The organism is Fibrobacter sp. UBA3718 (assembly GCF_002371935.1).
Taxonomy (GTDB): Bacteria; Fibrobacterota; Fibrobacteria; order Fibrobacterales; family Fibrobacteraceae; genus Fibrobacter.
Window position 1 is genome coordinate 1 of sequence record NZ_DFHR01000004.1, and the last position, 115,343, is coordinate 115,343.

Below are 115,343 nucleotides of genomic sequence, written 5' to 3' on the forward strand. Positions count from 1 at the left end.
GTCCAACTTTTTGGGTTCAGCTCAACTGAGTCGGGGTTTTCTTGTCAAACCTTATTTTATTGGTAAATCAACACCGTAATAAGGGATATTTTCGTGTAATTCTAAAATCTGTTGTAAATCACCATCTGAGGTTTTGCAAATGCGATTATGATAGTCCATTCGAATTGCAATATTTTCTATTTCCTGACGACGTTTCTTAGACAGTTTTAGAAATTCTAAATCTTGGTCAATTCCAAGATAGCGGCGATTTAACAAATTTGCAGCAATCCCTGTTGTAGAGCTTCCACAAAAAGGATCAAGAATCCATGCATTTTCTTTTGTAGAAGCTTGAATAATTCTAGCAAGAAGCGGAAGAGGTTTCTGCGTTGGATGTTTACCACATGTTTTTTCCCAACGGCCAATAGCAGGCATCTGCCAGACATCCCGCATTTGAGTTCCGCCATTAATTCGTTTCATCAATTCATAATTGTAATAATGAGGAACTTTTTTATTTTTTCGAGCCCATAGAATAAATTCTGTAGAATGCGTGAAAAATTTACAGCTTAGATTTGGCGGAGGGTTTGTCTTAGCCCAAGTGATGCAATTAAGAATCCTAAAGTTCAATTCATTCAGCATTTGAGCAACGGAAAAAATATTATGATATGTTCCAGAAATCCAAATAGTCCCGTTATCTTTTAATTTTTCTCGGCATACCGAAAGCCATCTGCGGTTAAAATCATTATCTTTTTCAAAACCCTGAGACCTGTCCCAATCACCTTTATTTACAGAAACTTGTTTTCCACTTTGAACAGAGAATCCTCCATTAGAAAGAAAATAGGGAGGATCTGCAAAAATCATATCAAATTGAAAATCCAACACTGAAAGAATTTCAATACAATCGCCCTTGACTAAATTAAAATCATGATATTTTGATTTAAAAAACGCACTTAACATTGTTAACGACTCAAAGGCATAGAAGCTTTTATCACTTTCATGTAATCAGCATTTCCATCAATATAGTCTTTCAGCAGATGCAAAATATCTCTAAACATATAAGCGTTTTCATTCTGTTTTTCACATAAAGAAAACAGCTCTATTACCAAAGCTATATAATCCATAGGCAAAGTGCGAAAAACATTTAGATTGCCATAGGTATTCATAATATGCAACGGAGTTCGGGGGATATAGGAGTCTCTTTCTTGAACAGTTGCAAATGGGGAACAATTATCATAAAACCTAATATAATAGTCGAGAATAGCTTTTACTTCTTGAGGATAATGATGCGATTTAATCATTAAATCGACAACCCAATAGGTATGAATTGGAGGCTCAGGCCTTTCATTTTTTCCTTTCCTTAAAATTTTAACAACAAAATCTAAATCAGGATGAGAGCCTCGATTTCCTTGAAACATTCCAACAACTATGCCATTTGAAAGCACAAATGTTTTAAAAGCTTTCTTAGCAGGCTTTAATTGATATAAAGAGTCGTCATGAAAATATTTTTCGTTATATACTTCGTCTAAATTATCACTCATAACAAATCCCATTATAAAAACTATTTAAATTTACAAACTTTATAAAATAATTCGCTAGCAATATCAGCTGTTCGCGAATCAATATCTTCATCCATCCAATCAGACTTATTTTGGGCTTCTTTGCAAAATTCTTTAACAGTTATAAAATTTGATTTTGCATAAGCCTTTATTTTTACTGGCAACGGTTTATTACCTATATCAGAATTTAATTGAACATCTAAAGGCAGTAAATTTCCCAACCATCCTTCTTTTTCACACGGAGAGCTTTGTGAATGAATATGTTCAAGAGATGATATAAGAATATCAAGTTCCTTTGTTTTTATTTTAAAACGTTCTAACTTTGCAAAGATATATTGGATTAAAGGCTTATCTTTCGTTTCGTCATCCGTAAACCTTAATTTGCAAATATTATCTCTAAAAGTCTCGTATGGAGGGATTTTTTCTTTCATCTCTTTAATGAAATTCTTTAGAATACGAGGGATATCGTTTTTTGTCGCACCTTGTAATTGCAACGAATATTTCGAATATTTAATTTCCAATCCAGACGGTCTAGAAGAGCAAATTGCAGAAAAGACAAAATGGAAATTCTCCAGGAAAAGAAGCGTATCCGTAAGAGTTTTTATGGTTATCATCTTTTTCTGATAAAGACCTATGAGCGAAAGTATTAAAGTTCTTACCTGCGTTACATGGAATATAGCAAAAGCAGAAAGAGCATAATAAATCGGCACAGTTTCAGCTCTTTTCCAATCTTCTAATTTAGGCGTAATTATTTTTTTATATATATCAGACGCTTTAACCAAATTATCTAAAAATTGATTGTAATCTTGCTCTGCAATTCTTTCTATAAAGTCTTGGTACAATTTTTTCTTATTTGTAAAATGATAATTTGCCAACCAGAAATGACGATAAAAAGTTTCTACATCTTCATCTGTTCCAACATTCTCCTTAATTTTTTTCCATTTCTCCGAAGCTTTATCTATAGGAGCATCTTCTGTCAACTCTTTAAAAAGAATATTCTTTATTAATTCAACGGCGTTTAACGGCTGTCCCTTTGCATTTAAAACTTCAAATATCATATAAGCATCGTTTATAGATTTCACAGCAACATAAACAACAACGCAACTTAACAACTGATCTCGAACCGCTTTAAGAGCATCTAGATAATCAAATTTTTGTTCAAATTTGTCCTTAAATTCTTTTAAGAGTACTTTCTGAGACAAATTCTGAAAAAAATAATCATAAGCACCAAGCAATCTTTTCTCTTCCGTTGATTTGGGTGTATATGAAGTATTTTTTTCTTGACTTTGAATTCTCATTTGGAAAAAAGGCTTCGGGCTTTCAGTTCGTAAAAGCGTTATTTTTTTCCCATCATCATCACTGGTAACAATATACTCATAGATTTTATTCGCAAGTCCTTCTTCTTTTGCATTTTTGAAGGTGTCATATAAAGCAGACAACAAGATAGTTATTGCGGTTAACCGCTGTTGTCCATCAACAACATATCTTTCTTTTTCTGATTGATTCTGAACATCGTCAATTAAAACTACATTTCCCAAAAAATATTCAGACGGACTTAACTTTCCGTCTTTCACTTCTATGTATGAAATAATATCTTCCCAAAAAGTAGAAAGCGCATCATCTTTTTCCCAAACAAATTCTCTCTGAAACCTAGGAACAACTATTTCTTTTTTTGTAGAGAAAATTTCTCTTATCGTCTGACTTCTCGCTGTAAATTCCATACCATCCTACCTAAAAATTTCCTTCATAATTTCATTTTCCATGTCACTAATACAGTAAACGTGCTCTAACACATCAAACGTTTCTTCCAAATTATTCCTAGCAGAAGCCCAACCGAAGCCATCCGTAAACCACACGAATTCAAAATCAGGAATAGTTTTGGCTTCATTTGCTATGGTTTTGTAGCTTCTTGCAGTTTCATTCAGTTTTGACCCACCACTGCCATAGAAATTTGTTTCAATGGCATAAATTTTCTTTTCCGTTTTGACCACATAATCAAAGCGTTTTTCCATTTTCCCTTGGTTGGAAATTGCAGAAAGATCGACATTCCACTTTTTTGCAATATCCGAAATATACATTTCCTTGAAATAGTTTTTGTCTTTTACAAAGCCCGCTTTTTTAATATACAATTCAACCAAGTCTTCCATCAAATGTCCACCACGATTTTTACGTCCATTTGAATCAAGCCCAGTTTCTACACCAGTCACATAATCAACAAGATTGCTTATTAGATGATTCTGCATAAGGTCAAACAATCCTGACTTATCCATAAACCTCGAATAAACAGGAATATCATGCATCATCCCATTAAAAGCATATACGAACATTCCGTTCTCATCGCTTATTGATATTTCAGTACTTCTAACAGCCAATAGAACGGGAATACACTTTACAACACTTGGATACTTCGCAAGAATAGACTCAAATTCTTGTTTGATGTTCTTAGAACCTATAAGCGAATTCAAAATATTCAGCTCTATTTTTATAGCATCAACATTGCTGAATATTTTAGGAAAATCGGCATAATAAGAGAATGTCGCTATACTGGGCCTAAAGGTTCTAAACCAATCAATAAAATTTCTTTTAGCCATAGAAACACCTAAAATACTGCGGCAACGTTGCTTATTAAAAGTTCATTTATTGCACCGCGTTTTTTTGCATTTGAATTAATCATTCTTGATGCAGAAACACGTTTAATTGAGAACTTTTTATACAATTTATCAAAGAAATTGTCTTCTTCACAAACATTTTTGGGATCAGAATTACTGGTGACAACAACAGCCTTTCTATCAGAAATTTCTTCAATAAATTTGGCTAATTCGACTTGTTCTTTATCCCCAAAGCCATTTTCATTGTATGAAGTGAAAGCTGCCGTTTCAGTAAGTGGACGATATGGCGGGTCTATATAAACAAACGTTTTTGAATCAATGAAATCCTTGCATTGGGCATAGTTGCCAACAGTCATTTTTACATTTTGTAACAATTCTGAGCAGGCTTCCAAATTCTCAATATCACAAAGAAGAGGTTTCTTTGCATTGTTGAAAGGCACATTAAACAGGCCTTTTGAGTTTACGCGAAAAAGTCCATTGAAACAGGTTTTATTCAAGAAAATGAAAAGGGCGGCTTTCTCCAGATTTTCTTTCTTATTTCCATTCACCTTTAACGAATTGAATCGTTCTCTTTTTTCCAAATAAAGGCTTTTATTTTCTTCAAGAGAAGACTTCCAATACCTTTCTTGCAAGTCTGCAAGAATATCCGTCAAATTACCACAATTCGTCTTTATCTGAAAGTATGTGTTTATAAGTTCGCCATTGATGTCATTGATGAGAACCTCTTTCGGATTCAGACGAGATAGGACATCAAAAAGAACTGCACCACCACCTACAAAAGGCTCGCAATACTTTTCAATTTGAGCAGGATAATACCTGCGAATTTCGTCCAAGAGTTGCGTTTTGCCGCCAACCCACTTGATGAAAGGTTTTGCAGTAATCATAATCTAAAAATACATAAATAAAATGGCACAAAATGACAAAATGGGAAAAACCTTCAAAAAAACATTAGGGCGGGTGGGCGGGGCAAGCCCGGGCGTTGCGGGTGCGGCGACTGAGCACCCGCTAGAGAGGGTGGAGAGCAACGGAGTGCGAACCAGGGGGAGACTTCCCCCTCCTATAAATAAAGCAGTTCGCCCGAAGGTGTATATCGCCTGCGGTATTTCCGGCCAGATTCAGCACCTCGCCGGCATGCAGGATTCAGGAATCATCATCTCCGTGAACTCCGACCCCGACGCCCCGATCAACGCTATCGCTGACTACGTGATCAACGGCACCGTCGAAGAAGTCATCCCGAAGATGATCAAGTATTACAAGGCAAACAACAAGTAGGCGTTATGGCGAATTTTTACACAGACCATCCAGAGATTAAGTTCAACCTTGAAAGCTCTCCTTTGATGCAGCGCATCGTGGAGCTCAAGGAAAACGGCTACGCCGACAAGGACAGCTTTGACTACGCGCCGGAAGACTACGCCGACGCGATAGACAGCTACAACCGCGTGCTTGAAGTCGCGGGCGACATCACCGCGAACACCGTCTTCCCGAACTCCGAAGACGTGGACGCCGAAGGCCCCCACTGCGAAGACGGCCGCGTGCGTTACGCAAGCAAGACCTACGAGAACCTGGAAGCCACCCGCAAGGCCGGCCTCAATGGCGTGACCATGCCGCGCCGCTTCGGCGGTCTCAACTTCCCGATTACCGCCTACACGGCCATCAACGAAATGATTGCCTCTGCAGACGCCGGTTTCGAGAACATCTGGTCCCTCCAGGACTGCATTGAAACGCTCTATGAATTCGGCGACGAGGACCAGCGTTCCCGCTTTATCCCGCGCGTGTGCGCCGGCGAAACGATGTCGATGGACTTGACCGAACCCGATGCCGGTTCCGACCTGCAGCGCGTGATGCTCAAGGCCACCTACAGCGAAGAAGACAAGTGCTGGTACCTGAACGGCGTGAAGCGCTTCATCACGAACGGTGACTCCGACATCCACCTGGTGCTCGCCCGCTCCGAAGAAGGCACCCACGACGGCCGCGGCCTTTCGATGTTCATCTACGACAAGCGCGACGGTGGCGTGAACGTGCGCCGCATCGAGAACAAGCTCGGCATCCACGGAAGCCCGACTTGCGAACTTGTCTATAAGAACGCGAAGGCGGAACTCTGTGGCCGCCGCAAGTTCGGCCTCATCAAGTACGTGATGGCACTCATGAACGGTGCACGTCTCGGCATTGCCGCACAGTCCGTGGGCATCAGCCAGATGGCCTACAACGAAGCTCTCGCCTATGCCAAGGACCGCAAGCAGTTCGGTCAGGCCATCGTGAACTTCCCGGCCGTGTACGAGATGATTTCCAACATCAAGGCTCGCCTCGACGCAGGCCGTGCACTCCTGTACCAGACAGCCCGCTATGTAGATATCTACAAGGGTCTCGAGGACATCGAGCGCACCCGCAAGCTCACCGACGAGGAGAAGGCAGAACTCAAGCTCTACCAGAAACTCGCCAGTGCCTGCACCCCGCTTGCGAAGGGCATGAACTCCGAATACGCGAACCTGAACGCCTACGACAGCATTCAGGTTCACGGCGGTTCGGGCTACATGCTCGAATACGCTTGCCAGCGTCTCTACCGCGATGCTCGTATCACCTCCATTTACGAAGGTACGACACAGCTCCAGACCGTTGCCGCCCTCCCGCACATCAACACCGGCACCTTCAGCCAGATGCTCGAGGAACTGGAAGCGGGCGAAGTGGCCGCCGAATACGAGAGCCTCAAGGCCCGCGCGAAGGCCATGGACGCGAAGTTCAACGAGGCAATCGAAGTTGTGAAGGCCGCGAACAACAACGAGTTCACCGACCTCTGCAGCCGTCACTTGTACGAACTCGCCGCCAACTGCGTGATGAGCCAGCTCATGCTCCGCGACGCCACCAAGGCCCCTGAACTGTTCGAAAAGAGCATGAAGGTGTACCTGAACCTCGCCGAAGCCGAAGTCGCCAAGCACTACAACTTCGTGAAGAGCGTGAACGTGGAAGCAATGGAGAGCTACAGGAAGTAATTGAAGGTTGTCTTCCCCGCGCAAGCGGGGACCTCCCTTTACAAAAGAACCTCGATGCAAATGCATCGGGGTCTTTTTGTTTTGTGTAAGTTCATTTACTAAAATTAATGTCTAGAACCAACAAGTCCTTCACTTCTAGAAACTGTAATACCTTGATACTTATGTTCATCCAACCAGTCACTAATAGATGCAACATACTTTTTTGAAAATGTTGGTCCTAAAATAATTTCACTAAATGGATTCGGCATTTCAAGATAATATCGTGGAACACCCCTATCATCAACTTTAAAAGTTTCTTTTACAACATTTATTTTCTCTTGATTTATATTTTCCGTTTCAGTAAGGTTTCGACACACAGAAGTTCTTTTTGAGATTGATTTAGTTAAGGCATTTATTGACCGTACCATACGCCATTCTTTTTCAGGCTCCCATGTTTTAGCCTTTATCACCCAAAAGGGTGTTTTTGTAGTCAAAATTCGAGATCCACTCATTTGGCGATAAGGAGATCCATCGTCATCAAGATCATTCTGACAATTAACAAATTCGGATTCTTCCTTCACAATATTTCTAAAATCAGGAAGAAACTGTCCTACAGAATCGACATTAAAATAGCATACCTGATTTATGAACGGAGTTCCCTCACATGATGAATAAGTTTTTGTATCAAGACGAAGCGCAATGCCATTTTCCTTTGCATAATCAGCTTGCCAAAAATACATTGAATCTCTTAATTCAGATAAAGAAAACGAATACTGCCTGCCATATTTTTCTTGAAGCAGATACTTATAGCAGTCCCCATTTAAAAATTCATCTATTGATTTCCTGCAATACTCTTGTTCGTCACCTTTTTTGAACTGGCCTATAATTTCATCTTTATGCTCTTCTAAAAATTTGTAGAAATATATGCCTTCATCAATATCATTTAGAAAATGCATATCAGTAAACCGAATGCAAACATTTTTTCCATGTTTATCATTAAAAATATCTTTAAGACAATTAATCCTTGTATAGTGATAAAGATAACGAGGCAATCTTTCGTTTTGATTTATTTCAACATTGTCATGATTAATTTCTTTCATAAAGCATCTTCCTACAAACATTTACTACCAAACAAGGTCATTCTTTATACAGCGAACAACTGCATCATGCCTATAAGTGCAATTAGCCGAATAATTAGTCGGATGGCATTCGAATTCTCGATTCGCAAACATTCCATTGCTTACATAAAAAGAGCCCTCTGAATCATATGTCGAAGTCCAAAATGCAAGAGCACCTTGCGTTAATAAGTATTTTTGTGAGACTGCTCGTCTTACTTCTGTCGTATCAGGAAGACGCCATCCTTGAGGACAAATGCCTCCCGTATTATTCGAATACTTTCCATCGCCATAGACATCCTTTTCAGAATAACAAGGCCCATAATACCCACTCTCACCAATACTTTCATTATGATCCAAAGTAGAAATGCAAGCACTATCAGATGTTTTACGTGGACACCCGTACGAAATTCTACAAGAATGGTCTACACCTGAATCAAATTCCAAATTGTCAAACATCCACAACTTATTATCAACAAGGCCCATTGCATAAGTGTTTCCATCACGATTATCTATGAAGGTTTTATAAGCAAGCCCGTCTTCCCTTATAGTAACACCATCTCCATCTTGAATTTGACGCCAAGAATATCTTTGTTCACAATAAAATTCTTGATTTGTCGAATTTACATACGCCGTCATACTCAAACCGTTACACAAACAACTTGACTCATTAGAAAAAGCTATATTAGGCACTAACAAATAGCAATTTGCGGACATTTTCATGCCACCACTGAAATAATAGCCAGCCAAAAAATCTTCATAAGTATCAAAGGTATAAGTATACTTTTTATAAGTCACCTTTTCTATCGAAGATGAACTTACAATTGGTTCGCTCCATGAATCTGACGCATTCGAATTCATAATTCCATCTTGAGAAGCGTTTCCAGAATTCATATCATCATTAGAAGCATTGCTACCAGAATCCCCGCCACATGCGGCATAGATTAGAGCCAGAGTGAGTGCGGCAAGATTGTCAATTTTGCACCAAGCCATTGGGGCCTCCGTTGTTATAAACTTTTCGGAGTTCGCACCCGTTCTGCAAAAGAACTTCGCCAAATTTTGTAAGGGCACAAAAAAGGCGCGAGTCGTTGCATTTACCAAAGTGAGGCTAGGGAAAGCCTATAACCGATAAACGCAAACGACCCACGCCCCGAAAGGGCTGTTGCTTATACAGCAAACCGAGGCATACCGAAAAACGGCATACCTGCGTGAGCGTTCGCCTTGTCCTCGGTTATTGAAATTTTCCCTATTTCACTTTGAGAACAAGAGCTAACTCTTTTTCGCTTTAAAAATAACTTAAAAGCGAGCATTTCGCTCAAAAAGTTTACAATTTAGCCGTTTTTTCTGCCCAAATCGAGCAGAAAACGCGCTTTTGTAAGAAAAGTGGGATTATTCCAAGTTGGAAATGGAGCTGGCTTTTCTTGCTTTTGGAAGACGAAAAAGGTATATTTACACTGATAAGGACAATACAACCCAATGGAAATAGAAATACAAATAGACTCCCTTACGAATTGCCTTGTATGCCGAGAAACTGGGGAACAACTCGATACCGAATTCCGGCTGGTCTTGAAAACTATTTCTAAAAAAGATGCCGTTGCCCTACAGCGAAAAGGATGGAAATTCGACTGGAGCATTCCCCATCAACACGACTACGAGGTTTACGAGTTACTATTAAAGGATGACCCACAAGTGCAGGGAATGATTGCATTAAAACACATCCGCGACCAATTTTACACCCATGTCGAAATTGTAGAAGCGGCCCCTGAAAATATCGGGCATTTAGGAAAATATAAGGGTGTAGGAGCACATCTCTTTGCTATAGCCTGCAAATTAAGTTGGGATGTTGGCAACGAGGGCTATGTCCAATTTACCGCCAAAACGAATCTTGTAGAACATTATCGTGAAACTCTGGGTGCCAAAAACATTGATTCTCAAAAAATGTTCATTGATAGTTACGGCGCATTAAAACTAATCAAAACCTATTTTCCCGAGGAGGCATAACATGATTGTTGCAGAACTTGAACCAGTTGTTGCATCGCGCAAAAGCGATATGCTACGAGAAAAATTCGATCGTTTCGGAGAAGATTTTCCCGACGGTCGTTTGACAGAACAATCTTCGACCGAGCGACATTTCCGGTTACATGAAGCGATTGCCTATTCAAGCAGTTTGGGCCGTCCGCTTACGGATCAGGAAATGAAACAATTCGAGATTTAGTCATCGGCATTATATTTTCCAAAAGACCTCAGCAAAGAGGTCTTTTGCATTTGTGTGGGAGAGCCAGGCGTTGCGGCCTTTGGACACTTGGCCTTTAGGCCTTAGTGTACATGGTCACCTTTAGGTGGTTAGGCGTCTGAGCCCCGCAGAGAGGGTGCGCGGAAGACCTGGCCGGGGCGGGTTTTGGTTGGGTTCCCGAAGGGAACGACTAAAAGGGCGGGGCCGGGGCTGGAGCGAGGGGGACACTTCCCCCTTTATAATAAAGAAGCGCATGATGTTCAAGGCCACCTACAGCGAAGCTGACAAGTGCTGGTCTGTGAGCCTAAAGCGGCTCATCTTAATGAGCCGTGTAGGCGAGAGTGAGGCGTAAGCCGAACGGTCGTATCAGAACGGCGTGAAGCGCTTCATCACCAACGGTGATAGCGACATCCACCTGGTGCTCGCCCGCTCCGAAGAAGGCACCCACGACGGCCGCGGCCTTTCGATGTTCATCTACGACAAGCGCGACGGTGGCGTGAACGTGCGCCGCATCGAGAACAAGCTCGGTATTCACGGAAGCCCGACTTGCGAACTTGTCTACAAGAACGCGAAGGCTGAACTCTGTGGCCGCCGCAAGTTCGGCCTCATCAAGTACGTGATGGCCCTCATGAACGGTGCACGCCTCGGCATTGCCGCTCAGTCCGTGGGCATCAGCCAGATGGCCTACAACGAAGCTCTCGCCTATGCCAAGGACCGCAAGCAGTTCGGCCAGGCCATCGTGAACTTCCCGGCCGTCTACGAAATGATTTCCAACATCAAGGCTCGCCTCGACGCAGGCCGCGCACTCCTGTACCAGACAGCCCGCTATGTAGATATCTACAAGGGCCTCGAGGACATCGAGCGCACCCGCAAGCTCACCGACGAGGAGAAGGCTGAACTCAAGCTGTACCAGAAGCTCGCCTCTGCTTGCACGCCGCTTGCGAAGGGCATGAACTCCGAATACGCCAACCTGAACGCCTACGACAGCATCCAGGTTCACGGCGGTTCCGGCTACATGCTCGAATACGCCTGCCAGCGCCTCTACCGCGACGCTCGTATCACTTCGATTTACGAAGGTACGACGCAGCTGCAGACCGTGGCCGCCCTCCCGCACATCAACACCGGCACCTACAGCCAGATGCTCGAGGAACTGGAAGCGGGCGAAGTGGCCGCCGAATACGAGAGCCTCAAGGCCCGCGCGAAGGCCATGGACGCGAAGTTCAACGAAGCCATCGAAGTCGTGAAGGCAGCGAACAACAACGAGTTCACCGACCTCTGCAGCCGTCACTTGTACGAACTCGCCGCCAACTGCGTGATGAGCCAGCTCATGCTCCGCGACGCCACCAAGGCACCGGAACTGTTCGAAAAGAGCATGAAGGTGTACTTGAACCTCGCCGAAGCCGAAGTCGCCAAGCACTACAACTTCGTGAAGAGCGTGGATGTGGAAGCGATGGAGAGCTACAGGAAGGCGTAAGCCTTAGGATGTCATTCTGGAGGCTCGCAGAGCCGATAGAATCCATAAAACTTAAAGACCTCGGCAATTCAATGCCGGGGTCTTTGCTTGTTTATGGGCGTTTTCCCACTGGCGTGGGTCGGGCTATATTTTATGGGTTGCCCGGTTCACTCCGTTCCCGCCCAACCTCATAAAACGGAGCCTCGCTTCCAAGGAATGCAATACAAGACTCCCGCGAGTCTCCGCCCCAAGGGTCACTATCCCTAACGCGAAGATGCTATTCCGAAAGAATTTCGTCAACCATCGATCTCAAACGTTTCGCATCCGCCAAATGAGGCATTCCGTAATTCCACCATATAGGTAGCCACTTAATCTTTGGATTGCAAAATTCCATCGCCTTTTTCAGACTCAATTCATCCTCTTTAGGAAACCGTACTCCAGGTATAACGCCACAAAGTGAATCCGATATAGAAAACGAAACCAATTTATCAGGATTCTTCAAACTTTTATCTATAAGAAGCAACCGAAATTCTTGTTCATCTCTAAAGTCTTGGCATTTTTGAAATAAAAAGTCAATCTTTTCCGAAGTTAAAAGCGACTTGCAATTCTGCGCTAAGGATTCCTGTAAGGGATAAAGATTGTTTGTGTAAGTCACTTCTTTACAATAGGTTTCACACGAATCGAAAGCTTTTTCAAACGACTTCACCAATTTTTCTTTGTCAAATATTAAGCATACACCCTTGTGATTGTCGGCATATTGAGCCCACATCCTAGAACGAGCCCACCCCTTGGATAAATTGTTATAGCAGTTTTCTTGGGAATCCTTCGGCGGATTATAAAAAGACATATCCATAGCAAAAGAAGCAAACCGAATCGAACGTTCTTTTTCATCCACGGCATTTATATAGTCGCCAACGATTATAGCAAGTTCTTCATTTGAAGGGTTGCCATGAATCACCCGTCCGTCATCACGATGATCTTCAAATTCTAAAGGGTCATTCTTGTTCACAAGCGGACCCAAACGCATTTGTTGGCTCAATAAAGTCCCCAACGCAGCAGAATATGCCGTATAATGAAACAGGAACTGGTTCTCTTTTTCAGGTACATTGCGTTCTAGGAGGATATCAGAAGGATATTGCATTTACGATTTATTCTTTTTCAGGATAAGTCACTAAATATGTTTGGATCAATTCACAGATATTGTTAAATATATCTTCTTTAGAATTTGTATTCTCAACAATACTGTCATAGAAAAAATCTAGACCTCCAAGCATTATTTGAGTAAATCGTTCTTCATCGGGCCCAGCAGCTTCAGTCCCTCTTATTCTAAAAGCCTTGTTTATTCTCTCTTTTAGCGAAACACTTCCTTTCTTGTCATTCAACATAACAAGTTCATAGAAATATTCTATTTCGCGACCATATCGGATCATTTGTTCCGGGTCAATTTTTGCGGGTTCTATTTTTGAATCATTATCAACATTCGCGCTCAGGTTTTGCCAAAGACCTAGAACAATACTGATGTAAAACACATCAATATTTCTGCATGACAACAACTCTGTAAGTTTACGTACTTTCTCGGCATGCAAGCCCTTTATTTGGTACAATTGATTAAACAAAGCCATTTTTATCCTCCTCAACTTTTGTACATTGGAATGATTTATCCATAGGAACCAGCTTGTAACTCCGTCCAATCTTCGAGAACATTCTTTCTCTTGCTATTTCACCATCAACATCCTTAATAAACACGATAATTTGCTCAGACACCTTAGGTAAAACATCACAAAGAGATATTATTCTTTCTTTGTCTAAAACAGAAAACGGAGCATCAAGAACTAGAGGATATGATTCCAACTGCATTTCAGCATTTTCCTCTCTATTCTGCTTAATTACATCAAGAAGCCCAGAAAGGAAAGCAAATATTACAGAGAGGCCCTGACCTGTTGAAAGCTCTTTTTTGGATGTGGTAGTGATATTATATTCATCATCTATGCTAATCGTAAAATCGGCGTCATATATTTTCTTAAAGGCATTCTGCACAGCATTTACAAGATTTTGTTTCTTTTCTTGTTCATCCTTACTAAGTTCCTCTTCAAAGTCCTTTACAAGTTTGTCCGTTATCTTTTTCCATTCAAGAACTTTTCGTCCTTCTTCACTTGTTTCAAGCAAGTTTTCTCTTTCTCGTTTTAATCTATCTGATTCTGATTTTATATTGTATATCAATCTTTGATAATTTGTGATTTTCTCTTTCGAGTCCTCCAAATCTTTCGTAGACAATTTCAAATTTCTTTCAATCTCAGAAGTATCCTCGGCTTTTGCAAGTCGTTCATCAAGAACTTTTATTTCCTCCTCAAGGCCATCTATTGATTCGAGATAATCAATAACTCTTTCTTTCCTAGCTTTCAAATTATTCCAGAGATCCTCACCAAAACGCTTTTTATCTTGTGTTTCTCGCCTTACTGTAGATATAAGCGTTCCTAGCGATTCGGGGGGAACTATGTGTCGCCATTTTTCTAGTAAACCAAAACTCGCCTCATTTTTATTTATACAAGTTCCACAAATACATTTCCCCCTTTTTTCAATCCAATCTATAAGGTCTGCATGCAATTTATCGGGAATATCATCGGATTCTATATCCGAAGCTTCCTTTAAATAATCCAGCATCGCATCCATGGCATGTCTTGCAAAAAAATAGGGCGATGATTTGACAAAATCTAAGATTCCAGACTTGTATTCTTGTTCTATATGATTTTTCTGTTTCGTACGTTCATTTTCTTTATCCTCTCTATTTTTTGCAATATCTTTTGAGGATTCAATATTTTTCAACTTGCTCTTATATTCTGCAATTTTTTCTAAATGATAATCACGACTATCTTCTTCCTCTTTCATCTGGCTTTCAAAAGTTTCCAGGTTCTTTACATTGGAACTAATTTTTGAGTTTAACTGATTTAACTTTTCGTTAAAATTTCCAGATATGCCGGAAACACTGTATTCTTTTGAAATAGATTTCAAATGTCTTATGGCATTCTTATAATAGTCGAGGTCCAGCAACGTATTTACGGCTTCTCCGAAAGCACGTGATTTACCCTTCTTTATATCATCCGACATGGCTTCTATTTTTTCGCCGCTCAAGAAAAAATATTCAGACAATTCTTCTGGAATTATTTCATTAACAAATTCTTGTTTGTTCGACACCTCTTTTTGCACACCATTTTCAATATAATACACATGAAATTGCAGAGACAATTCACCAAACTTATCATTCTTTTTTCTATACGTAGAGGTTCGTGTTATTACGTAATCCTTGCCACCATGAGATATCTCTAAAGAAACCGTAGCAGGGCAAGACTGCCCATCCTTCAAAGAATCAATCTTCTTCTGCGATAATATATCTTCTGGCTTTTTAAAATCTGACTTGCCATACAAGCACCACCGAAATGATTGGCAAAGAGTTGTTTTTCCAAAACCAGTACCACCCAAAACAAATGTTATGTTTTTCTCTGGTTCAACAGAGAATATGATTTCATTTTCACCATCATACTGACGGAAATTTTTCAAGACAATCTTTTTTATAAGCATGATTTTTCCTCAAGTTTAACGGAGTTTTGAATCAGTCGTTTGATTTTTGATTCCATTTCTTTAGGTTTGCTAGTTTTATTATGTTTGTTTTCATGTTCCCACTCGGCAATTGTATCAAACAGTTTTTTGTATTCTTCAGAATTCATAGAGAACATCCTCCGCATTCATTTGTTTGGTTATTTGAAATTTCCTTTTTATTTCGTCAATTAGAGACAATGTTTTCGATTTGTTTAAGGCAAGTGATCCGAACTCCGTCATTCTCGTAACCTCGTTACGTATCAATGTTGAATACATCTCATTTTCTGAAGGATCCATTGCACCTGCAACAATCAAATCATACGGCAAAGTTATAAAGTCGTAAATAGTCGCCTTTACCTTATCTTTGTGTCTCCTTAAAACACGACCTCGTCTTTGAACATATTCTTTTGGATTTGTAGAACTAGCCAATATAAAAGCTGTTTCGACCATAGGTATATTAACACCTTCGTCCAGACATCTAATTGCGACAATCGCTTGCAAAATTTTTTCTTCAAAACGCGTTATTATCGATGAACGTTCTTCCGAACTTTCTTCTGCGGTAAACTTTGCAATGCGCATATCAAATTTTTCATAAAGATTCATCGTTATCGCTTCAATCTGCCTAACATCATCTTGATTTTCCGAGTCAAATCCATGAACATCTTCGCTATATTTTGTAGCACCACAGTAAATCAGAATTTTATTTTCATTCTTATATGGTTCAATTCTCTTTATAAGTTCTGTAAGTTTATTTTTTGCACCAGCAATTAACCTAGAACGAGCAATAGCCAGCTTTTTTCCATATTCAGACAAACATTTTTCATGCGTTTTTGGAGATATTCGAATCTCTCCCGCCATCTGCTTTGTGAGTTCCGCATACGACTCCCGCTCTTTTGAATCCAACGAAACAACAACCGGAATATAATCATAGGGAACTAAATATCCAGCATCTATAGCCTCTTTCAACCCATACTCTATACACTTTTCTCCAAAATAGGAATGAAGGAATTTCGTGCCAAATTCGTCCATATGACGGTCTATTGTCGCAGACAGCGCCAATTTATACATGAAATTCATTCTTTCAAGATACTTTATAGCATCTTGCGCACCTAAATTATGAGCTTCATCAGCAATTAAAAGAATCGGTTTTCTATTTTTTGCCAAAACTCCTTGAACGAAATCACTTTTAAATGTGGCAATTGTGGACACCAAGCAAAAGAAGCCCCGCTCGTTATCACAAAAATTTCTTTTATCAACAGCCCTTTTTAATCTTTCTTTCCAATCTTTTTGTGGTGAAGATCCAAACGCAACAATTGGTTTTATATTGAATTTCTCTATATCTTCAAGCCATTGCGTGACAAGATGAATGTACGGACAAAGAATAACAACGCTCAAATTACCACTATCGCGCTTTCGCAAACTATCAAGAGAGAAAAGAGCCGTAAGTGTCTTACCCGTTCCTGTTGCCATATCATAAATACCGCAACACCCTTTCGCCATCCAGCTATTGATAGCTTTCTTCTGATATTCACGAAGCATTTGAACAGAAATAGTTTTTTCTTCGTCAGTTCTATAGCCAGGACTAGACTCATGGACGCTTGACGGAACAGAATCCACAAAAGCTTTATCCCAATTAGGTGCGCTAAAATCTATATTTTGCCTTCTATATTTCTCTAAGATTTTATTCGTTACCGAAGGAAAGTCTACAACGGTCAGTTTTTGTTCAGTATTATTCCAAATATTTTCAAAAGCGTTTATTTTTGATTGAGCCCGTTCTCTATCTTCCGATTTCCAGTCACAGTAAACATTAACAGACTCATAATTATATCGCATAGCTGTTCTTGATTCGTTCATGCTTCCGTCAAATGCAATTTTTCGGCCATCAAAATCTTCAAATACACCTAACTTTTCATGATATATTCCAACTTCATTCCCGGAATCAATGAAAGCTATTTTCAACGACAGGAATCCATTGGCAATTAAATTCGCCAAAAGATTCAGTCTTGCGTTTCTAAAATAATCCGTTTCTTCAACATCTAATTCCCCAAGTAATCTGCGCTCTATTATTTCAGAACGTTTTTCATAGCCAGCACGAATAGCATCAATATCTTCATCACTTAACTTAGGAGAAGCAACAATTTGTATTTGGCCCTTATTTTTGACAAGTTCGGCTATTCCCTTAGTTATTTCAACTAATGATGTCGAAGAAAAAAAACCTACAGATCGCTTATAAATTTTAGCACAGGAAAGAGCCGGAATAAACAATTCCTTTACAACATCATTCTTCGGAGAACGATATTCATTACGAATTGTTAATGTTGTCAAAGAATTCATTTCGTAGATTTATTTAATTCCATTTTTTAGAGACATTTCTAATCCATCAAGGGTTGTCTTCAATTTTGAATACAATCCTTCATATCGTTTGTCTAGAAATTCCTTTAAAGTCGTTGTTCCAATAACGCAATCTAGATTTGGTAAAATTCCTCTTACATTCTCATCGTTAGAATATTTTGAGTAATCCATATCAAGAATTAATTTGTTGTCATATTGCGTTATGAGCAGCATGTTTAACGGAGAATTAAACGGATTATCTGCTTTTGTTCGAAGTTCTTTAGTGGTTTGGCTAATTTTTTTCTTCGGATCTGAACCTAACGGATTTATGTGATGTATTTCCAATTTTCCTTCATAGAAAACATTTATATCATCATTGTCGGATTTATTATTCTTTTTATCTACAAAGAAACTTTTATATCCAAATCCCCTACTTAAATAATATTGGCAAATATAATCAGTCATGCTCTTTGACGGATATTTTTCCGTTTCTGCAGCTCGACACATCGTAAGAGTTTCCTTATCCGAGTAGAATTTCTTATTCAATACATCAGTTCTAAATTCTTTCAGATAGGCAAATTCACTTACAGGCGATGAGGATGCAATGTAAGACTCAAATTTTTCAATAGAACTAAGAATGTCTATTTTTTGATTTGATGGATACATCCACGCAAAAATGCTTATCCAATACCAGTACTCAAACAAATCGTGCATCTTCTTGTTTTTAAAGAGAGATTCATCCGCGAAAAAATATGCAATAACAGTAAGCTGCGCCTTATAATTAATGGCATCAAATTCCCGAATACCACATCTCGTCTGAAAAAAGAATAATGCTCTGGCTATAGCAACACATGTAGATTTATAATTCTTCATGACATCTTCAGCCGAAATTTTCAGAATTTCCGTTTCTTTTGTCACTAACGGCGTGAAGTACTTGTCTGTTTTCTCTCCTTTTATAGCTTTTGCCGAGAATTTTTTTCCTTTGTTCTTGTGCGTTAAAAGAGCCAAAACATCCAAGAAGACGCTTGTAAACATTTTCTTCATTTCCCCCTTTGATGTTATTACATTTGCAATATCAAAAGGATTGTATGACACCTGATTCTGAATAAGCGTTTGCATTTCAGACGAAAGCACATTCTTATCAAATTCAAAATTCGTATTTAGAGAATCAAGAAGTTGTTCGTAAAAATTTTTATCATCTTTCGTTCCGACTGTTGCAATAATCAAATCAAGAATGCTTAATTTTACTCCACCTTGGTTTAAATTGCTATAGATATCAATAGCTCGAGCCTTGTCGGAATTCTCCACCTTAATTTCTTCAAGTCCAATTTCACTCAAGCATTCTGTGAAATAAGCGGACAATGCATTTGTCCACATATTCTTAGCAATATCCTTCTTTTTTCCTTTATGGTGATTTGCAATTTGGTCCATTATACTTGCCCGGAATTCTGCAATTAAGCCCTCATGTCCATTAATAAATTGGAGCGGGAAACGGTAGAAGTTAGCTCCAGTTTCATCAGGATTAGGGGAAGTACAATATTTATAAATATCTTCGAAAATTTTTTTGTTTGTTATTTCAAATGCTTTCTGTTTCTTTTCTACATTCTCTGATATTTCAAACACATATTTTGAATCAATGACAGCATTGATTTCAGAACTTGAAAAGAATCTTTCTTTAAATGAAAGATTTCTCACACCAAAAATATCTTCACTATTTTCATTATCTTTTGCAGGAAATTTCACAAAATAAAGACATAATAAATCATTTGACGCAATGTCTTTTTCAGCATTAAAAAAGTTTTCAAAATAATATGTTGAGAATCCCGCAAGCAAACTTGTAAATCGCTGTTGTCCATCGATTAAATAATCAACTTTTTTCTTAGTTTTTTTGAGAATTCTGCTTCGTGGTCTTGCTCCAATTTGTTTGCAGTTAAACTTATCATCTTGTGATTCTAGGCTAAGAATGCTGCCAACCGGTATTTTTGCAAGAATACTTGCATACAATCGTTTCATACGATCCTGTTCCCATACAAACCCTCGTTGGAAATCCGGCAGAACCAAATCATTAGTTTTAATTCTTTTTAGGATATCTTTGAAATTCATAATTACATTCTCCTAGATTATAAATTTTCTTTCAAAAATGACATGGTCTTTTTCAACAAAATAAAGTCTTCATCTCTCGTTAAAGCGCTACAACTAAATCTCACAGTTCCCGAAGGGAACGTTCCTAACGTTTTATGGGCAAGCGGAGCACACTGTAGTCCACTTCGAATAGCAATATTCTTCTCGGCAAACACACTTGCCGCAGTATCACTTGGCAATCCGTCAATTACGCAGGAAACTATGCCCACATATTGATTACTTTCATTATCACCAACGATTTTTACAAAATGATAAGAACGAAGGATTTTCAGCAATTCTTTTCGTTTTAATTGTTCATGCTCCCATAAATAATCCATTCTCTCATCTAATATCCAACCCAAAGAAGCATGCAATCCAGCAATTCCGGCAATGTTAAGGGTCCCCATCTCATATCGTTGAGGTATGTCATTAGGCATATCCTGATTGGCGCTTTCAAAACCGGTACCCCCAAATAAAACTGGGATCAAATCAAAATCAGGCTTCATCGCAAACCCGCTAATTCCTGTTGGCCCATAAAGCGTTTTATGTCCGGCAAATACGGCAAAATCGATTGTTTCCAAACCGACATTAATATCAACTAGGCCCGCAGTTTGCGCCATATCTATAACGGTAACGGCGTTGCATTTTTTCGCCATTGAGCAAAGCTTTTCTACTGGAGAAATAAGACCTATCACATTGCTTGCATGGCTCACCACCATCAAATCGGGAGAATCTTTGGCAAATTGCGCCAGGATTTTTTCAAAATCGTAGGTTAGATTCTCCTTGATGGAAAGGAGTCTCACATTAATTTTCCCTATTTTCTCATAATGGTGAAGAATCCTTGTCACTGCATTATGTTCAAATGGAGATATATACACATTTGCTCCTGCAGTCATTTTGCCATCAAGAACGCCCTGCAAAATCATATTCAAGGCAATCGTAGCCGAAGGCGTGAATACGATTTGTTTATTTTCGCAATGCAGCAGTTTTTTGAGACGATTTCTGGTTTCAGAAACCATCTTGCCAGCGCCTATCGAAAGTTTGTGGTTTCCACGTCCAGCATTTCCACCACATTCCCTATAGAATGAGTTCATGTATTCATAAACGCATTCTGGCTTAGGGAAAGTTGTTGCAGCATTGTCGAAATAAGCCATCAGTTGTTCTCTCCACACATTTTTTGAAGGATGTCCACAACAACCTGTCTTTTTTCCGCTGCAGTCATTGCTTGTCCCATTGTATTAAGGGCATCTTCCATTTTATTGAAGAGCAACCGTGAACGAGGCGACAGATCGACTTTATTAAACGTCTTTGTAGATTCACGGCCTTTTTCGTCGGTAAACGAAAGCCTATAGCTATTATCGCAATTCCGTTTATCAGAATCTTTATAATTTTCTGCGGTAGTTTTGCATTCCTTCAACTTCACTTTAAAGGAATCGATTGTGTTATAATTCCAATCAGCAATTCTCAATCCAGTCAAAATTCCAGCAAGGCCTTCAATAAATTTTGTTTCGTCTGCCACGTTTTGATAGAAAAGATTCAGCATCCTATCAGTTATACCATCATCAAATACATTGTCAGAAGCATTCTTATCAAGTCTCTTAGTCCATTCTTTGCATATAGAAGGCACTGAGGCTTTCTTTACTTGCTGATTAGCGAAAACAATTCTTGTTGTATCTAAAAGTGACTGCTTTAGTCTAATTACTGAATCATCGATGTCCTTTTTGGCGTCAGATAACTTCGTAAGGACATTTTTCCCACATGAGGGTTTTCCCGTAAACACCATCGGAATTCGTTCAAAAAGGAGCTCTTCACTACTTACATTTTGCGTAAATAAATTCAGAAAATCGACAAGAGTTTGGTTAGTCTTTTGGGAATTTGCCTTTGAATAAATTTCTTTCGTGTACTTAGGCAAATCGAGATACCAACGATTCATTGCAGACGCCAATCCATCAATTTCAAGCGATTTCATCTCGTAAGGGGTAAGCCACCAACCAAATAAAGTTTTCATATCATGGATATACCTTTCTTTAGTTGCATCCCAAGATATGTATGTCAGAGTATATGAATCAGGATTTTTATTTATCTGGTTCAAGGTCTGCGCAGAAATTTCTACAGAACCATTTTCATTATGAATAGAAATAGACTTTTTATGGCAATGCAAAAACGCAGCAATGAATATCGGAATTACTCCTTTTCTCATGCCGATTTTTCCACCAGGAGATGTCAATTTTCGATACAATGCGCCAAAAGAAACTTTATTTTTCTCCGCAGCATTATTGACAAACCCTTGTAACGCATCAATAATGGGCTTTACAACGGCGACATCATCCTTTTTCTGGAAATCAAAATTTAGTCGTACATCATTCTTTTCATTAATCAACAGCCCCGTATTTACCAAAACACTACGCATAATGAACACGTCAGGGCCCGTCCCGGTCAAACCAAGATTGTATTCTAGTTCATTTCTTAGTAAAGCAGAAATAACCTTATCTCGGGCGTTTTCCATTACTGTTGTTGGAGAACTTTTGTTGATCGCCTCATTCTTGATAATTGGAGCCTTTGAATAAATATTTTCACAGATTTCAGAAAGTTTTTCAGAAAGTTCCGATTTTCTACCAATACAGGTGTCTTCTCCACAATAAATATATGACGAAGCATTTCTCTCAGCTCTGATATAATCGGCAATAAATCCGTACAACACTTCGCTCAAATCATCTATCACGACTTGATATTCATCTTCTAGAGCACTGTCGCCATGAGATTTCTCGCGCAGAGCATAAACCGCACTATATTTTTTTACGGTACTTTCGATTTCGTTATACTGCGTGGGAACAACAAATAAAATTTGTCTCTGAGCAGCAGAAACTTGCTCGACCAAAGCGCGAATCTTTTTTATTGAATTTTTTCCACTTAATACGACTGCAATAACTTGACCATCAGAGCTACTCTCGGCATATTTGCTTTGCCAGTCCGCATCTTCTATGAATTCTTTATCAGAAACAAATATGAAATCAAACCATCGAGTCATCTCATATTTGTCATTATACCTCGAAGGATATAAATACGCACTTGTATTAAACTCGTTTAAAATATCACACAAGTCAAATTTACTGCGCTGACGTTCAATTTCATCATTTATTGTTTTATCAATATCAACACCAGAGGATTCTTTCAATTTTAAATAAGAATTACTCTGCCGCAAATAGACGACGAATTCTTTTTCTACAAGATTGTCAATAGCTAAAAGAATATCTTCTTCTGTGTATTCATTTTTGTAAATGCGGAATATTTCTTCTTTAACCGGCTTGATCTTTTCAAACTGTTGCAGGATATAAAGCAAGCACAATGTTTTTATGATTTTACATTCAAGAACCTTTTTCTTCCCAATTTTATCCAGAGCGCGACTTGCCAATAAATAGACATCGCGAATTTCATTATTGTAGATTTCCTTCTTGAAAAGTTGTTCAAAATAATCAAACAACAAATCAGGAGTTACCAACTTAAAATCAGAATCGTTATATCCATTTAAAAATGCAGAAAGTGTCGAATGTCCTTGCGCAGACAAGAAAGTAAAAAGAGTTCTTTCATTTTGAGCGATTTGCTCTGAAAGTCGCGGAAGAATAAAAACGCTGACCGGATGAAGCGGATAGCAATCTAGTAGAAGTTTTTGCACTTCATCGGGTTTCATTTCATTAAACAATGGGTGCTTACTATATAACGCAAACAAGTCGTCAAATTTTTTGTTTTGACTTTTCTTAAAGCGATTCCAATCAGCGGGTTTCTTCTTAATGACTGATGATATTATCTCATATACTTGTGTAAAATTATTATTCAGCAAAACATGCTCAAATCGTTCCGAGATACCTCGCCACCCATCTGTTTTCTGTTTCGGAAGTTGGTCAATATAATTTGCGATCTCTTTATGCGAAATAAGCATAAGGTGCATCTGCGTATCGCCACTTCTTGAGCACTTTTCTGCAAAATCTTGCAACATCTTCGTGTCGCTAACACTTGCTGTAGATATGTTGGCTTCAAGATACTTGCTAAACTCGTCGTACACAACATAAAGACCGGTCCATTTTGAAGTCCTTTTTAGCGCTTTAGCAACACTTTCGTATAGGTCAACAACATCAAAACCTACAAAAGGATTAAAAATACTTCCGGCTGTCAATTCAGGATAAATCTGCTCAAATTGCCGGTACGCATTCACGTCGAAATCCTGTAGTTTTTCAATGAATGCTTTGGTAGTTCCGTTTATTCCTTTTGCAAATGCTTTAAATGTTTGAGGATAATCTTTTTCCCATTTTTGAATCGTTTTTATTGCCGCCGCATAATTGGTTTCCGGCATAACATCCATCAGGTTATTATCACTCAAGGTTTTCTGCAAGGAGAATATAAAGGCCTGATGCAAACTCGTGCTATTGCCAGAAATAACAACAGGTAACAACTTGACCTTTCCGCTATAATAATTTTTCAGCAGCGCAGATAGGCGATTATTTTCTTGGAGTTTTTCATTTAAATGAATGAATAAGTCACGATTCTTTTTCATTAACAAAGACAGAATCGTAAGTACAATATGACTTTTGCCTTTTCCGTAAGCACCAATTAGAATTCTAGCTCGATTAGTTGCACAATTCTGAGTGCTTTCAAGGATATCTTCTAACAAAGACAACGACGATCTTGTTGGGATAAAATTCCCCAATTTCTCTGTATTATGCAAATCATATTCAATATTTACAGAATACTGGAAACCACTTGCAGTTTGAATCATCTTGCTCATAACATTAAGCCCTTTCATTTGCAATGGATTCGTAATACTTTTGAACGCAATCAATGTATTGTAGTTCTGGATGCTTAACCCTTACAACATCCAACCCTGCCGTTCTAATAATCTTCGCTTCGCCCAGTTTTTCAATATTTCGTAAAACTTCAAGCAATGTTATAGAATCAAGATTAAAAGCCTTTCCAATACTTTCTGAAGTCAACAACAAGTCCTTCAGTAGAATTTCCTCTGTCCCGCAGTGTTTCTTCTGAATTAGAGCAAGAGTAATCCAAGGGTTAAAAGATGAAGCGCTCAGAATATTCTTTCTATATATTCCATCTCTTTTATTCAGAATTTCAACAAGGTTCATCTCACCAAACGGACAATCGATATTACTTTCAGCAGAAACCTTTGCAGGATTCAATTTATAACGGGGAACATACGTTCCTACAATGCAGTTAAAATCATCTTCCAGAGTTCTCGTGGTTCCAGATTCTTTTTCATCTTCACCAATATTCATTGAGATGTAGCTTCGAATAAAATTCAGAAAATCTTCTTGTGTAAACTCACTCATCAAGAATTCATTGAAAAACACATACCAACTGGTGGCAAGTTCTTTATTCGTAGCAAGTTCATAGTGAAGCAACAAAAGCGTTCCCAATTCCTCAATATAACGATCGTTTCTACGAATTAAATTTCCCAAATCCGTAAATTTCTGCACTCTCTTTGTTGCCACATTTTCGTATGTGATGCCAACAGCCTGTAACCAGTAACGAAGAGATTTAACCATGTTGCTACCAATTCCAAGCACATCCATCGGATTGTTTTCTTTATCTATAAAAACACGACCCTCAGTCTGCTCTACATATTTGATTCCCTTAGAAAGCCAGCCTTTACGGATAAAAAAAGTTTCATGAGCTCTAAACTTCATCTAACGAACCTCTTTCGTTTTCAAATACTTCCCCATCAAACATCCCATTGCTAAAACAGATTGGTTTACACACATTTTGCAATGGACGCATTTATTTTCATCAATGTGATATCCATCAGCAGTTATGCTAATCGCACCTGCCTTGCACACGCTTTCGCACTTCAAACATTTTCTGCAACCATTAAACTTCCGAATCTGATAAGCAATTTTTCTTTGCAAATCGTCATGATCCGCAACATTCATTGTTCTTATCTTTACAGCATGTTCAAAACCATCAACGGTAAATGGTTGGAGAGAAATGATTGGAACATTTGTACGGACATCAAGTACAAGAACTTCATGAAGAAGTTTTCTACCTAATTCACGATTAATCTTTCCGAACGGCACAAACATATTCACGAGTTCGTCATCAAACGGACGTACTAATCTGTAATTTTTCGCATGGTCTTCAGCGGTGCAATTCGTGAACTTAATTTTGACATCGTCTGCAGCGGCCAAACCGTTTCCACCTTGGCGTGCTTTCCATGCTCCCGAATCCACATATTCTTCTGGATCGGGCTTTCCGATTTTTTCCGCAAAATGGATTAAGAAGTCTCGCCATTTCTTAGAATTTTCAGGCATGTAGATTCTACTCAAAAATTGAGCACGCTGATTGTTATTCGGACAACACCAGCAACCTACGCGATCGTATCCTAAACGATACGCATCGTTAAAATCAACATTCTCCGCCAAAAGATAAAGCCATATATCGATATCTTTCCAGTCAATGATTGGAGAGGCCACTGTTTGCTTTTGAATTTTAACGGATTCCTTGCCGCTTTCAACACGATTGTACTTGCTTCGGCTAGCGCTTTCTGCACGACGAATCCCGTAGAAGGTCAATATTTGCTGATTCCTATACAGCGAATTCAGCACACGTGTAATCGGTCCTGTTTTGAACATGGAACAACACCAACGCATAATTCGTGCCGGAGGCCCAATGTCTTCGCAAACATCCATAAAATTTTGATCTTCATTGATAGAAGTTTCAAAAATTGCAAACGGATGGTCCTTCTTAAATCTCTTTGCGTATTCAACCGTTTGCGGAAATTCCAATGTCGTGTTTCCGAAAATATGAACAAGACTCGGATTGCCAAGCGCTTTCGTCACAATATCCGCTGTAACAGTAGAATCCTTACCACCAGAGAACGACAAAACAATATTTTCTTCGGGAAAATTGGAAGCTTCTCGCTTGATAAACGAGTGCGCTTCGCTAATCAAAGCATTTAGGCGATTTTTGTTAGCAGCAATAAATTTGCTTGTGAAGTCTTCAAAACACGCTTGAACTTTCTTAGATTTATTGTCTTTTTCATTTTCCTTAATCAATGCGGAAAGGACATCGCAATCTTCCGTTCGGAAAGTTTTCGAAGGAATAGATTTCATCTTTCCATCGATATAATAGCGACTGTCTAAAGCCCACACAGAGCACTCCGAATACTTCAAAGGTTGATTGTGAGCTAATAGGAGTTCCAACAGCAGTCTTTCCTCTGGAAAGACCGGACGCAAATCTGTTGATAGGAATGTTGTTGCTGAATGACAAAGCGGACATACGCTTTTGCCATTAACGCCATTAATCTGCTCTGGAGGCGTGATTATAGGAACACGACAGGATTGACACCAAAAAACCTGCGCAGATAGAAAACCGGAACTTTCATGCAGTTCCTCATTATCAATACGCAATGATGACTTTTTCTTCGTCAATCAAACCTCTGCCAGCACGCTCTTGTACTGACAGTTGGCAGCGCATTTTCATGAAATAGAAAAGGGGCGCAGGTCCACCTGTCTTAGTCCGAGGCTACCGCTAAGTGCCCAACAAAGAGACAGGCGAAACGACCCACGCCCCAAAATCTTCTCCCAATTCGGGAAAAGCATCGCCAAAGGCGAATAAAAGGGCAATGCACCATAAACCCGCATTGCTACAGGTATGATACAATGGAACACGCCGCAAAACGGCATGTCCGCGTGAGCGTTGCCTTGTTCCTCTTTGTTTGAAGTATTAGCGGTATTTCGAACTAGAGAACAAGAGCAAAACTCTATTTGCTTGAAAAATACATAATAATTTTGACAGTGGAGTGCCACGACCCGAAATCGGGAGCCGCTTTAGCAAAAATCACCCAAAAAACCGCGTTTTTCAGCATTTTCTTCCGATTGTCATAATCTGACATTTGCGGTATGTATATTTGTAAGGGCGAGGTTCTATGCTGACGACATTCCTTATAGTATTGGGAATTTTGGCCCTGTTCGGGGCTGGCGACGCAGGGGATGCATGCGCCATCACGCTGCTGCTGAAGATCGTTCCATTCCTGATTATCGTGGGGATTGTGGCGTCGCTCGCGTTCTGCGGAGGGTAAAAAGGAACTTTTCAGCCCTTTTTATCAAAAAATGTTATTAAAAAGGGCTATATTGCACTACCTTTTTAGCAACATTTTGGTTATATTTATGAATATGAGATACCTGACCCTAGACAAGGCCCTCGAAGCATGGCGTAAAATCCAGCCTATTTCCGACGACGACAAGGCAAGGCTTGCCCGCCGTTTTTCGGTGGATTTCAACTACAACAGCAACCACATCGAGGGCAACACGCTCACCTACGGGCAAACCGAAATTCTTCTGCTCTTCGGGAAGGTCATTGGCGAAGCAAACGTAAGAAGCATACAAGAGATGGTCGCAAGCGAAGTGTCTCTCAAGATGATGGAGGCGGAATCCCGCATCAAGGAATCGCCGCTCACTCAAAACTTTATTCGAGGTCTGCACCGAACTCTTTTGCGCGAGGATTATTCTGTGCACCGCACCCTGCCCGACGGGATGCAAATCGGATACACGGTTCACGCAGGGCAGTACAAGACGCGCCCGAACAGCGTCATCACTCGCTACGGCGACAGGTTCGAATATGCGTCACCAGAAGAGACTCCCGCCCTGATGACCGATCTTGTTGATTGGTACAACGAGGCTGAAAAAGAGGGAAAGCTCTCGCCTATAGAATTGGCGGCGCTGTTCCATTACCGTTATATTCGAATCCACCCGTTCGAAGACGGAAACGGACGTATTGCACGATTGCTGGTGAACTATATCTTGGCAAAGCACAACATTCCGATGATCGTCATTCGGAGCCGCAAAAAAACGGAATATCTGGAAGCATTGCACTCAACAGATTTGGCTGTCGGAGTCACACCAAGTGACGGAGCAAGGGCATCGATTCAAGCCATCAGCCCTTTCCTTCGGTACTTTCGCAACCTGGTGGCGCAGGAGGTTTATGCGGATGTTTTATTCGTGACCAAGCGCGGAGAAAATCTCTGGTGGTACGACGGCGAATGCATCGAGTTCCGTACGCCGAACTACGGAAAAATCTTGAACATGATGCAAAGCGAACCTGTGCTGACACTGGCCGACATACAACGTAAACTTGGTTTGCAGCCAACCTCTGTCAAAAAACTGGTGCAGAGCCTTATAGACAAACACTATGTCGAAAAAGGGAAAGACGAAGGTTCCTGGCACGTATTTATTGTGCCGTCATGCTAAAAAAAGCTATATTAATTCTCACTGGGCTGGTCGAAAGACCCAGGTCCATCTTTGGCGAGGAAGTTCCTCGCTTTTTTTGTACAGTATCACTTGCTTTTTCAACCATTTTACCGTGCATCAAGTTTAAAACGCAAGTAGCGAGTGAGCAGAAACTGCGAAACGAGACCTTAGACCTCGCCGCATAGTTTTCTCCGAACTTGCAACATTTTCCTCCGAACTCACGATTCTTTGGTGACAAAAGCCCGGGCGTTGCGGGCGCGGCGACTGAGCGCCCGTTAGAAGGGGTAGCGGAAGACCCGACCAGGGTGGGATATAACAAAAGATCCCCGACCAAGTCGGGGATGACATTTGGGGCGGGGTCGGGGCTGGAGCGAGGGGGAATCCTCCCCCTTTATTATTTAACCACAATATTCACGAGCTTGCCGGGCACGACGATGGACTTCACGACGGTCTTGCCGTTCATAAATTCCTTGACGCGATCGTTGTCCATGGCGAGCTTTTCGAGGGCGGCCTTGTCCATGTCCTTCGCGACAGATGCCTTCGCGCGGACCTTGCCGTTCACCTGGAACACGACTTCCACGGTGTTTTCCACGGCCTTGGAGTGGTCGGCTTCCGGCCAGGCGACGTTCGTGAGCGATTCGTTGTGGCCGAGGATGCTCCACATTTCTTCGGCGATATGCGGGGCAAACGGGTGCAGCAACTTGACGAACGTTTCGCACGGTTCGCGGTAGCGCTTGTCCATCTTCATCATTTCGTTGTTGAAGATCATCAGCTGGCTAATCGCGGTGTTGAAGCTCATGTTCTCGATGTCGTTCGTCACCTTGATGACGGTCTGGTGCATCACCTTCTCGATAGCTTCCGGAGCAGTTTCGTCAACGTAGACCGGAGCGGCATCGTCGTCGCCCACCACAGAGCGCCAGGCGCGGCCGAGGAAGCGGTTCATGCCTTCAATGCCCTTGGTCTGCCAAGGCTTCACGGCATCAAGCGGGCCCATGAACATTTCGTACAAGCGAAGGCTATCGGCACCGTAGTCGCGAACAACGTCATCGGGGTTCACGACGTTCTTGAGGGACTTACTCATCTTCGCCACAATCTGCTTGAGCTCGATGTCGGTTCCCTTCTTGAAGAACTTGCCGTTCTTTTCTTCCACTTCGTCGGTCGGGACCTTGGAACCAGCGGCATCTTCGTAGGCGAAGGCAAGAATCATGCCCTGGTTGAAGAGCTTCTGGAACGGTTCGTCGGTAGAGACGAGGCCGAGATCGAACAAAACCTTGTGCCAAAAACGGCTGTAGAGCAAGTGGAGCACGGCGTGTTCGGCACCACCCACATAGAGGTCAACCGGCATCCAATACTTTTCAAGTTCCTTTGCAACAAATGCGTCGCCGTTGCAAGCGTCAATGTAGCGGAGGTAATACCAACAAGAGCCAGCCCACTGCGGCATGGTGTTCGTCTCGCGGATACCCTTGCGGCCGTTCTTGTCGGTCACCTGAAGCCATTCGGTGGCGTTTGCGAGCGGAGACTGTCCGCCGTCACCCGGCTTGTAGTCCTTGAGTTCCGGCAACAGCACCGGCAGTTCGGCATCATCGACGGTAGAGATTTCACCGTCTTCCCAGTGGATAATCGGGAACGGTTCACCCCAGTAGCGCTGGCGGCTGAAGAGCCAGTCGCGGAGCTTGTAGTTCACGGTGGCCTTGCCGATCTTGTTGGCTTCGAGCCATTCGATGACCTTCGCGATGCCCTGCTTCTTGTTGAGGCCGTTCAGGCAAAGCGTGTCGTTCTGGCTGTTGATGTAGGTGCCGTCGGCAGCCCAGCAGGCTTCACCGGCGAGAACCTTCGGGCGAACGTCTTCGGGGCAGCTTGCATCGGGTTCCATGATGCAGATAACCGGCAGGTTAAACTTCTTCGCGAAATCGAAGTCGCGGGTATCGTGGGCGGGCACGGCCATGATGGCGCCGGTGCCGTAGCCGGTCAAAACGTAGTCGGCGACCCACACCGGAATCTTGGTGCCGGTGAGCGGGTTCACGGCATAGCTACCGGTAAACACGCCGGTCTTTTCCTTGGCGAGTTCGGTACGGTCGAGGTCGCTCTTCAAAGCGGCGGCGTGCACATATTCTTCCACGGCGGCCTTCTGTTCGGCAGTCGTGAGTTCCGGCACCATAGCGTGTTCCGGGGCAACGACCATGTAAGTTGCACCAAACAGCGTATCGCAACGGGTCGTGTAAACGCGGAGCTTCTTTTCAGTCGGCTTGCCGTTAGCATCGGCGATTGCAAAATCAACTTCGGCACCATAGCTCTTGCCAATCCAGTTCTTCTGCATGTCCTTCACGCCCTGCGGCCAGTCGAGTTTGTCGAGGCCCTTCAAGAGGCGGTCGCCATAATGCGGGATGCGCATGAGCCACTGCTTGAGGTTACGGCGTTCAACTTCCTTGGTGCCGCACTTTTCGTGAGAACCGTCGTTCAAAACTTCTTCGTTTGCGCAAACAATCTTGCAGTGCTTGCACCACCACACCTGAGCGTCGGCGTAGTAAGCGAGGCGCTTGCCGTCGCGGTACTTGCGGACTTCGTCCTTACCCTTGGCTTCAACATCGGCCGGGATCGGGAGTTCTTCGATGGGGCGGCCCTTCTGCTGGTCTTCATCGAACCAGGTGCCATAAAGGCGCTTGAAAATCCACTGCGTCCACTTGTAATACTTCGGGTCGGTGGTGTTGACTTCCTTGTTCCAGTCGTAGCTCAAGCCAAGGCGCTTGATTTGGCGGCGGAAATTGTCGCAGTTCTTCTTGGTCGTAATAGCCGGATGCGTACCGGTCTGAATGGCGTACTGTTCCGCGGGGAGGCCGAATGCGTCCCAACCCATCGGGTGGAGCACATTGAAACCACGGCTGCGCTTGTAGCGGCAAATGATATCCGTTGCAGTGTAACCTTCCGGGTGGCCCACATGGAGGCCTGCACCACTCGGGTACGGGAACATATCCAAGCAGTAATACTTCGGCTTGGACTTGTCTTCGCCAGTCTTAAACGTCTGATGTTCTTCCCAGTAGGCCTGCCACTTGGTTTCGATCTCTTGCGGATTATACTTTGCCATGATTTATGTCCTTAATTTTTTCAGCGGGAAATCTAGAAAAAAAACAATCTTTTACAACAGAGAATTTTCAGGAAGCCCTTTCATACCGGCACCTATTTTTTTAAATTTGGGGCCATGAAGTTGTTCAGGGCATCCATCGTCATCGTTTTTCTGGGATTTTTCTGTTCCTTTGCCGCCGCTCAGGAATATGAAGCCGAGGTCGATTCCGCGTGGATTGCCTCGCAGAATGGTGGCAGCACCGAAATGAACGACGGGAATGACGAACAGGCGCCTTCCTGCATAGGAGACGGATGCGATGAAGCGGTCAGCGAGGCTCCCGTTACAAACGACAACACAGAACCCAGCGCAGAACCCGAGCCTCAGCAGCCAAAGGCCGTCGCCCAAAATGACGACGAGGAAGAAGACTGCACCCCCGCCGATTCCCTGCTTCCCGAATGCAAGGACAACACCACCACAAGCGACGATGACGACGAGGACGACGACACCTACGACCGCTACATCAACGAGAATTCCGACATCTCCCGCGCAAGCCGCGAAGGCTTCACCAAGGCTATCGAACTGGGATTCCGCCTCGGAGCGGGCATCAACAAGTCCTTCGGGCACAACGCCGAAGACTGGAACCTGGGTATCGAGGTGACCGGCGGCCTGATTGCGCAGATGAACATCGGCAACGGCGGTCTATCCTCCGTCGTAGAACTGGATTTCAGCTACCGCCGCTACAACTACGAAGCCGAATTCGTCTACGACGACTACAGCGAAAGCGACGAAGCCACCATCAGCATCGCACTCTTCGAAATACCCGTCATCCTGCGCTACGCCATCAACGAGGGCAACTTCTTCGTGGGGCTCGGCTTCGACCTCGGGCTCAAGCTCACCGACGTCTCCACGTTCAAGCAAACAATCGATACCAAGAAGGGCATCGAGGAAGAGGATCCCCACGACAACACGCTTCCCGCCGCCCTTCTCGAACTTGGCGGTATCGTGGACCTGGGCTACTTCATCGCAAGAAACGTCGCCGTCGACGTGAGGTTCCTGCAGAACTTCACGAACCTCCTGAACGAAGACGTCATCGCCGAAACGAGCATGCTGAAGACCACGCTTTACGGCCTGCACGTGACCGTCGGCGTCTCCTTCCTCCTCTAGCAAAACTTGAAACAAAAAGCCCCAAAAAGGAGCCATTTTCATGGTTTCTACGGGCCTTTCCTAGTAAAAAAAAGTTTGCCAGAGTCTTTTTCGCGAAAACATTTTTATTTTACACGAAAGATTTATCAGGTTAACCTAGGTTCAACTTCGTATTTATTATTATTCTAGCATGCAATCGAAAGTCCTCCCCTTCCTGGTTTCCGCCCTGCTGCTCTCTTCGGCATCTGCATTTGCAGTCGATTTCGACGAATTCGACGACTCCTCCGAATCAACATCCAGCAGCGGTTCCGGAAACGAGACCTACGACGGTTCCACTGCAAGCGAATTCGCGGGCGACGAAGATTACGCCGCCGAATATGCGCAATACCGCAAGGAGAAGACTTCCAAGGCCGAAATCAACCGCCAGCGTACCGAAGGCTTTGCGCGCGCCATCCTGTTGGGTGTCCGCGGAAGCGCCGGCATCAACACGTTCTTCGGCGGCGAGACCGAAGGCTGGACTATCGGCTACCAGGGTGCAGCAGGCCTCATGGTCCAGATGCCGCTCGGGGTCAAGAACCTGAGCATGGTGCCCGAACTCGTATTCAACTACCGGCATTACAAATACGCTATCGACACCGATTTCGGCGACAACGACGCAAGTCTCGACATCATGCTCTTCGAAATCCCGCTCATCGTGCGCTACACCTTTGTCGACTACAACATTTTCGTCGGCCTCGGCCTGAACCTCGGCCTTGCGCTCACCTCCTCTTCCGAATTCAACCAGAACATGGATTCGGGCGATGACACCAGGCGCGATAACACCATCAAGACCAACAGCTTTGAAATTGGCGGGACCGCAGATTTCGGATACATGCTTACGCGCTGGGTCCACCTCAACCTCCGCGTGACGCAAGGATTCACGAACCTTCTCAACGCAACCATCAACGCCGAGCGCACGTTCGAAAACTCAAACTTCCTCACGTTCTACGTGACCGCGGGCGCAAGCTTCATGTTCTAGCGGCTGACCTGCCGTTTCAGCGCCGCACGGCGCAGCTTCACGATTTCACGTTCGATCAGGAACTTTTCCACCGGGAAGAAGCTTTCGTGATCCTTGATGGCATCGACGTAGATGGCGTTCGCAAGTTCAGACTCTCCCGCAAGCATCGCGATGAGCAGCGCATTGCGCAGGAAGAACTCGTCCATCGCCTTCATCTCGTACTTCTCGTAGAAGTCCGCAACGAGGCGGGCCGCAGTCTGGTAATCCTTGGTGCGGGCGCATTCCATGATGTTGAACTCGTCGACAAACGATGACGGGAAGGCACCCTCGTTCACGAGCGTGCGGACCTTCACGTAGACCTCGTTCGTATCGCGGGCTTCCAGCGGGACCCCGCGGATCCACTCGATATAGTCGACACGGAACTTGACCCACAGGGGTGAAGATTCCGCAGCGGCCGGCAGTGCAGGCATGGCCGAGAGCGTCGAAACGGAATCGGGCTCGCTGTGCGTAAATCCCCTCGCGGAATCGAGCTTCGCCTGCACGTCGTCGAGGTAGGCGTTCAGCGCGAGCTGCTTGTAAGGGTCAACCGCATTCTGCATCATCTGCTTCACGCGGGCGGGGCGGCGCAGCGCGTTCTCCGCGGAATCGAGGTATTCGGGCCAGCACACTTCGCAGCTATCGAATACCTGCACGATATGCGCCTGCGAATGTACGAAGCGGGCTTCCTCCGCCTTGTTGTCGACCATCGGGGTGAATATGCTGTTCGGGGCCACACCGTCCATGAGCGACTGCACCATCTTGGAAGTGAACAGGAAGTTCTGTTCGCCGAAGAATTCCGGGTCGCGGTGGATGCGCTCGAATTCCTTCACGAGCGTGGAGTCGGTGCTGAAGCGCGAAATCGCCTTCTGGTAAACGGGCTCGTCGCTTGCGATAATGATGATATCGGGTTCCTCCGGCGCCTTGTACAGGCTCACGTACGGAAACGCGACATCGAGCGCCTTCAAGATGTTCAGGAACAGCTGGTCGTTGAACTCGTAGGTCTGTATCCACTGCACCCACAGGCCACCCGGCTTGATGTAACGGCGCATCTTGGTGTAGAACTCGTGACTGAAGAGGCTTGCCACGCCGGAGACCCACGGGTTGGAGGGCACGCTGATCATGAGGTCATACTTGCGGCGGTTCGTGAGGAAGAACGTCTGCGCATCGTCGATGTAGATATGGATGCGCGGGTCATCATAACCGCGGGAGTTCCACGGGTAGAATCCCTTCGCGAGGTCCATCATCTCCTGCTCGATTTCCACGCAGTCGAAATCCTTCAGGAGCGGGTCGGCAAGCAGGTAGTGTGCGCCCATGCCGCTTCCGAAGCCGACCATCGCGGCATCGTAGGGCTTATCCTTCACGGCCATGGGCATGAACGCGGTCGCGGCCTGAGTCAGTTCGTCACCCTCGATGGGGCGCGAGCGGTCCTTGCCGAGGCTCGCATCCGCCTTGCCGTTCGTCTTGATGTAGTAGTGCACGTTGGATTCGTGGAAACTGATGGTCGCCGTCTTGCCGTCGCGTACGATAATCTTCTCGTCCGGATGGAGGTTCTTGTAGGCACGGAACGCGCCCGAGGTAATCAGGTGCGGGTCGAAATTCACGAAGATGGAGGGCAGCACCATGAAGGCGCAAATCACGTAGAACGCGACGCTGTAGCGGAAGCGCTTGCGATAAACGACAAGCAACGCGAAGCCTATCGCGAAGTCGAGAACCGCGGCGAGCACGAGGGCGCCCTTGAGCTGCAGCAGCGGGAGCAGCAGGAGTCCGCCGCCAGCCGAACCGAGAATCGAGCCGACGGTGTTCCAGCCGTAGACCTTGCCGATCGGGGCTTCGCTCTTGAAGGCGCGCGTGAGGATAATCGTAATGAGCGGGAGCGTCATGCCCGCAAAGAAGCTCGTGGGAACCATCCACAGCACGGAGAGCGCATACTTGAAGAGGCTCCAGCAAACGTAACCGTCATTCGTGGGGTTGAATATCTGGTTCGCCTCGTTCATCATCTCCCAGAACGGCTTGTGGAAGTAGAGCGTGCAGAGCGCGAAGAACGCCATCAGGATTTGCGCCATCGAGAGCACGACGAGGGAATCCTTCTTCAGGAGCTTGCCCGAGACGGCACTGCCTATGGCAAGCCCGAGAATGAACGCCGAAAGCATCTGGTCGAAGCTGTGGCTCGACGACCCCATCAGGAGGCTCAGCAGGCGAATCCACACGATTTCATAGACAAACGAAGTGAGGCCGGTGATGCCCGCAATCCAGAACCAGGTAGACTTCGGGGGCATCGCAAGCTTGTGTTCTGCCGCGTAGTCCTCGTTCAGGGGCTCGCGGGCAACACTTACCCCCTCGGCGGCATCGCCTGGAAGTTCATCCTCGTCATCCTCGTGGTTCGGCGACGTGGTAAACCCAATATACCCGAAAATAGCGGCAAGCAGGAAGTTTATGGACGCGGCTACACACAAGGTAACGTGATTCCCGAGAACCGGGATGAGCATGTAGCTCGTGAAAAGGATGCCAATAGCGGAACCGAAACTGTTCGTGAAGTAGAGCATCGGGAGCGAAACCTCCGCGCCGCTCTTGCGCATGAGACCCGCCGCAATGAACGGGAAGGTCATGCCCACCGCAATAGCGATCGGGAGGGTCGAACCCGTAGCGAGCACAATCTTCGCTATTTCCGCGCCCGTGAACCCGAGGCCCGCCACCCATTCGCTATCGAAGAAGAATCCCGTGAGCAGGTTGTAGAGCGGGTGGTAGGCCACACCGCCAATCCCGATGGCAAGTTCCACCGCGGCATACCCGAGCAGCGGGCGCCTCACCTTCTCGACCATCTTGCCCGCGACAAAGCTGCCTATGGCAAGCCCGCCCATGTAGATGCAGAGCGTGAGCACCTGGCCGTAACTGGAATGCCCGAGAAAGAGTTTGAGGTACCGCGCCCACGAACCTTCGTAAATGAGGCCAGCGAACCCGGAAAGGGCAAACAGGAAATAGATGAGAACGTTCATGGGCTCCCCCTAGAATCAGTTTTTCTCAAACGAAATTGACTTCATCGCACGCACGACGTAAGTTTCGAGGTCGGCGCCAGCAAACGAACTAGCCATGACTACAAACAGGTTGTTGTTCGCCGTGAGCATGGCTCCCACGCTCTCCCTGTAGCCTTTCACTCCAACCATGTTGATAACGCCAAATTGTTTCTCGGTGTCATAGCGAGCGGAAACGACCTTCCCGCCCTTCAGCGGATCGAACGTGTTGAACGAATAGTCGCTGTCCCATTGCAGGAAGTATTTCACGAAGGCTTCCGCATTCGCCATCGGGGGCGGGTTGAACGTGGAATCCTTGTCCAAGAAAGATGCAGGCATGCCGCGGTAGTTCAGCGTGACGCCGTGCTGCTGCAGGGACACCTTGAACACCCTCTGTTCCATGGAAAAGGCCTCGAAGCGATAGCCCCACTCCTGATAATAGCCGAAGTTGAACGGGATGTCGATTTCCACGGCTTCGGGCACCGGCGATTTCACGTAGTAATCTCCCAGCCAGAAATGCTTGCGGATGGAAACCGCATTCGGATTCGCACAGCCGAGCATCATGAGGGACGCAAAGGCAAGCAGGCCCAAGACAAACTTTTTATACAACTTCATAATGTACTCCTCGCCAATCCGGCATAAAAACTTCTACGGACAAATAATAACTAATCCGCTTTCTTTTCCGCGGCCTTGTCGCCTTCCTTCGGTTCCGTTTTCCACGGCGTAAGACCGACGACATTTTCCACGGGTATCGAAAAAGCAATTCCCTGTCCCATCGTGTCGAGCCCGGCCTTCTGGTAGAGCGCATGCAGCACGGCATCCTTGATTTTTGCATCCACGAGAATCATCACGATTTCCTTTTCGGGCTGGATGGCGATGTGGAAGAACGATTCCGCCTCCTTGTTCGCCGTACCGCGCGCATTCAGGATTGTGCCGCCACGCGCGCCGGCGTCCTTCGCCGCTTCCATCACGGTCTCCGAGAAACCGGTATTCACAATGCACAGGATAACTTCGTGGTTGAATCCGCTCATTTTTCGTTCCTCCGTACCGCATCGCGGTTGTCGCTCAGGAAGTTGAAGATGGACTTGCCGATGATGCTTGACATCGGGATGGTGTAGGCAATCCCCTTGCCCCCTGCAATCGTGTTGAATTTTTCGGCGAGGCTGTCGAGGGCCGCGCGCAGGTGGTTTTCGCCGATAACGCTGAAAATGATAGCGCGTTCGGAATCCGCGAGGCCCATCGCCGTTGCAATTTCGCGCGGGGCGGTACCATGGCCGAACACGACCATCTGCATGTTCACCCCGAAGGACTGGATATGGTCCATGTAGAAGTCCGCCTTCGCACGGTTCACGATGGTAACGAGAATCTTGAGACGATTCATGGATACACGCGAACGTCCATCCGCCTTCCCGTAAAACCTTCTCGCGATTCCTGTTCTCTTGGATTCAGCCATATTCCAACCTACACAAAATCTATAATCTGCTCGTCGTCGGCGTCCTGGATGCGGCGCATCATCATGCGGTTCTTCAGCTTGTTTGTCGCAATCGCCTTGAAACCAAGCACCTGGATTGTGATGAGCGGGGTCATCGCGACCATGGCCACAATGCCAAACGCATAACTCAGTATGGAATCGCCGCCGTCGTGGATTACGGAACACGCCCCGATGGCAAGCGGCAAAATAAAGCTCGAAGTCAATGGCCCACTCGCGACTCCACCGGAGTCAAAGGCAATGGCCGTATAAAGCTTGGGCACGAAGAACGAAAGCGCAAGCGAGATAAAGTAACCGGGAATGAGGTAGTAGATTATCGGGAAGCCTACAATGATGCGGATCATCGAAAGTCCGATGGAAAGTCCGACACCTACCGAAAGTGCGACGAGCATGGAACGCTTGCTCACGAGGCCACCGGTAATATCCTCGACCTGCTTGTTGAGCACGTGGACAGCGGGTTCCGCAAGCACGACCACCATGCCGATTACAAATCCGGATGCGACCAGCGCACGAGGCAACTTCGCAAGCTCCATTCCGAGTTCAAAACCGATGGGCATGAACCCGACCGTCACCGCCGTAAGGAAGACGACGAGACCGACAAACGTGTAACCGATGCCGAAAGCGATTTGCATGAGTTTCGATTTCGAAAGCCTAAGCGCCACGGACTGCAGTACCATGAAGAATCCGACAATGAGTCCAAGCGCCACGAGAACTTCCTTGGCGACTGCCGCAAGCGCCGGGATAAAGTTTTCGCCGAGGTTCGCATCGATGGAATAGCTTGCCGGAGAGAGCTGGTACGTGAGGTCGCCCTTCGAAAAAAGCACAAGGCCCATGAGTGCGATGATGGGGCCGATGGAGCAGAGGGCAATTAGGCCGAAGCTGTTCTCGTTCGCATTCTTGCCGCCGATGGCGCCGGCGACGCCCACGCCGAGCGCCATGATGAACGGCACCGTGATGGGGCCGGTCGTCACGCCGCCGGAATCGAAGGCGAGCGGCACGAACTGCTCCTTGCCGAAGGTAAGCATCAGCATTCCGAGCATGAACAGCACCATATAGAAAAAGATGATGATAGAAGAAAGGTCCTTGCGCCACACAATCTTCACGATGGCAAGGAGCAGGAAGAGCCCAACACCCACGCCGACCGTCACAATCAGGAGCACAGGTTCCACGGCGTTCTTCACCTGCTCGGCAAGCACGGAGAGGTCAGGTTCCGCAACCGTAATCAGCACTCCCATCACGAAGCAGACCGAAAGGAGCAGCAAAAGCTTGCGCGACTTGGTAAGGCCCGAACCCACTTGTTCGCCCATCGGCGTCATGGCGAGGTCGGCGCCCAGGTTGAAAAGGCCGATTCCCACTACCAGGAACACAGCGCTCACACAAAAGACGACAAGCTCCTTGAGCGAAAAATCAACGAGCGGCGTGAACGAAAGCACAAGGACAATCAGCGTCACAGGCAATACGGACGCGAACGCTTCCTTCAGCTTTTCAAACAGGATTTTGAACATTACTCGCCCAGGTACTCCACCGCGAAAATGAGGGTCGCGCCGCCTGGAATCGGACCTGCGCCACGGCTTCCGTAACCGAGTCCGGGCGGAATCATGAGGATTCGCTTTTCACCCGGGAGCATGCCCGCCACGCCAAGGTCCCATCCGCGGATAACGCGTCCGCCGCCAAGCGGGAAGGAGAAAGGCTGTTCGCGGTCGCGGGAGCTATCGAACTTGTATCCGTTCGTGAGCCAGCCCGTGTAATGCACCTTCACGTTCGCACCGGCCTTGGCAGGTTCGCCTTCGCCCTGCTGGATGACCGCATAGCGGAGACCCTCGGAGCCGTTCTCGAAAGAGAGCGTCGTCGTATCGGGGAAGAAATCCATCTTGGCGGCAATCTCGGGATCGACCATCGATTCAACAAGTTCGACACGGAACACGAGCGTGGAGTTCGGCGGAATCATCGTAAACGCGGTGGCTCCATAGCCCATGGACGGACTCACGCGCAGCCAGCGCACGCCGCCTTCGCGCATGCCGTCAAGGCCTATTTCCCAGCCCTTGATCATCTTGCCCGCGCCAAGCACCACCTCGAAAGGCTTGCCGAGATCCTTGGAACTTCCGAACTTGCGGCCACTCAGGAGCCAGCCCGTGTAATGCACCTTCAGGTTCGAGCCGGCCATCGCAGGCTTGCCCGTTCCGGCTTTCTCCTCAAAAATCTTGAGGCCCTTGTCCTTGTCCTGCCACTTCATCTTGTTCACGTCGGCAGGGAACACGTCGGGTTCCATGGGCTTTTCGGCAGCCACCAGTTCCACTTCGAAGTAGAGGTCGGAATAGGGAGGAATCCCTTCGAGGGAATTTTCGCCATACGCCATGGTGTAAGGAATCGTAAGCTTGCGGACTTCGCCCACCTTCATGCCGAGGAGGCCCTTGTCCCACCCAGAAATCACCTGGCCCACGCCAATCGTGAATTCGAGAGGTTCGCCGCTGGCGTATGTATCGGCAAACGGAACAGGGCCCGTCGCGGTCGGCTCTTCCGAAGCGGAATCCGCAACGGACGTGTCCTTCGGCGCCGCCTTTACCGCAGAATCCAGCTTGACCGTATCTGCCGCCACGTCTGCATAGAGAAAACCCTTGTAGTGCACCTTGATCAGTTGGCCCGCGCGAATCTCGTCGCCATCGCCGGTTTTGACCACTTCCACATTGTACGGAACCGCCCAAGCCATGCACGCCAAGCCAAGAATCAGAAAAATCTTCAATTTTGACATAAAATCTCCTACCCCACAAGATAGAAAAATGCTAGTTTTTTGAAAAAAGAGAAATTGCAATATAGAACGGGAAGATTATGCTATCAGTCATCATCGTCATCGTTATCATTATCCTGTCCATCATCCTGGCAGGAATCGGCGCCTACGTGGTCATCCACAGCTCCGACGAAAAGGAAGAAGTGAAGCCGGTCATCGACGTTTCCGGCAAGTACGCCGTCGTAGTCCGTCCCGCCCGCGAATCGATTACCGCCGTGAAGCCCTCGGACAATTCCATCCGTGCCTGGCTCGAAACGCAGGAACAGCTCACCCCGGAACAGCGAGAGCAGTATCTGGAACAATGGAAGGCGAGCATCGAGGAAACTATCAAGACTATCGACGAAGGCGACCAGAACGGCACCGTCACCTACCGAATCGAACTTGGCCCCAAGGGCAAGGAATACGTGAAATTCGTCCACGAGGAGAATTTCATCACCCGCGAACAAATCCGCAACCACGCAGAAATCCTACCCCCCTACGTCCTCGGATGCGACTGCAGGCTCTTGCCCAAGCAGCCCTGGGAAAACCCCAGCAAGTCCGGATGGAAGGCGGTGGTCCCCACCCACGGAAGCACCTACGATGTCCCGGACTGGAGGCAACTTGTTTAATTCCCTAAGACCCGCACTATTCGCCTTTTTCGTAGCGCCCGCAATAGCCCTTGCGGCCGGTTCTGCCATCATCACGCTCGAAATGCCCGTCGGCGCACGCCAGCTGGGCATGGGCGAAGTGGGAGCAGCCCTCGCCGACGACGCGTCGGCCATGTACTACAACCCCGCAGGACTTGCGTTCGGCCCCCTTTCCGACGAATGGAAGGTCTCGTATCCGGCAGATGCCAAGACGACCCCGCACTTCACCAACATGGCCAGCCGTTCCAAGAACGGGTTCTTCTCCAAGAGCGAACTCTGGGCCGGCACCGTGAACGGGATTCTCAAGTTCGACGGCGAACAGTGGATCAACTACCACACCGTCACGCTCCAGGGCAACGCGAAGGTGAAAGACGCCGTGCGCGTATTCGCGGGCACCGAACGCGGACTCGACGAATACACCCGCCAGGTCAAGAAATTCAACGACATCAAGAACGCCGACGACGAATCGCACGTCGTGGAAGTGAAGATTCCCTGGGACCTCGTCGTGAAGGATACGATTACCGCCATCCTCTACGAGAGCCGCACCGAAAAGCTCTGGGTGGGCACCCCGAAGGCGCTCTACCGCTTCGACGGCAAGGCCTGGAAGAGCTACGAGAGCGAACTCGGTTCCCACCGCATCACTGCGCTCGAAAACCAGGGAGCCTCGCTCTGGATCGGCACCGACAACGGACTTTTCCTCTACCGTAACGGCCAGTTCGAACAGAAGGGCAAGGTGCTCCCGAGCCAGAAGATCAACGACCTCGTGTGGTCGGAAAGCCGCAAGGAGCTTTTCGTCGCAGTCGACGGAGCGGGCATCGCAAGGCTCGTTCCCAAGAAGAGCGTAAACGACAAGGACCGCTGGAGCCTCTTCAACGAAGAGGACGGCATCATGGACTTGCACCCGACCGCACTCGCCGTCGACAGTTCCGCCCATGTATGGGCTGCGCACAACGGGGGCCTGAGCCACTTCAACCTCCGCAAGTGGGAACAGGTGAAATTCGAAGGGAACGTGGTGAACGACATCTCCGTCGACCAGAAGGGACACATCTGGATTGCGACCGACAAGGGCGTGTGGCGCCACCTGCCGGACTACGCGACCGCAAGCGGACGCAAGGCCGAACTTGAACGCGGAGTCGCCGAACAGGAAGGCAGCGTCAAGAAGGACGACGAGTGGCTCCACTTCCATTCCGGCAACGGCCTTTCCACGAACAAGGTCTGGAAGGTCCTGCCGCAGGGCGGAGACGTCTGGTTCAGCACAGCAAACGGCATGGAACTCTACAAGGACGCCGACTACCAGCTTGTCGCCTTCTACGAAAAGCTTTTGCCCGTCCTCAACATTCCCGACCTCTACCACCTCTTCGGAGGCATGACCATTCCCATTGCGGAATGGGGAACGCTCGGGTTCTTCGTGAATTTCGTGAGCTTCGGTTCGACAGTCGTTTCCGGCGATGTCGACATGGACGACCTCGTAGCCTACAATAGTTCCGAAATCGTCGGCGGCGTAAGCTACGGCACGCGATTCCCGAACAACTGGGGCCTAGGCCTCAGCATCAAGTTATTCTATTCCGACCTGAGTTCCGGAGCGGGCGCTGGCGAAGAAGAAGCGACCACCTTCGGCTATGCATTCGACATCGGCGTACTCAAGAAAGACTTGTTCATAGACAAACTAAATTTCGCACTTGTCCTTGCGAATATCGGTCCGAGCGTCTACTATGTGGACAAGACCATCGAAGACCCGATTCCCTTGACTTGGCGCCTCGGCCTTTCGTACGAAATCCTTTCGCTCGCCGACTACAAGCTCACTATCGCGGCGGACTACAACCGCGAAGTCGTCTACGACGACGACAAGGGAAACCCGGAACCGTTCTACATCAGTTGCTGGAAATCCATCGGGCATCCCGAACGCGGAGGTCACGGATTCGAAGCGTTCAAGAACTCGCTCATGCAGGGCGTCTTCAACGTCGGTTCCGAATTCATCTACTCGAACACCATCGCACTCCGCCTCGGCTATCTCTACGACCAGACCGGCAAGCGTAACGAGATGGACTTCGGTTTCGGCCTCATGATTTCGGACATGCTGCAGTTCGACTTCGCGACCATCATGGACGTGGGCGACAACGACGGCGTGCGCGACGGACAGATGCGCTTCGGCATGCTGTTCAAGTTCTAAGCAGATATTTACGCTTTATTCCACGCGCTCGAGAATCACGAGTGCACGGTCCTGCGTGCTGTTCGGGATAGTGTAGAAGTGCTTCGCAATTAGCTTGTAGCCGAAATCTTCAGGGTGGAAAACCTTCAGCTCGTCGGCGACACCCGGACCCTTCATAAAATACACGCGTCCACCCACCTTGAGCGAATTCGCAAGGCGCGGGAGGGTCTTTTCCATCCATTCGAATGCGCGGCTGATGACGCCATCCACGGGAATCGTCATGCTGCGGCTCGTCACCTTGTGACCGAACACGTCTATACCCCTGAGGCCCATCTTCTCGATGACCATGTTCAAAAAGTTGATGCGGTTCGGGCGCGGTTCGCAGAGCGTGAGGCGGACATGCGGGTTCACGAGCTTGAGCGGGATTCCGGGGAATCCGGCTCCGCTGCCGATATCGATCATGCGGGCCGGCCACTCGGGAACATACGCATTGATGAGCGTGCAGTCGGCGTAATGGCGTTCCACCATCGTCTCGAACGCGTTGAGGCGCGTCAAGTCCTGGTCGTCGTTGTTCGCACGCAGCAGCTGATGGAACTCCCAAAATTGCGCAAGCGTCGCGGGTTCGAGTTCAACGCCGTAGTAATGCAGGAGCTTGTCGAGGCCTTCCAGCGAAGGCTTTACGCGCTTCCCGTTAAACAGCGGAAAGTCAGTGCGCGGGGCCTTGAGGTGCGGGACGAAATCGCGACCGGCGGAGCTCCCTGCACGGGCGGGAGTGCGGCCGGACCACTTCTTTGGATTCTTATGCCAGGAATCGCTTGCCATGGTCCAAATTTAAAAACATAAACGCAGCCTCTAAAAAAAAACGGGCAAAACGGCACATTTTGGCCGCGAAATCGTTTTTATAGGTAGAGGCAAACATGAAAGCAAAAAAAGAGCGGTGCGGAACCGCAAACAGAACCCTGGCGAAAGCCTTCGCGATGCTTTGGGCCATTCTCCCGCTCGCGTCCCATTCCGCAGGGCTGTCCGAAGCGCAAATATTCGAATGGTGGGACGACGGGACCATCGAGGCGGAGGAGGCAAGCGAGATGCTTTCTCTGCTCGACGAGGGCAACGCACAGGAGGCATGCGCACTCGCCGAAATCTATGTGAGCGAGCCCTGCGAGATGAAGGCCGCCAGCAGGAAGCGCACCCCGAAGGCGCAAAAAAATTACGGAGGGCACCTTGCGGCAAAAATGAGGTTCGATTCCGCAGGCCACGTCGATACCCACCGCGAGGAATTCCTCTTCAACCTCCACAGGCTAACGCTGCGGCTCGGCACGCAGGAGCTGCTCTCTTACAAAAACAAGCATGGAGAGGCGCACTTCGGGCAGATTTCCACACGAGAACTCAAAAGCGCCATCCCCACCGACACTCTCTGGGGAACCGCACTCGCCTACTCCTTCGGTACGCCGAGCCGCGGCACATTTGACCTCGGCGGGCTCATCGACACTTCCGGAACCTCGCGGGCACATGTCGGATACACCCACGGCAAGGACTTCACGGCAAGGGCAGCGCTGTGGAAAACCGCAGACACGTATTCCGTCATGGCGCAGGCCGCCTTCCCCGCCGGCCAAATCGCGTTCTGGCAGCAAATCGGAGAGATCGCCCCGCTCATAAAATACCAGCTACACGGCAGGGATTCATCGTCCGTCTCCTGGCGCACCACCGGCTACATCCACGGTGACAGCGTTCCCGCGTCCACTCGCCTGAGCGCAAGCATCCTCAAGAACCGATTCTGGACAACGCAGAACCTCACGTTCCGCGCCAAGGAATTTTTCGACACGCGGGTCTCGGCAAGCGTCCGCATCCTATCGCCGCTTCACTCCGACAGCATTTCGGGAAGGCTCGCGCTGGATATCGAAAGCGGGCCGCCAACTATCCGCGGCGGCGCCAAAATTACCTGCCGCGAAGCCTCGGAAGATTGCAGACAAACTATCTACCAAGGAATGCTGCGGTCGGTACTCGACTTCGGCGCGTTCAAGGCGACATTCACGGGCAGCGCACGGACAGAGCACGACCGCACCGACGCGACATGGAAACGGCCTCGCCTCGAAATCGGCGCCGCCGTTTCCGAAAATCTCCCCGGCAAGCGCGAAAACCTGTTCAGACTCTCGCTCGTGGCCCCCGACTCGCACCCCCTCAACAACACGCAAGTCCGGAGCGAGACGCGCCTCACCGGCGACCACCTTTCGCTCTCCCTCATCGCCACCTTCAAGAAAACCGGCGAAGGGGAAATCCGGCCCACGCATGCGCAAATTTCTTCAAAAATCCTGTTCTAACCCGTCCATAACCAGCCAGAAACCACCCTGTACACCCCGAAATTCGGCGATTTTCGCCTAAAAAAGCCACTTTTGGGGATTTGCCATGTTCACGGCCGTAAACAAGAAACCTACGTTTTTTATCGACACGGGGCCCGAAAATAGGTATCTTATAGATACCCAAACACTCCCTGACCCCTTTAGGTTACCTCCTTTACCTGAAGGGGTCGTTTTTTTATCTTTACGGCATGATTATCGCGACCATCCTCGGGGCTGTTTTCTTTCTGCCGTCCATCGCACTGAACGTGGCACTCGCGTTCGGCGCACCACTCGGCATGTACGCCATGAACGGCCGCAACAAGGTCGTCCCCAAGGAAGTGCGCAAGGCATTCATCGTCCCCATCTGCATGCAGCTTGTCGCGATGTTCGTGCTGCTCAGCGCGGGCCGTATCGTTCCCGAGATTATCCCGTTCATGATCACGCGCATACTCGCGTTTTTCTTCGCGGTCTACCTCACGTTCTATACCGCCACGGTGCTCTTCAGCACGAGCCACAAGGAAAAAACCGTCATGGGGCTCTTTGCCATCGTCGCGACTGTCTGCTTCTGGATAACCGCGTTCGGGACGCTCAACTGGGACTAGCAAGAGGTTCACGGAATGCCCGAAGCTTACCACAACTACCAGCGCGACCTCGGTTACATCATCCGGTGGAACCAGCGCAAGGGTATTGTGCCCACGCTCCTGATGCATGCCTGCTGCGGGCCCTGCAGCACCTACTGCATCGAGTACCTCTCACAGTTCTTCAAGATAACGATTTTCTACTACAACCCGAATATCGCCCCTTCCGAGGAATACGCCCACCGCGTCGCCGAAATCAGGCGGTTCGTAAGCGAATTCAAGACAAAGTATCCGGTGGAATTTATCGAGGGCGAATACGACCCAAAAAAATTCTACGATATCGCACGCGGGCTCGAAGACGAGAAAGAGGGCGGCAAGCGCTGCCGCAAGTGTTTTGAGCTGCGTCTCGGCGAAACGGCAAAGCTCGCGAAGGAGATGGGATTCGACTATTTTACCACAACACTCACCATCAGCCCCAAGAAGGACGAACAGATGCTGAACGTGGTCGCGAAGGAACAGGGCGAAATCTACGGCGTCAAGGCGCTCCCCAGCGACTTCAAGCGCAAGGGCGGCAATAAGCGTTCCATCGAGCTCTCCGCCGAATACAACCTCTACCGTCAAAACTACTGCGGCTGCGCCTATTCAAAACGCGAAGCCGAAGAGCGCGAAGCCAAGAAAAGCGAAGGCGCTACACCCTAGAACCAGTAGCCGATACCAATCTGGTATTTCAGCAGCTTGTAGTAGCTACCGTCCATATACTCGTCGGATTCCCAGAGAACCCTAGTTGTCGTCTCTTCCGTCTCGGAGTCAAAGCGCATCTCAACTTCCTCGGAATGCATCGTGAGACATTTCTTGTCCCCCTCGACCAAGTCGGTAAACTGGAACGACACACGCGCATCTATCGAAAGCCCGAAATCGAACATGTGGCCGACTCCCGCGACGACACCCGCACCGAAGCGTTTGTCCTCGTAGCACCTGTCGTTCCGATACTTTTCGGGCAAAATGTAGTCCTCGTTCATGCGAAGCAGAATGTCGACGACCGGTCCCGCTTCCAAGAACAGCGCTGACGTGCGCCACTGCGCCATTACTGGGATTTCCAGATAGAAGAACGAATTTACGTCGTAGCCTTCCCAGTAGCCGCCACACGGTTCCTCGCCTTCGAGAGCAGCACAGGGGATGCCGATCTCGCCGTAGGTGAAAAAGTTGCGGTTGTCAAGACCTATGGCCGGATGGATATAAAAATGTTCCGAGACAGGGAACGCCACATCAAACGAAAGCATTCCGCCCGGCCCCGAGATGTCGGGATACGGTCCCCAATTCGCATCCGTCATAAGATTCGAAATCTGCGCCCCCAGGCGAACTCCGAACAATTTGCCATCCGACTTTCCGGCAGCATGTACGAGCAGAGGCAGGCAAAGGGCCAACGCCACCACGCCTCCTGCAATTTTTCTCCAGACCATAATTCCTCCTAACTTTTTCCTTTGCGCCTAGCGTGCGCAGAGCGTCATTCGTTCTGCTCGCGCCCAAGAATGCCGTCGATGCAGGCCTCGAACTCGCGGGAATTCATCCGCCTGTACGTGAACGCGCCCGAACTCGACTTATATAAGTAATCCGCATTGCCGTCCGAACACATTTCGGGCAAGGTCGTTTCGCGGACCGTACCCACACAGCTCACGTCTCCCGATCTCAGGGTTACAGACAGACTGTCTTTATAGCGGGCGTAATCTACGCTCAGGTCGAACGTCCAGTCGGCATAGGTAAACTTCATCGTGGAATCCGTCTTATCCAAAATGCTAATCCCATATTTTTCCTGTTCGTATTTCGTATCCGAATAGTAGTAGGGAGTTTCGAGCTGGATGGAGCCTCCGTCGCCAAGGAAATCGAACAGCTGGTCCACAAAAACCGTCTGCATGTAGTCGTAACCTTCGCGATCCGCGATGCGGTATTCCACCCTGTCGCCATCGAACTTGAAATACTGATCGTAACCATCATTCATGCAGTACATCTTGTCTTCACGGTAGCGGCACTGCGTATTTTTCCAGATTCCATCCAGCTTACCCGACGTACCGCCCACGAAGATAAACGATTCCTCGTATCTCTCCTGGTCTACTTCGTACGGATCCGGTTCATAGATTCTCGTGAGCAAGAGCGTATCATCCCGGAAACCGTAGGCATACGTCTTCGAATCCGCGAAATAGAAATCCCAGTCCCAGTCAAAAGCATCGCCTTCCTTGATGCAACCGCCGAGCGTTTCCAGCACTATCGTGACCGAATCCTTCTTCTTATCCACATCCACTTTGCCAGATGCAACAAAGCGGGCCGCGTTATAATAAGGGGACAAAGCCTGCTCCACCCCAGGCGAGGCAGATTCACTGGCATCCCCACAGACAAACCAGTCCTCGGTAAAGCCGACGCAACCGGAAAATACCAAGCTCAGAGAAACTAGAATCCCGGACAGGGACCGTTTATTGCAAATAAACTTTATATCAAGCATCTTTTTCTCCAAGTGGTGAACTGAGAGGGAACAACTGTAAATTTAATCTATAAACGCGATCGTAAGATTCTACTTTCGAAAGAATGCCCTTGACTTTCTCGCGAAAGCGGTCCACTTCTTCGGAAAGGTGCCACAGGGTCTTTTCGTCCACGCCGAAGGTAAGGCCCGAGATGTTGCGGTCTTCGCGGGATGTGTAATCGATTGCATCGACGGCAAGCATCGCGAGCTGTTTCTGCAGTGCAAGGATTGCGCTCGAAATCAGCTGAGGGTTGCCCGACAGGCCCTTGTTGGTCTGCACGAAGGATCCATCGGGCTTCAACTGCAGCAGACCCGCCTGCACCATGAGCGTAAGCGCATTGCGGACCTCGCCCGCCGTCACCTCGGGCACGCACATCTTGGCAATTTCGGAAGGCTTGGCACCCGGCATAATCGGAGCCAGTTCGCGCACCACCGGATTCACCCATGACTTGAAATAGTCGAACGCCTCGGCTCCCAGGATGCGCACCCCATTCTCCTCCACAAGGGCGCGCATCCGGGAATAGATTTCGAGACGAACTTTCTCGTCGGACTCATCGCAGTATTCCACCAGCAGGCAAAAATACTGCGAACTGAATCCCGCAAGGCCCATGGCACCGGCCACCTTCACCGCCCCAACCCGGCTCAGGCGCGTCTTGCCGTCACAGACAAGCTTCAGGTATCCCGACGACGTGAACCCGGCGAGTTTCGCGAACTCACGCCACGAAAAATACGAGACCCTCTTGCGTTCCCCGTAATAGTCCCGCATGTATTCGCGGTAATCCACATATTCCGTTATCGGTTTCATGGTTCCTCGGCTATAATTTACCTAATCTATGAAACAAAATCAACAAAATTTTAAAATTTTCAATAGTTTTTTATGATTTTTGCGTTTTTTCTCGCTTTTTATGAAACACACCGTTTCATAAAGGGCAAAGCAAGAGCCAAACGGCGAATTAAATTGTATATTTCGCCCGACGATTTGTGTATCAAACCGCCACGTTCGAATCGAGGCAAAAAGATGGAAATCAAGATTCTCCCTCAGCCAGACGATGTCACGTGCGGACCGACCAGCCTTCACGCGGTGTATTCGCACCTTGGCTACAAGATACCACTCGAAAAGCTCATCTCCGAAATCGAGTTCCTTGAGGAAGGCGGCACGTTGGGCGTCTTTCTCGGAATCGACGCTCTCAAGCGCGGGTTCAAGGCGACCATTTATTCGTACAACCTCAAGATTTTTGACCCCACCTGGAGCAAGCTGAAGATGCCCGAGCTCCGCGAAAAGCTGGAAAAGCTCCACAAGGCAAAGCACGCGCCCAAGCTACGCAAGGCCATCGAAGCCTATATCCGCTTCCTGGATTTGGGCGGGACCGTCGCGACAGCCGATCTGCGCGCGAGCATGTTCGAGCACTACTTCAAGCGCGACATTCCCGTCCTCTGCGGGCTCAGCGCCACCTACCTCTACCGCAGTCCCCGCGAGTATACCAACGACAAGGACCAGTCCGTTTTCGACGACATCCATGGCGACCCCATGGGGCATTTCGTGGTCCTCTACGGGCTCGACCAAAAGAAGCAATTCCTCGTTGCCGACCCCGACTGCACCAACCCCATGGCAAACGGCCCCTACTACAAGGTCGACAAGTTCAGGCTCATCCATAGCATCCTCCTCGGAGTCATGACCTACGACGGGAACATCCTCGTCGTGGAAAAGAAATAGCGCATGAAACAGAAATTCCCGGCACTCGTCATTACCTGCGAGCACGCAAGCAACGCCGTGCCGAGATTCTTGCACATCCCGAAAGAGGTCCTCGAATCCCACCGAGGATACGACATCGGCGCTTATGGAGTCTATCGCAGGCTCGTCCGCAGGCTGCATCCCGATTTCTACATCGCAGGCAAATTTTCGAGACTCGTCATCGACCTGAACCGCAGCGAAAATCATCCGGACATCCTTTCGGAATATTCTCGCGAGCTAAAAGAGTTTACCCGCGACAGGATTTTCAAAATCTGGAAGCGGCACCACGATGCCGTCGAATCCTTCGTCGCCAAGGCGGTCGCTAATGCGGAGGCCCAAGGAGAAGGCCTGGGCGCTCCTTGCGTCATCCACCTCGGCATTCACAGTTTCACTCCGGTACTAAACAACGTTGTCCGAAACGCAGATATCGGAATACTCTACGACCCCGCACGCGCATGGGAAACGCAGGTCGCAACCTCCATCATCAAGGAAATCCAGGCGCGCGCCCCCGGACTTAAGATCCGGCGGAACTATCCCTACCTCGGCAAGTCGGACGGACTTACCACCTCGCTCCGCAAGAAGTTCGGCACCGCCTATGTCGGCATCGAAATAGAAATCAACCAAAAGCTTTTCCTCGGCTAGCGATAGCCGCTTCAAAAATTTCTATTTTCATCCTCATGTACGATCCGCGATTCCTCCCCATCTGCAAGGAAGACCTAGACGAACTCGGCTGGGATTACGTGGACGTGATTATCATCAGCGCAGATGCCTACGTGGACCACCCGTGCTTCGGGCATGCCGTGGTGGCAAGGCTCTTCGAGCACGAGGGCTTGCGCGTTGCAATTTTGCCGCAGCCCAACTGGCGCGACGACCTGCGCGATTTCAAGAAACTCGGGCGCCCGCGAATGTTCTTCGCAATCAGCAGCGGCATGGACAGCATGGTGAACCACTACACCGCCGCAAAACGCCTGAGAAGCGACGACGCTTTCACGCCGGGCAACAAGGCGGGTTTCCGCCCGGATTACGCGACGTACACCTACGCAAAGATTTTAAAGCAGCTCTACCCCGACGTGCCGCTGATGATTGGCGGGCTGGAATCGAGCCTGCGCCGCGTGACGCATTACGACTACTGGAGCGACAGGCTCAAACCGAGCATCCTGTTCGATACGCAGGCGGACCTTCTCGTTTACGGCATGGGCGAAAAGCCCCTGAAGGAGATGGTGCGACTCTTGAAAAAAGGCGTGCCGTTCTCGAGCCTGCATTCCATACCGCAAACCGCATACTTGGCGCCCAAGGGGAACGTCCCGAAGAGCAACCAGTGGGAAGACCTGCGGCTCGCCAGCTACGAGGAATGCCTCGAGAGCAAGCGGAACCAGATAGAGAACTGCCGCAAGGTGGATATCGAATGCAACAAGTGGTTCCAGCGCCGCGTATTGCAGGATGTCGCGGAACAAACTGTGGTAATAAACCCCGCATACCCGCCGCTCGAATACGGCGAGTTAGACGAGAGCTTTGAATACCCGTACGCGCGCGAACCGCATCCGCGTTACAAGAAGCGCGGCAACGTGCCCGCGTTCGACATGATAAAGTTCAGCATCAACACGCACCGCGGTTGCTTTGGCGGTTGCAGTTTTTGCGCCATCAACGCACACCAGGGCAAATTTATCGCAAGCCGTAGCCGCGAAAGCATATTGCGCGAAGTGGATTTGATAACGAAGATGGACGGATTCGCCGGAACCATCACTGATTTGGGCGGCCCGAGCGCGAACATGTACAACATGCGTGGCCGCGACCAGAGCCGATGCCAGAAATGCGCACGACCGAGCTGCCTCACGCCCAAGATTTGCGACAACATGGACACGCACCATGCCGAGATTCTGAGTCTCTACCGCGAAGTGCGCAACCACCCGAAGGTAAAGCACCTGTTTATCGGGAGCGGCGTGCGTTACGACATGCTGTTGCAGGAAACGAATGACGAAGAACTGCGCCGCGACCACGAGGAATACGCCCGCGAGCTCATCGACTACCACGTGAGCGGACGCCTGAAGGTGGCGCCGGAACACACGAGCGACGAAGTGCTCAAGCTCATGCGCAAGCCGAGCTTTACGCTGTTCCACAAGTTCAAGGAATTCTTCGACGACGAATGCAAGCGCATCGGCAAGCGCCAGCAGATTATACCTTACTTTATCAGTAGCCATCCCGGCTGTACGGAAGCCGACATGGCGGAACTCGCCCTCGAGACAAAGCAGCTCGGGTTCCAGCTGGAGCAGGTGCAGGACTTTACGCCCACGCCGATGACGATTGCGACCGAGATGTTCTATTCCGAAATGACGCCGGACGGCAAGCCGCTTTACGTGGCAAAGACACCCGAGCAGAAGAAGAGCCAGAGACAGTTCTTCTTCTGGTACATTCCGGAGAACCGCCCGCAAATTCGCGCGACGCTGGAACGCTTGAAACTCGGGAAAATCGGACGGCTGCTATTGAGCCGCAGCGCGAAGGCAGAAGGCAAGGAGTTTTTCCCGAGCAAGGAACGCGAAAGCAATGCGGAATACCGCGAGCGCGAACAGCAGAAGCGGGAAGCGCGCTCCACCACAATCGTACCCAAGAAAGTCGGCGAGAAAGGTCGCTGGGAAAATTCCGCCCGCAGGGAAAGGCGCGCCGCGCAGTTTGGCAACAACGGAAATAGCGAATCACGCGACAAACGCGGGAATAATTTCAACGGCGGAGAACGCAAGATTTTCCACAGCGACCGCAAACCTGGCGGGAAAAAAGACAATTCCCCGGTGAAATTCAGCTCGTTCAAGCGCGGCAAATAGACGCTAGCCGTTCACAGCAAGCACACTCCACCATTGTAAAATCACTTCGTGATTTTACCAAATGCTAGGCTCGGTCATGCCCGTGCAAGCACGGTCGCGACTCTCGCCTTACGCATTTGTCTCCGCTGCGCGGCTCATTCAGGAGTGTGCAAGCACACTCCACCATTCGCCGCTTTCGCGTTCGACTTTCACCTTGAAGCCGGCTTCGTCAAACCACTTGAAAATGTAATCCTTTTCGGTCAGGAGCTGGCCCGAGATAATCAGCTCGCCACCGGGGGCAAGCAAGTCTTCGATGTCGTCACGAAGCGGCCAGAGTTCGCTGCGTATCATATTGCAGAGGATAACGTCGAACTTCGCGCCATCCTTGAACGCATCCAGGAATCCGAGGATGCAGTCGCTTTCGCCAAAGCCGTTGCGTTCAAAGTTTTCGGCAATGCAGGGAATCGTGAGCGGGTCGATTTCGGTACCGACAGCAAGCTTTGCCCCCAGGCGGCGGGCGAACATCGCGAGAATGCCCGTACCCGTACCGATATCGAGAACCGACTTGCCGTTGAAATCGATATTTTCCATGAGCGTAGCGCAGCTGCTCGTGGTATCGTGTTCGCCCGTCCCGAATGCGGTTTTCGCTTCGAGTTCCAGCACCACGGCCTTCGGGTCATCGGGAGTAAATTCCACCCAAGGCGGGCGCACCCACAAACGCGGAGAAACAGGCACCGGCTGCGCGCGGTCGCGCCACCACTTGTCCCAATCCTTTGCAGGCTCTTCGCTCAGCGTCCAGCCATATTGCGGAAACTCCGCCACGATGCGGTCACGCTCCGCCTTGTCTCCGGAGTAAAAACAAAAATCCGTGCGGCCTTCCGCCTTCGGGTCCAGTTCCTCGAGCGTCGCCACCCCCGCCTCGAAAAGCAGGTAGCTCGCGAGTTCAAAATCTTCGACAGGGCAAAAGCCCTCCGCCTTGTACCATATTTCAACTTTCTGCATAATAAACTACAGTGACAACTGTTCCCATGCGTGACTTTGTTCGAACCAGCCGAGGATTTCGCCATCGACCTCGCCGTGCTTTTCCATGTCGTGCAACACGAAGAACGCCTTTTCGATAGGCATCGGTTTCTTGTACGGACGATCTTTTGCGGTAAGCGCCTCAAAAATATCGAGAATCGTCAGCAAGCGGACTTCCCTCGGGATTTTCTCGTTTACGAGATGGTCGGGGTAGCCCCTGCCGTTCAAGAGTTCGTGATGTTCGGAAGCCCAAGCGGCAACATCCATATACTTTTCTGGGAAATCGATTTGTTTCAAGATCCTGCGCGTCACGGTGACGTGGCTCTGGATGATGTTCCTTTCCGCATCGTTCAGCGTTCCCTTGCGGATGGAAATATCCTGGATTTCTTCGGGGGTAAGCAGCGGATGTTCCGTCCCGTCCGTATCGCGGTATGTCACCATTCTGGCATTCTCCAGGAACGCGAGAGCTTCGTCGGGAACGAAGCCCGCGTTATTGATGCGCCTGATTTCGGCGAGGAAAAAATCCCTGTCCTGCTTGCGCTTTTCCATGTCGCACGCAGGCATCTGGTTCTTGAATACGGCGAGTTCCTCGAGCAGGTCAATCTTTTCGAAGCGGTTCTCGATGTCCTTGAGCTTCGGGCCGAGGCGGCTCGCCTTGTCCATGATTTCGAGCGGTACGGCAAGCTTGCCCACATCGTGCAGCCATACGCTCATGAGAAAATTCCTGCGGCGGTCCTCGTCGAATTTCCAGGAATGGTCCGTCGTTTCGAGCCATGTCAGGAACGCCTCGGCGATATGCACCATATTGCGCGTATGGTTCGCCGTATAGGAGGAACGCTCGTCGATGGCCTGCGAAAGCGTCTTGACGATGGAATCGAGCAGGCGCTTCGTCTGTTCCGCCGAGCGAATCTTGAGTTCCGCAAGCTCGGTAACGTCGCCGATGACGGTAACCACGCCCACCTTCTCGCCCATGTTCCGCAACACGGAAGTGATAACGTGCAGCTGGGCCATCTTGTCGCCCTTGAAATAGGGAACCAGTTTCTCGTGGACGGTATCGGAATCGTAGATGGCATCGAGGACGGTCTGGTTGAATTCGTCGTTTTCTTCGTCCCCAAAAAAGAGGCTCGCGAATTTTTTCCCTTCCATCTCCGTGCGGTCGCGGCCCAGGATTTTTTCGGCAGCGTTGTTCACGTAGCTGATGGTGCCATCAAAACGGATGGCGAGAACGCCTTCCATCATATCCTGCACGATATTCCTGCTTATGAGGTCGCGATAGTCTTTTTCCATGCAAAAAAGATAACAAGAAATTACCGGTTTTTGCAAATCGGGAACTTGTAGTAGTCGCAAAGGGCATCCACTTCGCGCTTCAGGATGGGCGAATTCTGCTCTTCCAGATAGTAGCGGCTGACAAGCGCGCTGCTGCACGTTGAATCATCGATGGCAATCCGATTTGGCCAGCCGCGGTCGGCGCACCAGTTCCACAGGTATTCCTTGCATTTGTTCCTTTCGGGGCTTTCCAGGCACTGTTCCTTGAGTTCGCTGCAGTCCGCGATGGAATTGCTCTTGAAGCCGCTTGCGATGCAGTAGCGCTTCAACCCGTCGGCATAGGCATCGGACTTGTCCTCATCGCTAATGGTGTCGGGCAGGTACACGGACCATTTATCCTCATCGTTCATCATCGCCGCCTTCACTAGCGAAGGGTAGCAGGTCTTTTCGCTCCGGTATTCGTCGTACTTGTAATACAGATGGGCGGCGTAGTTCGCCTCCACAAGGCCATAGCCATGAGATTCCATTTCCGCGGGAGTCATCCCCGAGCAATAGACATCCTGGTAAAGCCTGCACCCGCGCGAATCCCAGCTATCGGAATTGTCGCCCGAAGTCTCGTCGCAGTTACGGAAGGCGATGTGTTCCATCGAAACTCCGTCGTCGCCTTCGACATAGAACGAGAATGTCGACTTTGCCATCCCGCTGAATACGCCCATGCCGTTTTCGATGTTGGATTCCGGGACGACGCGCGAATCCGAGACGGAGCCCTTTACTTTGCTCTCGTAGTCGATGTAGTGTTCGTCCGTCGTGTAGAACACGACCGACACAGGCCCGAGCGGCATCATCATGTTCGGCAGGAACAGCGTATCGAGCGCCTGGATTCCGGCGATGCTCTGCTTTGCCGTGTAGCCGAGATTCGCCATCTTTTCCAGCGGGTCATGCATGGAAATCCCGGTATAGCCTTCCGAATCTGGTTCCACGAGACCGCTCAACATCTTGTTGACAGTCGTATTCATCGATTCCTCGTTCTCCATGCCGTATTGCAATATGGAAATCACGCCCTTGATGGACTTGTCGTAGTCAAGAGCGCACTTGACAGTTTCCATGTCCAGCGGGAATTCCAGGAACTTGATGTGCACGGTATCGCTTCCGTCGGTTTCAACCCACTCGAAGCTACCATCCTGCTGGGGCACGCTGAGTCCCTTGACCTTCACGGGCGGCGGAATCGTCGCCTTCGCGCTATATGTCGATTTTACCGTTTGGCCCGCGCTATCCCACTTGAAAAACGCTTCCATCGTGTAAGTTTCACCGACGATACCGCGATATTCGCCCTTGGCCTGCGGCCTGGAAAAGCAGTTCGGATTTTCCGGCATCTCGGCACCGATTTCTACCACAGTGTCAATTTCGTTTCCGTTCCCGTCGCGGAATTTTCCCGAAACGGTCACGTAAGCGCTGTCATAGAACGCGAAGAGTTCCGCAGATGTTTCGTCGAGTTCATAGACCTTCGAGAAGCAGATCCTGGATTCGCCCCCATCGAGGACATAGCCGTAGGTGTAGATACCCGTATACACGTCGCGTTCCTCGGGATAGTACTCCCACGGGCCGTGGAAATCACAGGCGACCAGCAGCGCGACCGCAAATGCGCAGAGGAGTCTAGAAATAGTATTCATAGTTCAGCATAATCGGCAAAAAGGGGAACTGCGTAATTTCTGTCTTCTCGGGCGGATTCTTGCTCGTATCGTAGAAACTGTAGAACATATTGTCGTGATCGGTCAGGTTGATGATCGTCCAGCTGAAATTCCACTTGCCTTCGCGACCGACATCGATGGCCTTCACGTCGATGCGGAAGTAATCCGTCTGGCGGCCCGCATTGCGACTCCCGGGCAGCACCGTTATCTTGTCTGAATACTCCTGGCTCCCGATTTCCTTGCGGTAGTAATAGCCCTTGTACTCGCTGATGGGCATGCCGGCGGAATACTTGAGGGCAAGCGAAGAACGGAGGTAGCGACCCTTCTTTTCGTGTTTCCATATGGCATCCTCGTCACCCTTCCAGTTGATTCCCAGGTCCATCTTCAGCGCGTAAGGCTGGTGCCAGCTCGGGAAATACGGTTTCGTCCCGTCGTTTGTCCTGAGGACGCTTATGCCCTGGCTCCAGTTGACGCCGCCGAACCACCAGCCCTTATTCTTGCGCAGCGAGAGCTCGTAACCGAAGGAGTACCCTTCCGCCGTCCCGAAACCGTCGGCCACCACAAAATCCTTGGACGCGGTTTCCTCATTGCTGTCGAGTACCGCCTGGAACGTATTCAGGTTGTTCTGCGTCTTGTAATACACGCCCACGGTCGCGTCGTAGTCCTTGAACAGATCGCGCTGGGTATATTCTGCGGCAATGAGCCATGACGATGCGGGTTCGATATGCTTGCCCTTCGTGGTCGTGGTCGCCGGGTAGTAGAATTCGTTGAGCGTCTCCTGGTCGGTATAGACAATCGAGTTCAGGTATTGCAGGTAGTAGCCGCCATAGACTTCGAGCGTCTTGGTTTCATCGAGATTCACCGTGAGCGACGCACGCGGTTCCACCCCAAAGTGTTCTGCGGCCGTCTGGTAATTGAAACGCAAACCGTATTGCAGCAACCAGTCGGGATTCATCTTCCAGGAATCCTGCACGTAGGCTACATGATGGAAAGGCTTCTGGATGTCGGCAATCTTCATGGAGGACATCTGCTCCTGGTAACGCTCGTAATCGTATTCCAGCTCGTAGCCCGCAGTGAAGGTGTGGTTGTCTATACCGCGGTAATTCACCCACTGCTTGCCCGCGAATGTGTACAGGTACATGTCGATAGACATGAGGTCGCCCACCTTCATGGTCTGGTAGAACTGGCTATAGGCAAGCGTCGCGTTGTAATCCCAGTCGCCGTTGATGCGGTGCGAGATATTCACCGGGATGGCGACGTTGCCCCAGTCCATATAGAGCGGGTCGAAACTCAGGCGGTCCTTGCCCACGTAGAAGCTGAACTTGAGGCGGGTATCCTCGGTGAAGTTGTACATGAACGTGCCCTGCAGGTCGGTAAACTCGTAATCCAGCGCAAGGTCCAGAAGCCCTATGGTATTCATCAGGTCGAGCATGAACCCGATGTAGGTTGTGCGGCCTGCAATCACCCAGCGGGCGTCACCCTTGTGGCCTTCGGTATGGAGCTGTGCAGCAAACGTACTTATCTTGACGCTCGACTTGCTGAACCATTCCTCCACGGTATCCTGGCCGCCCGCGCGCCCGTCCATCTTCAAGACGGAACTCAGGCGGTTGCCGTACTGCGCCGGGAACCCGCTCTTGTAGAACTGCACATCGTCGATGCCTTCCACGAGGAACGTGCTGAAAAGCCCGAAGAAATGCACCGGGGAATAGACGACTGCGTTGTCGAACAGGAACAGGTTCTGGTCGGCCGCACCGCCGCGCACGTAAATCTTGGAACTGAAATCGGAACTTGCCACCACGCCCGGAAGCGCCTGGATGCTCTTGATCACGTCGGCCTCGGCGAGGCCCGGCATGCGCTTGATGGACTTCGCGGAAACCACCGATTCGCCCGGTTTGCGCTTGGGGCGCTTGCGCAACTGCACCACGACCTTCTTGAGTTCGGTCACCTTCTCGTTGCTGCCAGCGGCGAGGAGGGCATCGACATCGACGTCCTTTTCGGGAGAAGCGGAACTGCCGGAGGGGTCTGCATTCGCGACTGCGGAATCGGGCTTTTGCGATGCGGATGTAGAATCGCCCGGGGTCGCGTCCGCGGAATCAGAAGACGCGACATTCGCGCTGTCCGGTGCGGCAAACGCCTCGCCCAGCGTCTGCGAGAAACTGCGCTCGCTCCCGGTGTAGACAAGTTCGTAGCACTTTTCCTTCTCGGCGCCTGCAGTATCGGAATTGGTGACACAAACGTTCCAGAGCGTATCTTCCGGGAGGATTGCGCGGAAGGGCTCGCCCACGACAGTCTGGATAGCCTCGCCCGATTCGAGAATTTCCACGTTCAGCTTTTCGCCCGCGGCGAAGGAAGCGTCGCGCACCACGCCGTTGAAGACGATTCCCGCGACCTGCGCGGAATCTGCGGCTGTAGAGCCGGGAACAGACTGCGCGAAGGCGGCGGTCGTGAGCAGCAAGGCGATGATACTAATACAAAATTTCAAAAAAGTTCCCGCGTTTCATGCAAAAATAGCAAATGGAAAAGCCCATTTGCCATTTAAACACCCGAAGGCACGAAAAGTGTCACCTTTTATGTCGAACTTTTTATATTTCCGCAAAAAAAATCAAAGGTGTATATGGGAATCAGGAATCACATAAGAATATCATCTTGGAAGGGCGCAGCACTGATAGGAACCATCGCTATCCTCGCAGCCTGTGGCGACAATTCCTCGAGCGGCCCGGAAGGCGACACTCCGGCAACAAGCGCTTCCACGCTCGACATAAGCAAGATGTCTATCCGCGAGAAAGTGGGGCAGATGTTCTTCGTGCGCCCCGAGGCACTTGATACGAGTATCCACTGGAACGAATATGCGGAACTCCCGGATTACAAGCTGCAGCACGTGAACAAGACCATGCTCGCGATAAACGAGGACTACCCCGTCGGCGGCGTGATTCTTTACGCGCACAACATCGTGGACGAGGCGCAGCTCGGTGAATTCATCGCCGAAATCAGGGAGTTGAACGGCAGCCCGCTCCTTGCCATTGACGAGGAAGGCGGACGCGTCGCGCGCATCGCGAACAACGGGAACTTCGACGTTCCCAAGTACGAAAGCATGGCTGCCATCGCCGAAAGCGGCGACCCGAACGAAGCCTACAAGGCGGCATTCACCATCGGGAGCTACGTGAAGGAATACGGTTTCGACATCGACTACGCCCCGGTCGCCGACGTGAACACGAATCCCGAGAACATTGTCATCGGGCCGCGCGCCTTCTCGGACGACCCCGAGACCGCCGCCAAGTTTGTGGTAAGTTACCTGAACGGCCTCGATTCCGCAGGCGTCATCGGCACGCTCAAGCACTTCCCCGGCCACGGCGACGTAAAGACCGACACGCATTCCGGCTACGCCGAGACGAACAAGACCTGGGAAGAGATGCTCGAATGTGAAATGGTCCCGTTCAAGGCCGGCATCAAGGCGGGCGCAAAGATGATCATGACCGCACACATCGCCGCCCCGAAGGTCACCGGCGACGATTTGCCCGCGACGCTCTCGCCCGTCATATTGCAGGACAAGCTCCGTGGCGAACTCGGTTTCAAGGGAATCATCGTGACCGACGCGATGGACATGGGCGCCATCACCACGCAGTTCGGGAACGCCGAAGCCGCCATCAAGTCCATACAGGCGGGCGTCGACGTGGTGCTTTGCTCCCGCGAATTCACGCAGGTGTTCGATGCAGTCGTGAAGGCGGTCGAAGACGGCGAAATAAAGGAAACCCGCATTGACGAAAGCGTCAAGCGGATTCTCGACTTGAAAAAGTAGAAGCAGGTTTACAGCAGTTCTTCTAGAGTCCGGAACACCGTTTCGGGCTCTACCGGCTTGCTCAGATGCGCGTTCAGGCCGGCCTGCAGGCTGTTCTGCACGTCCTCATCGAAGGCGTTCGCGGTGAGCGCGATAATGGGAATGTTCTTCGCGTCTTCGCGGTCCATGCTGCGTATGACGCGGGTAGCCTCGAGACCGTCCATCTCGGGCATGCGCACATCCATAAGGATTGCGGAATAGTAGCCCGGTTCGTGCGACTTGAACATCTCCACGGCAATGCGCCCGTTCTCCGCGCACTCCACCTTCATCTCGCGCATCGAGAGCACCATCGTCATGATTTCCGCATTTACGGGAACGTCTTCGGCAAGCAATATCATTCGCCCCGCAAGTGTCGCGCGCGGCTTTTCTTGCGGCGCGCCCGAAGCCTTATGCTCGTCGCCATTGCGCGGGGATTCCTGCAGCGTAACGGTAACGATAAACTTCGAGCCGACTCCCTTCTCGCTTTCCACGTCGATATGCCCGTCCATCAGTTCCACGAAACTCTTGGTGATAGAGAGCCCGAGGCCCGTGCTGCCGTGCTTGCTGGTATACGACTCGTCTTCCAGCGTAAACGCGTCGAACATGCGCGGCAAGAACTCCTTGCCGATACCGATACCCGTGTCCTCTATGGTAAAACGCAGGGGGCATTCCCGAGAATGTTGATGAGCACCTGCCGGAGCTTCATCTCGTCGCCGATATAGCAGTTGGACACCCCGTCCTTCACGTTGCAGCTGTAACGGATTTTCTTGTCGTGGCACTGCGCCGTCACGATGGCGTTCACCTGTTCGAGCTCATGCGCGAACGAGAATTCTGCATTCTTGAGCGACATGCTGCCCGATTCGATGCGGCTGATATCCAGGATACCCCACAGCATGTCGGTGATGTAGTACACAAGTACGCCGAGCAAGAAGCGCCGGTAATACAGGCGGGTACGCGAATACTCCGACCCGTCCTGCTTCCGCAACACATCCCGGTTACCGATAAGCAGGAGTATTGTCGCCAAAAAAGCCTATAATCGAGTAAGTCATGACCCATTACTTCCTATTTTCTGCCGTCCAGATCATTTCTTCAAGAGTTTGGTAAAGGTGGTCCGGATTGATGGGTTTGGAAAGGTGCGCATTCATGCCCACCTGCAGGCTCCGCTGCACGTCTTCGTCAAAGGCGTTTGCCGTGAGCGCGATAATGGGAACCTTCTTGGCGTCGGAGCGTTCCAGCTTGCGGATGGCGGCTGTCGCTTCCAGGCCGTCCATTTCGGGCATGCGCACATCCATAAGGATGGCATCGTAATAACTTTCGGGATGGTCGCGGAACATTTCCAGGGCCTTGCGACCGTTTATGGCCAATTCCACCTGCAAGTCCCGCATCTTCAGCACTTCCATCATGATCTGCGCGTTGACTTCCATGTCTTCGGCAAGGAGAACCCGCTTTCCGGCAAGTTCCACCTTGTTCTTCGCAAGCGAGGTGTGTTCCTTCTTGCGCCGGAGGGCGTTCTTGAATTCGTCCAGCAGGATTCCCGAGAACAAGGGCTTAGAAATGAAGCAGTCCACGCCGGCTGCCAGGGCCTCGTCCAGGATGTCGTCCCAGTTGTAGGCCGTCAATATGATAATGGCGGACTCGTCGCCGGTCACCTTGCGGATTTCGCGCGCCGTCTCGATGCCGTTCATCTCGGGCATCTGCCAGTCAACCACAATCAGGTTGTAGGGCTCGCGTCTCGCGTGGCGGAGTTTCGCCATCTCCACCGCTTCCTTGCCCGTAAGCACCGTGTCGGTGAGGATTCCCGCCTTGCCGAGCACGAGTTTCGCGTGCCCCAGGGCAATCTCGTCGTCGTCCACCACCAGCACGCTCATTTCGCTCGGGTGGATTTCGATTTCGTCGTCGGTCGCCTGCTTGCGCATGCTGTCGTTGAGGGTGAGCGTCACGCAGAACGTGGTCCCCTTGCCCTTTTCGCTTTCTACATCGATCTTACCGTTCATCATGTCGACGATACCCTTGGTAATCGCCATGCCGAGGCCACTGCTGCCGTACTTGAAATCCGTGGTGGCGTTTTCCTGGGTGAACGTGTCGAAAATCTTGGGCAGGAATTCCTTGCTGATGCCGATACCGGTATCGCTAATCTTGAAGACGAGCGTGGACTTGTTGTCGAACGCAGCAATCTTTTCCACGTTGAGGTCGATGTTTCCGCCCTTCGGGGTGAACTTGACCGCATTGCCCAGGATGTTGATGAGAATCTGGCGAATCTTGGTGACGTCGCCGACGTAGTAGTCGTCCAGGCTGCCCGCCACATGGCACGAATAGTTCAGGCCCTTGGTGCGGCTCTGGTCGTCGATGATGGTGTTCACCTGCTCCAAAAGCTTGGGGAACGAGAATTCTTCGCTATTGATCTTCGCGCGGCCGCTCTCGATACGGCTCATGTCCAAAATCTCGTTGATGAGGCTCAGCAGGTGTTCTGCGGAGGAGCCGATCTTTTCCAGGTAGCCGCGCGTCTTCGACGAAATCTCGGGTTCGTGCAGCGCAAGGCTGTCGAGGCCGATAATCGCGTTCATGGGCGTGCGGATTTCGTGGCTCATGTTGGAGAGGAATATGGTCTTCGCCTTGCTCGCCTCTTCTGCCGTCTTGAGCGCATCGGAAAGCGCCTGGTTCTTGGCGAGCGAATCACGCATTTCCTCGTCGATATCGGAAAATCCGAAACCTACAATGCGGAGCGGTGCATCCGGGGCGTCGCCGGCATTGTGCACGCCCGCCATGCGCAGCATTTCGTAGCTCTCCTTGCCGCCATGGTTTGCTAGGTAGCGCAAGGTATAGATCTTGTTCTTCGCGACACCCGCGCGCACGTTTTCGGGCTGTATAAAGGCGAGGAACTTTTCGCGGAATTCCGGAGCGACGAACTTTTCGGCATAGGTTGAAAAATTTTCCAGGTAGCCGATTTCGTCCCCTTCCTTGAAGGGCGCGGGAACGGAGCCGTCCTTGCGGTAGCATATCGCCATTCCGGTATCCAGGTTCAGGTAGTAGACGCTGCGGTAATCTGACGCAAGCGCGGTAATCATGTTACGCTGTTCGTTCCTCTTGCGTTCTTCTTCCACCAACTTCTGCTGGAGCGCAAGCTGTTCTTCCAGTTTTTCCTGCTTGATGCGGCTTTCGGCATCGGCCACCTCTTTTTCTAACTTGAGTTGAGAGGTACGCCTGATTTGCATGAAGAGGAACAGGAACACGGTCAAGAGCACTAGCGCGATAATTCCGGATAGCAGAAGGCTGCGTTCCAAAATGTCTTCCGAAATGGAACCGATTTGCTCGGAGATGACGCTTTCGCGGATAAGGTAGGTCAGCATCCAGTCCGTAGAATGGATGGGAACATAGTACATAGTTTCACGGATGCCGTTATACTCGAAGGAAACGACGCCCGCCTCGTGGTTCGCGAAGTCGGAGCGCATCTTTTCCATGGAGAAGCCTTTTTCGAATCCGGCTTTTTCCATGGCGGCAAGCAGATTGTCGCCGCTCGCAAGCCCACCTAGCACCAGGTTCGTAAGCGAATTGCCTGCCTTCGAGTAGATGTTGCAAAATGTAATTCCCTGCCGGTCGGATTCCAGCGAAATACCTTCCAGCATGCGGTTCATGTCGATTTCCATGAAGCTCACGACCAAAACCCGACCATTAAAGGCAAGACGGTCCACAGGCACGGCAATGACAACAGTCTTCTTTTCTTCACTGTTTTTCTTTAATGAAATTTCGGATTTTGCCAGGGTCCTGTAATCGAAATTATAGAGATCAATGTCGGTGCGCGTACCGCGGGATGTGTAGATGAGACCCGTAGTGTCCACGAAGGCGAACTTTTCTAGACCGTACAGTTGCTTCATGCGGAGCTGGTAGCTCTGCAAGCTTGCGGTACTTGCGAGGTCTTCTTTTGAAAGCAGGCCCACCGCCACATCTAGGTCGTTGATGTAGCCGTTCAATTTCGACGCCACCACCTGTTCGCGGCGGTTCGCGAGTTCGTTCATAAAGAGGAGCGTCACGTTGCGCACGGCCTTTTCCGTATCCCCGCTCGCATGGCGACCCGTGAAGATTGTCCCCAGCACAAGGATGATAACGATGATGGGGGCCACGATAGTGGCGATACTTACAATCCCGATTCTTTTTTTCGTTTCCATAACATTGTCCTGTTAAAACTTTACCGCACCCACTGCGCAAGTGTTTCCGTGAGCATGCCGACATCGATGGGCTTTGCCAGGTGAGCGTTCATGCCGGCGTCTTTCGACTTCTTGAGGTCATCGCCAAAGGCGTTCGCAGTCATGGCGATAATGGGAACTTCCGCCTTCTTCTTGTCGGAGAGCGCTCGAATCTGGCGACTCGCTTCGCAGCCGTCCATCACGGGCATCTGGATATCCATGATAATCCCGTTGTAGTAACCGGCAGGGTTATTCTCCACCATCTCGACCGCCTGTTTGCCGTTTACCGCCATCTCGACCTTGAACCCGAGACTTTCCAGAATGATCTTTGCCAACTCACGGTTCACTTCCATGTCTTCTACCAGCAATAGCCGCATGTTCGTGAAATCCGCCTTGGCCGCGATGGAGATATTGCGCTTGCCACTTTCGGGAACCTCCGTGCCAGCGGCTGTCTTCAGTACCACATTCACGAAGAATTCCGTTCCTTCGCCGACTGTCGATTCAAACTTGATTGTCCCGCCCATCAGCGACACCACGTTCTTTGCAATGGCAAGCCCGAGGCCCGTACCCTGCACTCCGCTGATGGTAGAGACGCGCTCCCGCTCGAAGGCATCGAACACGCGGTCTGCAAACTCGGGCGAAATGCCGATACCGTCATCCTTCACGCGGATTTCGAACGCGGCCTTGCCCTCTTCGATGCATTCCTTTTCGGCGAGAGTCACGGAAACGTGCCCGCCTTCCGAAGTAAACTTGAATGCGTTGCTGACCAGGTTCAGAATCACGCGGTTCATGCGGTTCCTGTCGCAGAGCACCACCGGGTTCCTGAGGCCGTCGTATTTCACGGCAAAGGCGATGTTCTTGCCCACCATCTGCGCCTCGAACATGTCGCGGATTTCATCCATCATTTTGCGCAGGTCGGTGGGCCGCTCTTCCAGTTCCATCTTCCCGATTTCGATGCGGCTCATTTCGAGCATGTCGTTGATAAGGGCCATCAGGTACATGTTCGAAGAATCGATCTTGGTCAGGTATTTCTGGATTTGCTCGGGAGTCGCCTCCGGTTTGCGCGCCAGGTTGGTGTAGCCGATAATGGCATTCATGGGCGTACGCAGGTCGTGGCTCATGTTCGAAAGGAAAATGGTCTTTGCCCTGTTGGATTCCTCGGCGATATGCTTTTCGTGGTCCAGTTTCTGTTCGCGCTGCTGCTGCGTGCGGTAGATGTTCACCACGATGAAAATGCACAGGATAATGAAGAGCGTTTCTACCAGATTGTTCTTCAGCTGGGAATCACGGACAAGGTCCATCTGCTCTTCCATGAAGTCCTTTTCCTGTACCACCTGGGCTTCGGTCATGGGAATATGCATCTTTTTATGCAAATCCGTATGGAACTCGCTGATATGCACAATGACTTTCTCGGCCTCGTCGTTGGTGACCTGGCGTTCCCACATCACCGCCGAGAACAGCAATATGAACAGCATGGTCACCCACATGATGGCCGACTTGCCGAAACGGTTCTCCTGGTCGCGCATGAACACGGCCCTGTAAACGACGAACCCCACAATGCTCCACGCCATCAGAATCATGAAGGATTCCGTGGCAATTGTGTTCATGTTCCAAAGCGTCGGCGTAAGCGGGAAGAAAAAGAAGAAGGCGGATATTACGACACCCAGGATTCCGGTAAAGTTCAGCACTGTCTTTCGCCTGCCGGTTTCACTGCGGGCAATTTTCACTATTCCCGCAGAAACATACAGATAAATGATAGATGCACTGATGGAGGTGATGTCCACAATCCAGCCGATGGCCGTTCTCCCGAAGAACGGAATAATGCAGGAAAGGAGCATCACGTAGATAATGCCGTAGTTGGTGGCGCCGTGACGGTTGATATGCCCGAACCAGGACGGCATCACGGAATCGTTGGCAAGGCTCATGAACATGCGCCCGATTGTTCGGTAAAGCCCAAGAAGGCTCGTGGAAATGGCCGCCGTGATGGTTATGGCGAGCAGCACAATGCCGCCGTTACCGAGGGTCTTGAAAACGGCGTGGAATACCGGGACTGATTCAATGCCCTTGAGGTTCTTCAGGTTGGTAAAATAAGCTTCCCAGTCGCCAAAATTCGCGGGGGTCACCGAGACCGAAAGCAGCGCGGTGAGGGAATAGACGATGGCACCGGCAACAAGGGCGGCCATCATAATCGCAAAACTGTATTTCGGCTTGAAGTCATAGGTGGAAGAGGCAAAGCTCACCACGCCAAAACCTACAAATGCCCAGGGGGCAAGCACCAGCACGTTCACGATCTGCATCAGGGGGGAATGGTCCTTCGCGACTCCCGCCGTCGCAAAGGCCGGGCCCATATCCGAGAAATCAATCCCGCCCTTGCAGGCAATAATTGCAAACAGGCCGACCACACCGCCAAAGAATATGAGGGCAAGCACCGTATTCACCAGGCGCAGCACGTTGGTGTTCCTGCAACTGATGAACCCGAACAGAAGTATAATTGCAAGCGTGGTAAACAGCTCGCCTGCCCAGACCTCGTAGCCCATGATGGTATAACTGAAGCCCCTTTGCAATACGGGTCCGAACAAGAAACGGATAAACAGCACAAAGGCCGACATATTGGCCCACAATACCGCCAGGTACGCAAGGGCCGTGGCCCAGGTGCAAAGGAAGGAATGGTCGTAGCCGAAAAGCTGCTTGGTAAAGGAGAATACGCTCCCCGTGCCGGGAATGCGGTTCATCATGATGTGGAAATTGTAGGCGACAACACCCATCAGCACGGCGCCAAGCACAAGGGCGATAACTGTTCCCAGGGGGCCCGCAATCGGCAGGAGCGTTGTCGCGGGCATCACGAATGCACCCCAGCCTACGGCACAACCGAAGGAGAGCGCCCACGCACTCAAAACGGACAATTTTTTGTGTTTTTCAGACAACATAACGTTACACCCTTATCCACTTCTGCAAAATTTTTGCAAGTTCCTTGAAATCTATCGGCTTGGAGATATGGTCGTTCATGCCGACTTCCTTCGCCTTGCGGATATCGTCGGCAAAGGCGTTCGCGGTCATCGCCACGATGGGGATTCTCCTTGCGTAGGTCGTCATGGCCCTGATGGCCGCAATCGCCTTGTAAATGAAAAAGCCACCCGGCATGTCTTCGCCGATCTGCTCGATAACTTGCAAAGCCTGTTCGCTCAGGGGAAGGTGTCGACCGAACATGGGGACCTCGTATTCTAGTAATTCTGTTTTAAAGATATCTAAAAAAAATGCTTTGTCACACAATCCGATACCTTTTTATTTCTTTTTACATATATTTATTCACGGATAAAAGGAGTTTTCTCCAATGAAAAAACTACGCCAGATCACTACCGTCAAGAGACACGTCCTTATCGTAGACGACGAGGTGGTAAACCGAGAAATCCTGGGTAATATCCTTTCCGTGAACTACGACGTCGAATATGCCGACAACGCCAAGGAAGCCCTCGCAGCACTCTCCAGGCAAGACAAGCGGTTCTCGCTTATCCTGCTGGACCTGCTCATGCCCGTGATGGACGGGTTTGAATTCCTGAAAAAAAGAGAAACCACCGAAACACTCAAGCGCATTCCGGTCATCGTGATGACCTCCGAAAAGGAATCCGAAGTCCGCAGCCTCAAGCTGGGCGCCGCCGACTTTATCGCCAAACCCTTCGACATGCCCGAAGTGGTGCTCGCCCGCTGCGAAAGAATCATCGAACTCTTCGAAGACCAGGACATTATCCGCCAGACGGAGCGCGACCATGTTTCGGGTCTCTACACCAAGGACTACTTCTTTGAATACATCCGCCAGATAGAACTGTGGAGCAGGGACATCCCGCGCGACGCAATAGTATTTGACATCGAACAGTTCCACCTGGTGAACGAGTTCTGCGGAAGGGACTTTGGCGACCGCCTGCTTGCAGAAATCGGTAGCGCGCTCAAGAATGAACTCGCCCCCATGAACGCCATCGCCTGCCGTGCAGACGCGGACACGTTCTATATCTTCGCGACGCACCAAGAAAGCTACGACAACATCCGCAACATTGTCCAGGGAATCCTTACCGAATTCTTCGAGGTGAACCACATCCGCGTGCGCTTTGGCCTGTGGGAAAACGTGGACCGCAACGTAGAAATCGAGGCATGGTTCGACCGCGCGAAGGCCGCCTGCGACAAGAACCGCGGCGACCTGACCCAGGCGTTTACCCGCTACAACAACGAAATGCATTCCCGCTACATGTTCGAGGAAACACTCATCCGCGACTTGCAGAGCGCCATAGACAACAAGAACCTGATTGTCTATTACCAACCGAAATACAACATCGAAGGAGATACCCCGCGGCTCACCAGCGCAGAAGCCCTCATCCGCTGGATACATCCGACGCTCGGATTCATTAGCCCGGGCGACTTCATCCCGCTGTTCGAAGGGAACGGGCTTATACAAAAAGTAGACAACTTTGTCTGGAACGAGGTGGCAAAGCAAATTCGCAAATGGAAGGACGAATTCGGCGTGACGGTGCCCGTTTCCGTGAACGTGTCCCGCATCGACATCATGGACCCGGAACTGGAAACGAAACTTATGCGGCTTCTCGACGAAAACGGCCTTTCTCCGGAAGAATACATGCTCGAAGTGACCGAGAGCGCTTACTGCGAGAACATGGAGCGCCTCATCGAGGTCATCGAGAACCTGCGCAAGAAGGGATTCCGCATCGAGATGGACGATTTCGGTTCCGGATACTCCTCGCTGAACATGATTACCACGCTGCCCATCGACATCCTGAAAATCGACATGTCGTTCGTGCGCAACATGGAAAAGGACGAACGCAACCTGAAGCTCGTGGAACTCGTGGCGGGCATCGCGAAATTCCTCAAGATTCCTGCCGTAGCGGAAGGTGTAGAAACGCAGTCGCAGCTCGATACCCTCAAGGGAATGGGCTGCCAGATTATCCAGGGATACTTCTTCTCGAAGCCGGTCCCGCCGAAGGACTTTGTACCCTTCATCGAAAAGGAACTTGAACGCCGGAGGGGCGCATGATTACCATCGAAAAACTGAACACTTTTGGGGCAAATACCGCTGAAGGGCTTGCACGCTGCTTCGGGAACGAGGCGCTGTACCTGAAACTCGTGGCGACCATTCCCGGCGAGGGCAACTTCGACAAGCTCAAGGATTCCATTGCCGCGAAAGACCTGAAAGCCGCCTTCGAGGCGGCCCATGCGCTGAAGGGTGTTCTCGGGAACCTCTCGCTCACGCCGCTCTACACGCCGGTCGTAGAAATTACCGAATTGCTCCGCAGCAATACCGACATGGATTACAAAAGCCTGCTCGATACCATCCTCGAAAAGAAGGACGAACTTGGCAGGCTTTGCGCGGATTAGACTTTATTTTTAGAACCTTCCCACGATGAGGCCGGCGTAGAAGCCGGGCCACCAGCGCGCATTGTACCCATTGGCGCTGAAATCGTCGTGGTATTCACTGCGGGGCATGACAATTACTTTATCTGCATTCCCTTCGCTCACTATATTGAGCGTGCCGCCGACAGTCATGCCGAAGCCCGGGAACAGCTTGTGCACGAAGCCCAGGCGCAGGCGGTGATGGAAGTTGATATCATCCTCGTCCGTGTCCATGCCGAATCCTTCACGTGCGTTGAGGAACATGTATTCCAGTTCGAAGTGGTTGCCGTACTTGCCGAATTGCGTACCGAAACCGAGACCCGTTTCGTACATGTCGCTGAAATGCTTGAAGTTCGAACCCTTCTCGAATTCGCGGGTGCCTTCGAAGGCGGTAAACAGGTAGGCCGTGCCCAAGTGGAGTGAAAGCCCGAGCGCACCCATCTCGTTTACGGAAGAGGTCACGCTCCACACGCCGTTACCCACGATGTTGATGAGCCCTATCGGGGTGGATTCGCAAGTACCGCAGATGTTGATTATACCGACCTGCCTTCCGTTCGCCCTGCCCGCGATGTTCATGGTACTCACCTGTGCGCCTTCGACAGTGCCTGCGATGTTCATTGCCGCCGTCACCTGCACGTCCGACTTTCCTGCGATATTCATGGCTGCAGAAACCTGTACACCTGCATCCGCGGCAATGTTCAAGGCGGCAGTCACCTGCACGTCGGATTGGCCCGCATAGTTCAGGGCCGGAGAAACCTGGGCACCATTGAGAGAGTCGGCGATGAAGTTCGCCGTACCCGAGACCTGCGCGCCCGAAGAATTCTTGCCCGCGATATTCAGCGTCGATGCAATCTGCGCCCCGTCAAAGGACTGCGCGTAGTTGATCATGCCGCTAATCTGCGCGCCTTCGAAATGCGCATTCGCGCCGTTGTAGATGTCGGTCACCTGCAGGCCGTGCATCTCCTTTTTCGCGACGTTCGCGATAAAGCTCAGCTGCGTTCCGAGCATGTAGTCATCGGCCTCTGCGACAAAGACGCCAATCTGGATTCCCTTGCGCGGGTCCTTGTCGCTATCCACCGCGTGGAAGGTCACGCGGTATTTGCCATTGTGATCGAGAGAGTCGAGTGAGCACGCAATAGAATCACCCGCAGTGCAGTCACGCAATCCGCCGATTTCGCCACGGAGCGTCGTCTGTTCGGCACTCACGGCGGCAAACTGCCTGTGCGAAAGCTTTTCGCGGCGGTTGTTCTGGAGCGTCACCACCGCCTCGCTGAATTCCGCAGGGCGTTCCAGGCGCACAGTGTACTTGCCGGCAGGGAACCCGAGGCTCATCGCACGGCCCGCCTTCTTGTAGAGTTCCGCGACGAGTTCTCCTTTTTCATCGCGGATGAACAGGCGCCCATCCACGTCCTCGTCGAGTTCGAGGCCAGCGCTTGTGCTGCGCAAATCAGTCATCACCACGTCGCCCGTTCCCGCGAGGTTCATGTCGCGGCTCGGGTGCTGGGCGCCGCCCATCGTCTTCTCGGTGCGCTGGAGAGTTTCGTTAAAGGCAAACTGGTACGCTTCAGACAAAGTAACCTTTCCGTCACCGCTCAGGTCACCGGCGCCGCGGAGCCCGCTCACCAGCGAATGCGTGAAGAACGAGCCCCTGAGCTTGTCGCTTTCCTGGCTAGATTCATCCTGCGTGCTGCTGGTAATGAACGCGTAACCCTTCATGTCGCTGCTCTGGTCCACCATGAACGCGGGCACCGCCACACCGCCCTTCAGGCGTGTGATAGCACCCGAGCCGCAGGCATCGATAACCGCAATCTTCACGTCGGCCTTCATCGCGTCGATGCGCTTGCGCAGTTCCTTCCAGGCATAAACTTCATTCCCGAGGCGGAGTCCCTTCTCGTCGGCGTGCCCGCTGTAGTAAAAGAGCACCTCGTTACGGCCCGCGGCGGTCTTGCCCTTCGCAATCCTGCCATCAAGCACATCGAGCTGTTTCTGGAGGGCGGCCACGCCCGGCTCCTTCACGAGCACCACGTTGCCCGCCTGCACGCCGCCCATCTCGCCGAGCACCTTCGCAAAAGACTTCGCGTCACTTTCGGCATAGCGCAGCACCGGCCGGCCCTGCCCGCCATAATTCGCGCTCACCGCCACCACGTAGCGGTTAATGCGAGCGTTATCGCCCTGCTGGGCCGCATTCGCATTAGAAGCCGCAGCGAAAAAAAGAATTGCAATCAGTGAAATTATATGGAGCGTAATCGACGCGTCCAACTTTTCGATAATGTTCTTCATCCTACTATTCCCCAACCTTGCGTAATGTGATAGATACGGAGCGCACGTCCTTGCTCTTGAGCAGCGCATCGATGTTGTTCGCATCCAGTTCGAACGCCGCACGCGACGTGAGCAAGAAGAACTTCTCGAATTTCGGCGCGTTGTCGAGCTTGTAGGCGAACGGGAGCGTCGTCATCTTGCCGGGTTCGAGAGCAATCGCCTGCGAGCCATCGGCCATGTGCATCGTGACGGTCCCGTTTCCATCCATGCTGAAGAGCATTCCGTAGCACTTTTCGGGTACCGCGTAGCGCAACTGGATTTCGTCACCCTCGCGTGCCTCGCCCAGGTTCGACATCTGTACCGCGCTGTCGCCAGTCTTCTTCCAGACTTCCATGCGGGCATCCAGACCCTTGATGCGCGTGCCGTCATCCGGGACATCGGCCAAGGCAACATCCATCGCCAGCGCGCCACCGTCCGTAGCCGGGCCGATTTCGCGCTGGCTAAAGAGCGCCACCGACACCACCGCAAGCACCAGGGCCGCGGCGGCCGCGAACTTCACGAAACCGAAACGCGCCACGTTGTCCTTGCGTTCCGCACCATTGTCGCGGGCATCCATCTTCTCCGCGAGCCTCTCGAAAGGCATCTTGCGGAGAATTGCCACGTTGTCCTCGCGCAGCAGCTTCACACGATGGGCGAGCTTCTCGTCCGTCTTCTCGAGTTCGCGAATCTCGCGCATCTCGCCTTCGGGCAGGTCGCCCGTAAGGTATCGTTCCAGTTTCCAATCGGGGATCATCACTTTACCTCCAGATTCTTTACCTTGGCCTGCAGGCCACGCAAACGCTTGCGCACGCCACTCACCGAGAGCCCAACCTCGCGGGCTGTCTCCTCGAGCGTCATGCCGTCCACAAAATGCAGCACGGCCATCGTGCGGCTAGACTCCGGCTCGTGCGAGAACAGTTTCGCGAGGATTCCCTTCGCCTCCTGTTCTTCATGGTCTTCGTCCGCGCAGGCAATAGTCAACAACAGTTCGTTCGAATCCACATCGAGGCCACGGCGGTGCTTGTCTCGGATGCGGTTCAGGCAGAGCCTGGTCGCCGTATTCCACAAGAGGCTGCTCGGCTGCGTCGCGTCGAGGCGGTCCCAATGCTCAAAAACGCGTAAAAACACGTTCTGCATCATGTCCTGGGCCTCGGATTCGTCCCTGAGCATATAGAGGCAGCGCCTGAAAACCATCGGGGCGTAGGTCTCGTACAGCCCGGACATTTTCTCGCGATTTGCCTGATTATTGCCCTTCATGCTAGTATAACACCTATGGAGGTAAAAAGTGTCACCGCAAATTTAGAAAAAAAACTCAAAAAACCCCGCTAGCGCGCTAGCGGGGTCATTTCTTTCTAACAAACGGCTTGCCAGGGGACTTCTACGAAGTCCCTCGCTAATCGGCTCGGCAATGCAAAAACGCAAGCATTTTTGCGCTGCACTCGCCTCATTGCTAGTCCCTTACGCAGCGGACAGAGAACCCGGAGTTCTTGTGGAAGCCATACTCACTCACCCCTTTGCTGTTGTAGTTCATGGTCTTAGCATCCGCATAGTAGTCGTCGTCGCCATCAGAAGTCCAAAAGGTTGTGCAGAAGCCCTCACCTACGTACCCTTCAATTGGAATCTTGATGCCAACAGGCAATACGGCAAAGGAATAGATATCGGAGCCATTTCCATTATCGGCCCAACCACTTGCCGATTTGAGTCTCTCTGCCGCCGTCGATGTATACCCGTCTAATATAAATAACATACCCCACTCTATTCCCGTTGGCAGGTGCCAGCCCTCGGGGCAAATACCACGCACCGGGTATGTCGGCGAGCACATCGTTTCATCGCCGCAACCTTTGCCATTCGTGCTCCACCTGCCCACGCTATCCATTGCGGCGGACCACGTGTAAAGGCGACCGTATTTGGCACAGTTGGCAGGATCATTGTCATAGCACCAACTCGTGGAATCGAAGGTAATATCGCCACTTTCAAAGGGAACACCTGTGTAGGCGTAGTTCAAATTCTCCGCCATCCAGATTTGTTTGCCGATTTTTACAATCTTGTATGTTTGCCCGTCACGCCCATCAGTCATAGTTCCTGTAACTCCATCTTCAAAGAAACTGATACTCGACGCATCACTTGACAACGATTCCGCAGAACTACTACTTGACTTGGCATCGCCGTTTTTACTGCTACTCGATTTCGCAGAAGAACTGCTGGACACACTTGTCTCGCTTTCGCTCGACTGCGGTGTGACGCTAGAGGAACTACTTGAATCGTCGCAGTCCTCGCAAACAGACGAAGACGAATCCTCGTCGGGGCGGGTTGTGAAACCGCTGCTCTCGTCATCGCCGCAAGCCGCAAGCAGGAATGCGGACATGGCACATATTGCTAAAACTCTTTTCATTGTTTTTGCCTCTCTACCCTAAAATTAATCCTTGATGCAGCGGACAGAAAAGCCATAGGATTTATTAGTGTAATCCAAATTCACATAGTCGTATTTGGAACTCATAGTCGCCACGTACGCACCAGCACCATCATGCTCCTCAAATTCCGTAGAGCTCAAAAGGTAAGCATAATACTTCGCATAGGAGTAAGAGCCACCCTTTGCCACATAGCCGGAAGGCAGCACCGAGAAGCCGAATTCATCTGTACCATTACCATCTTGAATCCAATCAGATGTAGATTTAAGCATTTTACCCGCTGTTAATTGTCCGCCAACTGCATTGAACAACGTATCCCATTCAGCCTTACTCGGCATGTGCCAACCCGAAGGACAAACACCCTGAATATTTCCCGACGGCAACGAGCAAATTTTTCCATATCCACATTCACTCTCCGGCTTGCCAACCGCTGTAGCCCACCTATAAAGGCGACCATACTTCGCACAGTATTCTGCTGAATCATTATAGCAGAAACTAGAATCTATTTCGTAGTTCAGGTTCTCCGCCATCCAAGTCTGTGTGCCAATTTTTACGGTCTTGTACATCTGACCGTCGCGGGTGTCCGTCATAGTCCCCGTAACAACAGTCAATGGATCTACATATCCTTCGGGGACGCTGCTGCTTGACACGCTTGTCACGCTGCTACTGGACTTCGTTTCATCAACGCTAGAACTTGAAGAAGGCCTTACCGGTGCAGTCGAAGGATCCCCTTTGACGCAACGGACACTTTGTCCATAAGACTTGCTATTCTGATACGTATAAGAATTGGTATAAACGTTGTTTATATTGAAATACCGGCCATCATTGGCACTGTATTCAGTAGCGCTCCAGTAATAAACATCCGAGCCCACCTTTTCCCATTTAGTAGCAGAAATTCTTCTTCCGGTCGGGAGTGCGGCAAAGCCGTAAAGATCCGTACCGTTGTTGTCAGGCGTTCCGGCGTAGTTCCATCCAGTCAACGCCTTGAGTGGTTCACCAGATACAGGGGCATTTCCTAATGCCACGCTCAATAGGCCCCATTCATAGATTGACGGCAAATGCCAGCCGTCAGGGCAAATTCCCTGCACAGCTCGATCAAGTCCGCACTTTTTGCCATAGCCGCAATCCAACGGAGCCTCGGCATCGTTCGCCAAAGCAACAGAGTCAATCGCTGCAGCCCAGCTGTAATAACGGCCACTCACCTTGCATTTTTTTTCATCACCCTGATAGCACCAGTTGTTGCCCTTCAAGCTCGGAGTCTTGACGCTATCGGCATAATTCAAATTCTCCGCCATCCACACCTGCGAATAATTTGAGTCTGGCACTTCAATTTTCACGACCTTGTAAACCTGCTTGTCACGCGGGTCGATTATCGAGTCGTACTTGATATTCGGATTCAGGCGAGTTTCCTTGGGCACATCCCAGCTCCACCCATCAGAATAACTGCTACTCGATTTCGCCAGGCTACTGCTAGAGCCAGCCACTGGGGATTCGCCTTTCAAGCAACGGACCGAACTCCCGATATACTTGTTACTGTAGAACTTGCGTACAATGGTATCCGTGTACAATCTTATACCATACGCATAATCATCGTACCCTTCGTACCATTCAGAAGTCCAGAAGACAGCAGCCTCGCCCACAAAGTCCTTGCTCCCCCAGCCACCAGCGGGCAACACAGTGAAGCCGAAATCATCCGTACCATTGCCGTTACTATTCCAGCCACTCGTAGACTTGAGTTTCATGCCTGCAATCGAATCCCCACCAACCGCAGCGAGCAGCATTCTCCATTCCGCAGTATCAGGCAGGTGCCAGCCGCTAGGGCATGCATCCATTGCCGCACTCCATTCATAAAGGCGACCATACTTTGCACAGTATTCAGCAGAATCATTATAGCAGTAACTGGAATCCGTTTCAAAGTTCAGGTTTTCCGCCATCCACACCTGATCACCGATTGTTACGGTCCTGTAAACCTGGCCGTCGCGGGTATCCGTCAGGGTATTCTTTTCGGCATTGTACGTCGTGTCATGGGAAGAACTGCTGGATGTCATGCCGGCCGATGTGCCGGCATCACCGTTTTTACTACTGCTCGACTTCGGTGTGACGATTAAGACAACGCTGTCGCCGTCCGCGTAGGCTTCGATGAACTTCTCGAATGCGGGCACGGTATCCCCGAGGTCCCAGGCTTCCACATTCTTGCGGATGGAATCGAGCCCGCCATTTGCCGTAGCCTCGACCGCCCATTCCGAAATCGTTTTTTTCGTGCCGGAATCTTTCCACTTGCCGGTTTCCGCGAACGATTCTACGAACTTTTCCATACGCGTAACAAGTCCCGCGTCATCCGTTTCCGCCTGCATCATCACGCTCACGGCAAGCAGCGCCGCGTTCTCGTCGCCCGACTCGAAGATATTCAGGTTTTCGAACTCCACGAAGTCGCCCTTGATGTCGAATGCCGCAAGCACTTCCTTTTCGGCCCGCGCCTTCGCTTCCGCGAACTTCTTGCCCTTTTCCGTCACGAGGAACATCAGGCGTTCGTATTCCAGTTCGGTAAGCAAGTTGATGTTCACGTTCTTGCGGTCCTTCAAGTTCGTCAATGCATGGAGCGTCAACTCCTCCGAGGACTTCTTACCGGTAATCTCATTGCGGTATTTACCCGTCACCTCGAACAAGGCACATGTAGACTTGAGAGAGACACCGTCGATGGCAAAGTCGCCCTTGTCGCTCTCGACTTCGCCCTCGAAAATCTCATCCGTCAGTTCAAGCGTCTTGCAGTCGATTCCATGCACAGTCACCTTAGAACCCTTCACGAACGGGCCCTTCTGCGCCAAGCCCGCGATATCCTTCGCGACAATGCCCATGTCTCCCGAGGCGCCGCCCGCGACATCCGACTTGTCATCGGAACATGCCAAGAACATGGCGCTCACCGCGAGCATCCCGAGAGCAGCACCCCACTTCAGCATCGATTCCTTCATCGTGAACATATCTTGTTCTCCCTTTCCCTAAATTTAATCCTTGATGCAGCGGACAGAGTTCCCCGCCACCTTAGCAGCATCAGACACTTCAGCATTCTTGTCAATACACTGTATAGACATTACACCGCCATTAAGACCATCCGAATCTTCATCAGCGCTCCACCAATAAGACGTATAGCCTGCATTGCGATAGGCATGTTCATCTTCAACAGAAAAACCAAAGATGTTTACATACCCCGCTGGCAATGCGGAAAAACCAAAATCATCCGTACTTTTTTCATCACCACACCAACCAATAGATGACTTAAAATACTTGGCATTCGCTCTTAAGGGATTCTCACTCGATTCGGCAAGCATTATCCCCCATTCATCCTTTGATGGCAGATGCCACCCATTAGGACAAATCCCCTGCACTCTTTCAGGAAGTTCGCATGGACCCATAGATCCACAATTCTGAGGATTCTCCTTATCCATAGCAAGAGCCACCGAATCAATCGCCGCGGCCCACGTGTAAAGACGGCCAGCCACGTCACAATGGGCTTCGTCATCATCATAGCACCAACTTTGTTTCTTGAGACTCGGAGTTTTTACACTATCCGCATAATTCAAATTTTCCGCCATCCATACCTGCTTGCCAATTTTCACAGTTTTGTATGTTTTGCCGTCACGGTCGTCTACAAAGGTATCATAATTGATTTTCGGATTAAGGTAAGACTCCTTCGAGACACTCCAATCAAAATTCAAAGCATCACCGGAATTTCCACTACTACTTGAAGACAGCGTAGAAGCCGACCCATCCTTGATACAACGGATGCTGCGTGCATGGTACTTTACATAAGCAGGAATTTCCGCGTGCAAATTACTGTAGCTCAAATCCAAATAATAAACTTCTTCAGACGCATACCAATCAAACTCTGATGAGCTCCAAAACGAAGCATGCATACCTTCATCATAAAAACGGTAAGAATCTTTCTCTCCCGCAGGAATAGCGGAAAAACCATAATCATCAAAGCCATTTCCATCATCTTTCCAGCCTTTCTTTGACTTAAGCGTCCTGCCCGATATATATTCTTCTCCTGCATAAACATACAGCACCTTCCATTCATCAAAACTAGGCAAATGCCAATCCGAAGGGCAAATACCCTGAACATCCGTCGTACGATAACATCCCGTACCACTTTCGCTGTAGCCACAGCCTGTCTCGACAGAGTCCATCGCTGCAGCCCATGTATAGAGACGGCCATACTTTTCACAATTTTTTGAGGAGTCGTTGTAGCACCAGCTACGTCCCAAGAGGCTCGGAGTCTTCGCACTATCGGCGTAATTCAGATTCTGGGCCATCCAAACTTGGTCCCCGATTTTCACAGTCTTGTAAACCTGCCCATCACGTGAATCAACGATGGAATCGTACTTGATTTCAGGATTCAGATAAGCTTCTTTCTCATATGAGTTCAAGACCGTCTCACTGGCAGAGCTACTACTATTGCGAGAACTCGAAGAGGTCGTGGCAATCTCACTGCTGCTGGATTCCGGATCAGTTCCGTTATCAAGCTTGACGCAACGAACCGAGTACCCCAAATCCTTAGCGGCGTAACTCCTCAAGTTTACATTGACGTCGTCATAGTCCAACCACATCGCATATGCGCAGCCGTTACCGGTCTCCGGAACACCCTCGCTACCGCACTCCGTAGAACCCCAGAAGCTCGTAGTGTAACCCACGCCGTAATAGCCCGCATTGCTGATACCAGCAGCCAGCGCCGAGAATCCGAAAGCGTCAGTGCCGTTGCCGCTTTCGCCATCATCGTCATTCCAGCCGCTGGTAGACTTCAGTTTAGTACCGGCACCTTTTTCGCCGCCCACAGCCTCGATCAAGGTCGCGTAATCAGCTTCGCTGGGCAAATACCAGCCATCGGGGCAAACGCCACGAACATTCCCGGATGACAGATTGCATTCTTTTCCGAGCCCGCACTCTTCCTCCGACTTGCCTACCGCAGCGGCCCAGGTGTACAGCCGGCCATACTTGTCACAGTATTTCGACGAATCGTTGTAGCAAGAACTGGCCGCTGTTTCAAAGTTCAGGTTTTCTGCCATCCACACCTGATTGCCGATTTTCACGGTCTTGTAAACCTTGCCGTCGCGCAGGTCCTTGAGCGTATTTGCGGTTGCGTCGTATTCACTGCCAGAATTGTCATTGCGAGAACTCGAAGAGTTCGTGGCAATCTCATTGCTACTAGAAGATTTACTATCGCTGCTCAGGATGACGGCATCGCCGAAGACTTCGATGTACTTCTCGAATGCGGGCACCACGTCGGCATAGCCCCAGCTTTCGATATTCTTGCGAATCGAATCCAGCGTTCCGTCGGCCGTAGCGGCAACCTGCCACTCTTCAATCGCGGCCTTCGTCTCGCCATCGCTCCACTTGCCGGTTTCCGCGAACGAGTCCGCGAACTTTTCGACACGCTTCCCGAGCCCGGCCACATCCGTTTCCGCATGCATCAACACGCTCACGGCAAGCAGGGCCGCATTGCCGTCACCGCTTTCATAGATAGTCAGGTCTTCGGAATTGTCGAAGTCGCCCGCGATACCGAACGCCGCAAGCACTTCCTTCTCGGCCTGTTCCTTCGCATCCGCGAACGTCTTCCCCTTCTCGGTCACGAGGTACATCACGCGCTCGTATTCCAGCTCGGTGAGCAAGTTGATATTCACATTCTTGCGGTCCTTCAAATCCGTCAGCGCATGGAGCGTAATCTCGCCCGCCGACTCCTTGCCGGTAATTTCGCTGCGGTACTTGCCCGTCGCTTCGAACACTGCGCACGTAGAAGAAAGCGTCACGTCGTCAAACGCAAAGTCGCCCTTGTCGCTCTTGACCTTGCCTTCGAAGACCTCGTCCGAGAACTTCATCGTCTTGCAGTCGATTCCCTGCACGGTCACGGCGGAACCCTTCACGAACGGGCCCTTCAGCGCTTCGCCCGCGATATCCTTCGCGACAATGCCCATGTCTCCCGAGGCGCCGCCCGCGACATCCTGCTTGTCGGAACACGCCGTCAAGACAGCCATGGCGGCAAGCGCACAGGCCGGAATAAACCGAGTCCCAAAATTCCTGTTCATCGCTCCTTTCATTTCCTTTACCCCTTTTTATTTTTCAAATCTTTCTTGGTTTCAATCCGCTTGCTCAGCGGGAAAAGTTGCATGTTCATGCGGTACACGCGTTCCGTCTCGTCTTCTTCGGTCGCAATCGCCACGACGCGGCGGTAAAAGTCCGCCATCTCCTTGCGGATGCGTTCGTACGAGCGTTCCGTAAGGCCGAGCACGAACCCGGACATGGTGCGTTCGGAAAGCGGCAGGTCGATAGCCTTGATTGCGAATTCCCCCATCTGGCGTTGCAGTTCGCGGGCCGCCACGGGCACCACATCCATGTCACCCATCGTAATCGTCTTGTCCGTCTGGTGGTAGTTTCCGTCCCTGTCCTTCTTCAGGAGCTTCATCCTTACCAAAAAGTTCAGCGTCTCGGTCACCTCGGCCGCGGTAATCAAGGGGCTGCAGGCGCGCGCCATCTCGAGGGGCTTGGCTCCCGGCATGTGCGGGGCGAGCTCGCGCAGCACCGGATTCTTCCACGACTTAAAGTAGTCGAACTCGTCGTTGCCCAGCACGCGCATCTTGTGCGCCTTCGCGAGCGCACAGCGTTCCTCGAACGCGGCACGCTTGGCCTTGTCGCTTTTCGCGTGCGCATACGAGACCATCAGTACAAAGTAGGTCTGTTCGTAACCGGCGAGCCCCATGGCGCTCGCGACAGAACCCGCGGATCCGACACTCAGGTTCTTTTTCCCCTCGCAGACATACTTCAGGAACACCGCCGACGAGAATCCGGCATCCTGGGCGAACTTCTGCCACGAAAAGACGGAGCTGCGCTTGCGCTCTTCGTAGTAGTCCAGGATATACTTGCGATAATCCGTGTATTCAACGATTTCCTTCATGTGTACAAATATACCTTCTTTTCGCCCATTTAGAACATAAACATGGCGATTTTAGTCAAATTTTACCACTTTTGGCTAAATTCTAAAAAATTTGGCATTTTGGAACATGAAGGCATGTTCTGAGAACATAGCCCCGGAACATGATAAAAGCAAAAAGCCCCGCCGGATTGGCGGGGCGACCTGCATTACGACTTTGGCTTATAGTAAGTATGGACTTCTATGGAGTAGCCATACCTGAACACCGTCGCACTTTCTCCTGCCGAGACATTCGCCCCGACAAGGACCACGATTACGTATTTCGCCTTGGCGGTTTCCTTTTCATAATAATCGCGACGGACCTTCGAATCGCTTGTCGCCACCTCATGCATAAAGTAAATGCCGTCCCTCCCGTTATACGTCGCCTGGCCGATAGAATCCGACTTCACGTAGACAAACCCGTTTTCCTCGAGCACGCCCTTGAACTGATCCAGGCTATCCCTGGCATCATCCTCCAGAGAAACGGACACATACTGCGAATAATTCTTGCCGCTCGTATGCACGCTTTCCGTACCCGTTATATGGCGGACATACCAGAATGTCATGAGCGAGTCGTCATCCCATGCCCTGCGATCCTTATCCGAAACATAATCCTGGATAAAGCCTACTTCTTCCGGCAAGTCTTCCTCGTATCGCGGGGCATCAAAATCATAGCCGTTCCTTTTCCCGCCCTGTCCCTTGACGCAGCGGACAGAAACGGCATGGCTGATATGCGTCATATACACATTGGATCCGGAACCCTTGACGAAATGGATAGTCGAGGGAGTAATCGAAATGTAGCTCAGCCAATCCGTCGTTTCTATCGAGGCCGTCCAGAATTCCGACGACGTTCCAAGCCCCGAAAATTCCTTGCCATTAAACACGCCCGCAGGAACTACATTGAAGCCGAAGCGATCCGAGGAATACGTCTTTTCGAGATAATCATCCCGGTAATACGCCTGCAAGGCATCCCCGGCACTTTCGCCTTCACCATGGGCATCGGCATACGCAAACAGCGTGTCCCATTCCGCGTGTTCCGGCACATGCCAGCCATCGGGGCATATTCCCTCACGGGGGTGGAAATCGCTACGGAGCCTGCACCCGGAGAAGTTGTCACCACATCCCCTGTTCGAGGTATCCAGGGCAATTTCCCAGTTATAGAGGCGGCCATACTTCTCGCAATTCTTCTCGTCATCTTCGTAGCAGAGGCTGCCTTCGGCGGCATAGTTCAGGTTCTCCGCCATCCACTCCTGCGACCCGAGCTTCACTGTCTTGTAGACACGGCCATCGCGGGCATCCGTCAGTTCTCCGAAAACAGGTTCTCCCGAATCGACGGACGAGCTGCCGGGCTCGTTTCCGGAACTGGAAGAGGCCGGTTCTTCACCCGGAATATGCCAGCGTCCGCCTTCGCAGACGAAGTACTCGTTGTACATCTTGCTCAGCTTGTTCACGTTGCGCTTGGTATCGCCCTCGCGCTTCGATGTGCACTGGCCGAGCCCGTAGTTGTCCCACCAGAAGTTCGTCACGTATTTCTCGAAGGCGGGCACGGAATCCGCATACTTCCAGTCTTCCACGTTCTTGCGCACCTTCGAAAGCGAGCCCTTCAAATCAACATCGCAGGCCCAGTCCGCGATTGCGGTCTTCGCATCAGCATCGTCCCAGCTGCCGCCTTCCGCAAGCGATATGCTGAATTCGCCCATGCGTTCGGTAAGCCCGGCCACGTCGACATCGCTCTGCAAGAGCACGCTTATCGCAAGCAGAGCCGCATTTCCGTCGCCCGTCTCGAAGATGTTCAAATCTTCGGATTCCGCGAAGTCGCCCTCGATCCCGAACGTCGCGAGCACTTCCTTTTCGGCCTGTTCCTTCGCTTCGGCAATAGATTTTTTCTTCTCGGTGACAAGGTACATCACGCGCTCGTATTCCAGGTGCGTGAGCAGGTTGATGTTCACCGTCTTGCGCTTGGTGAGGTCGGTCAGCGCGCGAAGCGTCACCGTGCCCGTAGACTTCTTGCCCGTAATCTCGTCGCGGTAGTAGCCCGAGGCCTCGAGGATGGCGTACTGCGACTGCAGATTGATATCCTTGATGGCGAAGTCGCCCTTGTCGCTCTTGATGGTGCCCTTGAAACTCTTGCCCGTCTGCTTGAGCGTGATGCCGTCAAGCTCCTGCACCGTCACGGAGGAACCCGTCACGAACGGGCCCTTCTGCGACACGCCCGCCACTTCCCAGTCCTTGACCGCGGTGATGCCCTCGGATTCCTCGCTCGTACCGGTGGTTTGCCGGCCGTCGGAACAGGCGGTCACAAGAATCGACCCGAGCATAAGCGTCGGCAGAATCCATTTCTTCATATTCAAATCCTTTTTGGTAAACATACTTTATTCTCCTTTACCCGGCGTCCCCTGGACGCGTTTTAAATTCTCCGTGAGCGGGAAAAACTGGAAATTGAGCCTGCACACCTTATCCGGATGCTGCTCGTCGGCGACTAGCGACACGATGCGCTTGCGGCACCGCGCAAGTTCTTCTATAACCTTCGCGTAGGTTTCTGCGGTCACGCCCATCGTAATCCCGCTGAAGTGGCGTTCCGAAATCGGCAACTTGTCGAGGGCATCGAGCGCGAATTCGCCCATCTGCCGCAGCAGCGAATGCACCGCAACGGCGACCACGTTCAGGCGGCCTGTCGTAAGCGAGCGGTTCGTCTGGTGGTAATTGCCCTTGATGTCGCGCGTAAGGAGCCCCGCCTTCATGAGGAAACTCAGGCTTGCACTCACGTCGGCCGCCGAAATTGCGGGTCTGCAGGCCTTCGCAATCTCGTGTGGTTTCGCTCCCGGCATGGCAACCGCCAGCTCGCGCACCACGGAATGCTTCCAGGTTTCGTAGAAGGTGTACAGGTCGCTGCCCAGGATTTTCACATGGTGGGCTTCGCTCAGCGCCTGCATCTCCTCAAAACATTTCTTCTTTTCGCGCTCCGTCTTCGCGCCTTCGTAGCGCACCATCAAAATAAAGTAGTCGTACTCGAAGCCGAGCAACCCCATAGCAAGCGCAGTTTTCTTCGCTCTTTCTTCCCGAAGACGCGTCTTGCCGTCGCAAACCAGCTTCAAGTACGACCCCGAGGCAAACCCCGCGAGCCTCGCAAATTCGCGCCAGGTAAATGCGGAACTACGCTTGCGTTCGCGGTAGTAGTCCAACACGTACTCGCGGTAGTCTTTATATTCAACAACTGATTTCATCATGACTATAAGATAGATTTATGCGGGCACGCATGCAACATTTTTGTTAAAACAAAAATGGCGATTTTAAGCAAATTTCGCCACTTCTGATTATAGCAGAAAGATTTTTGTTAAAGTAAAAAACAAAAACGTGAAACTATAAAACAAAAAAGGAGCCCCCGGCGCATTGCCGAGGGCATTCCTTTGTAAAGATCCTCGCCTTCGCGGGGATGACGTCTTAGCTCAGGCGGCTAATCATGTAACCGGCGCAGACAGCAGTACCGATAACGCCGGCCACGTTCGGGCCCATGGCGTGCATCAGCAAGAAGTTCTGCGGGTCATACTTGGCACCTTCCACCTGAGAAACACGTGCAGCCATCGGCACGGCGGACACGCCAGCAGAACCGATAAGCGGGTTCACGGGGTTCTTCGGAGAGCACCAGTTCATGATCTTCGCGAGGAAGAGGCCGGCCGCGGTCGAGAAACCGAAGGCGACAACGCCCATGGCGATAATCATGAGGGTCTGCGGCTTCAGGAAGATGTCGGCAGACATCGTGAGACCCACGGAAGTACCGAGGAAGATGGTCACGATGTTCATGAGTTCGTTGGAGGAGGTCTTCACGAGACGTTCCACGACGCCGGCTTCCTTGAAGATGTTGCCGAGCATGAGCATGATGATAAGTGCGGAAGCGTCGGGCACCACGAGGATACAGACGATCATCACCATCACGGCGAACACGATGCGTTCGGCCTTGCTCACCTGACGGAGAGCCTTCATGCGGATCTTGCGTTCCTTGTCGTTGGTCATCAAGCGCATGATAGGCGGCTGGATGAGCGGGACAAGAGCCATGTAGGTGTAGGCCGCCACGGCGATAGGTCCGATGAGGTGCTTTGCAAGTTTGTTCGCAGTGAAGATGGAGGTCGGACCGTCGGCGCCGCCGATGATACCGATGGAGGCCGCTTCACCGAGAGTAAAGCCACCGAGAGCCACGGCACAGAACATGGTCGCGAACACACCAAACTGGGCGCCACCGCCGAGAAGCAGCGTACGCGGGTTGGCGATAAGCGGTCCGAAGTCCGTCATGGCACCCACGCCCAAGAAGATGATGGGCGGGAAGAGTTCCAGGTGGATACCCTGGCTGATGTAGTAGTAGAGGCCGGCAGTCGGCGTGAACATACCTTCGATGCTCCAGCCGCCATCGTAGAACCCGGCGCTCGGGATATTCACCGCCAGCGCGCCGAGCGAAATCGGCAAGAGCAGCAGCGGCTCATACTTTTTGACAATCGCCAAGTACATCAGCACGAAACTCACGATCCACATAATCACCATGGGGCCGGTGACATATGCGAATCCGGTATCGCACGCGAACTCGACGACCGAATTTAAGAGTGAACTCATTTATCTGTACCTCTTAGGCGATGGTCATGAGGGTCTGGCCGTCGACGACGGTATCGGTTTCCTTGACGGAGATGGAGTTGACGGTGCCGGCGCACGGAGCGACGACCGGGTTTTCCATCTTGAGGGCTTCGATGATGGCCACTTCCTGGTTGGCTTCGACCTTGTCACCGACCTTGACCTTCAGCTTGAACACGGAACCGGCGAGCGGGCACTTCACTTCGGTACCACCGGCTGCGGCGGGGGCTGCTGCAGGAGCGGCAGCGGGGGCAGCGGGGGCAGCGGCGACCGGGGCTGCCGGAGCGGCGGCGACGGCGGAATCAAGAACTTCTACTTCGACGTCGTAGGTCTTGCCTTCGAAACTGATACGGACTGTTTTCTTCATTTTGATTTTTCCTGGCTTATAAGCCTGTTAAGTTTTAAAAGTTGACCTTACTTGACAATCGTCCAAGCAGGGGAGTTAATGTTCTTGTAGGCGGTCACGCGGCAGGGCTGACCGATGGCCTGGGTCGCAGCGGCGGTCACCAGGGCAAGGAACGTATCGTTGCTCATGCCGGGGTGTTCTTCCAGGGCGGCCACGGCGGCAATGCCGAGGAAGGCCTGGAGCTGCTTGTTGGTGAAGCCCGGGTGGACGCTCTTCGCGTTCGGGTCCCAGTCGCAGTGGGCCGGGGCGATCGTCTTCGGAGCGGCGGCGGCAGCAGGAGCAGCCTTGACCGCGGGTGCCGGAGCCTTGATCTTGTTGAGGCCGAGCTTCGCCATGATGAAGTTCATAAGGTAGCAGAGCACCGTGAGGCCGATAATCACCACCATCACCACTATGAGGCCGGTAGCCTGGAATTCAACCAGGGAACCGATGCCGAAGGTGTCGGAATCGCCCTTGCAGCCCTGTTCGGTGGAGTATTCGCCCTTGCAGTAGGTGGACCCGAGCTTCGCCTTCGCGATGGGGAGGACCTTGTGGCCGGCGGCGTTCTCGATGGAATCGCGCACGTCGCGGGCAATCACTGCCTGGTCGTAAGTCTTGTAGAGAACCGCATGGTTACCGCCGTGGGTTTCCACGATCTTGTAAACCATGTCATCGCTCATGCCCGGCATGGAAAGCTGCGCCTGGACCTGGGCTGCGTCGGAGGGGAGCATGAGCCCGAGCTGTTCGTCGAACTTGCCCTTCACCTTGGCAGCCGGTTCGCTTGCAACGATAGCCGGTTGCTGCACAGCTTCTTCGGCGACAGGGGCCGCGGCGGGGGCCGGGGCTACTGCGGAATCGGCTGCATTCTGTACTGTTTCATTCATATAGGAATGTGTCCATTTAATTAAGTGAACTGTTTGATAAAAATCAACGCGGGAAAAGATAGTTTTTTTAGAGAAACAAGAGTGGGCAGATTCTGAAAAACTACGGTTTCAGCAGCAGCTTGTTGTTTTTCTGGAGGCCCTCGTTATCGAAACGGACGGTCGGGTCCTTTCCGCCCCTGAAGGCATCCTCGCTCTCGTAGAGCGAAAGCGCCACGGAAACGCCCGGCAGGGTCGCAACGTTTTCCTCCCCCGCTGCAACTTTATATGTAAAAGCAAACTCCTGCGAACTTTCGTCCTTGAACGTACCCTTGGGAATGCGGAAATACGCGCAGGGCGTAGCCCATGTTGTGCGCAGTGAGCGCATCCAGCAGTTCTTCCAGCCCGCTCCAGTCGTAGACACCCTTTGCCGGGTTCAGCTTGTTCCACTGCTGGTAGCCGGAACCGTAGGTAACGAGACCCATAACCACGGGAAGCAGCATAGCGGGCAATGCAAATCATTTCATTTCAGCCTCTTGATGTCTAGCAGGTTTAGCCGGGGCAACCCATATATAAACATAAATATAACTTCGGCAAACACAGTTTGCCTCTATATTTTTTCAGGACTTGCCACCAGACCCCTTGCCACGATGCAAAATTTTTCTATAATTGAGCCCGTCGAAAGACCTTCGGATGATTAGCTCAGTTGGTAGAGCAGCTGACTCTTAATCAGCGGGTCGCAGGTTCGACCCCTGCATCATCCACGAAAACCTCTCCCCAGCGGAGAGGTTTTTCTTTTAGGCTTATTACCGAGCGGCACCCTTGTAGCGGATGGCGAGCATGGTGAGGTCATCGCTCTGTTCGGCACCGCACACAAAGTCCGCGACCGATTGCGACATGTTGTCGAGCAGTTGCTGCGGAGATTCCCCTCTAATTACACGGGCGACTCGCTCCCTGCCAAACAATGCATTTTCCGAATTCATCGCCTCGGTCAGCCCGTCGGTAAAGAGCATCACCATGTCGCCCGGAACAAGTTGAGTTTCCTGCTCCACATAGCGGGTTTCTTCCATCGCGCCGATAGGCAGGCTGGATTTCGCATTGAGTGTCCGGACAGATTTTCCCGCCACAACCAGCGGGTGTTCATGCCCCGCGTTGCAGTAGCGCAACATTCCTGTCGCAAGGTCGATAACGCCTACAAAGAGCGTGACGAACATGCCCGTCTCGTTCCCGCGACTTGCCTGCTTGTTCATGCTGTGCACGATACGCGACGGATCGTTCAGATGCGATGCGGCGGAACGGAATACCGCCTGCGTCATGGACATGAAGATAGCAGCCGGAATACCCTTGCCGCACACGTCACCGATACTGAAGAACAATTTGCCGTCGCGTATAACGTAGTCATAAAGGTCGCCGCCCACCTGCTTTGCAGGCACGAGGCTCCCCGCAATTTCGAGACAATCGTCGACATAGGTCTTCCCGGGCAACATCGCCAGTTGGATGCGGCTCGCAATGTCCAGCTCCCTGTTCATGAATTCCTTTTCGGCGTTTGCGTCGTTCAGGCGGCGCGCACTCCGGATGCTCCTGTAAACGATGATCCCGAGAAGCAACAGTCCAAACAGCTGGAAGGCGACAACAGGCAACAGGGCGCGCTGCTGGTTTTCATAGAGTTGCACGGAGAGCGACGAAAGCTCGTGCATGGGGATATCCGCGCCGATGACGGCAACCGCATTCCCCTTGTCATCGCGCACGGCACGCGAGTACGTGGACATGAGGATAACGTAATAGCGGCTCATGTAGGGCTCGCTCCAGAATCCGTCACTGACGATGCCGTCGCGGTACCAGGAACGTTCCGTGTAGTCGAAACCTATGACGGTATCCGCGATGTTCCCGGTCGATTCGTCTACGAAGGTGAAGTACCCGTTGCGCACGCCGTCTTCGCCCACGCGGTGGGCAAAGTCGACACCCACGATTTCGGGATGTTCGCTCACGACTCTACGCAGGGCACGATGCAGGGAATCCTCCTGCCCCAGGGAAAGCAGGCGCTCCACCTCGGGCAATACGCCGGCAATGGCATCTTCCGCAATGCGCTTCACCTCGACGATATGGTTGGTGGCCTTCAGGTCGCGCTGCGCCATTTCTTCCACCTGCGAGGAGATGGCGTTCCTCATGGAAACATACTGCACGACAGCAGCAAGTTCCAGCACGACTGCAGCCGCGACAATCACTCCGATTCCCTGTAGCCTAGTTATCCGCGAAAAATTCATATGGCGCCGTTTTTTTTAATATATCTTTTTTACTGTCGCAGTTACATTATTCCCGTTTCGAGGCCCTTGACAGGGACATAGCGCACGGAACCGTCGGCAGAAATAATCATCGCGACACCCGCCATGTAGTTGACCCAGTGGTATTTTTCGTAGTAGCGCACGTTCGCATGCCCGTCGCTCGTGTACGCAAGGAGCGGGACCACCAGGTAGTCGTGCGTGCACATCACGTTCACGCGCTTCATGCTCCCGATGTTCGCAAGAATCTCGTCCTTGAGCAATTGTTCGCTGCGTGTTTCCAGGTCGTAGAATGCATCGGGATAGGCGCCCGTGAACCCGTACTTGGAATACACCACCCAGCCACCGCCATCGGATTTCACGTAGGCGTCCGCCTTGTCGGCATCCTTCACGTACCAGTCGCCATTCATGTAACTGAGCTGTTCGATGCTGTAGTTTGCCTGTCCCTTGCCCTGCGCAATGCCTTCGCAAGTCTCGTAGGTGCGCGTATAGCCCGAATACCCGAAGTAGAAATCCTCCGCCCCGGCTTTCGCGAGGCGCGCGCCCAGGTCGCGGGCATACTTTTTCCCGTTGTCAGTCAGGTGGCCACCCGGTCCCGTGTCGTTCGTGCGTTCGCTGTGCCGGATGATGAACACCACCTTCTCATCCGACTTGAGGTTCGCGTAAACCTGCACGAGGTCGGTAAAGCCGTCGGCCTCCTGCGGGGTCGCGACGCGCCACTTGCCCCCGTCGAATATGTAGTAGTTGTCGTGGTTCACGCGGCCTTCACGCACCTCGCGGTCGTATTTGCCAGCACCGAATTCCGCGGTATCCTTCTCGATGGCATTCGCCACGCGCCACTGGAATCCGTTCGCATCGCAAATGAAGCGCACCTTCGAATGGTCCGCATGCTCGTAGTTGTTCGCAAAATAAACGCTCTGGCCCTGGTTCACGAACGTGACCTTCCCCGCATTCGAGGCGCCACACGGCTCAAAACCGTAGGCTATCGGAAAAAACTCGCGCATGTATCTTTCGAAATAAGGGACGTTCCCGCCATAGAACGGGGCCGCGTTGTTGCGGACATCGTTATACTTCCAGCTGGAATCAAGCCCCACGACCCAGTCCGCAATCCTGATTTTCCAGTTCGGGTCGTTCCATACGCCGTCCCCCTTCAGGTCCTCCCCCAGATTGCGGATAAAGTTCTGCGTCTCTTCTTTGCTAGCACGGTTCTGCACCATCGCCGAGATGGCAAGCATCACCGCGCCGGAATCGCTTGCAAGCTGCACGGAATCAATCCCGAAGGCGGCCGCCGCTTCGCGCTTCGCCTGCACATGCACCAGTTCCTCGGGAACATGGTTCATCAGGAGCTGTTCCACGCGCGGTTCAGACAACATGTCCAGAATGTCGACAGAGGTCGAGTCCTCCGCAGCCCGTTCCGCGAGAATTTCATAGACAAAGAGCGGGGCGTCAATTTTTTCGACAGTTTCATGGGAACCATTCTCACCGCCGGGCATAAAGCCGTTGCCGTCGCTACAGCCTACGGCAAACACAACAGCCATTACGGCCGCCAAACATCCAACATACCACCTTTTCATATCCTTCCGCACCTATTCTTTCTTCATTGTCCCCGCATCGAGCCCCTTCACCGCATAAATCCGGCGCTTCCCGTCGGGTTTTAGAACTATAGCAAAACCCGCAAGATAATTCAGCCACTTTTTCGATGTGTAATAATTCATGTCTATGCTGTTGTCCGAAACTAAGGCGACAACCGGAATAATAAGCAAGTCATGCGAAATAAATATCCCCACTCTTTTTCCGGATCGCTCGAATGCGGGAACAATGTTATCGTCCAGGTACTCGGCAACACGCGGGGAAAGTTCGTAGAACGCGTCGGCATAGCGACCATCGTAAAGCCACCTGGATGTCACCTTCCAGCTTCCGCCATGGTCATCCTTGTACTGATTGTAGAGGACCGTATCTTTCACGAACCACGAGCCGCCCAAAAATTCGAGCGTGTCGGCAAGCGTATCGGAAAGTCCCATGCCCTTCGCGATGTTGTTGCAGGTCTGGTGCGTCCGCGTGGCGGGAGATGCCGCAAAATAAATATCAAAGTCGCCCTTGAGCTTTTCGCCAAACGACAGCGCCTGCTGCACCCCTTCGTCATTCAGGGGCCCTGTCGAAGAATAATCGCTGCCCCGTTCGGCATGGCGCAATACGGCAACAATCTTCTCGCCCTCGGCGAGGCTGTCCAGCACATTCCTGAGCGGGACAAAGGCGGTGACATGCGGTTCGACAACCTGAACGCTATCGACCACGCGAACACTATCCACAATGTTCACGCTGTCCTTGACATTGAGACTATCCACCACGTGCACGCTATCCCTGACCCGTACGCTATCGATCACGCGCACGCTGTCGCGCAAGACAACGGAATCGCGGATGACAACCGAATCACGGATGACAACGGAGTCGCGCACCACGACAGAATCGCGAACAGTTTCTTTTACCTTGTCCGAAGAGACCTCCGACGCGCCGGTCGCATCGTCCTCGCACGAAACCAGGAACGGCGCAACGCATGCGACGGCGAGAGCTGCAAGCAGGTTCCTGAATTTCACGCACCACCCCCTTCGATGTTTACATCGTCATTGTCCCGGAAGAAAGCCCCTTGACCGGAACATAGCGCATCTTGCCGTCGGTGCCCATGATGATGGCGACACCCGCAAGGTAGTTAATCCAGCTCTTGGTATCGAAATAGCGCAAGTTCACCTTCTTGTCCGTGCAGTAGGCGGTAATCGGGGCGACAAACATGTCATGCGAAATCCAGACTCCCACGCGGTTCACGCTTGCAAACCTCGGCTTCACGACTCCCGTGAGGAATTCCTCGCTACGCTTGTCGAAGTCGTAGAACGCATCGGCATAGGCGCCCTTGTAGGCGTATGCGGAAGCCACGACCCAGCCGCCGCCATCGGAATTCTTGTAGCTGTCATACTTGGATTCATCCTTCACGTACCATTCGCCATCCAGATCCTTGATGGTATCGGAGACAAACGGCGACACTCCCGCGCCAGACGCCACATTCTCGCAAGTCTCGTAGCTGCGCGTGTAGGTAGAATTCGCGAACACGATGGCATCGCCCTTGAGCTTCTCGCCCACGGTCTTCGCCTGTTTCTTGCCGTTATCCGTCAGGTGACCCTTCTTGCCCGTATCGTCAGTACGTTCCGCATGGCGCAAGATGAAGATGACCTTTTCTCCCGGAGCAAGCGAGGCGTACACATCCCCGATATCCTCGAATTCCATGATGTCGTCGGACGTAGCCGCACGCCACTTGCCCTTACTTTGCTCGTACACGTAGAATTTATCCGCATTGATCTTTCCGGCCTTGATCTGTCCGTCGTAATCGCCCTTGCCAAAGCCCACCGTATCTTTCTCGATATCGGTCGCCGCACGCCACCGGTGCGTCTCGGCATCGCAAATAAACCGGATGCGCGGGCCCTCGGGCTGTTCGTAATACGAAATGAAGAACTTGCTCAGGCTGTTGTTCACGTGCTTCACGGATCCCGCAGTCATGGAATTGCAGGCGCCGAACTGGTAGATGCCGGTCCAGAAATTGCGCAGGTGCTTCTCGAAATCGGGAACATCGCCACGCTTCCAGCTAGCGATATTATTCCGGATAGTCGCATACGAGCCGCTCGTATCGAGCACCATGAGCCAGTCGGCGAGGTCCGCCTTCGCATTGTTGTCGTCCCAGTTGCCGTTGCCCTTGATGCGTTCGGCAATGCCCGAAGTGTACTGGAGCATGTCGTTGCCGGAGCCATTCCTTTGCATCATGATGGAAACTGCAAGGAGCGCCGCGCTGTATTCATCGCCATCGAACAGACTGATGTCTTCGGCAAAACGTCCGTCGGTCGAAGTTGCCGTCTGCTGCTGGCCTCCAAAGTTCCAACCCGGGAACCCGTTGTTGCCACCGCCCGAAGAACCGCCAAGGTTTATCTCGAACGAAGAGAGGATTTCCTTCAGGGTCTGGGCCTTCACCGCACGGATCGGCTGGTTGTTGCCGCTATTCTCTACAAGCTTCAATACGCGCGGGGCTTCCATGTGGGTAAGCATGTTCACGTTCACCGTATCGCGGTCCGTCACGTCGACCACCGCCTTGAGCGTCACCATCTGCGACGAAAGCCCGCCGGTCAGTTCGTTATGGAAGTAGCCGTTCGCCTCCACGCGCAGGTACGGCGACACCAGGTCGACGCTGTCGAAACTGAAGTTGCCGCCAGCCTCGGTAATGCAGGTCTTGTGAATCTTCTTGGAATCGGCAAGCCTCTGCGTGCTGTCGAGTTCGATAATCTTGACCGACGCCCCGTAGCGGAACGGGCCCTTCTCCGCAAAGCCAACGATATGCGCTCCCGGCAAACGCACCGGCATCGTATCGAGCGCAGAGGTTCCACTACCGCCGCCATTGAAGAATCCCCACGGGTTCGACTGGCCCTGGCCAGAAGATTCCTCTTCTTCCTCTTCCGCACCCGGAGCCTCCAAGGTCAACACGCCATTGTGGCAACCAATCTTGAAAAGCGACTCGACCGTCTCGGAGGGGAACCATTCCTTCTCAAGGCAGAAATAAAGGACATGTTCGCTCTCGACATAGAAGGACTCCCCTTCCTTATCGGGCGTGCAGGCGGGCAGGTCGTTTTTGCTCAGGACCGCAGTCGTATCTTCAATCAGGGAATCGCCCACCGCGGAGATGGGTTCAGCCTTCACGGAACTCGAGCTGGAACTGCCATGGTGGCCGCCATGCGAATGGCCACCGCTAGAAAGCGCAGTGGACCCGCTGGAAGGATCGTCCACAGAAGAACCTTCGGATGCCGGGTTGTCGGATCCACAAGATGCCAAAAAAAAGGCGATCAGTACAATAGGCCATATCGTCTTCATAATAATGAACAATAGTAATTTACAACCGGATTTCAACTACATGAAGGCAGAATCCAGGCCCTTGACGGGCACATAGCGCCTATTTCCGAGCTCGTCGACAATAATGGCTACTCCCGCGAGATAATTGAGCCACTTTCCGCCGTCGTACTTGCGGAGGTTCACCTTGAAATTCGTGCAGTAGGCGACCAGGGGAACCATCACCTTGTCATGCGAGCTGAGCATCACGAACCGCTGCGACGGGTCGTTGTACTTCGCGAGGAGCACATCCACAATCAGTTCCACGGAGCGTTCGTCCAGCTTGTAGAACGCGGCATTCTCGCCCGTCGTATAGGCTCCCGTGTAGGCATACTTGGAGGTCAGCTCCCAGCCGCCGCCACATTCGGATTTCGCCTTCTCACTCGCCTCGTGGTTTTTCTCGTACCAGTTGTCGTTTAGTTCGGGGAAAGTATCACGTACGTCGGACTGCTGGCCCCGTCCCTTCGCTATGTATTCCACAGTCTGGTGGGCGCGCAGGAACTCGGAAGCCCCCAACAGGAAATCTTGCCTATGCTTCGTGAGCCGCTTGCCCAAATCGCGCGCCTGCTCCTTGCCGTCAGAAGTAAGCGTCCCGGAGATGCTCGTGTCGTCGCCACGCTTGCCGTGCCGAATCACGAAGATAACGCGCTCGTTGTCCTTGAGCCCGTCATAGACATCCTGGATGTCGACAAAGGTACTCGTCGCCGACATCTGGACAAAGTAAGAATCCTTTTCGAGTTCTGTCGAATGGCGCCATGCCTTTGTCGAAGCATCGTAGGTATAGAAGATGTTGCCGCTAAACGCTCCCGGGCGCACTTCGCCATCCGAGCCCGAACCGAGGGCAGACACGTCCTTCAAGGAATCGGAAGCAAGCCCTACGCCGCCCGCAATCTCGCAGACAAACCGGTCCGGAACTTTCGAGAAGTCCGATTTGTCCGCGACAAAGTAGCGGCTAGCGACATTCCCCACGTGGAGCATCGTTCCCGCATTTTCGCTACTGCACTCGGGAAGCCCGAGTTCCTTCTGGTAGAACAGGCGCAGGTACTTTTCGAAATCGGGAACAGACGGCGTCTGGCCCGAAATCCACTTGCGGACACCGGCAAAGGCATCTTCCGCATCCGCACGCAAAGCCCAGTCGGCAGCTGCCGCACGTGCAGCCGAATCATTCCAGAGTCCGTCATCCGCGATGTCGCGAGCGATATCCGCAAACGAAAACCCATCGCCCACCGCCACGCGCGAAGAAGCAAGCAGATGGATGGCGAGGAAACGTGCTGCCACTTCCTCTTCCGGCAAGTCGGTAAAATCGTCCATGCGGAACGTGCGCAAGACCTCTGTTGACGCCTGCTCCATCGCCGTGGCCAGCGTCTGCCCCGCAGCGACAAGGGTTTCGGCACGCGAAAGTTCAGCCGTCGAAATAAAGTCCACGTTCACCGTATCGCTCGAAGACAAGTCACCCAACGCCGAAAGCGAAAGCCCTGCGACCTGCGCTCCCTGGAAATCGAGAGCGACGCCATCGACCGTCACCCTGACATAGGGTCTTTGGTAAGAGACCGGGAAAGTAGCCTCGACAACGGAAGCGCTTCCCGAATCAACCCCGTTCACGGAGAAGTCGGTCAGCGTCTGCAGATATTCAATCTTCATCGAGGAGTTCGGAGACAAGGCGAACAGGGCGGACAAGCGCCCGTCAACAGCAAGACGGCTGAGATGATAGATAGAATCCGGATTCCTGACCCAATCCGTATCATGGGAAATGGAATCGGCCAGCTCAAGGGTATCGCCCGGCTTTAGGGAATCACCCGGCTGCGTGCCGATTACAGCACCCGAGGAAAATCCCCAATAATAGTACGACGAAGAAGAAAATGCTGTAGAAAAATCCCCTCCCTCCGGCGCGGCAGAAGAGGAGTCCGGAGTTTCGGCTCCAGTAGGCGACGCCTCGTCGCCACACGCGACAACCCCAAAAGAGAGCGCACATACGAGCGCCCACAAAAACGCAAAACTCTTTTCCTTTCGTGTACCCATCAAGACGCCCCATGAACGTATAAACGCGGAGTCACACACCCATCCTAAAGATATAATAATTTTCTTACATGCGGAAGATTTTTCCCGCAAATCGGGCATTCCAAATGCGAATGATGCGGAAACGGAGCGTTTCCTAGAGCATTTTCCCGGTTTCGAGGAAGCGGTTGTGCATCTCGAAGGCGCGGTCGAGCGCAAGCGGCAGGTGCCTGCCCTTTGCATGCTTCAGGCCGTACTCCAGGAAATCGGTCAGCGGTTCGCGGAAATCGGGGTGGGCGCAGTTCTTGATAATGAGTCGCGCGCGGTCTTCCGAGGCGAGCCCGCGGAGGTCGGCAAGGCCCTGCTCCGTCACGAAAATCTGCGTGTCGTGTTCCGTGTGGTCCACGTGACTCACGTAGGGCACGATGCTACTGATGGCGCCGCCCTTCGCGACAGAGGGCGTGAGGAAGAATCCGAGGGCGCAGTTGCGGGCAAAGTCCGCCGAGCCGCCGATGCCGTTCATCATGGCCGAGCCGCACACGAGACTGCTGTTCACGTTACCAAAAATGTCAGCTTCGAGGGCAGTGTTCATCGAGATGACGCCCACGCGACGGATGATGTCGGGACTGTTGCTTACCTCCTGCTGGCGAAGCACAAAGTGCTTTTTCCAGTCGGCAGCGTTCTGCACGAACTCCTGCTGCGCGGCCTGCGAAAGCGTGAGCGCCGTACCGGAGGCGACACCGAGCTTGCCCTTCTTCAACAGAGGGAGCACCGCCTCCTGGATGACCTCGGTAAACAGGTCGATGCGCCCGAGACGCTCGTCGTTCGCCATCGCGCAGAGGACCGCATTCGCAACCTTCCCGACTCCGCTCTGGTAGGCCATTCCCTTCGGGAGCCTGCCGTGCGATTCCTCGAACCGGATAAAATCGAGAATGCGTTCGCCGATATTGCGCGAAACGTCGTCGGGTTCGACAAACGGGGTCACTTCGTCGTACGCGTCGTTCTCGACAATTGCGATCACTTTATTCGTATCAATCTTGACAAATTCGCTACCCACGCGGTCACCTGCGGAATAGACCGGCAGGGGCTTCGCATGCGGGGGCAGTTCCGGGAGGGCGTCGTCGTGCATGCCGATGCAGCTCTCGCCCAGGCGGGTATTGAGCTCCAGGATGATTTTCGGCGCCATGTCGAGGTAGCAGACCGAATTGCCTCCCGAGGTAGAAAGGCACACGCGTCCATCGGGGAGAATTGCGCTCACTTCTATCACGGCGACAGTGGGCGCAGGGACTGCGCCCGTGCGCACAAGGTAGCCCATCTTGCCGAGGTGCGCGTCGATATAGCGGATGCTCCCGTCGTTGATGCCCTTGCGTAAACTGGGGTTGCTCTGGTAGGGCATGCGAAGCTTGAGCGCACCTGCGCGGGCGAGCGCCCCGTCGCAGCTGTCGCCGGTCGATGCACCCGCATAGAGCGTCACCTGGAAAGGCGTGCCGGCAGCGTGCAGTTTTTCGGCGCGGGCGGCAAGCGCGAGGGGAACCGCCTTCGGGTAACCCGCGAGCGTAAAGCCCGAAACGCCAAGAATATCGCCATCCTGAATCATCGCCGCGGCATCTTCCGCGGAACACTTCTTGCCTTCAATCCAATTCATGCTATAAACCACCAGTCATTTCTTAAAAACCCACTTCTTGTACAGCATAAAGCTAGCTAACACGTAGACCACGTTCGCGACAATGTTCGCGAAATACGTAGGCTTCATGAACTGCGAAATCCACACGGTAAACGACCTGCACCACTGCGCGTTCTCGAGCAGGTACGAAGTTCCTTCGAGCGCCCCGAGATTGAGCGCGAAACTCAGCAAAAAGACAACGAGGAACCGCACGACTTCCGTTCGCTTGCGGTTGTTGCTTCTGAAATTCCAAATGCGGTTCATGAGGTAGCTGTTGATGCCGCCCGCGACAAACCCCAAAAAATTCGAGATTTCCTTGCCCCAGTCCAGCCACTGGTGCAGCACCCACACCACGGCAAGCGTGATGAGCGTGTTTACGATGCCAATGGCATTGTACTTGATGAAATGGAGCACAATTAAAATTTAACATTTTAAGACACGCACCTAATTTTCAATTAGGTGCATGCGCACACCTTCGGTGCGCATTAACGAAAAAAAGGCGTCCGCGGTTGCGGGCACCTTTTTTGAACTTATGCCAGCTGTCGATTACTCGAACGGAACAAGTTCCACGCGGCGGTTCTTGGCGCGATTCTTCTTGCTGTTGTTGTCAGCAATCGGCTTCTCGGAACCGTAACCCACAGCGCGGACGCGTTCGGCAGCGATACCCTTCTTGATGAAGTAGTTCGCAACCATGTCGGCGCGATCCTGAGAAATCTTCTTGTTGGTCTGTTCAGAACCGGTGTTGTCCGTGTGGCCCTGGACTTCGAGCTTCGCGGATTCGACCTTCTTCAAGAGCTTGACGATATCGTCGAGGATCTTGTAGCTCGCCTTGGTCAGCTTGGAGGAACCGGTCTTGAACTGGATACCCTTCTTGAGGAGTTCGAGGTCTTCCTTCTTGTTGACCGGGCAGCCCTTAGCGTCGATCTTCACGCCTTCGAGGGTGTTCGGGCACTTGTCCTGGAAGTCGGCCACACCGTCCTTGTCGGAATCGAGCGGGCAACCCACGGAGTCGACCTGGGCGCCAGACGGAGTGTTTTCGCACTGGTCAATGCCATCGGCCACGCCATCCTTGTCGGTGTCGCTGCTGCAGCCCGTGGAGTCAACAGGCACGCCGGGCTTGGTGTTCGGGCACTTGTCGAGAGCATCCGGGATGCCGTCCTTGTCGTAGTCAAGCGGGCAGCCGGTGTTGTCGACCGTGTAGTTTTCCGGAGTTTCGGCACACTTGTCGAGGTAGTCAGGCACGCCATCCTTGTCAGCGTCGGCCGGGCAGCCAACGGTATCGACAGGCACGCCCTGCTTGGTGTTCGGGCACTTGTCCATAGCGTCGGGGATACCGTCGTTATCGAAGTCGCCTTCGCAGCCTTCGGAGTTCACCTGGGCACCCTGCTTGGTGTTCGGGCACTTGTCGAGGGCATCGGGCACGCCATCCTTGTCAGCGTCAGCCGGGCAGCCCACGGAGTCAACCGGGAGGCCAGCCGGAGTGTTGAGACACTTGTCGAGAGCATCCGGGATGCCGTCCTTGTCGTTGTCGACCGGGCAGCCGGTAGAATCGACAGTGAAGCCAGCCGGAGTATCGGCACACTTGTCCATGTCGTCGGTCACGCCGTCCTTGTCGCTATCCTTCGGGCAACCCGTGGAATCGACAGGCACGCCCTGCTTGGTGTTCGGGCAGCGGTCGAAGGAATCTTCCACGCCGTCGCCGTCGAAGTCGCCTTCGCAGCCGTTGATGCCGACGTTAGCGCCTTCCTTGGTTTCGGGGCACTTGTCAAGACCGTCGTAAACGCCATCCTTGTCCGTATCGATCGGGCAGCCGACAGAGTCGATCGTCGCGCCTTCCGGAGTGCCGGGGCACTTGTCGAAGCCATCGAGAACGCCGTCCTTGTCGCCATCGAGCGGGCAACCAGTAGAATCAACAACAGCACCAGAAGGTGTATGCGGGCACTTGTCGTTCTTGTCGTTGATGCCGTCGCTGTCTTCATCCTTGTCCTTGCCGCCAAAGCGCCAGGTAAGGGCAGCAGTACCGGCAAAGCGCGGGGTCGGAACGTAGCCGTAGGTGACCTTGTTGCCGCGTTCATCGATGTAGCGGACCGTGAACTTCTCAACATCTTCCATCTCTTCCTTCCAATCGTAGCCGATGTTGGTAAGGGCGCGGACGGACATATCGAGACCCATGGCGAAGTCGATGTTCCAGGGCAGGTGGAAGCGGAGACCCGGAGTAACGATCATCGGGTCGGCCATCATGTCACGCGGGTAACCCGTCTTCTGCACGCGGTATTCGCCAGAGTATTCGACGAAGGCGTCCAACCAGGAGAGCGGAAGCCAGTTGATACCCGTACCGTAGACAAGCGTATTGGCCTGTCCGTCACCGGTAGCAAGCACGAAGCCCGCATGGGTGTTCCAACGGATGGGGATATTCTTCTTGGTGAGGTCCAAGGTGAATTCGAGAGTCGCGGCCATCGCAAACGCGTCGGCAGAGAACGGATGGGTGTAGCCTTCATCGTTCAGGTACCAGGCGTGACGCGGACGCGTACCCACGGAGTTTTCGCCAGTCGGGATGTAGAAGTCGAACATGGCGGCAAGGCCGAAGATGCTCTCGTCACTGAACGGGACGCCAGCCTTGAACCAGAGGTCAAGGTCGCCACGGCTCGTGGTCCACATGTCATAGTAACCGGACGGGCCTTCGTCGTCGTTGGCGTGGTCGTAGTAGAGCGGGAGGCTCACACCGACATCCAAGAAGTCGAGAAGACCGATTGCCGCATTGAAGTTACCGGCGAGAGTCCAGTCCCAGCGGTTTAAGGTATAGGTCTTGCCCTTGGAGGTGTACTGACCACCGCGAGTAAGGGACCAGTTATCCAGAGTAATGTCACCACCCGTGCCAATGACAAAATTCCACTGGCCGAGGGTTCTGGCATTATGCTGGTGGATACCGTCAGACCCACCCATCAACCCGCTTTGGGCGAAGGCGAGACTACCGGCTAGTAGTGAAAGAGCGATTGCTTTTTTCATCTATTCTCCTTATTGTGTGTTAATACTTCTTGTAGCCATAGTAGCCGTAGTAGCCACCATAACCGTAACCCGAATGACGTTCGCACTTGTTGAACACGAAGGCCTTGGGCAAAGGTGTTTCGGTACTGCGGTCGAAGGTAGAGAGCGCTTCCTGGATGTTATCCATGCTATGCGCAGACTGCTTCAGCACGCACAAAAGGTAATCCGCATACTTTTCGACCAGGAGCGCATCGCTGCACTGGAATATAGGCGGGGTATCAAGAATAATCAGGTCGTACTTCTTACGGAACGTGTCGAGGAACGTACCGAAGCGGTTCTTGTTCAAGAGGTCGCCCGGGTTCACCACGCGCTTGCCCGAACCGATGACGTGGTAGTTCTCGCTAACCACCTCGATGTACTCGTCATCGAACTTTTCGGCACGGAGCATTTCGCAGAGGCCCTTGTGGCCCTTCTTGAACATGCGGCCACGGCGCAGGTCCATATCCACAAGCAAAACCTTCTTGCCCGACATGGCAAAGGAGCATGCGAGGTTCGTCGAGACAAACGACTTGCCCACGCCCTCTATGAGGCCCGATACCATAAGGACCTTCTTGCCGTCGGCAAAGAGCGAGAACTCGAGCGCCGTCCTGAGTGCGCGGACCGCCTCGGCAAACGGTTCGTCGGGCTTTTCGTGCACGACCGGATCGAGCACGTTGTTCTCGGTGCCCTTGCCGAGCATCGGGAGCTTTCCGTACACGCCGATTCCCGTAGCCTGCTCGACCTCGGTACTGCTCGCGACACCGTTATGCGACATGCGGCGCACGAGCACGATGGCACAGCCAAGGAGGAGGAACGCCAAGGCGACACCGCCAAAAATCAGCTTGCGGTTCGGCTTCGCGGGCTTTATGGGCACGTAGGCCTGGTCCACGATACGCACGTTTCCGACTTCACCCGCCTGCACCACGCGGAGCTGCTGGATATTGTTCAGGAGGTTCGTGTAAAGCTTGTTGTTGACTTCCACCTCTTCCTGCAGGGAGAGGAATTCCTGCTGGGTCTTGGGGAGCTTGTCCGCCGCCTTCTTCTGCTTCGCAAGTTCGCCGTAGAGCCTAGCCTGCTGCTGCTCGATGGTACGGACCGTCGGGTGTTCCGCCTGGAACAGGCGCAGGGCTTCCTGCTTCTTCTGTTCAAGTTCGAGCAGGCGCTGCTGGAGGCTCACGTCCTTTTCGAGGTGCACGCGCGTTTCACCCGAAAGGTCGATAGTCCCGTTCGCATTGCGGAACGAGGTAAGCTTCTGTTCGGAAGAATCGAGCTTCGCCTTAACGCTCGGGAGCTGTTCTTCGAGGAAGTCGAGCGTCTTCTTCGCCTCGGCGCTACGCATTTCGATATTCTGCTTGAGGTAGGTATTCGCGATGGAATTCAGGATATCCGCCACGCGGTCCGGGTAGGCGTGCTGCATCGAGACGCGGATAATCCCGGAATTCTTGCCCTCTTCCGAGACGCTCAGGCCACCCAGGAGACCGGCGACCGCCATCTGAGGATGGGTCGCCCCCAGGAGGAAGGTCTGGCCCGGACGGGCATTCAGGGAACGCACGCAAATGGCAAGCGTATCGCCCGCATAGGGCTGACGATAGGTTTCCCCGACCTCGCCCTTCAGTAACACGGCATCGTCCTCGCCCAGGAGTTCGAACTTGGTGGAATCGGGCAGCACACGGGCCTTGATCTTGATTTTCGCCTCGGATACGGCACGCGGGATGCTCAGGAACTCGAGGTCCATGCGGCCTTCCCTGTGCAAAAGGCGGTCGACCTTGTCCAGCGGTACGGCCGAATAGCAGAGGCGCTGCTCCTCGACAACCGTAGAGAGCACCATGCGGCTCTTGATGAGTTGCATTTCTGCTTCGGAGGGGGTGGAAACATCCAGGAGGGCACCCATTTCGCCAAGCGCCTTGGACGACTTGTTGCCCTTAACATCCACCTGCAGAAGGATATCGCTCTTGTACGCGGGACGCATCCACATGGAAGCAACACCACCTGCAAAAAGCCCCAAAACAAGGAAAATCGTCAAGAACTTCCACTTGCTCTTCAAGAACACCAGAATTTCGAGAATGTCGATCTCGTCATCTTCCGGTTTCGCAGTAGCGCCTTGCGGTACCTTATTATCCATCAAAAAATCTCCAAGTCCTTATCAAACGTCAAGATACGTCCAACGAGGGAAAAATACATTATTATTACAAAAACTAGCAAAAAAAGAAATAGTGACGAAAATCACCCCGGCTTTTGGGCCAGTTTTTCGCCACACATCAACCACAAATATATTATCTTCTACCCCCCGTGCAACGGAAATATGCGCCAAGACATCTAAAATGACGAAAATGAGTGAAAAAAGCCCCATACTTTCGATACAGGACATCCGTCGCGACTTCAAGATGGGCGACGAGACCGTACATGCGCTGCGCGGTGTAAACTTTAATATACATCCAGGCGAGTTCGTGACCATCATGGGGACCAGCGGATCGGGCAAGTCGACGATGCTCAACATACTCGGGTGCATGGACCGCCCCACCTCCGGGCACTACATACTGGACGGCGAGCATACCGAAAAGCTCAAGCGCGACGCGCTCGCACGCATAAGGAGCAAGAAAATCGGGTTCGTATTCCAGAGCTACAACCTGCTGAACCGCACGACCGCCATCGAGAACGTGGAACTGCCGCTCCTGTACAATTCGGGAGTGAGCGCATCCGAAAGGAGGCGCCGCGCCATCGAGGCCCTGGAAAGGGTCGGGCTTGCCGAACGCATGAACCATGTGCCGAACCAGCTTTCGGGCGGCCAACAGCAGCGTGTCGCCATCGCGCGCGCACTCGTGAACGACCCGGTCATCATCCTCGCCGACGAGGCCACCGGGAACCTCGACACGCGCACGAGCTACGAAATCATGATGATTTTCCAGGAACTCAACCGCCAGGGGAAAACCATCGCCTTCGTAACGCACGAGCCCGACATCGCAACCTTCAGCGGGCGCACCATCACGCTCCGTGACGGACTCATCAAGAAGGACGTAATCAACGAGAACGTGCAGGACGCGAAAGCCGCCTTCGAGGCCCTGCCGCCACCGGAGACGATTGATAATTGATGATGGATGATTGATGATGGATGATGGATAATGGATAATTGACGATGGCCCCACTTACCTTAGCAAAAATCGCTCTCCGCGCACTGTTGCGCAACCGCATGCGCACCTTCCTCTCGGTGCTCGGCATCGTCATCGGTGTCGCGGCCGTCATCACCATGGTCGCGATGGGCGAAGGTTCGCGCATTTCCATCAAGGAACAGATGACAGCGATGGGTTCGAACGCCGTCATCATCATGCCGAACCGTGACAGGCGCGGCGGCGTGCAGATGGAATCTTCCGAAATGCTCGAGGAAGCCGACCTAATCGCCATCCGCGAGCAGGCGACCTACATCGACGGGGTGTCCCCGATGGTCACGGTCGGCGGGCAGGCGATTGTAGGCAACAACAACTCCCCCACCACCCTGAGCGGCGTATCGGCAGACTACCTCAAGATACGCAACTACGAAATCGAGGACGGGGTCATGTTCGACGACGAGGCCGACCGCATGGCAAAGGTATGCGTCATCGGGCAGTCCGTTGTAAAGAACCTCTTCCCCGACGAGGACCCCATCGGAAAGACAATCCGCTACAAGAGCATCCCGCTAAAGGTCATCGGCACCCTGAAATCAAAGGGCTCCGGCGATTTTGGACAAGATAATGACGACGTGATATTCACTCCGTACCAGACCGTGATGCGAAGGTTTTCGGCGACAACAAATATCCGGCAAATCTACGCGAACTCCATCGGCGAAGGCTACGCCGACAAGGCGACCGAAGAAATCATGGGCATATTGAAAGAGCGCCGCGGCTGGACCAGGCCCACGGACCCGTTCCGAATCTTCACGCAAGAGGAAATGATACAGACCATCACGAGCACCTCCGACCTGATTTCGCTCGTGCTCACCATCATCGCGGGAATCAGCTTGTTCGTAGGCGGCATCGGGATCATGAACATCATGTATGTTTCCGTGACCGAACGCACCAAGGAAATCGGGTTACGCATGGCAATCGGCGCGCGCGGCCGCGACATCATGTTCCAGTTCCTGTTCGAATCCGTCATCATCAGCCTCCTGGGGGGCATCATCGGGATTGCGCTCGGCATCGCTGCCTCCGAAGTCGTGAAGAACTTTTTCAACATGCCCATGAGCGTCTCCATCACGAGCGTCATCGTGAGCTTCGGCGTATGCTTTGTCACCGGGGTATTCTTCGGCTGGTACCCTGCAAGGAAGGCGAGCAGGCTCGACCCCATCGAAGCCTTGAGATTCGAATAGGCCCCTGTCCTTTTTCCATTTTTTCTTGTATATTTAGGGCATGGACCTGCTTGAATTCTTAAAACCGATGCCGGTCGTGGGCATTCTCCGCGACATTCCCAAGGGTGCCGAAGAGGCATGTGCAAAGACAGCCGCAAACTGCGGGCTCAAGGCCATCGAAGTGACAATGAACACGGAAGGCGCCACGGACATCATCGCAAAGCTGAAGGCATGCGCAAAGCCCTACGGCATCACCGTCGGAGCGGGCACTGTCCGGCACGGGAGCGACCTCGAGAAGGCGCTTGCCGCAGGAGCAGAATTCATCGTCACGCCCAACACCCGAAACGAAATCATCCGCCTCTCGTGCACGGCGGGCGTCCCCATCATTCCAGGTGCGCTCACGCCGACCGAAGTGCAAAAGGCATTCGACCTCGGTGCTTCCGCCGTCAAGATTTTTCCCGTAAACTGCGTCGGCGGGCCTGAATACATCAAGGCGCTGCGCGGCCCCTTCCGCGACATCCCGCTCATGGCATGCGGCGGAGTAAACGCGGATAACGTCCAAAATTACTTCAAGGCGGGAAGCAACCTCGTATCGTTCGGGGCCAGCATCTTCAATGTCCAGCTGATGCAACAAGGCGACTGGGCCACGATAGCAGACAAGCTAAAAAAACTGCTTGATGCCGCCAGCAACCGCGACTAGTCACTTCCGCATTTTCTTCTTGCATTCATACATCGCGAAATCCGCGCTGTGGAGCATTTCGTCCATTTCGCGGTAGTCGTCGCTGGAATGTGCAACACCGTAGGCAAAGGATGCGCTCTTGTCCACAATCGTCACCGCCTTCACGGCCTCCTGCATACGTTCGGCGCAGATGAAGGCCCCGCGCTTGTCGGTATCGGGGCAAAGTACCATGAATTCATCTCCGCCCATGCGGAACAGCATGTCCGATTCGCGCAGGAGCTTCTTGCATGCGCTCACCACGGCACGGAGCAAGAGGTCGCCCGCCTGGTGGCCATAGTCGTCGTTAATCTGCTTCAAGCCGTTCAGGTCGAAATAGATCAGCGAGAAGTGAGTCCCATAGCGCTTGCTGCGTGCGAACCATTCGCGCAGGGAATACATCCCGTGGCGGCGGTTGTAGGCGCCCGTCAAGTCGTCGGTCAGGGAAATATCGCGCAGGTAGCGCAGGGAACGCGAAAGCCGGATATGCACGTTCACGCGCGCAAGCAGGATATCGGTAATCGACGTCTTGGAAACAAAGTCCGATGCACCCGCATGGAACCCCTTGGTAATGCTATCGCTGTCTTCCCGGCTCGTGAGGAAGATGATGGGGAGGTCGTCGAGCGCATAGCGCTGGCGAATGCGCAGGCACACCTCGTAGCCGTTGAGATTCGGCATGTTGATATCGAGCAGCACAAGGTCCACCCTCTCCTTGTCGAGGTAATCCAGGGCCTCCTCGCCGGAGTTGCACGTCGCCACGTTATAACCCACCTGCGTCAAAAGCTCCTGCATCTGCTGGAGCGTCTCCGCGCTGTCATCCACTATGAGAATCTTTTCTTCGAGCATAATCCTGGACTCCTTTTCCCCTAATCTATATTCTTGAGCCGACAAACGCCACTGCGACAACTCCGATTGGCCAAGAAGAGGCCCTTTCGCGCCCAAAAACTAGAGGAATTCGAGTTTCGGGGCGCTTTCGACAATCCCCTTTCGGGCGGCGAGTTCAAAAAACAGGGAAAGCGATTCCTTGCGCTCGTCGGTAAAACGGTAGTCGAGCACCCTGTAATAATCTTCCAGGACCCCGCGCGGGAGGTCGACCGGGTACCTGGCAAGCCAGCGATCGAGCGCGCCCGAGACATCGGCCCGGAAGCTCTCGATTCCCGCTTCCGTCTGCCGCAGGTAGTTTTCGAGCAGCGGTCTCAACTGCGGCGCGAGCGCAGCCTTCGAGATGACCCATGCGCCAAACACGAACGGGAGTCCCTGCCATTCCTGCCAGAGCGTTCCGAGGTCGTAGCTGTAGGGGAAACGGCCGCGGGCGTTCTCTTCGAGCGCGAGGTCGCCAATCAAAAGGCAGGCATCGTCCGAGGCCTCTGCCGAAAGGCCTTCGCAGTAGAACGGCGAAACCCCATAGCGCATTTCGAGGAGAATCCGCAGGAGCGCGACAGAGGTCCTGCTCTGCGACGTAAGACGGACGTTACGGCCACCGAGATCCTCTATCGGGAAATGCGAAAAGAGCTTGACCGAGCGGACCTCGAAGGAGCACGACGTGCAAAGCGACGGCGAAAGCACGAACGCCCCGGGTTTCTGCGCAAACGTAATCGACGATGCGGGAGAAAGATGGATCGTCCCTTCCTTGAGTCCCGCGCTATGGGCACTCGGCGGGCCGTCCACGAACTTCACTCCGGCACATTCATCTTCGCGTCCGAGAAATTCATGGAAAAACGGCGCACATACCAAAAAAGGGATTCGTCCAACCTGAAGGGGCATATAAAAAAATTAACTTTTATGCGGGGCCTCCTGCAAGGCCGCAAATACAAATCAACCGACAATAAGAGATGGCTAAGGTATAATGGCTGTATTTCGCGTGAAGAAAACATCTGTGGGTGCAGACGAGAAAAGCATCGTGTTCAAAGGCAAGATTCTCGAGGGGCCCATCAGCAAAGGCATGACCATTGAAATCCCGATTACCCCGGATATCAAGATTCCGGTGAAGATTTACGACGTAGTCCAGTTCGAGAACCAGAAGGACGAAGACAAGAAGGTCGGCCTCGTCGCCGATTTCTACGACCTTCCCGAAGACATGGAAGTCATCCTCGGGCTGAACATCGCGAGCGAAGATTTGAACATCATCAACTAACCCTCAACTCATAGGACGACAAAACCATGAAAAAGGAAAGACTGCGCGGAGTGAATTTGGGTGGCTGGTTCAGTCAGGTCGACTGCATCCAGGAAAAAGACCCCGTCGGTTTCCCCGGGGTCGTCCAGCACATCAGAACCTTCCTCGACAAGAGCGATTTCAAGCGCATCCGCGAGGCGGGGTTCAACCACGTGCGACTGCCCGTGGACTACTTTAACTTGTTCAAAGGCGAGAACGACACGCCCGACGAGGAGGTCTTCGGGCTTCTGGACAAGGCGCTCAAGGAAATCCAGGAATCGGACCTCGACGTCATTCTCGACCTGCACAAGTGTCCGGGCCACGATTTCCACCTGGGCTGCTCGACGGAACAGGCGTTCTTCGCCGACCCCGCCGCACGCAAGCGCACCTGCAACATTTGGGCGTTCATGGGCGAACGCTACAGCGGCGAGCCCCGCGTGATGATGGAACTTCTGAACGAACCTGCCGGCAGCGACTCGAAGGTTTGGGACAAGGTAAAGGACGAACTCTTCTGGGCTATCCGCAAGCACGCCCCGAAAAACACGATCGTCGTGGGCAGCAACAAATGGAACAGCGCGAAGGAATTCGAGTTCCTCACCCCGCTCGACGACGACAACGCCATCTACAGTTTCCATACCTACACGCCCGTGACATTCACGCACCAGGGCGCCGCATGGATCAGCGACCCGTTCTTCCACATCGAACGCCCGTGGCCCGGCGACTATGCCGCCCCGACGGGAGATGCAGAAACGCGCCTGAACGTGGAGTACGGCAAGTGGGACAAGGCAAGGCTCCAGGCAAGCATCCAGAACGCGCTCGACTTCCGCGCGAAATACGACCTGCCGGTAAGCTGCAACGAGTTCGGCGTGTACGTGCAGGTGCCGCGCCAGTACCAGATTGCATGGATGCGCGACTTCCTCGACATCCTGCGAGCAGCCGACGTGGGGTTCAGCTACTGGAACTACAAGAACCTCGACTTCGGGCTTGTATCGAAGGGCGAATCGCTGCACGAGAGCCTCGAGCAGTACAACAACCCCGAAAGGCTCGACCGCGAACTGATGGACATGCTCGCGAAGGGCTAGTTCCGGCCGATCGAACTGCAGACGAAGGCAACCCGCATGGCAACAGGATTCATCAACAAGCTGGAATCGTTCGGCTCGGTCGACGGGCCGGGCATCCGCTTCGTTGTGTTCTTGCAGGGTTGCCCGATGCGCTGCAAGTTCTGCCACAACCCCGAAACGTGGGGCTTCGGCAAAGTAAACGGCGCCATCGAAATGACCGCCCGGGAGCTACTCGAAAAAGCGCTCCGCTACAGGACATACTGGGGCAAGGACGGCGGCATTACCGTCAGCGGCGGCGAACCGCTCGCGCAACTTGATTTCATGGTGGAGTTCTTCGAGCTTGCGAAAGCGTCCGGAATCCACACATGCATCGACACGAGCGGAGTCACGTTTAGGCGCTCCGGTGAAACATTCGCAAAAATCGAGCGGCTGATGAAGGCGACCGACCTTCTGCTCGTAGATATCAAGCACATAGACAACGTTGTCCATAAAGAACTCACCGGGCACGGGAATGAAAACATCATCGACTTTTTCCGCTACCTGGACGAAATCCACAAGCCCATCTGGATAAGACACGTGCTTGTACCCGGCATCAGCGACGACGACGGCGCATTGACCCGCACCCGCAAATTCATTGACACGCTCCATAACGTGGAACGCATCGACGTGCTACCCTACCATGCATTGGCACTGGGCAAATACGCCGAACTCGGCATCGACTATGCACTCAAGGACACTCAGTCGCCCTCCGCCGAGCGAGTCGCCAACGCCAACGCCCTCCTCGAAACCGCAAAATACACCGGTTGGAAAAAATAAAGGTCCTCGCCTTTGCGAGGGTGACGACTCAAACAAAATTTTGCAGAAAAACGAGTGAGACAAGACGCAGTATTCAGCAAGGGGTAAGAAACAAGTAAGACGAGGCCACGACCTTTTTTTGAGTAAAGGCTAAAAGGCTAGCAGGACAAGGCACAGGGCGACGTAGCGTACCTAGTCGTACGTAAGGAGCCCTGCAACGCAGTAATGCGACGCCTTTTAGCCTTTAATCGCGTCGCCCATGCTAAACATCGGCATATACATAGCAATGAGCAATCCGCCGACCGCGCCACCGAGGAACACGATAATCAAGGGTTCGATCATGCTCACGACGGCATCCACTGCGGCGTCCACTTCTTCGTCATAGAAGTCAGCTAGCTTCAAAAGCATGCCGCCCAGGTTACCGGTCTTCTCGCCCACGCCAGTCATCTGGATCACCATGGGAGGGAAAATGCCCACTTCGGCCATCGGGTCCGCGATGCTCTTACCGCCGGCGATACCTATCGAAATCCTTCCGATTGCCTTTTCGACGACCTTGTTGCCAGCCGTGGACGCAACCACCTTCAAGGCATCCATCACGCTCACACCCGCATTCAAAAGCGTACCGAGCGTTCTGGAGAAACTCGCCGTAGACGACTTTATCTGCAAGTCACCTATCTTCGGGACCTTCAAAAGGAACTTGTCAAATGCGAACTGCGCAGCAGGAATCTTCATCACGAGTTTCCAGCCGATAATCAGTGCGATGAGCCCGAGGAAGAGGAAGCCACCATTGTTGAGCAAGAAGTCGGAAATGTTCATCACGACCTGCGTCGGGGCAGGGAGTTCGGCATCCAAGGCAGCGAACTGTTCGGCAAACGTCGGCACCACGAAAGTCATAAGCGCGATCACCACGACGATACCCACGATGATAACCATCACCGGGTAAGTAAGCGCCTTCTTCACCTTGCGCTTCAGTCGCATACTGTTTTCCATCGTCTCGGCCAGACGCGCAAGAATCCCTTCAAGGATACCGCCCGCTTCGCCAGCCGCCACCATGTTGCAGTAGAGGGAGTCGAACACCTTCGGGTGCTGAGCCAAGGCATCGGCCAAGGACGAACCGCCGTTGATGGACTGGGTCACCTTGTGAATCACATCCTTCAATGCGGGGTTCTCGCACTGCTCTTCCAGAATGTTCAAGCACTGCAGCATCGGAAGACCGGCAGAGCACATGGAAGAGAACATACGCGTAAAGCGGGTCAAGTCCTCGTGCTTGATGCCGTTGCCGATGTTAATCTTGATTTCCATCGGCTTTTTCTTCAGCTTCACAATCGTGAGACGGCGGCGCATGAGGAGCGCTTCGGCCTCGGCCTTGTCCTTCGCTTCGAGAGTTCCCTCAAAGTTGTTGCCCTGTGCGTTTTGCGCCTTGTACAGGAATTCTGCCATAAGTTAGACTCCTTCCTTCACGAACAACTGTTCCAGCTGGTCCGGGCTCGGAGAACGGGCGAGCGCCTCGAAACGGTCGACCTTGCGGTTTTTCACCAGTTCGCAAAGGCACATGTTCATCGTATTCATGCCGAACTTCTGGCCAATTTCGATCATGGATTCAATCTGGTGCACCTTGTCGTCGCGAATAAGCGCACGGATACCCGGAGTCACGTTCATGACTTCGTAGGCCATCACGCGGCCGCCGCCAATTTTCGGGATAAGCGTCTGGCATATCACGCCCTGGAGCACGAACGAGAGCTGCGTACGCACGGTCTGCTGTTCACCCTTCGGGAAGGCGTCGATGATACGGTTAATCGTCTGCACGCAGGAGTTGGTATGCAAGGTCGCAAAGGCCAAGTGACCGGTTTCTGCAATCGTCAAGGCGCAGCGCATGGTCTCGTTATCGCGCATTTCGCCGATGAGCACCACGTCCGGGTCCTGACGGAGGGCCATCTTCAGGGCAATCGCAAAGCTGTTCGTATCGCTACCGACTTCGCGCTGGTTGATCATGCATCCCTGGTGCTTGTGCAAGAACTCGATCGGGTCTTCTACGGTCAGGATATGGTCGTGACGTTCCTTGTTGATCTTGTCGATCATGGCAGCGAGCGTTGTCGACTTACCGGAACCGGTAGCACCCGTCACCAGCACGAGGCCGGAGGGTCGGGTCGTGAATTCGGCCATGATCTTCGGGAGGCCGAGTTCCTTGAAAGTCTTGATTTCAAGCGGAATGATACGGAGGGCAAGCGCCACGCAACCACGCTGCAGGTAAGCGTTCGCACGGAAACGCGCGAGGTTCGCGATACCGAAAGAGAAGTCGCATTCCTTGTTCTGTTCGAACGACTTCTTCTGGAGTTCGTTCATCAGGCTATACGTCATGCGCATGGTCTCGTCCGGTTTCAGCTTGTCCTCGCCGATGGGGGTAAGCTTGCCGGAAAGACGGACGAGCGGAGGGGAACCTGCGGTTATGTGCAAGTCAGAAGCCCCGCGTTTAACCATTTCAGAAAGAAGATCTTGAATATTATACGCCATATCAAAGAATATAACTTAAAACAGCGCGAAAAAAAAATAAATTCTTTATGGATATGCAGATTAAATCCTATAAAACTGTCGGAATTCTGGCCTTGATCGCCATTTTGTGCGCCATTTTCCTTGCCTACAGGGAAAACGCGAAGCCTTTCCAGCAGATGCCCGATTCAATCGAGAACTTCGACGCAATCAGCATCGACGGCGGGAAAACCACGTTCCAGGCAGAAAAGGGCAAGGCGACACTCATCGTGCTCAGCGCTAGCTGGTGCCCCGCATGCATCGCCGAGCTGCCGACGCTGAAAAAACTGCACGACGAATTTTTCGACGACGGTTTCCGCATCCTCATGGTAAACGAAGACGACAACGTAAAAATCGCCTCACGGTTCAAGAAGAAGTACGACATGCCATGGGTCATGGTGCACTGGAACTACGACCTCATGAACATGCTCGGCAACCCGCGGGTCATCCCGGTAAGCTACCTTCTGGATGAAAAAGGCGGCATCGACTACATCGAAGCGGGAATCATCGAAGAACACCGCATGAGGCGCGCGATAAAGGCGCTTGTCAAATAAGAC

General features: G+C 51.6%; 88 protein-coding genes, 1 tRNA gene and 2 pseudogenes. 28 read left to right on the top strand and 63 right to left on the bottom strand.

Annotation, left to right across the window (positions count from 1 at the left end):
* Positions 1-51: 51 nt before the first annotated feature.
* Genes B4A77_RS00735 through B4A77_RS00755 form a run of 5 tightly spaced genes read right to left on the bottom strand, consistent with a single transcriptional unit; the run spans position 52 to position 5,025 of the window.
* Complete coding sequence (locus B4A77_RS00735; RefSeq protein ID WP_290737370.1) at positions 52-933, bottom strand: DNA-methyltransferase; 882 nt, start codon at positions 931-933, stop codon at positions 52-54.
* Between the two features lie 2 nt (positions 934-935).
* Positions 936-1,526 carry a hypothetical protein gene (locus B4A77_RS00740; protein WP_106198508.1) on the bottom strand — a complete coding sequence of 197 codons (591 nt, stop codon included), beginning with the start codon at positions 1,524-1,526 and terminating at the stop codon, positions 936-938.
* A gap of 8 nt (positions 1,527-1,534) precedes the next feature.
* Positions 1,535-3,253, bottom strand: a complete 1,719-nt coding sequence (locus B4A77_RS00745) for a DUF262 domain-containing protein (RefSeq protein WP_106198509.1) — start codon at positions 3,251-3,253, stop codon at positions 1,535-1,537.
* A gap of 6 nt (positions 3,254-3,259) precedes the next feature.
* A complete protein-coding gene (locus B4A77_RS00750) occupies positions 3,260-4,123 on the bottom strand; it encodes a type II restriction endonuclease (protein ID WP_106198510.1) in 864 nt (287 codons plus the stop codon).
* An 8-nt stretch (positions 4,124-4,131) separates the two neighbouring features.
* Positions 4,132-5,025, bottom strand: coding sequence for a DNA adenine methylase (locus B4A77_RS00755; RefSeq protein WP_290737376.1), 894 nt, complete (start codon positions 5,023-5,025; stop codon positions 4,132-4,134).
* Between the two features lie 187 nt (positions 5,026-5,212).
* Here B4A77_RS00755 and B4A77_RS12825 point away from each other — a divergent pair.
* A pseudogene (locus B4A77_RS12825) lies at positions 5,213-5,413 on the top strand (FAD-binding protein); the annotation flags it as partial.
* 5 nt (positions 5,414-5,418) lie between these two features.
* Entirely contained in the window at positions 5,419-7,128 is a 1,710-nt protein-coding gene (locus B4A77_RS00765) for an acyl-CoA dehydrogenase family protein (RefSeq protein WP_290737380.1), read from the top strand.
* Between the two features lie 104 nt (positions 7,129-7,232).
* Here B4A77_RS00765 and B4A77_RS00770 read toward each other — a convergent pair whose 3' ends face one another.
* Both B4A77_RS00770 and B4A77_RS00775 read right to left on the bottom strand, forming a co-directional pair.
* A complete protein-coding gene (locus tag B4A77_RS00770) occupies positions 7,233-8,207 on the bottom strand; it encodes a hypothetical protein (RefSeq protein ID WP_290737382.1) in 975 nt (324 codons plus the stop codon).
* A 24-nt stretch (positions 8,208-8,231) separates the two neighbouring features.
* Complete coding sequence (locus B4A77_RS00775) at positions 8,232-9,215, bottom strand: FISUMP domain-containing protein (protein WP_290737384.1); 984 nt, start codon at positions 9,213-9,215, stop codon at positions 8,232-8,234.
* Between the two features lie 483 nt (positions 9,216-9,698).
* Here B4A77_RS00775 and B4A77_RS00780 point away from each other — a divergent pair, with 483 nt between their 5' ends.
* The 3 genes and pseudogenes from B4A77_RS00780 to B4A77_RS00790 form a co-directional block, all read left to right on the top strand.
* Entirely contained in the window at positions 9,699-10,223 is a 525-nt protein-coding gene (locus tag B4A77_RS00780; protein ID WP_290737386.1) for a hypothetical protein, read from the top strand.
* 1 nt (position 10,224) lies between these two features.
* A complete protein-coding gene (locus B4A77_RS00785) occupies positions 10,225-10,437 on the top strand; it encodes a hypothetical protein (RefSeq protein WP_290737388.1) in 213 nt (70 codons plus the stop codon).
* Positions 10,438-10,708: 271 nt separating this feature from the next.
* Positions 10,709-11,929, top strand: a pseudogene (locus tag B4A77_RS00790) (acyl-CoA dehydrogenase family protein); the annotation flags it as partial.
* Positions 11,930-12,185: 256 nt separating this feature from the next.
* Here the strand turns inward: B4A77_RS00790 and B4A77_RS00795 are convergent.
* Genes B4A77_RS00795 through B4A77_RS00840 form a run of 10 tightly spaced genes read right to left on the bottom strand, consistent with a single transcriptional unit; the run spans position 12,186 to position 27,366 of the window.
* On the bottom strand, positions 12,186-13,049 hold the full coding sequence (locus tag B4A77_RS00795; RefSeq protein WP_290737391.1) for a DUF2971 domain-containing protein: 864 nt from the start codon (positions 13,047-13,049) through the stop codon (positions 12,186-12,188).
* A gap of 7 nt (positions 13,050-13,056) precedes the next feature.
* Positions 13,057-13,530, bottom strand: coding sequence for a hypothetical protein (locus tag B4A77_RS00800; RefSeq protein ID WP_290737392.1), 474 nt, complete (start codon positions 13,528-13,530; stop codon positions 13,057-13,059).
* Positions 13,517-15,484 (bottom strand): AAA family ATPase, encoded by a 1,968-nt coding sequence (locus B4A77_RS00805; protein WP_290737394.1) that lies wholly within the window; start codon positions 15,482-15,484, stop codon positions 13,517-13,519. The genes B4A77_RS00800 and B4A77_RS00805 overlap by 14 nt, the downstream gene beginning before the upstream one ends.
* A complete protein-coding gene (locus tag B4A77_RS00810; RefSeq protein ID WP_290737396.1) occupies positions 15,475-15,630 on the bottom strand; it encodes a hypothetical protein in 156 nt (51 codons plus the stop codon). The genes B4A77_RS00805 and B4A77_RS00810 overlap by 10 nt, the downstream gene beginning before the upstream one ends.
* On the bottom strand, positions 15,620-17,836 hold the full coding sequence (locus tag B4A77_RS00815) for a DEAD/DEAH box helicase family protein (protein ID WP_290737398.1): 2,217 nt from the start codon (positions 17,834-17,836) through the stop codon (positions 15,620-15,622). The genes B4A77_RS00810 and B4A77_RS00815 overlap by 11 nt, the downstream gene beginning before the upstream one ends.
* Positions 17,837-17,845: 9 nt before the next feature.
* Complete coding sequence (locus B4A77_RS00820) at positions 17,846-19,936, bottom strand: DUF262 domain-containing protein (protein ID WP_290737400.1); 2,091 nt, start codon at positions 19,934-19,936, stop codon at positions 17,846-17,848.
* A gap of 17 nt (positions 19,937-19,953) precedes the next feature.
* Positions 19,954-21,108 (bottom strand): aminotransferase class V-fold PLP-dependent enzyme, encoded by a 1,155-nt coding sequence (locus B4A77_RS00825; RefSeq protein WP_290737402.1) that lies wholly within the window; start codon positions 21,106-21,108, stop codon positions 19,954-19,956.
* Positions 21,108-24,734, bottom strand: coding sequence for a hypothetical protein (locus B4A77_RS00830; RefSeq protein ID WP_290737404.1), 3,627 nt, complete (start codon positions 24,732-24,734; stop codon positions 21,108-21,110). The genes B4A77_RS00825 and B4A77_RS00830 overlap by 1 nt, the downstream gene beginning before the upstream one ends.
* A 4-nt stretch (positions 24,735-24,738) precedes the next feature.
* The gene (locus B4A77_RS00835) at positions 24,739-25,647 is read right to left on the bottom strand and encodes a DUF4007 family protein (RefSeq protein WP_290737406.1); all 909 of its coding nucleotides are present in this window, start codon (positions 25,645-25,647) and stop codon (positions 24,739-24,741) included.
* Entirely contained in the window at positions 25,648-27,366 is a 1,719-nt protein-coding gene (locus B4A77_RS00840) for a phosphoadenosine phosphosulfate reductase family protein (RefSeq protein WP_414654899.1), read from the bottom strand. It abuts the gene before it with no gap.
* A gap of 518 nt (positions 27,367-27,884) precedes the next feature.
* On the opposite strand from B4A77_RS00840, the gene B4A77_RS00845 reads away from it, so the two are divergent.
* Positions 27,885-28,037: a hypothetical protein gene (locus B4A77_RS00845; protein ID WP_290737410.1), complete on the top strand. Its 153-nt coding sequence runs from the start codon at positions 27,885-27,887 to the stop codon at positions 28,035-28,037.
* Positions 28,038-28,131: 94 nt separating this feature from the next.
* Complete coding sequence (locus tag B4A77_RS00850) at positions 28,132-29,205, top strand: Fic family protein (RefSeq protein ID WP_290737412.1); 1,074 nt, start codon at positions 28,132-28,134, stop codon at positions 29,203-29,205.
* A gap of 394 nt (positions 29,206-29,599) precedes the next feature.
* Here B4A77_RS00850 and leuS read toward each other — a convergent pair whose 3' ends face one another.
* Positions 29,600-32,287, bottom strand: coding sequence for a leucine--tRNA ligase (gene leuS, locus B4A77_RS00855; protein WP_290737414.1), 2,688 nt, complete (start codon positions 32,285-32,287; stop codon positions 29,600-29,602).
* Positions 32,288-32,401: 114 nt separating this feature from the next.
* On the opposite strand from leuS, the gene B4A77_RS00860 reads away from it, so the two are divergent.
* Both B4A77_RS00860 and B4A77_RS00865 read left to right on the top strand, forming a co-directional pair.
* Positions 32,402-33,430, top strand: coding sequence for a porin family protein (locus tag B4A77_RS00860; RefSeq protein WP_290737416.1), 1,029 nt, complete (start codon positions 32,402-32,404; stop codon positions 33,428-33,430).
* A 169-nt stretch (positions 33,431-33,599) separates the two neighbouring features.
* Positions 33,600-34,427 carry an outer membrane beta-barrel protein gene (locus B4A77_RS00865; RefSeq protein WP_173380959.1) on the top strand — a complete coding sequence of 276 codons (828 nt, stop codon included), beginning with the start codon at positions 33,600-33,602 and terminating at the stop codon, positions 34,425-34,427.
* Here the strand turns inward: B4A77_RS00865 and B4A77_RS00870 are convergent.
* The 6 genes from B4A77_RS00870 to B4A77_RS00895 are packed head-to-tail and all read right to left on the bottom strand — an operon-like array spanning position 34,424 to position 41,691.
* Positions 34,424-37,438 (bottom strand): fused MFS/spermidine synthase, encoded by a 3,015-nt coding sequence (locus tag B4A77_RS00870; RefSeq protein ID WP_290737418.1) that lies wholly within the window; start codon positions 37,436-37,438, stop codon positions 34,424-34,426. The two genes, B4A77_RS00865 and B4A77_RS00870, sit on opposite strands and share 4 nt — an antisense overlap.
* Before the next feature lie 15 nt (positions 37,439-37,453).
* The gene (locus B4A77_RS00875; protein WP_173380961.1) at positions 37,454-38,068 is read right to left on the bottom strand and encodes a hypothetical protein; all 615 of its coding nucleotides are present in this window, start codon (positions 38,066-38,068) and stop codon (positions 37,454-37,456) included.
* 50 nt (positions 38,069-38,118) lie between these two features.
* Positions 38,119-38,484 (bottom strand): P-II family nitrogen regulator, encoded by a 366-nt coding sequence (locus B4A77_RS00880; protein ID WP_290737420.1) that lies wholly within the window; start codon positions 38,482-38,484, stop codon positions 38,119-38,121.
* Complete coding sequence (locus B4A77_RS00885) at positions 38,481-38,906, bottom strand: hypothetical protein (RefSeq protein ID WP_290737422.1); 426 nt, start codon at positions 38,904-38,906, stop codon at positions 38,481-38,483. The genes B4A77_RS00880 and B4A77_RS00885 overlap by 4 nt, the downstream gene beginning before the upstream one ends.
* Before the next feature lie 8 nt (positions 38,907-38,914).
* Complete coding sequence (locus B4A77_RS00890) at positions 38,915-40,447, bottom strand: DUF1538 domain-containing protein (RefSeq protein ID WP_290737424.1); 1,533 nt, start codon at positions 40,445-40,447, stop codon at positions 38,915-38,917.
* Positions 40,447-41,691 carry an FKBP-type peptidyl-prolyl cis-trans isomerase gene (locus B4A77_RS00895; RefSeq protein ID WP_290737427.1) on the bottom strand — a complete coding sequence of 415 codons (1,245 nt, stop codon included), beginning with the start codon at positions 41,689-41,691 and terminating at the stop codon, positions 40,447-40,449. The genes B4A77_RS00890 and B4A77_RS00895 overlap by 1 nt, the downstream gene beginning before the upstream one ends.
* Before the next feature lie 77 nt (positions 41,692-41,768).
* On the opposite strand from B4A77_RS00895, the gene B4A77_RS00900 reads away from it, so the two are divergent.
* Positions 41,769-42,335, top strand: a complete 567-nt coding sequence (locus tag B4A77_RS00900; protein WP_173366397.1) for a hypothetical protein — start codon at positions 41,769-41,771, stop codon at positions 42,333-42,335.
* Entirely contained in the window at positions 42,328-44,523 is a 2,196-nt protein-coding gene (locus tag B4A77_RS00905; protein WP_290727774.1) for a PorV/PorQ family protein, read from the top strand. The genes B4A77_RS00900 and B4A77_RS00905 overlap by 8 nt, the downstream gene beginning before the upstream one ends.
* 15 nt (positions 44,524-44,538) lie before the next feature.
* On the opposite strand, the gene rsmG is transcribed toward B4A77_RS00905, so the two are convergent.
* Positions 44,539-45,324 carry a 16S rRNA (guanine(527)-N(7))-methyltransferase RsmG gene (rsmG, locus tag B4A77_RS00910; RefSeq protein WP_290734153.1) on the bottom strand — a complete coding sequence of 262 codons (786 nt, stop codon included), beginning with the start codon at positions 45,322-45,324 and terminating at the stop codon, positions 44,539-44,541.
* Between the two features lie 95 nt (positions 45,325-45,419).
* Between rsmG and B4A77_RS00915 the strand changes: the two genes are divergently transcribed.
* The 3 genes from B4A77_RS00915 (at position 45,420) to B4A77_RS00925 (ending at position 48,115) form a co-directional block, all read left to right on the top strand.
* The gene (locus tag B4A77_RS00915) at positions 45,420-46,820 is read left to right on the top strand and encodes a hypothetical protein (RefSeq protein WP_290734151.1); all 1,401 of its coding nucleotides are present in this window, start codon (positions 45,420-45,422) and stop codon (positions 46,818-46,820) included.
* A gap of 227 nt (positions 46,821-47,047) precedes the next feature.
* Complete coding sequence (locus B4A77_RS00920; protein WP_290734149.1) at positions 47,048-47,440, top strand: hypothetical protein; 393 nt, start codon at positions 47,048-47,050, stop codon at positions 47,438-47,440.
* A gap of 15 nt (positions 47,441-47,455) precedes the next feature.
* Positions 47,456-48,115, top strand: a complete 660-nt coding sequence (locus B4A77_RS00925; RefSeq protein ID WP_290734147.1) for an epoxyqueuosine reductase QueH — start codon at positions 47,456-47,458, stop codon at positions 48,113-48,115.
* On the opposite strand, the gene B4A77_RS00930 is transcribed toward B4A77_RS00925, so the two are convergent.
* The 3 genes from B4A77_RS00930 to B4A77_RS00940 form a co-directional block, all read right to left on the bottom strand.
* A complete protein-coding gene (locus tag B4A77_RS00930; RefSeq protein ID WP_290737430.1) occupies positions 48,112-48,876 on the bottom strand; it encodes an outer membrane beta-barrel protein in 765 nt (254 codons plus the stop codon). The genes B4A77_RS00925 and B4A77_RS00930 overlap by 4 nt on opposite strands.
* 44 nt (positions 48,877-48,920) lie before the next feature.
* The gene (locus B4A77_RS00935) at positions 48,921-49,706 is read right to left on the bottom strand and encodes a hypothetical protein (protein WP_290737432.1); all 786 of its coding nucleotides are present in this window, start codon (positions 49,704-49,706) and stop codon (positions 48,921-48,923) included.
* Between the two features lie 196 nt (positions 49,707-49,902).
* Positions 49,903-50,733, bottom strand: a complete 831-nt coding sequence (locus B4A77_RS00940) for a TIGR02147 family protein (RefSeq protein ID WP_290737435.1) — start codon at positions 50,731-50,733, stop codon at positions 49,903-49,905.
* Between the two features lie 213 nt (positions 50,734-50,946).
* Between B4A77_RS00940 and B4A77_RS00945 the strand changes: the two genes are divergently transcribed.
* Genes B4A77_RS00945 through B4A77_RS00955 form a run of 3 tightly spaced genes read left to right on the top strand, consistent with a single transcriptional unit; the run spans position 50,947 to position 54,476 of the window.
* Positions 50,947-51,642: a peptidase-C39 like family protein gene (locus B4A77_RS00945; protein WP_290725718.1), complete on the top strand. Its 696-nt coding sequence runs from the start codon at positions 50,947-50,949 to the stop codon at positions 51,640-51,642.
* Positions 51,643-51,645: 3 nt separating this feature from the next.
* Positions 51,646-52,302 carry an N-formylglutamate amidohydrolase gene (locus B4A77_RS00950; protein WP_290737438.1) on the top strand — a complete coding sequence of 219 codons (657 nt, stop codon included), beginning with the start codon at positions 51,646-51,648 and terminating at the stop codon, positions 52,300-52,302.
* A gap of 35 nt (positions 52,303-52,337) precedes the next feature.
* On the top strand, positions 52,338-54,476 hold the full coding sequence (locus B4A77_RS00955) for a YgiQ family radical SAM protein (RefSeq protein ID WP_290727789.1): 2,139 nt from the start codon (positions 52,338-52,340) through the stop codon (positions 54,474-54,476).
* Between the two features lie 138 nt (positions 54,477-54,614).
* Here the strand turns inward: B4A77_RS00955 and B4A77_RS00960 are convergent, their stop codons facing one another.
* Genes B4A77_RS00960 through B4A77_RS00975 form a run of 4 tightly spaced genes read right to left on the bottom strand, consistent with a single transcriptional unit; the run spans position 54,615 to position 60,911 of the window.
* Positions 54,615-55,457 (bottom strand): 50S ribosomal protein L11 methyltransferase, encoded by an 843-nt coding sequence (locus tag B4A77_RS00960; RefSeq protein WP_290737441.1) that lies wholly within the window; start codon positions 55,455-55,457, stop codon positions 54,615-54,617.
* Positions 55,458-55,463: 6 nt separating this feature from the next.
* Positions 55,464-56,762: an HD domain-containing phosphohydrolase gene (locus B4A77_RS00965; protein WP_290737444.1), complete on the bottom strand. Its 1,299-nt coding sequence runs from the start codon at positions 56,760-56,762 to the stop codon at positions 55,464-55,466.
* A gap of 20 nt (positions 56,763-56,782) precedes the next feature.
* Entirely contained in the window at positions 56,783-58,411 is a 1,629-nt protein-coding gene (locus B4A77_RS00970) for a hypothetical protein (RefSeq protein WP_290727795.1), read from the bottom strand.
* Entirely contained in the window at positions 58,395-60,911 is a 2,517-nt protein-coding gene (locus B4A77_RS00975; protein WP_290737447.1) for a TonB-dependent receptor plug domain-containing protein, read from the bottom strand. The genes B4A77_RS00970 and B4A77_RS00975 overlap by 17 nt, the downstream gene beginning before the upstream one ends.
* 132 nt (positions 60,912-61,043) lie before the next feature.
* Here B4A77_RS00975 and nagZ point away from each other — a divergent pair, with 132 nt between their 5' ends.
* A complete protein-coding gene (nagZ, locus tag B4A77_RS00980; protein WP_290737450.1) occupies positions 61,044-62,225 on the top strand; it encodes a beta-N-acetylhexosaminidase in 1,182 nt (393 codons plus the stop codon).
* 8 nt (positions 62,226-62,233) lie between these two features.
* Here nagZ and B4A77_RS00985 read toward each other — a convergent pair whose 3' ends face one another.
* The 5 genes from B4A77_RS00985 to B4A77_RS01005 are packed head-to-tail and all read right to left on the bottom strand — an operon-like array spanning position 62,234 to position 69,631.
* Entirely contained in the window at positions 62,234-62,848 is a 615-nt protein-coding gene (locus B4A77_RS00985) for an ATP-binding response regulator (protein WP_290737453.1), read from the bottom strand.
* A 41-nt stretch (positions 62,849-62,889) separates the two neighbouring features.
* On the bottom strand, positions 62,890-63,267 hold the full coding sequence (locus B4A77_RS00990) for a sensor histidine kinase (protein WP_290737456.1): 378 nt from the start codon (positions 63,265-63,267) through the stop codon (positions 62,890-62,892).
* Between the two features lie 31 nt (positions 63,268-63,298).
* Entirely contained in the window at positions 63,299-66,406 is a 3,108-nt protein-coding gene (locus tag B4A77_RS00995) for a response regulator (protein WP_290737459.1), read from the bottom strand.
* A gap of 20 nt (positions 66,407-66,426) precedes the next feature.
* Positions 66,427-69,318, bottom strand: a complete 2,892-nt coding sequence (locus B4A77_RS01000) for an amino acid permease (protein ID WP_290734135.1) — start codon at positions 69,316-69,318, stop codon at positions 66,427-66,429.
* 37 nt (positions 69,319-69,355) lie between these two features.
* Positions 69,356-69,631, bottom strand: a complete 276-nt coding sequence (locus tag B4A77_RS01005; protein WP_290734133.1) for a response regulator — start codon at positions 69,629-69,631, stop codon at positions 69,356-69,358.
* 124 nt (positions 69,632-69,755) lie between these two features.
* Between B4A77_RS01005 and B4A77_RS01010 the strand changes: the two genes are divergently transcribed.
* Positions 69,756-71,459, top strand: coding sequence for a putative bifunctional diguanylate cyclase/phosphodiesterase (locus B4A77_RS01010; RefSeq protein ID WP_290737462.1), 1,704 nt, complete (start codon positions 69,756-69,758; stop codon positions 71,457-71,459).
* A complete protein-coding gene (locus B4A77_RS01015; RefSeq protein ID WP_173845420.1) occupies positions 71,456-71,800 on the top strand; it encodes an Hpt domain-containing protein in 345 nt (114 codons plus the stop codon). The genes B4A77_RS01010 and B4A77_RS01015 overlap by 4 nt, the downstream gene beginning before the upstream one ends.
* Before the next feature lie 9 nt (positions 71,801-71,809).
* Here the strand turns inward: B4A77_RS01015 and B4A77_RS01020 are convergent, their stop codons facing one another.
* From B4A77_RS01020 to B4A77_RS01080, 13 genes are all read right to left on the bottom strand, one after another.
* The gene (locus B4A77_RS01020) at positions 71,810-74,095 is read right to left on the bottom strand and encodes a caspase family protein (RefSeq protein ID WP_290737469.1); all 2,286 of its coding nucleotides are present in this window, start codon (positions 74,093-74,095) and stop codon (positions 71,810-71,812) included.
* A 4-nt stretch (positions 74,096-74,099) separates the two neighbouring features.
* Positions 74,100-74,870 carry a hypothetical protein gene (locus B4A77_RS01025; RefSeq protein WP_290737472.1) on the bottom strand — a complete coding sequence of 257 codons (771 nt, stop codon included), beginning with the start codon at positions 74,868-74,870 and terminating at the stop codon, positions 74,100-74,102.
* Complete coding sequence (locus B4A77_RS01030) at positions 74,867-75,370, bottom strand: RNA polymerase sigma factor (protein ID WP_173366593.1); 504 nt, start codon at positions 75,368-75,370, stop codon at positions 74,867-74,869. The genes B4A77_RS01025 and B4A77_RS01030 overlap by 4 nt, the downstream gene beginning before the upstream one ends.
* Positions 75,371-75,563: 193 nt before the next feature.
* Positions 75,564-76,505 (bottom strand): fibrobacter succinogenes major paralogous domain-containing protein, encoded by a 942-nt coding sequence (locus B4A77_RS01035; RefSeq protein ID WP_290737474.1) that lies wholly within the window; start codon positions 76,503-76,505, stop codon positions 75,564-75,566.
* A gap of 24 nt (positions 76,506-76,529) precedes the next feature.
* Positions 76,530-79,499 carry a fibrobacter succinogenes major paralogous domain-containing protein gene (locus tag B4A77_RS01040; RefSeq protein ID WP_290737477.1) on the bottom strand — a complete coding sequence of 990 codons (2,970 nt, stop codon included), beginning with the start codon at positions 79,497-79,499 and terminating at the stop codon, positions 76,530-76,532.
* A gap of 24 nt (positions 79,500-79,523) precedes the next feature.
* Entirely contained in the window at positions 79,524-82,598 is a 3,075-nt protein-coding gene (locus B4A77_RS01045; RefSeq protein ID WP_290737480.1) for a fibrobacter succinogenes major paralogous domain-containing protein, read from the bottom strand.
* Positions 82,599-82,615: 17 nt separating this feature from the next.
* A complete protein-coding gene (locus B4A77_RS01050) occupies positions 82,616-83,464 on the bottom strand; it encodes a TIGR02147 family protein (protein WP_290737482.1) in 849 nt (282 codons plus the stop codon).
* A gap of 185 nt (positions 83,465-83,649) precedes the next feature.
* Positions 83,650-85,824, bottom strand: a complete 2,175-nt coding sequence (locus B4A77_RS01055) for a fibrobacter succinogenes major paralogous domain-containing protein (protein WP_290737485.1) — start codon at positions 85,822-85,824, stop codon at positions 83,650-83,652.
* Between the two features lie 27 nt (positions 85,825-85,851).
* A complete protein-coding gene (locus B4A77_RS01060) occupies positions 85,852-86,706 on the bottom strand; it encodes a TIGR02147 family protein (protein WP_290737488.1) in 855 nt (284 codons plus the stop codon).
* A 214-nt stretch (positions 86,707-86,920) separates the two neighbouring features.
* The gene (locus tag B4A77_RS01065) at positions 86,921-88,081 is read right to left on the bottom strand and encodes a sodium ion-translocating decarboxylase subunit beta (RefSeq protein ID WP_072809289.1); all 1,161 of its coding nucleotides are present in this window, start codon (positions 88,079-88,081) and stop codon (positions 86,921-86,923) included.
* Positions 88,082-88,094: 13 nt separating this feature from the next.
* On the bottom strand, positions 88,095-88,463 hold the full coding sequence (locus tag B4A77_RS01070) for a biotin/lipoyl-containing protein (RefSeq protein ID WP_290737491.1): 369 nt from the start codon (positions 88,461-88,463) through the stop codon (positions 88,095-88,097).
* A 47-nt stretch (positions 88,464-88,510) separates the two neighbouring features.
* Positions 88,511-89,365: a hypothetical protein gene (locus B4A77_RS01075; RefSeq protein ID WP_290737494.1), complete on the bottom strand. Its 855-nt coding sequence runs from the start codon at positions 89,363-89,365 to the stop codon at positions 88,511-88,513.
* Between the two features lie 260 nt (positions 89,366-89,625).
* The gene (locus B4A77_RS01080; RefSeq protein WP_290737497.1) at positions 89,626-89,844 is read right to left on the bottom strand and encodes a beta-galactosidase; all 219 of its coding nucleotides are present in this window, start codon (positions 89,842-89,844) and stop codon (positions 89,626-89,628) included.
* Positions 89,845-90,032: 188 nt separating this feature from the next.
* Here B4A77_RS01080 and B4A77_RS01085 point away from each other — a divergent pair.
* A tRNA-Lys gene (locus B4A77_RS01085) sits at positions 90,033-90,105 on the top strand.
* A 42-nt stretch (positions 90,106-90,147) separates the two neighbouring features.
* On the opposite strand, the gene B4A77_RS01090 is transcribed toward B4A77_RS01085, so the two are convergent.
* The 9 genes from B4A77_RS01090 to B4A77_RS01130 form a co-directional block, all read right to left on the bottom strand.
* A complete protein-coding gene (locus tag B4A77_RS01090; protein WP_290737500.1) occupies positions 90,148-91,605 on the bottom strand; it encodes a PP2C family protein-serine/threonine phosphatase in 1,458 nt (485 codons plus the stop codon).
* Between the two features lie 41 nt (positions 91,606-91,646).
* Entirely contained in the window at positions 91,647-93,158 is a 1,512-nt protein-coding gene (locus B4A77_RS01095) for a histidine phosphatase family protein (RefSeq protein ID WP_290737503.1), read from the bottom strand.
* 48 nt (positions 93,159-93,206) lie between these two features.
* The gene (locus tag B4A77_RS01100; RefSeq protein ID WP_290737505.1) at positions 93,207-94,214 is read right to left on the bottom strand and encodes a histidine phosphatase family protein; all 1,008 of its coding nucleotides are present in this window, start codon (positions 94,212-94,214) and stop codon (positions 93,207-93,209) included.
* Positions 94,215-94,233: 19 nt separating this feature from the next.
* Positions 94,234-96,483, bottom strand: a complete 2,250-nt coding sequence (locus B4A77_RS01105) for a histidine phosphatase family protein (protein ID WP_290737508.1) — start codon at positions 96,481-96,483, stop codon at positions 94,234-94,236.
* 75 nt (positions 96,484-96,558) lie between these two features.
* Positions 96,559-98,556, bottom strand: coding sequence for a histidine phosphatase family protein (locus B4A77_RS01110; protein ID WP_290737511.1), 1,998 nt, complete (start codon positions 98,554-98,556; stop codon positions 96,559-96,561).
* A gap of 133 nt (positions 98,557-98,689) precedes the next feature.
* A complete protein-coding gene (locus B4A77_RS01115) occupies positions 98,690-100,177 on the bottom strand; it encodes an acetyl-CoA hydrolase/transferase C-terminal domain-containing protein (protein ID WP_290737514.1) in 1,488 nt (495 codons plus the stop codon).
* A 15-nt stretch (positions 100,178-100,192) separates the two neighbouring features.
* Positions 100,193-100,609 carry a GtrA family protein gene (locus tag B4A77_RS01120; protein WP_290737517.1) on the bottom strand — a complete coding sequence of 139 codons (417 nt, stop codon included), beginning with the start codon at positions 100,607-100,609 and terminating at the stop codon, positions 100,193-100,195.
* Between the two features lie 132 nt (positions 100,610-100,741).
* Complete coding sequence (locus B4A77_RS01125) at positions 100,742-103,201, bottom strand: OmpA family protein (protein WP_290729332.1); 2,460 nt, start codon at positions 103,199-103,201, stop codon at positions 100,742-100,744.
* Between the two features lie 19 nt (positions 103,202-103,220).
* Complete coding sequence (locus B4A77_RS01130; RefSeq protein ID WP_290737519.1) at positions 103,221-105,341, bottom strand: polysaccharide biosynthesis tyrosine autokinase; 2,121 nt, start codon at positions 105,339-105,341, stop codon at positions 103,221-103,223.
* Between the two features lie 208 nt (positions 105,342-105,549).
* Here B4A77_RS01130 and B4A77_RS01135 point away from each other — a divergent pair, with 208 nt between their 5' ends.
* Genes B4A77_RS01135 through B4A77_RS01145 form a run of 3 tightly spaced genes read left to right on the top strand, consistent with a single transcriptional unit; the run spans position 105,550 to position 108,237 of the window.
* Positions 105,550-106,308: an ABC transporter ATP-binding protein gene (locus B4A77_RS01135; RefSeq protein WP_290729335.1), complete on the top strand. Its 759-nt coding sequence runs from the start codon at positions 105,550-105,552 to the stop codon at positions 106,306-106,308.
* A 44-nt stretch (positions 106,309-106,352) separates the two neighbouring features.
* Entirely contained in the window at positions 106,353-107,558 is a 1,206-nt protein-coding gene (locus B4A77_RS01140) for an ABC transporter permease (protein WP_173381004.1), read from the top strand.
* Between the two features lie 40 nt (positions 107,559-107,598).
* On the top strand, positions 107,599-108,237 hold the full coding sequence (locus B4A77_RS01145; RefSeq protein ID WP_290737521.1) for a bifunctional 4-hydroxy-2-oxoglutarate aldolase/2-dehydro-3-deoxy-phosphogluconate aldolase: 639 nt from the start codon (positions 107,599-107,601) through the stop codon (positions 108,235-108,237).
* On the opposite strand, the gene B4A77_RS01150 is transcribed toward B4A77_RS01145, so the two are convergent.
* On the bottom strand, positions 108,238-109,098 hold the full coding sequence (locus B4A77_RS01150; RefSeq protein WP_290737524.1) for a GGDEF domain-containing response regulator: 861 nt from the start codon (positions 109,096-109,098) through the stop codon (positions 108,238-108,240). It lies immediately after the preceding gene.
* Between the two features lie 99 nt (positions 109,099-109,197).
* Positions 109,198-110,016: a menaquinone biosynthetic enzyme MqnA/MqnD family protein gene (locus B4A77_RS01155; RefSeq protein WP_290729343.1), complete on the bottom strand. Its 819-nt coding sequence runs from the start codon at positions 110,014-110,016 to the stop codon at positions 109,198-109,200.
* Between the two features lie 82 nt (positions 110,017-110,098).
* Here B4A77_RS01155 and B4A77_RS01160 point away from each other — a divergent pair, with 82 nt between their 5' ends.
* From B4A77_RS01160 to pflA, 3 genes are read left to right on the top strand one after another with little or no spacing between them, the layout of a single operon-like run.
* A complete protein-coding gene (locus B4A77_RS01160; protein ID WP_290729346.1) occupies positions 110,099-110,386 on the top strand; it encodes a hypothetical protein in 288 nt (95 codons plus the stop codon).
* A 26-nt stretch (positions 110,387-110,412) separates the two neighbouring features.
* Positions 110,413-111,486, top strand: coding sequence for a glycoside hydrolase family 5 protein (locus B4A77_RS01165; RefSeq protein WP_290737527.1), 1,074 nt, complete (start codon positions 110,413-110,415; stop codon positions 111,484-111,486).
* Positions 111,487-111,522: 36 nt separating this feature from the next.
* Positions 111,523-112,281: a pyruvate formate-lyase-activating protein gene (gene pflA, locus B4A77_RS01170; RefSeq protein ID WP_290737530.1), complete on the top strand. Its 759-nt coding sequence runs from the start codon at positions 111,523-111,525 to the stop codon at positions 112,279-112,281.
* 216 nt (positions 112,282-112,497) lie between these two features.
* On the opposite strand, the gene B4A77_RS01175 is transcribed toward pflA, so the two are convergent.
* Entirely contained in the window at positions 112,498-113,700 is a 1,203-nt protein-coding gene (locus B4A77_RS01175) for a type II secretion system F family protein (RefSeq protein WP_173381011.1), read from the bottom strand.
* A gap of 3 nt (positions 113,701-113,703) precedes the next feature.
* Positions 113,704-114,771: a type IV pilus twitching motility protein PilT gene (locus B4A77_RS01180; protein ID WP_173381012.1), complete on the bottom strand. Its 1,068-nt coding sequence runs from the start codon at positions 114,769-114,771 to the stop codon at positions 113,704-113,706.
* 53 nt (positions 114,772-114,824) lie between these two features.
* Here B4A77_RS01180 and B4A77_RS01185 point away from each other — a divergent pair, with 53 nt between their 5' ends.
* Complete coding sequence (locus B4A77_RS01185; RefSeq protein ID WP_290737533.1) at positions 114,825-115,340, top strand: TlpA family protein disulfide reductase; 516 nt, start codon at positions 114,825-114,827, stop codon at positions 115,338-115,340.
* The last annotated feature ends 3 nt before the right edge of the window (positions 115,341-115,343 follow it).

Excerpts from the sequence above, each read along its gene's own strand:
- B4A77_RS00735 (WP_290737370.1), bottom strand. The coding sequence starts at position 933 with ATGTTAAGTGCGTTTTTTAAATCAAAATATCATGATTTTAATTTAGTC.
- B4A77_RS00740 (WP_106198508.1), bottom strand. The coding sequence starts at position 1,526 with ATGGGATTTGTTATGAGTGATAATTTAGACGAAGTATATAACGAAAAA.
- B4A77_RS00745 (WP_106198509.1), bottom strand. The coding sequence starts at position 3,253 with ATGGAATTTACAGCGAGAAGTCAGACGATAAGAGAAATTTTCTCTACA.
- B4A77_RS00750 (WP_106198510.1), bottom strand. The coding sequence starts at position 4,123 with ATGGCTAAAAGAAATTTTATTGATTGGTTTAGAACCTTTAGGCCCAGT.
- B4A77_RS00755 (WP_290737376.1), bottom strand. The coding sequence starts at position 5,025 with ATGATTACTGCAAAACCTTTCATCAAGTGGGTTGGCGGCAAAACGCAA.
- B4A77_RS00765 (WP_290737380.1), top strand. The coding sequence starts at position 5,419 with ATGGCGAATTTTTACACAGACCATCCAGAGATTAAGTTCAACCTTGAA.
- B4A77_RS00770 (WP_290737382.1), bottom strand. The coding sequence starts at position 8,207 with ATGAAAGAAATTAATCATGACAATGTTGAAATAAATCAAAACGAAAGA.
- B4A77_RS00775 (WP_290737384.1), bottom strand. The coding sequence starts at position 9,215 with ATGGCTTGGTGCAAAATTGACAATCTTGCCGCACTCACTCTGGCTCTA.
- B4A77_RS00780 (WP_290737386.1), top strand. The coding sequence starts at position 9,699 with ATGGAAATAGAAATACAAATAGACTCCCTTACGAATTGCCTTGTATGC.
- B4A77_RS00785 (WP_290737388.1), top strand. The coding sequence starts at position 10,225 with ATGATTGTTGCAGAACTTGAACCAGTTGTTGCATCGCGCAAAAGCGAT.
- B4A77_RS00795 (WP_290737391.1), bottom strand. The coding sequence starts at position 13,049 with ATGCAATATCCTTCTGATATCCTCCTAGAACGCAATGTACCTGAAAAA.
- B4A77_RS00800 (WP_290737392.1), bottom strand. The coding sequence starts at position 13,530 with ATGGCTTTGTTTAATCAATTGTACCAAATAAAGGGCTTGCATGCCGAG.
- B4A77_RS00805 (WP_290737394.1), bottom strand. The coding sequence starts at position 15,484 with ATGCTTATAAAAAAGATTGTCTTGAAAAATTTCCGTCAGTATGATGGT.
- B4A77_RS00810 (WP_290737396.1), bottom strand. The coding sequence starts at position 15,630 with ATGAATTCTGAAGAATACAAAAAACTGTTTGATACAATTGCCGAGTGG.
- B4A77_RS00815 (WP_290737398.1), bottom strand. The coding sequence starts at position 17,836 with ATGAATTCTTTGACAACATTAACAATTCGTAATGAATATCGTTCTCCG.
- B4A77_RS00820 (WP_290737400.1), bottom strand. The coding sequence starts at position 19,936 with ATGAATTTCAAAGATATCCTAAAAAGAATTAAAACTAATGATTTGGTT.
- B4A77_RS00825 (WP_290737402.1), bottom strand. The coding sequence starts at position 21,108 with ATGGCTTATTTCGACAATGCTGCAACAACTTTCCCTAAGCCAGAATGC.
- B4A77_RS00830 (WP_290737404.1), bottom strand. The coding sequence starts at position 24,734 with ATGAGCAAGATGATTCAAACTGCAAGTGGTTTCCAGTATTCTGTAAAT.
- B4A77_RS00835 (WP_290737406.1), bottom strand. The coding sequence starts at position 25,647 with ATGAAGTTTAGAGCTCATGAAACTTTTTTTATCCGTAAAGGCTGGCTT.
- B4A77_RS00845 (WP_290737410.1), top strand. The coding sequence starts at position 27,885 with ATGCTGACGACATTCCTTATAGTATTGGGAATTTTGGCCCTGTTCGGG.
- B4A77_RS00850 (WP_290737412.1), top strand. The coding sequence starts at position 28,132 with ATGAGATACCTGACCCTAGACAAGGCCCTCGAAGCATGGCGTAAAATC.
- leuS (WP_290737414.1), bottom strand. The coding sequence starts at position 32,287 with ATGGCAAAGTATAATCCGCAAGAGATCGAAACCAAGTGGCAGGCCTAC.
- B4A77_RS00860 (WP_290737416.1), top strand. The coding sequence starts at position 32,402 with ATGAAGTTGTTCAGGGCATCCATCGTCATCGTTTTTCTGGGATTTTTC.
- B4A77_RS00865 (WP_173380959.1), top strand. The coding sequence starts at position 33,600 with ATGCAATCGAAAGTCCTCCCCTTCCTGGTTTCCGCCCTGCTGCTCTCT.
- B4A77_RS00870 (WP_290737418.1), bottom strand. The coding sequence starts at position 37,438 with ATGAACGTTCTCATCTATTTCCTGTTTGCCCTTTCCGGGTTCGCTGGC.
- B4A77_RS00875 (WP_173380961.1), bottom strand. The coding sequence starts at position 38,068 with ATGAAGTTGTATAAAAAGTTTGTCTTGGGCCTGCTTGCCTTTGCGTCC.
- B4A77_RS00880 (WP_290737420.1), bottom strand. The coding sequence starts at position 38,484 with ATGAGCGGATTCAACCACGAAGTTATCCTGTGCATTGTGAATACCGGT.
- B4A77_RS00885 (WP_290737422.1), bottom strand. The coding sequence starts at position 38,906 with ATGGCTGAATCCAAGAGAACAGGAATCGCGAGAAGGTTTTACGGGAAG.
- B4A77_RS00890 (WP_290737424.1), bottom strand. The coding sequence starts at position 40,447 with ATGTTCAAAATCCTGTTTGAAAAGCTGAAGGAAGCGTTCGCGTCCGTA.
- B4A77_RS00895 (WP_290737427.1), bottom strand. The coding sequence starts at position 41,691 with ATGTCAAAATTGAAGATTTTTCTGATTCTTGGCTTGGCGTGCATGGCT.
- B4A77_RS00900 (WP_173366397.1), top strand. The coding sequence starts at position 41,769 with ATGCTATCAGTCATCATCGTCATCGTTATCATTATCCTGTCCATCATC.
- rsmG (WP_290734153.1), bottom strand. The coding sequence starts at position 45,324 with ATGGCAAGCGATTCCTGGCATAAGAATCCAAAGAAGTGGTCCGGCCGC.
- B4A77_RS00915 (WP_290734151.1), top strand. The coding sequence starts at position 45,420 with ATGAAAGCAAAAAAAGAGCGGTGCGGAACCGCAAACAGAACCCTGGCG.
- B4A77_RS00920 (WP_290734149.1), top strand. The coding sequence starts at position 47,048 with ATGATTATCGCGACCATCCTCGGGGCTGTTTTCTTTCTGCCGTCCATC.
- B4A77_RS00925 (WP_290734147.1), top strand. The coding sequence starts at position 47,456 with ATGCCCGAAGCTTACCACAACTACCAGCGCGACCTCGGTTACATCATC.
- B4A77_RS00930 (WP_290737430.1), bottom strand. The coding sequence starts at position 48,876 with ATGGTCTGGAGAAAAATTGCAGGAGGCGTGGTGGCGTTGGCCCTTTGC.
- B4A77_RS00940 (WP_290737435.1), bottom strand. The coding sequence starts at position 50,733 with ATGAAACCGATAACGGAATATGTGGATTACCGCGAATACATGCGGGAC.
- B4A77_RS00945 (WP_290725718.1), top strand. The coding sequence starts at position 50,947 with ATGGAAATCAAGATTCTCCCTCAGCCAGACGATGTCACGTGCGGACCG.
- B4A77_RS00950 (WP_290737438.1), top strand. The coding sequence starts at position 51,646 with ATGAAACAGAAATTCCCGGCACTCGTCATTACCTGCGAGCACGCAAGC.
- B4A77_RS00955 (WP_290727789.1), top strand. The coding sequence starts at position 52,338 with ATGTACGATCCGCGATTCCTCCCCATCTGCAAGGAAGACCTAGACGAA.
- B4A77_RS00960 (WP_290737441.1), bottom strand. The coding sequence starts at position 55,457 with ATGCAGAAAGTTGAAATATGGTACAAGGCGGAGGGCTTTTGCCCTGTC.
- B4A77_RS00965 (WP_290737444.1), bottom strand. The coding sequence starts at position 56,762 with ATGGAAAAAGACTATCGCGACCTCATAAGCAGGAATATCGTGCAGGAT.
- B4A77_RS00970 (WP_290727795.1), bottom strand. The coding sequence starts at position 58,411 with ATGAATACTATTTCTAGACTCCTCTGCGCATTTGCGGTCGCGCTGCTG.
- nagZ (WP_290737450.1), top strand. The coding sequence starts at position 61,044 with ATGGGAATCAGGAATCACATAAGAATATCATCTTGGAAGGGCGCAGCA.
- B4A77_RS00985 (WP_290737453.1), bottom strand. The coding sequence starts at position 62,848 with ATGTTCGACGCGTTTACGCTGGAAGACGAGTCGTATACCAGCAAGCAC.
- B4A77_RS00995 (WP_290737459.1), bottom strand. The coding sequence starts at position 66,406 with ATGGAAACGAAAAAAAGAATCGGGATTGTAAGTATCGCCACTATCGTG.
- B4A77_RS01005 (WP_290734133.1), bottom strand. The coding sequence starts at position 69,631 with ATGTTCGGTCGACACCTTCCCCTGAGCGAACAGGCTTTGCAAGTTATC.
- B4A77_RS01010 (WP_290737462.1), top strand. The coding sequence starts at position 69,756 with ATGAAAAAACTACGCCAGATCACTACCGTCAAGAGACACGTCCTTATC.
- B4A77_RS01015 (WP_173845420.1), top strand. The coding sequence starts at position 71,456 with ATGATTACCATCGAAAAACTGAACACTTTTGGGGCAAATACCGCTGAA.
- B4A77_RS01020 (WP_290737469.1), bottom strand. The coding sequence starts at position 74,095 with ATGAAGAACATTATCGAAAAGTTGGACGCGTCGATTACGCTCCATATA.
- B4A77_RS01030 (WP_173366593.1), bottom strand. The coding sequence starts at position 75,370 with ATGAAGGGCAATAATCAGGCAAATCGCGAGAAAATGTCCGGGCTGTAC.
- B4A77_RS01035 (WP_290737474.1), bottom strand. The coding sequence starts at position 76,505 with ATGAAAAGAGTTTTAGCAATATGTGCCATGTCCGCATTCCTGCTTGCG.
- B4A77_RS01040 (WP_290737477.1), bottom strand. The coding sequence starts at position 79,499 with ATGTTCACGATGAAGGAATCGATGCTGAAGTGGGGTGCTGCTCTCGGG.
- B4A77_RS01045 (WP_290737480.1), bottom strand. The coding sequence starts at position 82,598 with ATGAACAGGAATTTTGGGACTCGGTTTATTCCGGCCTGTGCGCTTGCC.
- B4A77_RS01050 (WP_290737482.1), bottom strand. The coding sequence starts at position 83,464 with ATGAAGGAAATCGTTGAATACACGGATTATCGCAAGTATATCCTGGAC.
- B4A77_RS01055 (WP_290737485.1), bottom strand. The coding sequence starts at position 85,824 with ATGAAGAAATGGATTCTGCCGACGCTTATGCTCGGGTCGATTCTTGTG.
- B4A77_RS01060 (WP_290737488.1), bottom strand. The coding sequence starts at position 86,706 with ATGATGAAATCAGTTGTTGAATATAAAGACTACCGCGAGTACGTGTTG.
- B4A77_RS01065 (WP_072809289.1), bottom strand. The coding sequence starts at position 88,081 with ATGAGTTCACTCTTAAATTCGGTCGTCGAGTTCGCGTGCGATACCGGA.
- B4A77_RS01070 (WP_290737491.1), bottom strand. The coding sequence starts at position 88,463 with ATGAAGAAAACAGTCCGTATCAGTTTCGAAGGCAAGACCTACGACGTC.
- B4A77_RS01075 (WP_290737494.1), bottom strand. The coding sequence starts at position 89,365 with ATGAATGAAACAGTACAGAATGCAGCCGATTCCGCAGTAGCCCCGGCC.
- B4A77_RS01080 (WP_290737497.1), bottom strand. The coding sequence starts at position 89,844 with ATGCTGCTTCCCGTGGTTATGGGTCTCGTTACCTACGGTTCCGGCTAC.
- B4A77_RS01090 (WP_290737500.1), bottom strand. The coding sequence starts at position 91,605 with ATGAATTTTTCGCGGATAACTAGGCTACAGGGAATCGGAGTGATTGTC.
- B4A77_RS01095 (WP_290737503.1), bottom strand. The coding sequence starts at position 93,158 with ATGGCTGTTGTGTTTGCCGTAGGCTGTAGCGACGGCAACGGCTTTATG.
- B4A77_RS01110 (WP_290737511.1), bottom strand. The coding sequence starts at position 98,556 with ATGGGTACACGAAAGGAAAAGAGTTTTGCGTTTTTGTGGGCGCTCGTA.
- B4A77_RS01115 (WP_290737514.1), bottom strand. The coding sequence starts at position 100,177 with ATGAATTGGATTGAAGGCAAGAAGTGTTCCGCGGAAGATGCCGCGGCG.
- B4A77_RS01125 (WP_290729332.1), bottom strand. The coding sequence starts at position 103,201 with ATGAAAAAAGCAATCGCTCTTTCACTACTAGCCGGTAGTCTCGCCTTC.
- B4A77_RS01130 (WP_290737519.1), bottom strand. The coding sequence starts at position 105,341 with ATGGATAATAAGGTACCGCAAGGCGCTACTGCGAAACCGGAAGATGAC.
- B4A77_RS01135 (WP_290729335.1), top strand. The coding sequence starts at position 105,550 with ATGAGTGAAAAAAGCCCCATACTTTCGATACAGGACATCCGTCGCGAC.
- B4A77_RS01140 (WP_173381004.1), top strand. The coding sequence starts at position 106,353 with ATGGCCCCACTTACCTTAGCAAAAATCGCTCTCCGCGCACTGTTGCGC.
- B4A77_RS01145 (WP_290737521.1), top strand. The coding sequence starts at position 107,599 with ATGGACCTGCTTGAATTCTTAAAACCGATGCCGGTCGTGGGCATTCTC.
- B4A77_RS01150 (WP_290737524.1), bottom strand. The coding sequence starts at position 109,098 with ATGCTCGAAGAAAAGATTCTCATAGTGGATGACAGCGCGGAGACGCTC.
- B4A77_RS01155 (WP_290729343.1), bottom strand. The coding sequence starts at position 110,016 with ATGCCCCTTCAGGTTGGACGAATCCCTTTTTTGGTATGTGCGCCGTTT.
- B4A77_RS01160 (WP_290729346.1), top strand. The coding sequence starts at position 110,099 with ATGGCTGTATTTCGCGTGAAGAAAACATCTGTGGGTGCAGACGAGAAA.
- B4A77_RS01165 (WP_290737527.1), top strand. The coding sequence starts at position 110,413 with ATGAAAAAGGAAAGACTGCGCGGAGTGAATTTGGGTGGCTGGTTCAGT.
- pflA (WP_290737530.1), top strand. The coding sequence starts at position 111,523 with ATGGCAACAGGATTCATCAACAAGCTGGAATCGTTCGGCTCGGTCGAC.
- B4A77_RS01175 (WP_173381011.1), bottom strand. The coding sequence starts at position 113,700 with ATGGCAGAATTCCTGTACAAGGCGCAAAACGCACAGGGCAACAACTTT.
- B4A77_RS01180 (WP_173381012.1), bottom strand. The coding sequence starts at position 114,771 with ATGGCGTATAATATTCAAGATCTTCTTTCTGAAATGGTTAAACGCGGG.
- B4A77_RS01185 (WP_290737533.1), top strand. The coding sequence starts at position 114,825 with ATGCAGATTAAATCCTATAAAACTGTCGGAATTCTGGCCTTGATCGCC.